This is a genomic window from Corynebacterium lubricantis DSM 45231, from assembly GCF_000379425.1.
GTDB classification, from domain to species: Bacteria; Actinomycetota; Actinomycetes; order Mycobacteriales; family Mycobacteriaceae; genus Corynebacterium; species Corynebacterium lubricantis.
On the sequence record NZ_KB902183.1, the window covers coordinates 1 to 115,343 of the forward strand.

Annotated in this window: 95 protein-coding genes, 1 tRNA gene and 1 pseudogene (1 of these 97 running past the window's edge); 60 read left to right on the top strand and 37 right to left on the bottom strand. The window is 58.8% G+C overall.

Annotation, left to right across the window (positions count from 1 at the left end):
• Together A37O_RS16920 and A37O_RS0102460 are read left to right on the top strand one after the other, a co-directional pair.
• Positions 1-172 (top strand): annotated as a pseudogene (locus A37O_RS16920) (IS256 family transposase); the annotation flags it as partial.
• A 263-nt stretch (positions 173-435) separates the two neighbouring features.
• A complete protein-coding gene (locus tag A37O_RS0102460) occupies positions 436-2,109 on the top strand; it encodes an alkaline phosphatase D family protein (RefSeq protein WP_026196063.1) in 1,674 nt (557 codons plus the stop codon).
• On the opposite strand, the gene A37O_RS0102465 is transcribed toward A37O_RS0102460, so the two are convergent.
• Positions 2,033-3,928 (bottom strand): alpha/beta-hydrolase family protein, encoded by a 1,896-nt coding sequence (locus A37O_RS0102465; protein WP_018295908.1) that lies wholly within the window; start codon positions 3,926-3,928, stop codon positions 2,033-2,035. The two genes, A37O_RS0102460 and A37O_RS0102465, sit on opposite strands and share 77 nt — an antisense overlap.
• Positions 3,929-4,038: 110 nt before the next feature.
• On the opposite strand from A37O_RS0102465, the gene A37O_RS0102470 reads away from it, so the two are divergent.
• The 7 genes from A37O_RS0102470 (at position 4,039) to A37O_RS0102500 (ending at position 12,234) form a co-directional block, all read left to right on the top strand.
• Positions 4,039-5,913, top strand: a complete 1,875-nt coding sequence (locus A37O_RS0102470; RefSeq protein ID WP_018295909.1) for a pyruvate kinase — start codon at positions 4,039-4,041, stop codon at positions 5,911-5,913.
• Positions 5,910-6,623: a glycerophosphodiester phosphodiesterase family protein gene (locus tag A37O_RS0102475; RefSeq protein WP_018295910.1), complete on the top strand. Its 714-nt coding sequence runs from the start codon at positions 5,910-5,912 to the stop codon at positions 6,621-6,623. The genes A37O_RS0102470 and A37O_RS0102475 overlap by 4 nt, the downstream gene beginning before the upstream one ends.
• A 10-nt stretch (positions 6,624-6,633) precedes the next feature.
• Entirely contained in the window at positions 6,634-7,545 is a 912-nt protein-coding gene (locus A37O_RS0102480; RefSeq protein WP_018295911.1) for a DUF5926 family protein, read from the top strand.
• Between the two features lie 193 nt (positions 7,546-7,738).
• Complete coding sequence (locus A37O_RS0102485; protein WP_018295912.1) at positions 7,739-8,689, top strand: carbohydrate ABC transporter permease; 951 nt, start codon at positions 7,739-7,741, stop codon at positions 8,687-8,689.
• On the top strand, positions 8,689-9,618 hold the full coding sequence (locus A37O_RS0102490) for a carbohydrate ABC transporter permease (RefSeq protein ID WP_018295913.1): 930 nt from the start codon (positions 8,689-8,691) through the stop codon (positions 9,616-9,618). The genes A37O_RS0102485 and A37O_RS0102490 overlap by 1 nt, the downstream gene beginning before the upstream one ends.
• A gap of 111 nt (positions 9,619-9,729) precedes the next feature.
• On the top strand, positions 9,730-11,055 hold the full coding sequence (locus A37O_RS0102495; protein ID WP_018295914.1) for an ABC transporter substrate-binding protein: 1,326 nt from the start codon (positions 9,730-9,732) through the stop codon (positions 11,053-11,055).
• A gap of 45 nt (positions 11,056-11,100) precedes the next feature.
• On the top strand, positions 11,101-12,234 hold the full coding sequence (locus A37O_RS0102500; RefSeq protein ID WP_018295915.1) for an ABC transporter ATP-binding protein: 1,134 nt from the start codon (positions 11,101-11,103) through the stop codon (positions 12,232-12,234).
• 85 nt (positions 12,235-12,319) lie between these two features.
• Here A37O_RS0102500 and A37O_RS0102505 read toward each other — a convergent pair whose 3' ends face one another.
• From A37O_RS0102505 to A37O_RS0102520, 3 genes are all read right to left on the bottom strand, one after another.
• Positions 12,320-12,571 (bottom strand): hypothetical protein, encoded by a 252-nt coding sequence (locus A37O_RS0102505; RefSeq protein WP_018295916.1) that lies wholly within the window; start codon positions 12,569-12,571, stop codon positions 12,320-12,322.
• A gap of 161 nt (positions 12,572-12,732) precedes the next feature.
• On the bottom strand, positions 12,733-14,022 hold the full coding sequence (locus A37O_RS16005) for an LCP family protein (protein ID WP_083912567.1): 1,290 nt from the start codon (positions 14,020-14,022) through the stop codon (positions 12,733-12,735).
• Positions 14,023-14,096: 74 nt separating this feature from the next.
• On the bottom strand, positions 14,097-14,834 hold the full coding sequence (locus tag A37O_RS0102520) for a CPBP family intramembrane glutamic endopeptidase (protein WP_051077939.1): 738 nt from the start codon (positions 14,832-14,834) through the stop codon (positions 14,097-14,099).
• On the opposite strand from A37O_RS0102520, the gene pheA reads away from it, so the two are divergent.
• The gene (pheA, locus tag A37O_RS0102525; RefSeq protein WP_018295920.1) at positions 14,819-15,748 is read left to right on the top strand and encodes a prephenate dehydratase; all 930 of its coding nucleotides are present in this window, start codon (positions 14,819-14,821) and stop codon (positions 15,746-15,748) included. The two genes, A37O_RS0102520 and pheA, sit on opposite strands and share 16 nt — an antisense overlap.
• Positions 15,748-16,341: a histidine phosphatase family protein gene (locus A37O_RS0102530; RefSeq protein ID WP_018295921.1), complete on the top strand. Its 594-nt coding sequence runs from the start codon at positions 15,748-15,750 to the stop codon at positions 16,339-16,341. The genes pheA and A37O_RS0102530 overlap by 1 nt, the downstream gene beginning before the upstream one ends.
• A gap of 9 nt (positions 16,342-16,350) precedes the next feature.
• Here the strand turns inward: A37O_RS0102530 and A37O_RS0102535 are convergent, their stop codons facing one another.
• The 3 genes from A37O_RS0102535 to A37O_RS0102545 form a co-directional block, all read right to left on the bottom strand.
• A complete protein-coding gene (locus A37O_RS0102535; protein ID WP_018295922.1) occupies positions 16,351-16,698 on the bottom strand; it encodes a metallopeptidase family protein in 348 nt (115 codons plus the stop codon).
• Positions 16,695-17,768, bottom strand: coding sequence for a septum formation family protein (locus tag A37O_RS0102540; RefSeq protein WP_026196065.1), 1,074 nt, complete (start codon positions 17,766-17,768; stop codon positions 16,695-16,697). Before A37O_RS0102540 ends, A37O_RS0102535 begins: the two co-directional genes overlap by 4 nt.
• 64 nt (positions 17,769-17,832) lie before the next feature.
• Entirely contained in the window at positions 17,833-18,585 is a 753-nt protein-coding gene (locus A37O_RS0102545) for a GntR family transcriptional regulator (protein ID WP_026196066.1), read from the bottom strand.
• A 136-nt stretch (positions 18,586-18,721) separates the two neighbouring features.
• On the opposite strand from A37O_RS0102545, the gene serS reads away from it, so the two are divergent.
• The 4 genes from serS to glpK are packed head-to-tail and all read left to right on the top strand — an operon-like array spanning position 18,722 to position 23,225.
• On the top strand, positions 18,722-19,981 hold the full coding sequence (gene serS, locus A37O_RS0102550) for a serine--tRNA ligase (protein ID WP_026196067.1): 1,260 nt from the start codon (positions 18,722-18,724) through the stop codon (positions 19,979-19,981).
• Position 19,982: 1 nt separating this feature from the next.
• Positions 19,983-20,861 carry a lysophospholipid acyltransferase family protein gene (locus A37O_RS0102555; protein WP_018295926.1) on the top strand — a complete coding sequence of 293 codons (879 nt, stop codon included), beginning with the start codon at positions 19,983-19,985 and terminating at the stop codon, positions 20,859-20,861.
• 29 nt (positions 20,862-20,890) lie between these two features.
• Positions 20,891-21,733, top strand: coding sequence for a Cof-type HAD-IIB family hydrolase (locus tag A37O_RS0102560; protein WP_018295927.1), 843 nt, complete (start codon positions 20,891-20,893; stop codon positions 21,731-21,733).
• Positions 21,734-21,737: 4 nt separating this feature from the next.
• A complete protein-coding gene (gene glpK / locus A37O_RS0102565) occupies positions 21,738-23,225 on the top strand; it encodes a glycerol kinase GlpK (protein ID WP_018295928.1) in 1,488 nt (495 codons plus the stop codon).
• Here the strand turns inward: glpK and A37O_RS0102570 are convergent.
• Positions 23,222-25,336 carry an N-acetylmuramoyl-L-alanine amidase gene (locus A37O_RS0102570; RefSeq protein ID WP_026196069.1) on the bottom strand — a complete coding sequence of 705 codons (2,115 nt, stop codon included), beginning with the start codon at positions 25,334-25,336 and terminating at the stop codon, positions 23,222-23,224. The two genes, glpK and A37O_RS0102570, sit on opposite strands and share 4 nt — an antisense overlap.
• A gap of 213 nt (positions 25,337-25,549) precedes the next feature.
• On the opposite strand from A37O_RS0102570, the gene glf reads away from it, so the two are divergent.
• On the top strand, positions 25,550-26,728 hold the full coding sequence (glf, locus tag A37O_RS0102575) for a UDP-galactopyranose mutase (RefSeq protein WP_018295930.1): 1,179 nt from the start codon (positions 25,550-25,552) through the stop codon (positions 26,726-26,728).
• A gap of 84 nt (positions 26,729-26,812) precedes the next feature.
• Here glf and A37O_RS16385 read toward each other — a convergent pair whose 3' ends face one another.
• Complete coding sequence (locus A37O_RS16385) at positions 26,813-26,959, bottom strand: hypothetical protein (protein WP_018295931.1); 147 nt, start codon at positions 26,957-26,959, stop codon at positions 26,813-26,815.
• A 266-nt stretch (positions 26,960-27,225) separates the two neighbouring features.
• Here A37O_RS16385 and A37O_RS16630 point away from each other — a divergent pair, with 266 nt between their 5' ends.
• From A37O_RS16630 to A37O_RS0102645, 13 genes are all read left to right on the top strand, one after another.
• On the top strand, positions 27,226-27,384 hold the full coding sequence (locus A37O_RS16630) for a hypothetical protein (protein ID WP_018295932.1): 159 nt from the start codon (positions 27,226-27,228) through the stop codon (positions 27,382-27,384).
• Positions 27,385-27,556: 172 nt separating this feature from the next.
• Entirely contained in the window at positions 27,557-28,159 is a 603-nt protein-coding gene (locus tag A37O_RS15775) for a three-helix bundle dimerization domain-containing protein (RefSeq protein ID WP_018295933.1), read from the top strand.
• A gap of 197 nt (positions 28,160-28,356) precedes the next feature.
• On the top strand, positions 28,357-30,321 hold the full coding sequence (locus tag A37O_RS0102595; protein WP_026196070.1) for a glycosyltransferase: 1,965 nt from the start codon (positions 28,357-28,359) through the stop codon (positions 30,319-30,321).
• Entirely contained in the window at positions 30,311-30,817 is a 507-nt protein-coding gene (locus A37O_RS0102600; RefSeq protein ID WP_018295935.1) for a phosphatase PAP2 family protein, read from the top strand. The genes A37O_RS0102595 and A37O_RS0102600 overlap by 11 nt, the downstream gene beginning before the upstream one ends.
• The gene (locus tag A37O_RS0102605) at positions 30,814-31,806 is read left to right on the top strand and encodes a decaprenyl-phosphate phosphoribosyltransferase (RefSeq protein ID WP_018295936.1); all 993 of its coding nucleotides are present in this window, start codon (positions 30,814-30,816) and stop codon (positions 31,804-31,806) included. Before A37O_RS0102600 ends, A37O_RS0102605 begins: the two co-directional genes overlap by 4 nt.
• Positions 31,807-31,843: 37 nt before the next feature.
• Positions 31,844-33,646, top strand: a complete 1,803-nt coding sequence (locus A37O_RS0102610; protein ID WP_018295937.1) for an arabinofuranosyltransferase AftB family protein — start codon at positions 31,844-31,846, stop codon at positions 33,644-33,646.
• An 82-nt stretch (positions 33,647-33,728) separates the two neighbouring features.
• Positions 33,729-34,751, top strand: a complete 1,023-nt coding sequence (locus A37O_RS0102615; protein WP_018295938.1) for an alpha/beta hydrolase — start codon at positions 33,729-33,731, stop codon at positions 34,749-34,751.
• A 301-nt stretch (positions 34,752-35,052) separates the two neighbouring features.
• Positions 35,053-36,981, top strand: coding sequence for an alpha/beta hydrolase-fold protein (locus A37O_RS0102620; protein ID WP_018295939.1), 1,929 nt, complete (start codon positions 35,053-35,055; stop codon positions 36,979-36,981).
• A gap of 3 nt (positions 36,982-36,984) precedes the next feature.
• Positions 36,985-37,482 (top strand): hypothetical protein, encoded by a 498-nt coding sequence (locus tag A37O_RS0102625; RefSeq protein WP_026196071.1) that lies wholly within the window; start codon positions 36,985-36,987, stop codon positions 37,480-37,482.
• 15 nt (positions 37,483-37,497) lie between these two features.
• Positions 37,498-38,430, top strand: coding sequence for a cutinase family protein (locus A37O_RS0102630; protein WP_018295941.1), 933 nt, complete (start codon positions 37,498-37,500; stop codon positions 38,428-38,430).
• Positions 38,431-38,530: 100 nt separating this feature from the next.
• Positions 38,531-40,366, top strand: a complete 1,836-nt coding sequence (locus A37O_RS0102635) for a FadD32-like long-chain-fatty-acid--AMP ligase (protein ID WP_018295942.1) — start codon at positions 38,531-38,533, stop codon at positions 40,364-40,366.
• 247 nt (positions 40,367-40,613) lie between these two features.
• Positions 40,614-45,413: a polyketide synthase Pks13 gene (pks13, locus tag A37O_RS0102640; RefSeq protein ID WP_018295943.1), complete on the top strand. Its 4,800-nt coding sequence runs from the start codon at positions 40,614-40,616 to the stop codon at positions 45,411-45,413.
• Positions 45,388-46,956 (top strand): acyl-CoA carboxylase subunit beta, encoded by a 1,569-nt coding sequence (locus A37O_RS0102645; RefSeq protein WP_033377691.1) that lies wholly within the window; start codon positions 45,388-45,390, stop codon positions 46,954-46,956. The genes pks13 and A37O_RS0102645 overlap by 26 nt, the downstream gene beginning before the upstream one ends.
• A 189-nt stretch (positions 46,957-47,145) precedes the next feature.
• Here A37O_RS0102645 and A37O_RS0102655 read toward each other — a convergent pair whose 3' ends face one another.
• The 6 genes from A37O_RS0102655 to trmB are packed head-to-tail and all read right to left on the bottom strand — an operon-like array spanning position 47,146 to position 52,909.
• On the bottom strand, positions 47,146-47,706 hold the full coding sequence (locus A37O_RS0102655) for a protein-L-isoaspartate O-methyltransferase family protein (RefSeq protein ID WP_018295946.1): 561 nt from the start codon (positions 47,704-47,706) through the stop codon (positions 47,146-47,148).
• A gap of 39 nt (positions 47,707-47,745) precedes the next feature.
• Positions 47,746-48,102 carry a DUF3054 domain-containing protein gene (locus A37O_RS0102660; protein WP_018295947.1) on the bottom strand — a complete coding sequence of 119 codons (357 nt, stop codon included), beginning with the start codon at positions 48,100-48,102 and terminating at the stop codon, positions 47,746-47,748.
• A gap of 10 nt (positions 48,103-48,112) precedes the next feature.
• A complete protein-coding gene (locus tag A37O_RS0102665) occupies positions 48,113-49,150 on the bottom strand; it encodes a lysylphosphatidylglycerol synthase transmembrane domain-containing protein (RefSeq protein WP_018295948.1) in 1,038 nt (345 codons plus the stop codon).
• Positions 49,147-51,426 (bottom strand): MMPL family transporter, encoded by a 2,280-nt coding sequence (locus A37O_RS0102670; protein WP_018295949.1) that lies wholly within the window; start codon positions 51,424-51,426, stop codon positions 49,147-49,149. The genes A37O_RS0102665 and A37O_RS0102670 overlap by 4 nt, the downstream gene beginning before the upstream one ends.
• Positions 51,427-51,443: 17 nt before the next feature.
• The gene (locus A37O_RS0102675) at positions 51,444-52,124 is read right to left on the bottom strand and encodes an NYN domain-containing protein (RefSeq protein ID WP_018295950.1); all 681 of its coding nucleotides are present in this window, start codon (positions 52,122-52,124) and stop codon (positions 51,444-51,446) included.
• Positions 52,124-52,909: a tRNA (guanosine(46)-N7)-methyltransferase TrmB gene (gene trmB, locus A37O_RS0102680; RefSeq protein ID WP_018295951.1), complete on the bottom strand. Its 786-nt coding sequence runs from the start codon at positions 52,907-52,909 to the stop codon at positions 52,124-52,126. Before trmB ends, A37O_RS0102675 begins: the two co-directional genes overlap by 1 nt.
• Before the next feature lie 573 nt (positions 52,910-53,482).
• Here trmB and A37O_RS0102685 point away from each other — a divergent pair.
• On the top strand, positions 53,483-55,312 hold the full coding sequence (locus A37O_RS0102685; protein ID WP_018295952.1) for a phosphoenolpyruvate carboxykinase (GTP): 1,830 nt from the start codon (positions 53,483-53,485) through the stop codon (positions 55,310-55,312).
• Between the two features lie 162 nt (positions 55,313-55,474).
• Here the strand turns inward: A37O_RS0102685 and A37O_RS0102690 are convergent, their stop codons facing one another.
• Positions 55,475-56,254: a class I SAM-dependent methyltransferase gene (locus tag A37O_RS0102690; protein WP_026196074.1), complete on the bottom strand. Its 780-nt coding sequence runs from the start codon at positions 56,252-56,254 to the stop codon at positions 55,475-55,477.
• 11 nt (positions 56,255-56,265) lie between these two features.
• Between A37O_RS0102690 and A37O_RS0102695 the strand changes: the two genes are divergently transcribed.
• Complete coding sequence (locus A37O_RS0102695) at positions 56,266-57,339, top strand: glycosyltransferase family 4 protein (protein ID WP_018295954.1); 1,074 nt, start codon at positions 56,266-56,268, stop codon at positions 57,337-57,339.
• Here the strand turns inward: A37O_RS0102695 and A37O_RS0102700 are convergent.
• Both A37O_RS0102700 and A37O_RS0102705 read right to left on the bottom strand, forming a co-directional pair.
• Positions 57,326-58,762: an MmpA family trehalose lipid delivery protein gene (locus A37O_RS0102700; protein ID WP_018295955.1), complete on the bottom strand. Its 1,437-nt coding sequence runs from the start codon at positions 58,760-58,762 to the stop codon at positions 57,326-57,328. The genes A37O_RS0102695 and A37O_RS0102700 overlap by 14 nt on opposite strands.
• 4 nt (positions 58,763-58,766) lie before the next feature.
• The gene (locus A37O_RS0102705) at positions 58,767-59,909 is read right to left on the bottom strand and encodes a porin PorA family protein (RefSeq protein ID WP_018295956.1); all 1,143 of its coding nucleotides are present in this window, start codon (positions 59,907-59,909) and stop codon (positions 58,767-58,769) included.
• Positions 59,910-59,963: 54 nt separating this feature from the next.
• Here A37O_RS0102705 and A37O_RS14470 point away from each other — a divergent pair, with 54 nt between their 5' ends.
• On the top strand, positions 59,964-61,055 hold the full coding sequence (locus tag A37O_RS14470) for an acyltransferase family protein (RefSeq protein WP_051077940.1): 1,092 nt from the start codon (positions 59,964-59,966) through the stop codon (positions 61,053-61,055).
• Here the strand turns inward: A37O_RS14470 and A37O_RS0102715 are convergent.
• The 3 genes from A37O_RS0102715 to A37O_RS0102725 are packed head-to-tail and all read right to left on the bottom strand — an operon-like array spanning position 60,953 to position 64,751.
• Entirely contained in the window at positions 60,953-64,009 is a 3,057-nt protein-coding gene (locus A37O_RS0102715; protein WP_018295958.1) for a DUF3367 domain-containing protein, read from the bottom strand. The two genes, A37O_RS14470 and A37O_RS0102715, sit on opposite strands and share 103 nt — an antisense overlap.
• A 40-nt stretch (positions 64,010-64,049) precedes the next feature.
• Positions 64,050-64,247, bottom strand: a complete 198-nt coding sequence (locus A37O_RS0102720) for a DUF2613 domain-containing protein (protein WP_018295959.1) — start codon at positions 64,245-64,247, stop codon at positions 64,050-64,052.
• Between the two features lie 21 nt (positions 64,248-64,268).
• Entirely contained in the window at positions 64,269-64,751 is a 483-nt protein-coding gene (locus A37O_RS0102725; protein WP_018295960.1) for a universal stress protein, read from the bottom strand.
• A gap of 123 nt (positions 64,752-64,874) precedes the next feature.
• On the opposite strand from A37O_RS0102725, the gene A37O_RS0102730 reads away from it, so the two are divergent.
• The 3 genes from A37O_RS0102730 (at position 64,875) to A37O_RS0102740 (ending at position 69,809) form a co-directional block, all read left to right on the top strand.
• Positions 64,875-66,083, top strand: a complete 1,209-nt coding sequence (locus A37O_RS0102730) for a glycoside hydrolase family 3 N-terminal domain-containing protein (RefSeq protein ID WP_051077941.1) — start codon at positions 64,875-64,877, stop codon at positions 66,081-66,083.
• A gap of 169 nt (positions 66,084-66,252) precedes the next feature.
• Positions 66,253-67,824: a VanW family protein gene (locus A37O_RS0102735; RefSeq protein WP_425386892.1), complete on the top strand. Its 1,572-nt coding sequence runs from the start codon at positions 66,253-66,255 to the stop codon at positions 67,822-67,824.
• Positions 67,825-67,985: 161 nt separating this feature from the next.
• Positions 67,986-69,809 carry a glycoside hydrolase family 15 protein gene (locus tag A37O_RS0102740; protein WP_026196079.1) on the top strand — a complete coding sequence of 608 codons (1,824 nt, stop codon included), beginning with the start codon at positions 67,986-67,988 and terminating at the stop codon, positions 69,807-69,809.
• A 23-nt stretch (positions 69,810-69,832) separates the two neighbouring features.
• Here the strand turns inward: A37O_RS0102740 and A37O_RS14475 are convergent, their stop codons facing one another.
• Together A37O_RS14475 and A37O_RS0102750 are read right to left on the bottom strand one after the other, a co-directional pair.
• Positions 69,833-70,696 (bottom strand): esterase/lipase family protein, encoded by an 864-nt coding sequence (locus A37O_RS14475; protein WP_018295964.1) that lies wholly within the window; start codon positions 70,694-70,696, stop codon positions 69,833-69,835.
• Positions 70,697-70,786: 90 nt separating this feature from the next.
• A complete protein-coding gene (locus A37O_RS0102750; protein ID WP_018295965.1) occupies positions 70,787-71,617 on the bottom strand; it encodes a M23 family metallopeptidase in 831 nt (276 codons plus the stop codon).
• Positions 71,618-72,179: 562 nt separating this feature from the next.
• Here A37O_RS0102750 and A37O_RS0102755 point away from each other — a divergent pair.
• The gene (locus A37O_RS0102755; RefSeq protein WP_018295966.1) at positions 72,180-73,376 is read left to right on the top strand and encodes an IS481 family transposase; all 1,197 of its coding nucleotides are present in this window, start codon (positions 72,180-72,182) and stop codon (positions 73,374-73,376) included.
• Positions 73,377-73,460: 84 nt separating this feature from the next.
• On the opposite strand, the gene A37O_RS0102760 is transcribed toward A37O_RS0102755, so the two are convergent.
• Positions 73,461-73,534 (bottom strand) — tRNA-Gly (locus A37O_RS0102760).
• Between the two features lie 71 nt (positions 73,535-73,605).
• On the opposite strand from A37O_RS0102760, the gene dcd reads away from it, so the two are divergent.
• Positions 73,606-74,175, top strand: a complete 570-nt coding sequence (dcd, locus tag A37O_RS0102765) for a dCTP deaminase (protein ID WP_018295967.1) — start codon at positions 73,606-73,608, stop codon at positions 74,173-74,175.
• 8 nt (positions 74,176-74,183) lie between these two features.
• Here the strand turns inward: dcd and A37O_RS14485 are convergent, their stop codons facing one another.
• Positions 74,184-74,453: a DUF2798 domain-containing protein gene (locus A37O_RS14485; protein WP_018295968.1), complete on the bottom strand. Its 270-nt coding sequence runs from the start codon at positions 74,451-74,453 to the stop codon at positions 74,184-74,186.
• A 350-nt stretch (positions 74,454-74,803) separates the two neighbouring features.
• On the opposite strand from A37O_RS14485, the gene A37O_RS14490 reads away from it, so the two are divergent.
• From A37O_RS14490 to A37O_RS0102790, 5 genes are all read left to right on the top strand, one after another.
• Positions 74,804-76,105 (top strand): aspartate aminotransferase family protein, encoded by a 1,302-nt coding sequence (locus tag A37O_RS14490; RefSeq protein WP_018295969.1) that lies wholly within the window; start codon positions 74,804-74,806, stop codon positions 76,103-76,105.
• A 59-nt stretch (positions 76,106-76,164) separates the two neighbouring features.
• Positions 76,165-76,908, top strand: coding sequence for an NAD(P)-binding domain-containing protein (locus tag A37O_RS15625; RefSeq protein ID WP_018295970.1), 744 nt, complete (start codon positions 76,165-76,167; stop codon positions 76,906-76,908).
• A 15-nt stretch (positions 76,909-76,923) separates the two neighbouring features.
• Positions 76,924-77,259, top strand: a complete 336-nt coding sequence (locus A37O_RS16760) for a hypothetical protein (RefSeq protein WP_018295971.1) — start codon at positions 76,924-76,926, stop codon at positions 77,257-77,259.
• Positions 77,260-77,349: 90 nt separating this feature from the next.
• The gene (locus A37O_RS0102785) at positions 77,350-78,660 is read left to right on the top strand and encodes a UDP-glucose dehydrogenase family protein (RefSeq protein ID WP_018295972.1); all 1,311 of its coding nucleotides are present in this window, start codon (positions 77,350-77,352) and stop codon (positions 78,658-78,660) included.
• Positions 78,661-78,677: 17 nt separating this feature from the next.
• Positions 78,678-79,028: a hypothetical protein gene (locus tag A37O_RS0102790; RefSeq protein WP_018295973.1), complete on the top strand. Its 351-nt coding sequence runs from the start codon at positions 78,678-78,680 to the stop codon at positions 79,026-79,028.
• Positions 79,029-79,038: 10 nt separating this feature from the next.
• Here A37O_RS0102790 and A37O_RS0102795 read toward each other — a convergent pair whose 3' ends face one another.
• The 4 genes from A37O_RS0102795 to A37O_RS0102810 all read right to left on the bottom strand — a co-directional run bounded on the left by A37O_RS0102795 (position 79,039) and on the right by A37O_RS0102810 (position 84,773).
• Positions 79,039-80,352: a pyridoxal phosphate-dependent aminotransferase gene (locus tag A37O_RS0102795; RefSeq protein WP_018295974.1), complete on the bottom strand. Its 1,314-nt coding sequence runs from the start codon at positions 80,350-80,352 to the stop codon at positions 79,039-79,041.
• A 97-nt stretch (positions 80,353-80,449) separates the two neighbouring features.
• Entirely contained in the window at positions 80,450-81,073 is a 624-nt protein-coding gene (locus A37O_RS0102800; protein ID WP_245533774.1) for a DUF1707 SHOCT-like domain-containing protein, read from the bottom strand.
• Positions 81,074-81,375: 302 nt separating this feature from the next.
• Positions 81,376-84,093 (bottom strand): (Fe-S)-binding protein, encoded by a 2,718-nt coding sequence (locus A37O_RS0102805; protein ID WP_018295976.1) that lies wholly within the window; start codon positions 84,091-84,093, stop codon positions 81,376-81,378.
• 101 nt (positions 84,094-84,194) lie between these two features.
• Positions 84,195-84,773, bottom strand: coding sequence for a TetR/AcrR family transcriptional regulator (locus tag A37O_RS0102810; protein WP_018295977.1), 579 nt, complete (start codon positions 84,771-84,773; stop codon positions 84,195-84,197).
• A 43-nt stretch (positions 84,774-84,816) separates the two neighbouring features.
• Between A37O_RS0102810 and A37O_RS0102815 the strand changes: the two genes are divergently transcribed.
• Positions 84,817-85,881: an alpha/beta fold hydrolase gene (locus A37O_RS0102815; RefSeq protein WP_018295978.1), complete on the top strand. Its 1,065-nt coding sequence runs from the start codon at positions 84,817-84,819 to the stop codon at positions 85,879-85,881.
• 5 nt (positions 85,882-85,886) lie between these two features.
• Here A37O_RS0102815 and A37O_RS0102820 read toward each other — a convergent pair whose 3' ends face one another.
• The 4 genes from A37O_RS0102820 to A37O_RS0102835 form a co-directional block, all read right to left on the bottom strand.
• Positions 85,887-87,830 carry an ABC transporter ATP-binding protein gene (locus A37O_RS0102820; protein WP_018295979.1) on the bottom strand — a complete coding sequence of 648 codons (1,944 nt, stop codon included), beginning with the start codon at positions 87,828-87,830 and terminating at the stop codon, positions 85,887-85,889.
• Positions 87,823-89,538, bottom strand: coding sequence for an ABC transporter ATP-binding protein (locus tag A37O_RS0102825; protein ID WP_026196081.1), 1,716 nt, complete (start codon positions 89,536-89,538; stop codon positions 87,823-87,825). The genes A37O_RS0102820 and A37O_RS0102825 overlap by 8 nt, the downstream gene beginning before the upstream one ends.
• Positions 89,539-89,720: 182 nt before the next feature.
• A complete protein-coding gene (locus tag A37O_RS15630; protein WP_018295981.1) occupies positions 89,721-91,553 on the bottom strand; it encodes a vWA domain-containing protein in 1,833 nt (610 codons plus the stop codon).
• A gap of 220 nt (positions 91,554-91,773) precedes the next feature.
• Positions 91,774-93,126 carry an FAD-dependent oxidoreductase gene (locus A37O_RS0102835; protein ID WP_018295982.1) on the bottom strand — a complete coding sequence of 451 codons (1,353 nt, stop codon included), beginning with the start codon at positions 93,124-93,126 and terminating at the stop codon, positions 91,774-91,776.
• Positions 93,127-93,453: 327 nt separating this feature from the next.
• Between A37O_RS0102835 and A37O_RS0102840 the strand changes: the two genes are divergently transcribed.
• The 11 genes from A37O_RS0102840 to A37O_RS0102900 all read left to right on the top strand — a co-directional run bounded on the left by A37O_RS0102840 (position 93,454) and on the right by A37O_RS0102900 (position 103,212).
• The gene (locus A37O_RS0102840; protein WP_018295983.1) at positions 93,454-95,127 is read left to right on the top strand and encodes a nitrite/sulfite reductase; all 1,674 of its coding nucleotides are present in this window, start codon (positions 93,454-93,456) and stop codon (positions 95,125-95,127) included.
• The gene (locus tag A37O_RS16765) at positions 95,124-95,396 is read left to right on the top strand and encodes a hypothetical protein (RefSeq protein ID WP_083912570.1); all 273 of its coding nucleotides are present in this window, start codon (positions 95,124-95,126) and stop codon (positions 95,394-95,396) included. The genes A37O_RS0102840 and A37O_RS16765 overlap by 4 nt, the downstream gene beginning before the upstream one ends.
• Complete coding sequence (locus A37O_RS0102845; protein WP_018295984.1) at positions 95,383-96,165, top strand: phosphoadenylyl-sulfate reductase; 783 nt, start codon at positions 95,383-95,385, stop codon at positions 96,163-96,165. The genes A37O_RS16765 and A37O_RS0102845 overlap by 14 nt, the downstream gene beginning before the upstream one ends.
• Complete coding sequence (gene cysD, locus A37O_RS0102850; protein WP_018295985.1) at positions 96,165-97,079, top strand: sulfate adenylyltransferase subunit CysD; 915 nt, start codon at positions 96,165-96,167, stop codon at positions 97,077-97,079. The genes A37O_RS0102845 and cysD overlap by 1 nt, the downstream gene beginning before the upstream one ends.
• Positions 97,079-98,368, top strand: coding sequence for a sulfate adenylyltransferase subunit 1 (locus tag A37O_RS0102855; RefSeq protein WP_018295986.1), 1,290 nt, complete (start codon positions 97,079-97,081; stop codon positions 98,366-98,368). Before cysD ends, A37O_RS0102855 begins: the two co-directional genes overlap by 1 nt.
• Positions 98,369-98,409: 41 nt before the next feature.
• Positions 98,410-99,147, top strand: coding sequence for a sirohydrochlorin chelatase (locus A37O_RS0102860; protein WP_018295987.1), 738 nt, complete (start codon positions 98,410-98,412; stop codon positions 99,145-99,147).
• Positions 99,148-99,149: 2 nt separating this feature from the next.
• Positions 99,150-100,106, top strand: coding sequence for a sulfite exporter TauE/SafE family protein (locus A37O_RS0102865; RefSeq protein WP_018295988.1), 957 nt, complete (start codon positions 99,150-99,152; stop codon positions 100,104-100,106).
• A gap of 2 nt (positions 100,107-100,108) precedes the next feature.
• The gene (locus A37O_RS0102870; protein ID WP_018295989.1) at positions 100,109-101,032 is read left to right on the top strand and encodes a sulfite exporter TauE/SafE family protein; all 924 of its coding nucleotides are present in this window, start codon (positions 100,109-100,111) and stop codon (positions 101,030-101,032) included.
• A gap of 794 nt (positions 101,033-101,826) precedes the next feature.
• A complete protein-coding gene (locus A37O_RS16390) occupies positions 101,827-101,991 on the top strand; it encodes a hypothetical protein (protein ID WP_018295992.1) in 165 nt (54 codons plus the stop codon).
• A gap of 95 nt (positions 101,992-102,086) precedes the next feature.
• A complete protein-coding gene (locus A37O_RS0102890; RefSeq protein ID WP_018295993.1) occupies positions 102,087-102,284 on the top strand; it encodes a hypothetical protein in 198 nt (65 codons plus the stop codon).
• 367 nt (positions 102,285-102,651) lie between these two features.
• The gene (locus A37O_RS0102900; protein ID WP_018295995.1) at positions 102,652-103,212 is read left to right on the top strand and encodes a nucleosidase; all 561 of its coding nucleotides are present in this window, start codon (positions 102,652-102,654) and stop codon (positions 103,210-103,212) included.
• Positions 103,213-103,215: 3 nt separating this feature from the next.
• Here the strand turns inward: A37O_RS0102900 and A37O_RS0102905 are convergent, their stop codons facing one another.
• Positions 103,216-103,740, bottom strand: coding sequence for a type 1 glutamine amidotransferase domain-containing protein (locus tag A37O_RS0102905; RefSeq protein ID WP_018295996.1), 525 nt, complete (start codon positions 103,738-103,740; stop codon positions 103,216-103,218).
• A 103-nt stretch (positions 103,741-103,843) separates the two neighbouring features.
• Complete coding sequence (locus A37O_RS14505) at positions 103,844-105,220, bottom strand: AI-2E family transporter (protein ID WP_018295997.1); 1,377 nt, start codon at positions 105,218-105,220, stop codon at positions 103,844-103,846.
• Between the two features lie 11 nt (positions 105,221-105,231).
• On the opposite strand from A37O_RS14505, the gene A37O_RS0102915 reads away from it, so the two are divergent.
• The 6 genes from A37O_RS0102915 to exaC all read left to right on the top strand — a co-directional run bounded on the left by A37O_RS0102915 (position 105,232) and on the right by exaC (position 112,651).
• On the top strand, positions 105,232-106,269 hold the full coding sequence (locus tag A37O_RS0102915; protein ID WP_156802475.1) for a DUF4272 domain-containing protein: 1,038 nt from the start codon (positions 105,232-105,234) through the stop codon (positions 106,267-106,269).
• A 239-nt stretch (positions 106,270-106,508) separates the two neighbouring features.
• Positions 106,509-108,377 (top strand): molecular chaperone DnaK, encoded by a 1,869-nt coding sequence (gene dnaK / locus A37O_RS0102920; protein WP_018295999.1) that lies wholly within the window; start codon positions 106,509-106,511, stop codon positions 108,375-108,377.
• A 77-nt stretch (positions 108,378-108,454) separates the two neighbouring features.
• On the top strand, positions 108,455-109,165 hold the full coding sequence (grpE, locus tag A37O_RS0102925; protein WP_033377702.1) for a nucleotide exchange factor GrpE: 711 nt from the start codon (positions 108,455-108,457) through the stop codon (positions 109,163-109,165).
• 189 nt (positions 109,166-109,354) lie between these two features.
• A complete protein-coding gene (gene dnaJ / locus A37O_RS0102930) occupies positions 109,355-110,545 on the top strand; it encodes a molecular chaperone DnaJ (RefSeq protein WP_026196082.1) in 1,191 nt (396 codons plus the stop codon).
• A gap of 22 nt (positions 110,546-110,567) precedes the next feature.
• A complete protein-coding gene (locus tag A37O_RS16015) occupies positions 110,568-110,975 on the top strand; it encodes a heat shock protein transcriptional repressor HspR (RefSeq protein ID WP_026196083.1) in 408 nt (135 codons plus the stop codon).
• A 155-nt stretch (positions 110,976-111,130) separates the two neighbouring features.
• Positions 111,131-112,651, top strand: coding sequence for an acetaldehyde dehydrogenase ExaC (gene exaC, locus A37O_RS0102940; protein WP_018296003.1), 1,521 nt, complete (start codon positions 111,131-111,133; stop codon positions 112,649-112,651).
• A 75-nt stretch (positions 112,652-112,726) separates the two neighbouring features.
• On the opposite strand, the gene A37O_RS0102945 is transcribed toward exaC, so the two are convergent.
• Positions 112,727-114,496 carry a pyruvate dehydrogenase gene (locus tag A37O_RS0102945; RefSeq protein WP_018296004.1) on the bottom strand — a complete coding sequence of 590 codons (1,770 nt, stop codon included), beginning with the start codon at positions 114,494-114,496 and terminating at the stop codon, positions 112,727-112,729.
• Positions 114,497-114,546: 50 nt separating this feature from the next.
• Positions 114,547-115,343: the 3' portion of an alpha/beta hydrolase gene (locus A37O_RS0102950; protein ID WP_018296005.1), read on the bottom strand. It continues 394 nt past the right edge of the window; the window shows 797 of its 1,191 coding nt (coding positions 395-1,191); its start codon lies off the right edge, out of view; its stop codon occupies positions 114,547-114,549.

Genomic DNA, 115,343 nt, shown 5'->3' on the forward strand with positions numbered 1-115,343 from the left:
GGTCCGGTTGGTCGGGGCAGTGCTGGCTGAGCAGCATGAGGACTGGATGCAGCAGCGTCGGTACATGCCTCTGGCGATGCTGTCCTCGACGGCGGNGATGCTGGCGAAGGCCCGGGCAGCTGACGGCGNCGGCGTCGTTGTCGGTGACGGTCAGGAGGCTCTGGTGGCGTAAGGAATCCTGTTCCGTCAGCGGTCAGTTCATCGCTGAGTCAACCGCTGGCGGATACACCACTCAAAAGGACTTGACCTACACAATTAGCCAATTCGGGAAATGGGCGCGAAATGCGCGGAATGGGCGCGAAATCCGTGTGAAATCCGCCCAACACCACCCCAACCCCAGCCAACCAACCCACCCGCGCGTAACCATGTGTTTACCTGCATGAACTTTGGCGAACGAACCAAGCGAAGGCGCCGAAAAAGCCCGACAATGCAAGTGTGCAGCGGGCAAACCGTACTGGTCCAAAGTTTTCGCGTCGTGGGGTTTTGAAATCCTCGTTGATAGTCGGCGCGGCTGCAGCCCTACCTACTTCCCAAAACACCGCGCAGCTGGTGGGTGAAGTGCGAGCAAGCGACAACGCGTATGCCACCCAGTACCAATTCGCCTCCTATTCGCAAGACGAATACGGCGTGTTCATGCACGGGGTGGCCTCCGGAGACCCGCTCCCAGCCAGCGTCATCTTGTGGACTCGCGTCACACCAGAACCCGGCGCGCTTCCAGGCTCTCAGCTCGGAGGCCCAGTGCAGGTGGACTGGGAAGTTGCCGTGGATCCCGAGTTCACCCAAGTGGTGCGCCGCGGCTCGGAAACCACGGATGCCTCGCAGGACCACACGGTTCATGTCGATCCGTTCGGGCTGAACCCCCGAACCACCTATTTCTACCGCTTCCACGCGCTCGGCTTCACCTCCCCGGTGGGAACCACCAAGACTGCTCCAGCACCGACCGAAGCCGTTGACCAGCTCAATCTCGCTGTGTGCTCGTGCGCGAACTTCGAGTCCGGCTATTTCCAGGGTTATCAGGACATCGCCGATCGAGCCGCGCTCGGAGAGATCGACCTCGTGGTGCACATGGGCGACTACCTCTACGAGTTCGCCTCGGGCGAGTACCCCGGCAAGCACGGCGTCGTGCGCACGCACACGCCGATGCACACCATTCGCACTCTCAGCGATTACCGGCAACGCTACGGCGCTTATCGACGAGACGCGTCCCTCCAAGCAGCTCACGGCGCAGTGCCTTGGGTGGTCACCTGGGATGATCACGAAATCGCCGACGACGCATGGGAAGGCGGAGCCAAAAACCACGCCCAGACCGACGGGGATTGGTACTCGCGCAGAGATGCCGCGATGCAGGCCTACCTCGAGTGGCTGCCCGTGCGGGGCACGTCCCCGTCACGGGGAGGCAAAATCTACCGCTCGCTCAGCTTCGGCACCCTCGCAGAGATTCACATGCTTGACCTGCGTTCTTATCGCAGCGCGCCGGGGCAATTCCTCCCGGCAAGCCGCACTGACGCGAGCCGGACGATCATGGGCTCGGAGCAGTTTGCATGGCTCCATGGCCGGCTGAGTTATTCCCCGGCGACCTGGGATCTCATCGGCACCTCGGTCATGATGGCGCCACTCAACCTGAAGCCACTGGATCGAAGTGTGGCGAAACCTCTGGCGGATATGGTGGGTATTGATCTTGGGGGAACACCGGTCAACGTGGATCAATGGGACGGTTACGTTGCAGATCGGCAAAGGCTCCTAGCCAGCTTGAAGGGCAATACGGTGTTTCTCACCGGCGATATTCACTCGGAATGGGCCAATCACATTGAGTTCAACGGCGAGGTTGTGGCGGCCGAATTCGTGTGCTCGTCGATAAGCGCACCGAACATCGACGACCTGATGGGGTTGCCGCAGGATTCGCAGCTCGCGCAACTAGCGGAAAGCGTCGTGCTGGAACACAACCCGCATATCAGCCACGTCGACCTGGACGCGCATGGCTATGCGCTAGCAACTATTACGGAAAGTAGCGTGTCGATGACGTGGATGCGGGTCAACGACGTGGAGGTCGCAGGTTCCCCAGTGAGCCCGGGCCCGACTGTATCGTTTGACGGATCGCAGTTGGGATAGGCACTTCCTCGTTGCGCACGCGCTCCATATTTTTGCGCACCCACTGCGCGACGCGGATGGCCTGCTCGTCGGTGATGTCCTTATCGAGTACGGCGGCCCAATACTTGATCACCGAATAGCGGTATACGTGTCCATGTCCGGGGAGGAAGTCGAGGGAGTTCACCTGGTCGAGTCCAACCTGCCAGCCGGTGATGAAGGGTACCCAGCGCAGGCCGTCGTAAACATCAAGGTCTTGGGCGGCAGGCGCGGAGACTCCCCTCGAGCCCGGTTCACGGAGCCAATCCGGCTGCAGGAAAAACAACTTCCAGTCCCACCAAACCACGGGGTCGGAGGCGTGCTGGGCGAAGACCACGCGGGGAAACTCCCAGTCGTTGTCGAAATCATCGCCCCGGAAATCGTGCTCCAGGTGATTCTCCGTGGCAACAAAGCGCACGTGACGGCCACCATCGAGCACAGGGAGTCGCTGAATTGAACCTCGATCCCGGTCGTTCGTCAGCTGCGTATGGAGGCGAGTAAAGCCCGGCGCGCCGGTAAATAGCGCACCGTCGACGGTCTCTAAAAGCTCGTCGAGCGAATCAAAGGAATCCGCAACGCCGTAGGCCCCGAGGGATTCCCCGGCGACATAAAGCTTCGGGCGACGCTCCTCCGGGATCTGATCCAGCCGCGCGCGAATGGCCGAAATCAGAACGCGCGACGAGGTCACAGGCGTCGTCCGGTCGGCGATATAGGAGACGGCCGACGGCAGGAAAGAATATTGCATAGCGACGATGGCGCTATTTCCTCGCAGGAGGAATTCAAAAGGGCTGGTCACAAAATCGTTGAGCCACCCGGTGCCCGCCGACGACATGATCGCAATTGCTTCCCGCTCGAAGGCGTTCGTGCGTTCCATCTCCTCGAGTACCAGCTTCGCCTGGTCCTCGGGAGTGCGCCCCTCAGTCAGCCCAATGTAGATGCGGATCGGTTCGTGGGCGGGTTCTTCCATCACGGAGCGAATGTCATCAATGCGGGGGCCAGCAGCAATCACCGAGCGGCCCTGGCGCCCAAGATTTTCCCAGTTCTCAATGCTTTCTGGGGAACCGGAGCGAGTGGATTCCGTCGGCGGGGTCGCGCCGGGCATGACTTCCTGGTTGAGCTTTTCCGCCCGGGCATAGAGCTGCGAAAGTGCACGGCGCAGGACGACTTTATCGGTAGCGAAGTACAGCGTGGCGACGACGCCGACCAAGGCGATCGGCCAGCTCGCCACGGGTGGCAGCCACCGCGCTAGTTGGCGATTCGTGGTGTCTACCCAGTTTTGTACGGCTTCACCGAGCGCGAGCAGCACCCCATATCCGACGGTGCCCACAGCCATGCCCACGATAGAACCATTCAAACTGAACGATTCCCGCTCGGCCGCAAGCTGGACCTGCTTTTCATGCCTGGCAGGGGTACGTAGCGTCACAACCGCCGTCGTTGCCGCAAGTCCCACATGTACGGCCGTGCTGACCCTCGGCTCATTATCTAAAGGTGTGGTGAATTTAAACTTGCGGCGGATCCTGCGCGACACGAAGCTGATCCCAGTGCCAACGGCATGCCCGAAACCTTGCACTATGGCAACGTTTGCGGCTGTAATCCACCATTTGCGCGGCAAAAGCGAGGGAGAGATCGCCCACCACGTTGCTACTTCCGCCCCGAGAACACCAGCTCCCATATTTTTCGACAGCCTGCGCGGGCCACGCATACGGATCAAGGGGGTGAGGTCGGCATAAACTTCCAGCGCGAATTGGGTAGCTTTCAGTGCGCCAGAGGCTCCCTGAAGCGCCATTCGTGCCACTTTGTTCATAGGGGCCATTCTTACAGAATTTCACTACTGACGCATTCTTATTGGGCAGTGTGCGCAGATGGGTGAGAGTCAACTCCATTGCACTGCAAAATCCTGATTGGGCAGGCACAATGGATGATGTGGACCCCGAAACTCTTGTAGAAGACCTAATTGGCAAGCTCGACGTCATCATTGAGGATTTGGACGACGAAGCAAAGTCTCAAAGCGACGTCATTGACCGAGTAGCCGAAACTCACCGCAATGGTGCGAAGAACTTGGTGCATTACACCTCTCTTCGTAATCACGATGTTCGGCAGCTCCAGGCCGGCCTCGCCTCTGTGGGCGCGACCCGCCTGAGCACAACCGAGCCTGCCGTCATGGCGCGGCTGCAGGCCGCACACAATGTCCTTGACGCGCTCGCCGGCAAGGAACTGACTTACCCACAGCAAGAAATCTCCGATGCGTTCGCCGAGGCAGACGATATCTTGGAATCCAACGCGGACATCCTGCTGGGCCAAACGTCGGAAGAAACCCATTCGCGCATTATGGTCACGCTGCCTAGCGAGGCGGCAGACGATTATCAGCTGGTTAAAGGTTTCGCTGACGCTGGTATGGAGCTCGCTCGCATCAACTGTGCGCATGACGGCGAAGATTGCTGGCGCCGGATGATTGACAACGTGCACCGTGCCGCGGAAGAAGTTGGCCGCGAGATCAGGGTGTCCATGGACCTCGCAGGACCAAAGGTGCGCACGGGCACCATCGAACCTGGCCCAGCGGTTAACCGCGCGCGGGTCACCCGTTCCGATAGCGGCGAAGTGCTTACCCCGGCGAAGCTGTACCTCTCGGCCGAGGGCACCGAAGAAGTTGCACTTCCCGAGGAACCAGGTCGTCCTGGCCTCAATCTCAAGGTCAACGCGGAGTGGTTGTCGCAGCTTCGGGTCGGTTCAGATATTTCCTTCGACGATAATCGTGGCAAGAAGCGGTCCTTCGAGGTCACCGAAGTACGCGAAGACGGCGTGGTCATTGCCCATGGCCAGAAGAATGCCTTCGTCTCCGACACAACGGTTCTTGAGCACGATGGCGATATCACGTCCATCACCGGTATCGAGCCGCTTGAGCGCAGGATCCGCCTCTACCCCGGAGACACCCTGATTCTGACTACCTCGCAGGAACCTGCAGTGGTCTCAGAGACTGGGCCCACCACAATCGGATGCACCGCTCCCGAGGCGGTCGGCGCACTCGAGGTCGGCCACAATGTGCTTTTCGACGATGGCGCGATCGCCGCCGAGGTCACCAAGGTACGCCAGAACGGGGAACACACCGAGGCAGTCTTGAGCATCACCCGAGCGAAGGAGACCGGCACCAACCTCGCAGCGTATAAGGGCATCAACCTGCCAGATACTGATATCCCGCTGCCGAGCCTTACCGCAGAAGACCTCGAGGCCTTCGAGTTCGTGGCGCACAACGCTGAGATCGCGGCAGTGTCGTTTATCCGCACTCCAGAAGACGTGTCCTTCGTTCTGGAACAGCTGGAGCGCTTGGCGCTGGAGTCGCCAAATGAAGCCGACCGGATACGCAACCTGGGCATTGTGCTGAAGATCGAGACCATCCCGGCATACGAGCAGTTGGCCAGCGTCCTTCTTGAAGGTATGCGCCACCCCAACCTCGGCATCATGATTGCCCGTGGTGATCTGGCTGTGGAACTAGGCTTCGAGCGCATGGCGGAAGTTCCACGACTGATTATGCAGATGGCCGAGGCCGCGCACGTTCCGGTGATCATGGCGACGCAGGTGCTGGAGAATCTGGCCAAGACCGGTCTTCCTTCGCGCGCCGAGATGACGGATGTGGGCTACGCCCTTCGCGCAGAGTGCGTCATGCTGAATAAGGGGCCGCACATCACCGACGCCATCCGGATCCTGGAGAAGATGTCGGCGAAGTTAGGCCGTTCTCAGCGGAAGAACCGTCAGCAGTTGCGCCGCATCACTAGCTGGGAGAATGCACTTTGAAAATCGTCGCGCACCGCGGATACGCAGGCAAGTACCCGGAGCTGACGAGGAGGGCATTCGTCGAGGCGCTTGAGCTGCCCATCGCGGGCATTGAGTGCGATGTGCGCTTAACCCGCGACGGTAAGCTCGTCGTCTTCCACGACAAAACGGTTGACCGTACCTCCAACGGTTCGGGGCTGGTGGCCACGATGGATTTCGCGGATCTGCAACAACTCAATGTTGGCACCGAAGACGAACCACAGCAGGTGATGCAGTTCAGCGAGCTCTTGGAGCTCATGCAGGATTACCCTGACAAGGAACTTTTCGTAGAAACCAAACACCCGTCGCGCTTTGGCCCGGAGGTGGAGGAACAAACAGCCGTGCATCTGCGCTACGCGGCGATGCACGAGGACCCTCGGGTTTCGCTGATTTCCTTTTCCCACTTAGCGATTCGTCGGTTTGGTCGCCTGCTTCCTGAATTGCGCACGTATTTCTTGGTTAATCCGAAACATCGTCGCTGGAACCCGCAGCACCGGTTTGCCTCGAAACCTTTTGGTGTTGGCCCGTCGTTGATGGAAGCGAAGATTGACCAGGATCTGATTGGTTTTAAGGGTCTGCCTACCTATTTGTGGACTGTCGATGAGGCCGACGACATGGTCTGGTGCAGGGATAACGGTGTCGACGTGATGGCGACAAACCTCCCTGAACGGGCGCTTGAGACCTTGCGGTAGATTAGTGCCTATGGCGAAGAAGAACCGGAAAAAAGAAGATCTTCCTGAGGGCATGAGCCGCCGTCAGGCGAAGCTTGCGGCGCGTGCCGCAGAGCGCGAAGCCCTGCAGAAGGATCCCCGCCCATACGGTGGGCTAGCTGCTGAGACCCAGTTGATTGCGATGCAGGAGTTCGTTCCTTCCGCGGTTGCCAAGGTCGAGGTCAACGGAACCCCAGTCAGCATTGTCACCGTGTTGCCTGGTGCCGGTGCAGCGCTGGTGCGCGATGAATCGCAGGGCGGCGAGCGCCTCGTGGCACTCCAGGTCAAGTCTCATTCCCACAACCCAGGGCGCGATCTTGCCTACGCACTGAACTGGGCAGTCAACGCTGCACCAGGGGAGTCGCTGGAATCCACCGTTGCTGACGGGAGCCAGCCAAAGATCACAGAACTTCTCGACGAGAACGTGAAACTTGAAATCGTCGCTCACGATGATTTCAATTGGTGGTTCGCCGAGGGCGAAGCTGTGCCAGCGGAGATTCAGCAGGCGTTGGCACAGGCCAACGATTCAATCGTTCCTTCGCGTGAAGTTGGTACAGACCTGACCGGCGCTATTTGGTGGGTCAACCCAGGCGGTGGCAAGGCACACATCCGCTGGGTGCGCCCGGAGGAAAACGAAAACAAGTTGCTCAACGCTTTGGCACGTATCGGAGCGCGCGGCGAACTCAATCTCGGCGAGGGCACGAAGTTCGCCGGCGCCTTCCGCGCGCATGGCTTAACGGTGCCGGTGTTCGACTTGGATCCAGAAGTCGGCATGAACAGCTACGAGGATGCCCTTAAGGCACTCGGCGAAGAGATCGAAAAAGAATATGCGAACGCTGAGCCTCTGACTTCGGAGGAACGTCGCCAGCTCGAAAACATTAAGTCGCGTCAGGTGACTATCTAGAACGCTAGTTCCCCAGGCACCGCCTTCCAGATGGAAGGCGGTGCCCTTTGCATAGGCAAAAACGTGGGGAACTTCTTATGTTTCAGGAAAACCCCACACATTTCCGAAGAGTTTCATACAATTCGTCCCGAGTTATTTGGTTTGGCCCCCAAAGTTCACCGAATAGTAAGATCAACGCCCTATTTTTCTAGGCATGTCCAGTCAAATTCCTGCTGTGACTGATAAGCCCGTAGTTAGTGAAGAATACGCGAACTCGAAAAAGTCGCGTGGAAAAATTAACTGGGGGCAAGTTGGTCTGGGATTGCTGCTGGTGGGGCCCAACCTCATTTTGCTGGCAATCTTTACTTACCGTCCGCTCATCGACAATATTCGAATCTCCTTCTACCACTGGAATATTTCTTCCCCGGTCATGACCTTCATCGGTCTTGACAACTACATCGAATGGTTCACCGCACCAGATACAGGGCGCGTTGTTTTTAACACCGTGGTGTTTACTATTGCTGCGGTTGCTGGCTCCATGGTGATCGGCTTGGCGCTTGCGCTGCTTTTGGACCAGAAGCTGTTCGGCCGTTCCGCCGGTCGCTCGATTGTGTTTGCCCCTTATGTGATTTCAGGTGCTGCAATCGGCGTGGCCTTCCAGTTCGTGTTCGATCCGCAGTACGGCATGATTCAGTACTTCCTTAACTTGGTGAACATCCCGGTTCCGAACTTCTACCAGAATTCGAACTGGGCGCTGTTCATGGTCACCGTGACCTACATCTGGAAGAACGTTGGCTACGTTTTCGTGATTTACCTCGCGGCGTTGCAAGGCCGCAGGGATGACCTCGACGAAGCTGCTGAAATCGATGGCACCTCGCCGATACGTCGCTTCTTCCGCGTGCTCATGCCACAGCTGAGGGGAACAACCTTCTTCCTGTCCATCACGGTCTTGCTGAACTCCTTCCAGGTGTTCGACATCCTCCACGCCATGACGAGGGGTGGCCCATTCGGAAATGGCACCTCGACGATGGTGTACCAGGTCTACCAAGCAACCTTCGTTGATGGACGCGCAGGTTACGGCGCTGCCGTGGCGACCATCATGTTCCTGGTTGTCTTGGTGATTACCGCGATCCAGGTCCGCTACCAAGAGAAGGGAAATGACTAATGACTACAGCTAATCCCGCCCTCCCTCCGGTACCGGGTTCTCAGGTTGACGGTGAACCAGTTGTCACCGACAAGCAGCGCAGCCGTAAAGACGGACAGGTTGGTCAGGGTTCGGTAGCCGGCAAGATCATTGGCTACATTGCACTGATCATCACCATCTTGGTGATCATGGTGCCGCTCTACTTCATCGTGATCACGTCGCTGAAAACCTACTCCGACGTGTATGCGGACCCCATCACCTGGTGGCCAAACCCGATGGAGTGGAACAACTACGTCCGAGTTCTGCAGCTCTCCGGCTTCGATCTCTACCTACGTAACTCCATCATCATCACCTCAGTACTGACCGTCATCGAGGTAACGCTCGGCGTGCTCAGTGCCTACGGCTTTGCCTTTGTGAAGTTCCCAGGACGCAACATCCTGTTCCTCCTGGTGATCGCCACCTTGATGGTGCCAAACCAGATCACCATCATTTCGAACTACTCCCTGATCGCGAACATGGGTCTGCGTAATACGTTCGCCGGTGTTATTTTGCCGCTGGCGGCCGTCGCGTTCGGTACCTACCTAATGCGAAACCACTTCATGTCGCTGCCCAAGGAAATCCTTGAAGCTGCGTCGATGGACGGAGCCGGTTTCTGGTCCACCATGTTCCGCGTCGTCCTTCCTATGTCCTGGCCGACCTTGTCTGCCTTCATCCTGATCACCGTGGTCGGTGAATGGAACCAGTACCTCTGGCCGTTCCTGATCACAGACACCGAAGCGACAGCTCCACTGCCAGTCGGTCTGACCCGACTGCAGGACGCGGAAGGTCTGACCAACTGGGGTCCTGTGATGGCAGGTACGGTCCTGACCACCTTGCCAATGATCATCGTGTTCTTGCTGCTGCAGAAGAACATGATCAAGGGCCTCACCGCTGGCGCCGTCAAGGGCTAGACACGTCACTCCAGGGGATCCCTTCTTCTGGCTCAACATTGCTCCACAAATCACCGGACCGGCCACATCTCACCCGGACCGTTTCCACTGAATCTCTCAAAGGAGAACATCATGAACCCGTTGAATGCTCAGCTTTCTCGTCGTACCGCACTGGGCCTTGGCGCAGTTGCAGCTTCCTCCCTCGCTCTGACCGCCTGCGCAGGTGGCAGCACCAGCGGCGGCGGCTCTGGCAGCCAGGCAGAAGACAGCGGCGCTCCATTGCAGTTCTGGACCAACCACCCAGGTTCTTCGCAGGACATGGAGAAGGAAATCGTCGACGCGTGGAACGCTGACAACCCAGACGCTCAGGTCGAGCTGATCACCGCAGGCTCCAACTACGAGGAACTGTCCCAGCGCTTCAACGCAGCACTGTCCGGTGGCGAGCTGCCCGACATCATCGTTGCTTCTGACGTGACCTGGTTCAACTTCGCTCTCAACCAGCAGACCACCAACCTGGATGATTTCTGGACCCAGGCTGAGGTCAACCCTGAAGACTACGTGGACACCCTGCGCGAGGACTACGCCTTCAACGGCGGTCACTACGGTGTTCCTTACGCTCGCTCCACCTGCCTGATGTACTGGAACACCGACGTGCTCAAAGCTGCAGGTCTTCCTACCGATCGTGGTCCAGAGACCTGGCAGGAATTTGCTGAGTGGGCACCACAGCTGCGCGCAGCTAACGACGACAAGCCAGTCGTGGTTGTTCCAGACGGCTCGAACTACCTCGACTGGTACTTCCAGGGCATGATCTGGGCATTCGGTGGCGCTTACTCCCAGGAGTGGACCCCAACCTTCACCGAGGCTGCCTCCATCGAGGCTGGCGAGTTCCTGAAGCAGCAGGTCGCTGACGGCAACATCGAGATCTCCACCGATCCAACCGTTGCATTCGGTAACGGTAACGCTGCTGCACTGCTGCAGTCCACCGGTTCTCTCGGTGGCCTGACTGAGACCGCAACCGTCCCATTCATCACCACCTTCCTTCCAGGTCCTGGCCCATCGTGCGCCACCGGTGGTGCAGGCGTTGGTATCCCATCCGGCATCGCAGATGCCCGCAAGGTGAAGGCACTGAAGTTCATCGGCTTCCTGACCAACACCGAGAACACCATCAAGTTCTCCCAGTCCACCGGCTACATGCCAGTGCGCAAGGATGCACTCGAGCACCCTGACGAGGTTGCATACCTGGAGGAGAATCCAAATGCACGTACCGCAATCGATCAGCTGAACGAGAACACCCAGCCACAGGACTACGCTCGCGTGTTTGTTCCAGGCGGCGGCCAGCGCATCGGCGCAGCTCTCGACGAAATCACCCTGAACCAGGCAGACGTCACCGCAACCTTCGAGGCTCTGTCCGAGGAAACTCAGACCGCCATCGACCGTGACGTTCAGCCACTCCTGTAATCGTCGTAAAGCCAAAAGCCTGAATTGAAAGGACGGTGAAGCACTATGGCAACGGTAGAATTCCGCCAAGCTTCTCGTATTTATGATCCTGCTCGTCCGCCGGCAGTGAGCCGGATCAGCCTCGACATCACTGATGGCGAGTTCCTGGTCCTGGTTGGCCCTTCCGGTTGTGGCAAGTCCACTACCTTGCGCATGCTTGCTGGCCTTGAGCCAATCGACGAAGGTCAGATTCTGATCGACGGCAAGGACGTGACGGAAACTCGTGCCCGGGATCGTGACGTGGCCATGGTGTTTCAGTCGTACGCGCTATACCCAAACATGACTGCGCGCCAGAACATGTCGTTCGCACTCGAGAACATGAAGACCGACAAGGCAGTTATCCAGGAGCGCGTTGAGTTCGCTACGAAGATGCTGCAGCTGGAAGACCTGATTGATAAGAAGCCTTCCGCAATGTCAGGTGGACAGCGCCAGCGCGTGGCCATGGGCCGTGCGATCGTGCGCCATCCCAAGGTGTTCTTGATGGACGAGCCACTGTCCAACCTGGATGCGAAGCTGCGTGTGTCCACTCGTGCACAGATCGCAGCTCTGCAGCGCGAGCTGGGAACCACCACTGTGTACGTGACCCACGACCAGACTGAGGCTATGACCTTGGGCGATCGTGTGTGCGTGCTCAATTCGGGCATCATCCAGCAGGTCGATGCGCCTACCACCTTGTACAACAATCCAGGCAATACCTTCGTGGCAACCTTTATCGGTTCGCCTGCGATGAGTCTTCTGGATGGGGTGACGGTGAAGGAAGGCCGCGCTGTCATGGGCGAAGGCCACCGCGTTGACCTCGGCATGACACCTGAGCAGGCAGCGAAGGTGAAGGGCGACAAGGTCATTCTTGGTGTGCGCCCGGAGAACTGGGAGATCATCTCGGTAAACCACGAGCCAGCCGCCGAGCAAACTGTTGTACCACTTGAAGTGGAAATCGTCGAGCACCTGGGTTCCGAGCAGTACGCATACTGCAACCCGATGATGACTCCAGATTCTCCTGTGTCGGTGCGTGGCAACCGCGTCACCGTACGCGGTGGAAAGCAGCCGATTGAGCAGGGCGACATACTCTACGTTCGTCCGATTGTCGGAGAGTCTGTGTTCTTCGACCCGGAGACCGAGATCAACCTGAATTACCTCTAAACCAGTCGGCTAGAGCTAGCTGAAAAGGGAGTTACGGCGCGTGTTTCCGTAACTCCCTTTTTAGTTCTGTCAGAAAATTAGGGGACTACCAGTGGTAGTTTTCGGGACCGAGCGGTCCACCCTCCCACACCATTCTGCGTTGGCGCTGGTATTCCTCGTCGATGTCTTCGATGGTTTCGATGTCTTCGAGTGCTTCCTCGGGTGTCTGACTACCGTCTCTGTCATCGGAGTGGAAATTCTCCGGACCGAGCGGGCCACCCTCAGAGACCATTTGACGCTGGTCGATGTACTTGTCATCGATGGGATCGATGACACTTCCTGCAAATGCGGTGCTCATGAGAACTCCCTTCGCTACATTCTGCTGAGCCACGCGACTGCTCAAAAGCAATGTGCGTGTTCAAGTGGTGCTGATAAATGCGGACGGGGCGACGGGTTCATGGTCGTACACTGATTAGTCTAGCCAAACAATATGAACTGCGGAAGAGCCGTCGATTGAGGTCAGCGCATAGAACTGAAAAGCTCCTCAGCCGCGACTTCGTCCCACAGCAAGACGGCACCAACGTAGGAATCCATATTGCCGCCGATTGGCACGGTTTCGGACTTCACCCCACCGACCATTGCTAGCGCCAACCGGGCGAGGTGCCACAGATGGTCCCCTTCTCCAATCACGAGGAGCTTCGTGCCGGTAAACGCCAACGAGGTCATACGGATCGGGTTCAGGAAGGTGCCCGGGCTAGACACCTTGGACATCAACGCGCTGAAGAATTCTCGTTGACGCTCGACTCGGTCGAGGTCGCCCTGGGCCGTGGCGCGGGTCCGCACGTAGCCCAGTGCTGTCACACCGTCCATTTCCTGACACCCTGCTTGCACGTCGAGGTTGGCCAGTGGATCCTGGATCGCTTCGGCGGGGCAGAGCTCGAGGCCGCCGATGGCGTCGACGATTCCGGCGAGTCCGCCCATGCCAATTTCGGCATAGTGGTCGATCCGCAGTCCGGTCTCTTGTTCGATGGTCTCGGAAAGCAGCTTCGGACCGCCGAACGCGAAGGCGGCGTTAATCTTGTTCTCCCCGTAACCCGGGATGGTGACCAAGGAGTCACGCGGCACCGAGATCAGGGACGACTCTCCAAATGTTGGGATGTGCAAGATCATGATCGTGTCGGTGCGCCCGTTGCCGAGATCACCGCCCGTGCCGAGGCGCTGCGCCTCTTCCTCGGACAATCCCTCGCGGGAATCAGATCCGACGAGAAGCCAGTTCGTGCCGGCCGTATTACCAATTGGGGCATCGGGGAATGCATCAACGCGCGTAAATCGCGCGTCCATCCAGAAGCCAAAGAGCAGCACTGCGACGAGCAAAACGGCGATGATGCCACCGCAGCCTAAACGTCCGCCTCGCCTGCGCCGCGGATTTCGCGGTTGATTTCTTTGCTGACCACCCCGTCGACGAGGAGGCTCAGAGACATGCATGGGCACCTGCTGCTCGCGACGGCGCTCCTCGTAGGGAGCGCGCCGTGGCTGGTAGCGCTGTCGGGGCCGCTCAGGTGGAAATTGTTGACGTGGCCTTCCCGCGCTGCGGCCTTCGCTACGGCCCTCGATCCGGGTCTGGTCGCTTTGCTGGGCAGGGGGGTGCGGGTCGCGGGAGACGTGTCGGTGGGATGATTCCGACGCAGGCTTTTGGGCTTGACGACGACGCACTGGCCGACCATACCGGTCTACCAGCGGTTTTCCGTCACGTCCGAGGACGTAATCGTCGTTATCGCGTGGGTCGTTTGATCCAGGTCCCCTTGACATGCTCAATATGGTAGCCCTTCATGGTTAAGAGATGTGGCTCAAGTGACAGGTGTGGGCAAAGTTCATTATCCGGTTTATAAACCAAGCCAGCTTAAATCGAGTGCAAGGTAGCCGACAAATGCGACGGCATCAATGATGAAGTGCGCGATAACTAAGGGCCAGATTTTTCCTGTCTTGTAGTAGAAGAAGCCAAAAACAATGCCCATGATGATATTTCCGAAACCTGCGGATATACCTTGATAGAGATGATAAGAGCCTCGCAAAATACTCGAGGCCCCGATCGCAGCCCACGCAGGCCACTTCAATTGCTTGAGCCTGGTCATGAACCACATGACAACGACGACTTCTTCACCGAATGCATTGGCCGCCGACCATAAAAGCAGGACCGGGATTTCCACTGCGTCGGTTGTTGGGATGACTTCCTTGGACAGGCCCAGCTGAAGCGCCACTAGATAGAGGCCGAGGCCGGGAATGCCAATGAGGGCAGCAAGAAGTGCGCCCCAGCCCCAATCGCTCCAGCGCATCTTCGGCATGGACGTGCCTAGCAAAAACAATGCAAGAAGACCCCAGGCGAATAAGGTAGCTGCACTGGTGACTTGCAGGGCAAGGTCGAGCCAACCGATCTGGCTGGCCTCGTCGTAAATCGTCTCTTGTTGTTCGTTGAGCGGGGTAGTGGACAGCAGATCGTCGATAAGCCCAAGCAGTGAACGTACACCACTCATGCCGAAAGTAATGGTGAGAACCAGGAGGATCTCTTTTGAAATACGACTCACCGTGCCCACTGTAAGGTAAAGGCATGACAACCGTGGCATACCTGGGCCCAGCAGGGACATTCACCGAAGAAGCACTCTGGAAATTTCACGAGCGCGGGTGCTTCGGCGACGGTGAGATTGATACATTGCCGGTAGATTCGCCGTCGGCGGCACTCAATGCGGTGCGCGAGGGGCGCGCCGCGTGGGCGGTGGTCGCCATCGAAAACTCCGTCGACGGCGGGGTGACAGCAACTACTGACGCATTGATCGAAGCGCCAGGTGTGCAGATCTTTCATGAACTTGAGCTCCCCATTAGCTTCGCGATGATGACGCGACGGGGAACGAGCTTGTCAGACGTAAAGCGGTTTTCTACCCACCCTGTGGCCGAGCGCCAGGTACGGAACTGGGTCAAGGACAACATGCCGCAGGTCTCGTTTACCAGCGCGAGTTCCAATGCGGCGGCCGCGCAAGCGGTAGCTGAGGGGACGGCCGACGTGGCGGCCGCGCCGGTTCGAGCGGCGGAACTCTTTGACCTTGAGGTACACGCCTCTGGCATCGCTGATCTGGCTACTGCGCAGACTCGTTTTGTGGTGGTGGGCCCGGCGGGTCAACCGACGGAGCGTACCGGTCACGACCGAACTTTTGTCGTGTTTGACCTGCCGAATGAGCCGGGCACCCTCGTTCAAGCGCTCCAGGAATTCGCCTACCGCGGGGTCAGCATGTCTCGGATCGAATCGCGCCCAACAAGAAAAGTCGCAAGAACGTATAATTTCTATGTGGATTTGGAAGGTCATATCGATGACGTTCCGGTGGCAGAAGCGCTGAGGAATCTCTGGCTGCGTGCCAATTCCATTACGTTTTTGGGTTCGTGGCCCTCAAGTACTACGGATTCTCGTGAAGACGCACTTGCACGAGACATGGAGCGCCTCGAAGCCGCTACAGAATGGGTGAGGAAAGCCCGGGAAGGACGCTAATGCTGATCTTGCTGCGTCATGGCCAGACCACTTCAAACGTGCAGCAAGCCCTAGATACGCAACTGCCTGGTGCTGCGTTGACCACTCTTGGCGAGAAGCAGGCACGCGAGGTTGGACCGGAAATCATGGATCAATATGGTCCGTCCTCGGTTGTGACCTCGGAAGCTCTGCGCGCTCGTCAGACGGGTTCGCTCGCGTTTAGTACGTACTTCAATGAGATCCCAGCTGTCGCGGGACTACAAGAAATCGCGGCAGGTCACCACGAGATGCAAAGCAGCGAGGAAGCACATATCGCGTACCACACGGTGGTGCACAAGTTCTTCGCTGGCGATACGAAGGCGAGTATTCCCGGCGGCGAGAACCTCCCCCAATTCCTTGCGCGCTACCAAAGCGGAGTCTCTGAGCTGCTAGAACGCGACTCCGTGGTGGTTACGCACGGTTCTGCCATTCGGACTTTTGCCGCGCGAGCAGCGTCCATCGACCCAGCATTTGCCTTGATGAACCCGCTGCAGAACTGCCGCTTTGTGGTGCTTGATCCGCAGGATGATTTTGGCAAGTGGAAACTGGTGCGGTGGGGCGAGAAAAAGTACTAGCCCCGGAAATTATCCCCAGCCGAGCCGGTGAAGGTCATGTTCTTCTAATCCGAAGTAGTGCCCAACCTCGTGGAACACGGTGGTTTTGACCTGCTGGCGCAGTTCTTCTTCGTCCCGACACATCGACTCGAGTGAGTCCTTATAGATAAAGATGGCATCGGGCAAAAACCCGCTGTGGTTGGAGTGCTGCTCGGTAATCGGCACGCCTTCGAAGAGCCCGAGCAGACTCGGGTTGTCCTCGTTATAGGGGCGCGCGAGGACAACCACGTTCTTCATGTTCCGGAGGAAATTTTCGGGCAGTTCGTCGAGTGCATCGTCGATAAGCGACTCGAAAAACTCGTCGCTTACTGGCGTCATTGCGCTGGAGCCTCCGGGGTTACCGCGGCACCGGATTGCTCCTGCCCGGCGGGGGCTTCGGCGGATGGTCCACGACGAATCGGTTCGCGATCGGGCTGCTCGGCTGGAGGTTCACCGTCGATGGTGAATCCCTCGCGGCCGTCGCGGGCGGAGCCCTTCAACGTCGCGAAACTGTCCTCCTCATTGCCGAAGACCAGGCCACAGTTCACAGTGCGGGAGCCGCCGTCCCAGCTTTCGGTGGGCAGAGAACCCCAGTAGGGCTGCAGGGTGGACTGGTAGAGCTGTTCTTCTCCACCGAGGTAGTCCATGGCCGCCTGGGTACACACTTCGCGGAGGTGATCGTCTTGCTGGCGCGTGCTTGGGGTGCTGTCCGGGAAGACGGGGGCGAGGTCTTCTTTAAGAGTGACCTCGATGTGGTGGTCGTCTTTGCACGGAACGGTGTGGAGCACGCTGGAACTATCGACGCGCATGCATTGACCGGGCTCGGCGACGCGGGCCTGATCCTGGTCTGCCGCGCGGCCGGTGGTGGGCTGCGGAACACCCTTTTCGTCCGTGACCTGTAGGCCACACAGCATGGTGCGGTCGCCGCCCGCCCACGACTCGGCAGAAGGCAGGATCGGGGCGATCGAATACTTACCGTACGGATCATATTGTCCGTCGAGGTAGCGCACTGTCGGCGACTGGCAGAGTTCCTCGCGCAGCTGCGCCTGGCGCGTTTGATTTGGCAGCTCGGCGTCAGCGCCGAACTCGCTGGTTGGGTAGGTGGCAAGGTTCTCGCGCGCGGAAATCTCGAAACGGTGCTCAGAGTTACAGTCCGTTTGCTCGAAGGAGGTGACGCCTCCTTGGTCATCGACCTGCCACGTCAGGCACGCGCCCTGGTCGGCGGTGGTGAAGGGGGCAACAGGTTCACTGCTTACCGACGATTCCGTGCCGGATTCCGCCGTGGTGCCGGAACCTACACCGCCCTCGGCGACGAGGGTGTAGGAGCCAATTGCCACGGTTCCTGAGAGCGCAGCAAGGAGCAAGGTGCGTACACCCGTTCCCGTTCGCCAAGTTGATCGTGAAGCCATAATTTCTCCATTGTGCCTGCGACAGGGTGACTAAGTCCAACTTTAAACAGAAAAAGAGCCGAAGCTAGGCAGACTCGCGACCAACCCGCGTCGTGAGCCGATATCTATCCGTGCGATATACGGACGAGCATAGCTCCACGGGCTTGTCCCCCGATTGCGCGAGGCGCACGATGTGCAAGAGGGGTGTACCTGGGGAAACGTCAAGCAACGCAGCCTGCTGCTCGTCGGCGGACACGGCGCTGACGGTTTGATCCGCTTCGGTGATCGGTATCTGATATTGGTTTTCTAGCAATGTGTACACCGAGTTATACACGTCGTTTTCAAGTAGGTCGGGCGCCAAGGTGCCGTTGTACCAGGCGTCGTCGATGGAATAAGGCTGTCCATCTCCCAAGCGGAGCCTGCGGAGATGGACGTGTTGGATGCTCGGATCCGTACCAAAGTATTCAGCAACAATCGTGGGCGGGACGGCACGGGCGGAGAGCAGGATTTTCGACGAGGACTTCACGTTTTGGGCCTTCATCTCGTCGGAAAACGAGGCGAGATGAAGCCTACTGACCAGCGGGTTCGGAGCCACGAACGTTCCTTTTCCGCGGACTCGTCGGAGCCGTCCCGCGGATACGAGGTCGCCGATGGCGCGACGGACTGTGATGCGTGAAACCCCGTAGGTTTCTTCGAGAACTCGTTCCCCTGGAAGCAGGTCACCCGGTGTGAGGGTAGTGCTGATGAGCTCTTCCAGGATCTCCCGCAGCTGAGCATGTTTAGGTGCGGGCCCTTCTGTAATAGGCCGTTTGGGTAAAGCCTGAGGTGAGTGATCCATATATGCCATTCTAGCGCACTGGTTATGACCAGGTAGGGTGACGGCGTGTACTCAACATCACGGAACGGGGTGAAAAGCCGTAAATTGCTGGGGTGCAGAAGAAACTTCAGGCTCAATGGCGGTAGTGTATGAAACTGTGATTGATCTGAAGATGCTCCGTGAGAATCCCGATGTTGTTCGCGCTTCCCAGCGCAACCGTGGCGAAGACCCAGCGCTGGTCGACCAGTTGCTTGAGGCCGACGAGTCGCGTCGCGCTGCCATCCAAGCTGCCGACGAGCTGCGCAGCGAGCAAAAGGCCTTTGGCAAGAAGATCGGCCAGGCCGCCCCGGAGGATCGCCCGGCGCTGCTGGAGGGCTCCAACGAGCTAAAGTCCAAGGTCAAGGACGCGGAGGCAGAGCAGAAGGTCGCCGAAGACCGCGTCACCGAGCTGCAGTACAAGATTTCTAACATCGTCGAAGGTGCCCCTGCCGGTGGCGAAGATGACTTCGTCGTTCTCGAGCACGTCGGCGAAACTCCCACATTTGACTTTGAGCCCAAGGACCACCTTGAGCTCGGTGAATCCCTCGGCATGATCGACATGGCCCGCGGCACGAAGGTGGGCGGCGCACGCTTTTACTATCTCACCGGTGATGGTGCCTGGATGCAGCTGGCCATGCTGCAGCTGGCAGCGCAAAAGGCCCGTGCCGCCGGATTCAAGCTGATGATCCCGCCAGTGCTGGTCCGCCCCGAAATTATGCAGGGCACGGGCTTCTTAGGCGAGCACTCGGACGAGATCTACTACCTCGAGCGCGATGACCTCTACCTCGTGGGTACCTCTGAGGTGGCACTTGCTGGCTACCACAAGGACGAAATCATCGATTTGTCCGACGGCCCAGTTCTCTACGCTGGCTGGTCCAGCTGTTTTCGTCGCGAAGCGGGCTCTTATGGCAAGGACACCCGCGGCATCCTGCGCGTCCACCAGTTCGACAAGCTGGAAATGTTTGTCTACTGCAAGCCGGAAGACGCCACCGAGATGCACCAGAAGCTCCTCCAGCTCGAGCGCGATATGCTCGCCAGCGTCGAGGTCCCGTACCGCGTCATCGACGTGGCCGGCGGCGACCTGGGCTCCTCGGCGGCGCGCAAATTCGACACCGAGGCATGGGTACCAACGCAGGAAACCTACCGTGAGCTCACCTCGACCTCGAACTGCACGACCTTCCAGGGCCGTCGCTTGAACACTCGTTACCGCGATGAGAACGGCAAGACGCAGACAGTGGCAACGCTCAACGGCACCCTTGCCACCACGCGTTGGCTCGTGGCCATCTTGGAAAACAACCAGCAGGCCGACGGTTCCGTTGTTGTACCAGAAGCACTGCGCCCACTCATGGGTAAAGACGTGATTACCCCGGTCAAATAGCATGGACTATCGCATCGCAGGCGGGCAATTCGAAGTACCCGCAGACCTCCCGGAAGTTCCAGGCCACCCGGTCGAGGCGCACGAGCGCTTCTACCAATTCGTCATTAGGCGTTTGAAGGCGCTGCTGCGGTTCCAAAAAATCCCCGTCACCGTCTACGGCGCGGAGCACCTGCCCACCGATGGTGGCGCGATTGTCGCCATGAATCACACCGGCTATTACGACTTCATCTTCGGCGAGGTCGGCCCGCACGTCCGCGGACAGCGGCTGTTGCGTTTCATGGCGAAGAAGGAAGTCTTCGATACCCCGCTCGTGGGAACGGCGATGCGCTACATGGACCACGTGCCCGTGGATCGCTCCGCGGGCGGCGGCAGCGTCGGTCTTGCGGTCGAGCGTGTCAAGGCGGGCCAGCTGGTAGGAATATTCCCCGAGGCAACGATTTCTCGTTCCTTCGAGCTCGCTACGTTCAAAAACGGTGCGGCGCGCATTGCGCAGCAGGCAGATGCCCCATTGGTGCCCATGGTCACGTGGGGGTCGCAGCGCTTTTGGACAAAAGGCCGGAAGAAAGAACTCGGCCGTAACGGTTATCCGGCAATCATCCGCTACGGCGCACCAGTTGACACCAGCGGCGACCCCGAAGAGGTCATCGTTCGCCTGAAGGCAGCGATGCAAAAGCTTCTCGACGAATCCCGCGCGGAATACGCCGAGCGCTTCGGCCCTTTCGAAGACGGCCTGGATTGGCTGCCAGCCTCCATGGGAGGATCTGCGCCAACACCGGAAGAAGCCGACGAGATTAATGCCCGGGTCAAGGCCGAGCGGGCCGCAAAGAAAGAGGCAAAAAAGTCACGTAAACTGGGGAGACGCGCGAAAAAGCGCAATTAGAACCCCTGCTAAGGACGTGACGAAAGCTTATGACTCCCCGCCTGATCGCCAGCGACATTGATGGGACGTTTCTGAACTCGAAGGATCGTGTCACACCGCGCTTGCGTGACGCAGTCATGAACGCCATCAACTCAGGCGCAAAGTTTGCTCTTGCCACGGGTCGCCCGCACCGCTGGATTTTCCCGGTGCTTGACCAGTTGCCTATTCGCCCGATGTGCGTGTGTTCGAACGGCGCGGTGATCTATGACTCCGCGGATGACAAAATCATCACCGCGCACAACCTTCCACCTGAGACACTTGCGGATATTGCAGAGACGGCCCAGGAGGTATTCGAGCCTTTCGGGGGAGTGGCCTTCGGCGTGGAGCGCGCCGGTCAATCGGCATTCGATGCGGAGGAAGAATCCTTCCTCACAAGTCCGGGGTACCGTACCGATCTGTGGACCGAGGATCACGGCGTGGTCCCAGTTCACGAGCTGGTATCGCAACCAGCCGTCAAGCTAATCTTGCGTAACTCCAATATGGTCGCGCAGGAGATGTTCGATGCCATCGCCCCAAAGATCGACCCAGATGATGCACACGTGACTTTTTCCATGTCCGCTGGATTGCTGGAGGTGTCAGCACCGGGGGTCACCAAGGCCACTGGTGTTTCTACCCTGGCTGCGATGTACGGCATTGAGCAAAAAGATGTTGCTGCGTTCGGTGATATGCCCAACGATATTGAGATGTTGGCGTGGGCCGGAACTGGTGTCGCCATGGGCAATGCCGCCCCTCAAGTACGCGACGGGGCAGACACCGTGACAGCAACCAACGATGAATACGGCGTGGCGGTGATGGTGGAGGGCTGGTTTAATTCGGTCAACATGCAAGAATAGTTGCATGACGCTGATCGCTGCCATCGACCAAGGCACCACCTCGACTAGGTGCATCATCATGAACCCGGAAGGGGACGTGCTTGCGCAGGCGCAATACGAGCACGAGCAGATCATGCAGCGCGAGGGGTGGGTGGAGCACGATCCCATTGAGATCTGGCGCAATGTTCGCCGGGTGGTCTCCGATGTCATGGTTGACCTGGATGTTTCTGCGGGCGAGATCAGCGCGCTCGGCGTGACCAACCAGCGTGAAACCGCTGTGATCTGGGAAAAGGCCACCGGCCGACCCATCTATAATGCGATCGTGTGGCAGGACACGCGTACTGCGGACCAGGACGAAACCCATGACTCGACACGCTACATGTCGCGCACCGGTTTGCTTGCCAATTCTTATCCAGCGGGCCCGAAGTGGGCGTGGATTCTCAATCATGTTGAGGGTGCTCGGGCAAAGGCCGAGCGCGGAGAGTTGCTCGCGGGAACGATTGATACGTGGCTGATTTGGCAGCTCACCGGAGGTGCATTCGGCGACGACGGGCAGGAAGCGATCCATGCCACCGATGTGACCAACGCGTCCCGCACGATGCTCATGGACATTAGTACCTGCCAGTGGGACCCAGAGATTTGCGCGGATTATGGCATCCCGCTGAGCATGCTCCCCGAGATCAAACCCAGCATTGGCAATTTTGGCCAGGTCCGCCAGCGAGGAACTCTGGCGGGAGTGCCAATTACGGGAGTCCTGGGCGATCAACAGGCAGCACTCTTCGGCCAGAATTGCCTTGAAGAGGGCGAAGCCAAAATGACGTACGGCACTGGGCTATTCATGCTGTTAAATACCGGTGACACCCCGCATTTTTCCAAGCATGGGCTGCTCACCACGGTGGCCTACCAGCAGGAAGGCCACGCCCCGATCTATGCCACCGAGGGATCAGTCGCGGTCGGCGGGTCGTTAGTGCAGTGGCTGCGAGATCAGCTGGGCATTATTTCTAGCGCAAGCGAGATCGAGGTGCTGGCCCGACAGGTCACAGACACTGCCGGAGTAACCATCGTCCCGGCTTTCTCGGGGCTCTTCGCGCCACGGTGGCGCGCTGATGCCCGAGGGGTCATCACCGGGCTGACACGCTTCGTCGATAAGCGACACATCGCCCGCGCCGCACTCGAGGCGACCTGCCTGCAAACCTTAGAGGTCACTCGCGCGATGGAGGCGGACACGGGAATTAAGCTCACCGAGTTGCGCGTCGACGGGGGAATGACCGCCAACGAACTGCTCATGCAGATGCAAGCCGATGTCCTCGACGCACGTGTGGTGCGTCCAAGCAACATCGAAACCACCGTCATGGGCGCGGCATCGGCGGCCGCGGTGGGGGCAGGGTTGATCAGTGAGCCAATATCGCTTGGCGACGAATCAACCTGGGCAAGCGAAATGGCCGGCCCTGAACGGGACCGGCTGATTTCGCGGTGGGAAGACGCGGTGACGCGCTCCTACGGACTTGCCTAGTTAACGTTGATGTCCACGGTGTTGGTCTCAGCGTTGTAGCTGATCGAACCGCCCTGGAAGTCCACACGCATGTCGCCGTTGTTCGCGGCATACTGATCCGCGACCGGAAGTCCGAGTGGTCCCAAATCTAGGCCTTGCTGCAGCCAGGCGTCAGCGATTGGTCCCAAGAGCGCGACCGCGGTGCCCGCCTCAGGGTTGTACACGCCGAGGCCTTCCTCGTAGAAGGAGTACTGCGCACCACCGACACCAGTGGTAGTGCCGAGGCTTGCGCCCAAGGCAGGTTCGATGCCCGCCCAGAGATCGGCGTACTCATCGTTACCGGTCACCGAGAGGATCGTGCCAATATACGGGGCGACAGTGGCCACGGTCAGGCCCGGAACCAATTCCACATCGGCAACTGTGGTGGCTTCCCCTGGAAGCGATCCGTTCGACGCTGCGAGCAAGATCAGTGTCCCCGCGACGGTGCCCGCTGCGGTAGCAATTGCGGCAGGATCGCCTGCCAGCAAACCGGAGACGGTGTCCGCGGAGCTCGCTGCGTTGCTGCCGTTATTGGTCACATTGGTCGTGGTGCCATCGGGGTTGTTGACGGTGCCTTCGTTGTCTCCAGGTGCGGAGTCTCCTGGCGTGGTGCCCGGAGCAGGGGTTTCATCGCTGTCAACAGGTGGCTGTTCCGGTGTTCCTGGATCAGTGGTTCCTGGATCCGGTGTGACGGCTGTGCCATTTTGGATGGAGTTGTACTTCGCCGTGGCGATGCTGCGGATGGTGCCCATCTGAGCGTAGAGGTTGCCACCGGGGCAGGCATTGAAGTGGAAATCTCGGTGAGCGTTGATATTCGGGAAATTCGCGCCCTGTCCAGTGCTGTACTTGGAACCGCTGAAGTTAAAGTCCGCAGACAGGTAGGACTGACCATTTGGATCCTGACCAACCTGTGCCAGGCGCCAGCCCGCCATGTCGCCGACGGCCTGGAGGGATGCCTGTGTTGGGGCTGCTGTCTCGTAGTTACCGAGGACCGAAATGCCCCAGGTGTTCTTGTTGAAGCCACCCACGTGGGCACCCTGGACTGCGCGGTCGAGGCCACCATAGCGGCCTTCGTAGATATTGCCGTACTTATCGACCATCGCGTTATAGCCCACGTCGCACCAGCCGAGCTGGCGCGCATGGTAGTCGTAGATGCCACGTACCTGGCCTGCGGCCTGGGCTTCCGTGTAGTTATTTGAACCTGCCGTGTGGTGCACGGTCACGGCCTTGACCGGATCGGTGTAGGTGGGGTTGCTGCAGCGGATGCCTTCGTTGGCACCCCAGCCCGAGCGGGAGATGACCTGAGGCATTCCGTCGGTGCTGGTAGGGGCAATCTCGCCGGTAGTTCCGCTACCACCATCGATGAACACTGCATCAATGTTTGCTGCGGTAGTTGCTCCTGCTGGGGCCGCATTTTCTGCTGGTGCCTCAGCGGGTGCATCTACTGTTTCGACGACGGGCTGGATGTCACCGTGATTAGTCGGCAGTGGCGTGGCAGCAGGCGACTCTTCCACCGGAGCTTGCTCCGCGGGAGCCTGCTCTGCTGGTGCGTCCTCGACCGGTGCTTCCTCCGCTGGGATCTCCACTGCAGCCTCAGCAGCAGGGGCTGCAGAGCCGGGAGTGACCAAGTCGACGTTGCTCACGTTGACCTGAACTCGGTCAGTAGGTTCGATGTAGATCAGCTCGGTGCCGTTAACAGCAGTGTTTTCTTGCTCAATGGGGTCGAGGACGTACCACTCACTCCACTGACCGTTGTCGCGCTGAGCACGGACGAATGCCGCAAAGTCGGCGTCGCCCTGCCAGGTCAAAGCAAATTGAGAAAACTTTTCGTCGCGGGTGAATTCCTTGACGGTGCGGGCGGCGTCGCCTTCGCCCTGGGTGGCTACGGCTGCATCGTCAATAACGACGTTTTCGCCATCTGCCAAGGATGCGCTCGAGCTCTGCACCTCAATGCTGCCACCGCCGAGCGACTGTGTATTCATAACTGCGTTTCCGCCGAAAACTGCGGTGACTCCCAGCGCCGCAGTCATCAGCACAGCCACCACGGGGTTGGCTGGGGACGATGGCTTTATCAGCCTGCGTCGTTGATTCACGGTTAGTCTCCTGAAAAAATTGATACTGGTGTTATAAAAATAGGCCAAAGTGTATCTTATGGGACTTGTGTGAAAATTGATAGATTTGTGGCGTGTTTTTCGTCAAGATTTATCCATTGTTCACTAGTTTTGTCGGAAACTATTGTCGGGAACTCCGGTGCCACGCCAGTGTAAAACCCGCTTCACCGGTGCAGGTCCGATAGCCTAGAGGTCATGAACTATGACCTCATTGTTGTTGGATCTGGCTTTTTCGGCCTAACGGTTGCGGAACAAGCCGCAAGTGAACTGGGTAAGCGAGTCTTGGTCGTCGAGAAGCGAGAGCACATTGGTGGCAATGCGTACTCAGAGGCGGAGCCAGAAACCGGCATCGAGGTGCACAAGTACGGTGCGCACCTGTTCCACACCTCGAACGACAGGGTCTGGGAATACGTCAACCGTTTCACCGACTTCACGGACTACCAGCACCGAGTGTTCGCAATGCACGACGGCACCGCCTACCAGTTCCCCATGGGACTCGGCCTGATCAACCAGTTCTTCGGCAAGTACTACACCCCTGACGAAGCACGCGCGCTGATCCAGGAGCAGACGGAGGGCATGGACCCCGCTGACGCGCAGAACCTGGAGGAGCGCGGCATTGCCTTGATTGGTAAGCCACTCTATGAGGCATTCGTGAAGCACTACACCGCGAAGCAGTGGCAAACCGATCCAACGGAGCTGCCGGCGTCGATCATCTCTCGTCTGCCTGTGCGCTACACCTTCAATAACCGCTACTTCAATGACAAGTATGAAGGCCTGCCGGTGAAGGGCTACACCGCATGGCTGGAAAACATGGCGTCATCGGATCTGATTGATGTCCAGCTGAACACGGACTGGTTCGATGTGCGCGATCAGTATGAAGGCGTTCCAGTCGTCTACACGGGCCCGGTCGACCGCTACTTTGACTATGCCGAAGGCCGCCTGGGCTGGCGCACTCTGGACTTCGACATGGAAGTTCTCCAGGATACCGGCGATTTCCAGGGCACTCCGGTGATGAACTACAACGACGCGGATGTGCCATACACCCGCATCCACGAGTTCCGTCACTTCCATCCGGAGCGTGACTACCCAACGGATAAGACTGTCATTGTGAAGGAATACTCCCGCTTCGCAGAAGACACCGACGAGGTCTACTACCCAATCAACACGCCAGAGGACCGCGAGAAGCTGCTCGCGTACCGCGAACGTGCTGCGCAGGAATCGCTGGAGAATAAGGTGCTCTTCGGTGGCCGCCTGGGAACCTACCAGTACCTAGATATGCATATGGCGATCGGCGCTGCACTGTCACTGTTCGACAATCACCTGCGTCCATATTTTGTGGACGGCGAGCCGATTAACCAGGAGCGCGGACACTAAAGAAATCTAGAGGTTCATTGAGAAGCTCGTTTCGAAGCTCTGCTGTACAGACTGAAACCCCACTGACCACTTGGTCAGTGGGGTTTAGCGATTCGCCAAGATGGCCAGCACGATTGCTACGCCGACAAAGATGAGGCCGACGATATTCGCCCACGTCCCACCAATGAAGAAGAAGACAACACCGATGAGGGCAAGGGCTGCAACGGACATCATGACCTTATTTGTCTGCATGCAGAGATTCTTTCATGGATTGTCGGGCGACACGGCGAGTGTGTGGAATAGATTAAGCAAAAACGACGCTTAAATGACTATAAGGTTAACTTAAAGTGAACGATGGGGATTGTCCCATTATTGGCATAAACCCGCTGGATACGGCGTTTTTCAAACAAAGATGCAGGTCAAGACTTGACGACAAGTTAAACAGGGGCTAAAGTTAACACTAGGTTAACAAATGAACGGTTGGTTAACTTAAAGGTAAACCGAAAGGAGGATCTGCAATGAGCGTCAAATCTTTTGTACAACGAGTCACCGGAAACACCGGCACACAGCTTTCAGACAAGGGCTTGAACTCGCGAGAAATTCGTGAGGAACAGCGTCGCGATGCGGAGCGCCTCAACGCTTGGATCGCTGCGGCTGCACAAATGCACCGCAACTGAGACCAATTTCTAAGACCGATTTCTGAGTCTGTACCTAATTCAACCGAATCAATGTCAAAGTCACCAGCCCCAATGGCAAAAGTGACACCCACCGCCGGAAACAAAAGTACGGCAACAACTTCATACACCCCACCAATTCATGGCAATGAAAACTCAATGAAAGGAGGCTGCCATGACCGCTCTAAATAATATCCGCAAGGACCTGTACGCACGATTTGCGTACGCACTTCCAACTACCACCATCGATCAAGTGCTCGATAACGCAGTGGAAACTCACTCGAAGACGGCAAAGGTACAGGATTTCGTTCCCGTACTGGCTGGTCGCGATGCATATGCAGAGCTGACGGCTTATGCAGCACCTGCACTGCGCATTGAGTTCGTCTCCCGTGAAAACCAGACCATGGCTCGCGCCGCAGCAGCAATCGCACGTCAGCTCACTGACCGCCGTGTTGTCGCATCCGTAGCCCCAGCACACCCAGAAAACTCCACCGACGAAATGCTCGAGTGGGTAATGGATGAGCGTGGACTGGTTGCACCTGCAGACATGCCTGCCGAAGGTCGCACTGTTCAAGCAGCAGACTTGGTCATCTACATCGGCGAAAACGAGGACCGCGACCGTCGCGGCCGTCGCTTCAAGGTGTGGGATGTTGAACGCACCGACGGCATGACCATGGACGAGGTTCGTGAGCTTGTCGACGATCTCACCGCACGCGTTTACGCTGGTGCAGCATCCCTCGGGATCGAAGTATCTCAGCCAGCTGTGGCCGCTAAGTAAGGCCGGTTGCTAACACAAGCTGAAAACTAAAAGAGCCGGGCCAGAACATTCAAAGTTCTGGCCCGGCTCTTTTGTGCGTGCAAGTGCCAAAAGTGTCTCCCGAAAGTGGCCGGTGGCGCGTGCCGTCACATCACTTGAGGGTAGGGAAGCACTACTCTAGAAGTTTGAAGAGTGTCCCCACACCGAAAGTGAGAAACGTGAACACAGTGCAAGCTGTCGATGTGCTCCAGCGCGTCCTCCTCCCCCGCAAGGGTGAACCGCACGACGTGCGGATGCTTTACCTCATCGAGGCCGAGCACAACAAAGAGCGCCTCACCTGGCCCGATCGCACCCAAGTCACGGTGCCGGCCGGGGCAGAGGTGTCTTTCCAAACGTATTTCAATGCCTTCCCGGCATCGTATTGGCGCCGGTGGTCGCAACTCGACCAGGTCATTTTGGCCATGGACCTTAAAGGCTCCGCGACCATCTCGGTCTACCGCTCGAAGCAAGACGGCACACGTATCTCCGTGACCAATCAGGTCGTTGAGGCAGATGCAGCGGGAAGTGCCCAGCGCGTGGAAATCCCACTGGCGCTGAAGAACTTCGAAGACGGCGGCTGGCTCTGGTTCGATGTCACCGCAGAAACTGACACAGTCATCTCTAATGCCGGCTGGTACTCCTCGCAGGAACCCGAAGCGCAGACCATGCCAGACGGCACAAAGGTCGGCCCGTTCGCAAAGGAAGTCGCCGTCGGCATTCCTACCTTCAACCGCCCCGCAGACGCTGTCAACGCCCTGCACACGCTTGCGGAAGATCCTGAGGTCCTTGCCGCCATCTCCGACGTGTTGATGCCTGACCAGGGCAATCAGCACCCGGCCGATGAACCGACATTTGAACAGGCAAAATCCGATCTCGGCGATCGCCTGCAGATCTTCCCGCAGGGCAACCTGGGCGGTTCCGGCGGTTACTCCCGCATCATGTACGAGGCACTCGGCCAGACCGATGCACCATACATTCTGTACATGGATGACGATATCGCGATTGAACCGGACTCCATCCTGCGCGCTGTCCAAGCTGCCCGCTACGCGGCAAGCCCGATCCTGGTCGGCGGCCAAATGCTCAACCTGCAGGATCGCTCCCAGTTGCGCACCTCCGGAGAGGCAGTGAACCCGCATGACTTTATGTGGGGCGCGGCACCTCACGCGGTCTACGACCACGACTTCGCGAAATACCCACTGGGATTCCTGGGTCGCCCCGAAGACGAGAAAAACCCAGACTCCATAAACTCCCGCGCGCTGCACCGCCGCGTCGACGTGGACTACAACGGCTGGTGGATGAACCTCTTCCCACGTGTTGTCGCAGAAAAGATGGGCCTGCCGCTGCCACTGTTTATTAAGTGGGACGACACCGAGTATGCGCTGCGCGCCAAGCAGGCAGGTTTCCCAACGGTGACCTGGCCCGGTGCCGCGATCTGGCACATGGCGTGGGCAGATAAAGATGACGCGATTGATTGGCAGGCATATTTCCACCTGCGCAACCGTCTCATCGTGGCATCGATGTACCACGAGGGCGATGTCGAGGGCATTTTGAAGTCCATGCTGAAGTCCACCTATAAGCACATCATGTGCATGGAATACTCCACGCTGGCCATCCAAATCGAGGCCATGAAGGACTTCCTCAAGGGCCCAGATCAGCTCTTCGACATCCTGGAGACCGCACTGCCACGCGTGAACAAACTGCGCCAGAACTACTCCGATGCAGTCATCATTGAGTCCGCCGCCGAACTTCCACCGGCCACGGGCGCGCCGGGCGTACCCACCCGCAACATCGGTGGACGTCTCGCCAAAATCAAGAAGATCCCATGGGCTGTCAAGGGATTGAAGCATCTCGTGCAGAAAGAGGACCGCGCCCACTGGGAAGCACCTCAGCTCAACCTCACACCAGACGAGGCACGCTGGTTCACGCTCTCGCGCGTCGATTCGGCAACCGTGTCCACCGCCGGTGGCACCGGTGTGGCCTTCCGCAAGCGCGACCGCGACCTCGCGAAAGAGCTTCTCGACGAGACCAAGTCGCTGCACAAGCAGATCAGCGAGAACTGGGACGACCTCAAGTCCAGCTACCGCGCCGCAAAACCACAATTGACTGCCCGCGAGAGCTGGAAGAAGGTATTTGATGAGCAGTAAAGAAGTTGACCTGCTGGTCAAAATTCAAGACGCGCTCTACGACGTTCCCGGTGTCGTGCCTGGCGCACGCACGCTGTCCCACTTCGGCGAGCACTCCCTGGGCTGGATGGGACTATCCGCGGCGGGGGCAATCGTCGATAAGCCTCGACAGCGCAAGTGGATCGCACTCGGTGCCGGTGCCTTTACGGCGCATGCCGCCTCCGTGGTGCTCAAGCGCATCGTGCGCCGCAAGCGCCCCAGCGATCCGCGCATCAAAATTGGAGTGGGAACGCCATCGAAGCTGTCATTCCCTTCATCACATGCGACGAGCACCACAGCCGCAATGGTGAGTTTGGCTGACATCACGGGCTCGAAGGTGCCGTATATTGGAATTCCTATTATGATGACCTCCCGCATGATTTTGGGAGTGCACTACCCGACGGACACCCTTGCTGGTGCTGTCCTGGGCGCGGCGTGCGCGCGTGCTGCGATTGAAATCGAGAGGAAAACGGCGTGAGCGAGCCACAAAACGAGCAAGTAGACGAGCCATTTTTGAAGTCGGAGCCTCACACCGAGGGCGTCGACTATAACCGTAAGAAGAAACCACCGAAGAACCTCCTTGATGCAATGATCAAGGGTCTGCGTCCGAAGCAGTGGGTCAAGAATGTCCTCGTTGTTGCGGCGCCATTGGCCGCCGGCGCGGAGGCTTTCAACTCCCGCACCCTGCTCGACGTGGCTCTTGCCTTCGTTGTGTTCTGTCTGGCGGCCTCCTCGATCTACCTGGTCAACGATGCACGCGACGTTGACTCTGACCGTGAGCACCCCACCAAGCGTTTCCGCCCGATCGCTTCGGGCATGCTGCCGATCAACCTGGCCTACGCCATGGCGGTCGTGCTAATTATCCTGGCGATCGGCCTGTCCTTCCTGGCCACCTCGGGAGCTGCGCTGGCCACAGTCGTCGGTGTCTACATCGCGCTGCAGCTGGGGTACTGCTTCGGCTGGAAGCACATCCCAGTCATTGACATCGCCCTAGTGTCCTCCGGCTTCATGCTGCGCGCAATGGCCGGTGGTGTGGCCGCCGGCATCGAGCTGTCGCAGTGGTTCTTGCTGGTCGCAGCTTTTGGTTCGCTGTTCATGGCCTCCGGTAAGCGCTACGCGGAGCTGTTGCTCTCGGAGCGCACGGGTGCCAAGATCCGCAAGGCGCTGCAGGGCTACACACCGACCTACCTGCGCTTTGTGTGGACTTTGGCTGCTACGGCCGTGGTGATGAGCTACGCGCTGTGGGCCTTCGAACTCGCCAGCGTGCCAGGTCCGGGTTCGCTCTGGTACCAGATTTCGCTGGTTCCATTCGTGATCGCGATCCTGCGCTACGCCGCGGACGTCGACCGTGGACACGGTGGCGCCCCCGACGAGATCGCCCTGAACGACCGCGTGTTGCAGCTTCTCGCCCTTGCTTGGCTCGCCTGCATTGTGATGGCGGTCTACGTCATCCCCGCAGTGGCATAATGCTTGATACGTAACCCGCTGATGTAGCATCACTTCCATGACGAAAAACGCCCGCATTTCCCTGATTGTCTCCGCAATCATCGCGGGCTTTTTTGCATTTTATGGCGGCTGGCAGCGCCGCTGGATGAGCGACGACGGACTCATCGTCCTGCGCACCGTGCGCAATCTTCTCGCCGGAAACGGCCCCGTCTTTAACGCCGGCGAGCGCGTCGAAGCCAATACCTCCACGTTGTGGCAGTACATGATCGCAGCCGTCGCGTGGGTCACTGATGGCCGGCTCGAGACGATTGCCATGTGGCTCGCATTAGGCTTGACGACGATTGCAGCTGTGGTTGCCGTGCTGGCCAGCGGGAAGTACTACGGCGGAATCGTCGCACCGTTTGGAATTTTGATCTACTTCGCGCTGCCACCAGCCCGCGATTTCTCGACTTCTGGTTTGGAGTGGGGCCTGTCGCTGGCGTGGATCGCCGTGTGGTGGGCCTTGCTGGTGAGCTGGGCGAAACCAGGGGGCAAGCGGGCCCAACTGCCAGTGGGATACTGGTTAGCTTTCTGGTCCGGTCTGTCGTGGTTGGTCCGTCCGGAGTTGGCGCTCTACGGTGGCCTGACCGGCATCGTGTTGCTGGCGGCGACGCGTGGGAATTGGAAGCAGATCCTCGGGATCCTGGCTGCCGCGCTGCCACTGCCCGCCGCATACCAAATTTTCCGCATGGGCTATTACGGTCTACTCACACCACATACGGCGGTAGCAAAGTCGGCGTCCGATTCGGAATGGGGCGCAGGCTTTGGCTACGCCTGGGACCTCCTTGCTCCCTATGCGCTCTACCTGCCACTGATTGCAGCAGTGGGCCTGGCGATCTGGCTGGGGAAGTCCACCCACGGCCGCGAGCGCACCATCGTGGCTCTGGTCTACGTTGTCGCGGCGTTGCACGTCCTTTATATCCTGCGCGTCGGCGGCGACTTCATGCACGGCAGGATGTGGCTGCTTCCGCTGTTCGCATTCTTGCTGCCGCTGATGGTGGTCCCGCTTAATAAAGTCACCGGTGCGATTATCGCGGCGGTGGCCGTCTGGGCCAGCGTGATTGTTGTCCGCGCTCACCCCATCGATTGGGAAGAATTCGAGACAGAAGAACTCACTATTGTCGACGAGCGCGAATTCTGGTCGAACGCCACGTTGTCCGAGCCTGGTCACCCACCGCAGTATGCGGAAGATTTCCTCCCGGCCAAGGTGCTCAGCCCGGACTGGCATACACGTCTTGATCAGGCGCGTGAGCAGAACTCCGCGCAGATGATTTTGATTAGCTTGCAGCAGGAACCCGAGGAGCGCTACTCCTGGGCGCTACTGCCACGCACGACTGCGGAGACCGACCTGAAGGCGCAACCCACCACGCTGTATCTGATCAACCTGGGAATGACCAGTATGAATGCTGATCTCGACGTGCGGGTGCTCGACACCGTCGGGCTCTCCACCCCACTTGCCGCCAGGATGCCGCGCAATCCCGACGGTCGCATCGGACACGATAAGCATCTGCCACTGGAATGGCAGGTTGCCGATACCGCGGTGGACCTCGATCAGCTGCCGTCGTGGATCGATGAGACTGAAGCGAAGCAGGCTCGTGCTGCCTTGCGCTCTCCGGAGATTGCAGAGCTGCTTGCAACCTCACGGGAACCTATGAGTTTTGAGCGTTTCTGGAAAAATATTAAATTTTCTTTAACTGATGGTCGAACCTTGGAGATTTCTGACAACGCACTAAACTACCTGGATATGGAAACAAAAGAAAAAATTAATGCGGGAGAAGACCCCGGATTAGCGGGAAATCAAATTGCCTGGTTGGACCGATAGATAATAAATTGGTAACGTGCAGGTAACAATCGGCGATATTTCAACGAAAGCCAAAGAATTCCGAAGCATTTCGAGGAGAAACATGTCCGTAATTACTGTCGCGCGGCGCCGCATCGTTGCACTTATTGCAGCTATCGCGACTGCTGTTTCGCTCATGGTAGTCGGCGCTGCATCCGCAGACGCTGCCAACCGTGACGGGCTTCGCGCAGACGCAACCGGAACCTGTGAATGGGACCCAGTAAAATACTGGGTCCAGCGCTGTGACGTATGGTCACAGGCAACTGGTAGCAATATTACCGTGCAGATCCAGCCAGCAAAGAACGGCGGCAACGCTGGTCTTTACCTGCTTGACGGCCTGCGCGCTACCGATCGCACCAACGCTTGGCTTTACGATGTCAATGCGGCAAAGACCTACGTCAACGACAACATCACCTTGGTCATGCCAATCGGTGGTGCAGGCTCCTTCTACGCTGACTGGGATGCTCCTGCAACCTATGACGTGAACAACCCTGTGAACTACCAGTGGGAAACCTTCCTCACCTCGGAGCTTCCTGCATACCTGCAGCGCAACTTTGGCGTCAGCCCAACCAATAACTCCATCGCGGGTCTGTCTATGGGCGGCACCGCCGCACTGAACCTGGCTGCGAAGCACCCAGCACAGTTCCGTCAGGCACTGTCATACTCTGGTTACCTCACCACCACATTGCCAGGTGCCCAGACCATCCTGCGCTTCGCGCTGCTGGATGCCGGCGGGTTCAACCTCAACGCTATGTACGGTTCGCTGATCTCTCCTCGTCGCTTCGAAAACGATCCGTTCCTGAACATGGGCGGTCTGCGTGGCAAGGATGTCTACGTCTCCGCAGGTACCGGTAGTCCATCTCGCGCCGATGCAAACGTCAAGCCTGAGCACCAGGCATCCGGCGCTGCGCTCGAGGTCTTGGCTAACGCTTCCACTCGCCTGTGGGCTCTGAAGGCACACGCTGAAGGCGTCGGCCCAACCGAGAACTACCCACCGTTCGGTCTACACAACTGGAACCAGTTCGGTTACCAGCTGGAGCAAACCCGTCCACGCGTTCTGAACACCATGAACGCCTGGGGCTGGTAATCCCTAGCTCGGAATAGCTGCAAATTCTCGCCGTGCACGAAAGTGCACGGCGAGTTTTGTTGTTTTTGGGAAAAGCGAGTATGAAGAACTTCAAGAAGGTTACGACGATTCGGAGTGTCGCCTCACAAAGTCTAAAGTTGAACTTAAACTTGAGGCGATACTTACCGACTAGTACCGCTAACGCAAAAACCAATGCACTATCGCGGACAAGGCGTCTGCCTGGGGGAGGGGAACCCTCAGGAAACGCCGATAGAGCAGTGGTTTGCTTGTGTCCATTCGACGTATTCAAGGACAGGAATTCATGCGCAAAATTCGTTTCCCCCGCCTAGCTCGCCGACGCACTCTAGCAGCGGCAGTTGCGATTCCAACGGCGCTGGCAATGGGTATTTCCATTATGCCTGCCAACGCCCAGTCGAGCTCCGGCTCTAGCCTCTCGGATCACATCCGACCTTCGGATCCGCCACAGCGCACTCCGATCGAAACTGATTACAAGCCCATCATTGAAGGACTCCCCGAGGGAGTCTCTGTCGATCGCATCGAATGGCTGACCAACCGTCGCGTCGCGGTGTTCATTCAGTCCGCAGCGATGCCGGATGAACTGATCCAGGTCCAAATCCTCTTGGCGCGTGACTGGCACTCCAACCCCGAGAAGGACTTCCCAGAAGTCTGGGCACTCGACGGTTTGCGCGCGCGTGAGGACGAGAGCGGCTGGACCATTGAGACCAACATCGAGCAGTTCTACGCCGACAAGAACGTCAACGTGATCATGCCAGTTGGTGGCGAGTCCTCCTTCTACTCGGATTGGCAGCAGCCAGACAATGGCAAGCACTACATGTGGGAGACCTTCCTGACTCAGGAACTCGTCCCAATCTTGGATAACGAGTTCCGCTCGAGCCAGCGTCGCGCTGTGGTGGGCCTGTCCATGGGTGGCACCGCCGCAATGAACCTAGCAGAGCGTAACCCAGGAATGTTCGACTTCGTCGGCTCCTTCTCCGGCTACTTGGACACCACTACTCCGGGCATGCCGGAGGCGATTTCTGCCGCTCAGATGGATGCTGGTGGTTACAACTCGCGCGCAATGTGGGGCGAGTACAACTCTCAGGATTGGATCGACCACGATCCGAAGCTTGGCGTTGACGCACTCAAGGACACCGTGGTTTACGTCTCCGCGGGTAACGGGCGCGAGGACCTAGCAGACACCGGCCCGACAATGGACTGGGCAAACAACCCAGCAGGCGTCGGCCTCGAGGTCATCTCACGCATGTCCACCAATACCTTCGAGAAATACGCACGGGACGCTGGCATCGATATCATCACGCGCTACCGACCATCCGGTGTGCACTCTTGGGGCTACTGGCAGTTCGAGATGGCGCAGGCCTGGCCGGAAATCGCGAACGCACTGGAGCTTCCTGAGGAAGACCGCGGTGCTGAATGTGCACCAACTGGTGACATCGCTAAGGCCACGGAAAGTGGCATTATCGGCGAGTGCCTGAACAATGAGTACGACGTGGCCGATGGCGCGGGCAAGGCACAGGACTTCCGTAACGGTACCGCGTTCTGGTCGCCGGAGACCGGTGCTCAACCACTCTTCGGCTCGATCTTGGCCCGCTACAATGAGCTCGGCGGACCTTCCGGCTGGCTGGGCTTCCCGCAGACCGGTGAGACCAAGACACCTGACGGGAAGGGCCGCTACGTTCACTTCGAAAACGGCTCCATCTACTGGACCGCATCCACGGGCGCATGGGCCATCCCGGGCGACATGTTCAAGGCGTGGGGCGAGAACGAGTACGAGCGCGGCGATCTGCGCTACCCAACCGGCGAAGCCGTGAAGATCGGCGATGGTTACGTCCAGCCTTTCCAAGGCGGCTTCCTCACCCGCAACCCGGATAACTCACACAATGTTGTCCACGGCGCGATTGCCACGAAGTATGGCGAAATCAATACCGCGCGCTCGGATCTGGGCTACCCAACCTCGAACGAGATCTCCATCCAGGGCGGCGCATTCCAGCAGTTTGAGAACGGCAATATCTACTGGTCGGACAAGACTGGTGCGCACGTCATTTACTACGGTGGCATCTTCGACAAGTGGGGTGAATCTCGCTGGGAGCAGGGCCCATACGGATTCCCAACGTCCGATATGGAAAACATCCCAGCAGGTGGCCTGAAGATCGATTTCGAGAATGGCTCCATGACCGAGACCAACGGGCAGGTTAGGGAGAATAGGAACTAGACCGTGCGAAAACTACTACTTGGAGCTCTTGCCGTAGCAACCAGCGTGTCGCTGGCGGCGTGCGGTGGAGCAACTGTCGATAGCGAGGATGTGACCACGCCGGTCGCGCCCCCGACATCGTCTTCCGCAGAATCCTCCACAGAGACGTCTGCATCTTCATCGGAGACCACCACTTCTCAAAGTTCCACCACTGCTAAGCCCCCGGCACCCGCCTCGGACCAACCGGAGGACATCGGTGCACGAGAGGTGGAGGAAGTGCCAGAACAATCGGTGCAATATTCACCGGAAGAACAGGCATTTCTCGACGAAGTCACAGCCAGTGACGTTAATGTCGACTCCGTTCAAGACCAATTGATTGGTACCGCCCAGACTATTTGTGGGGGCGATACCGTCACGCGTGATGCGGTAGCGGGTCAACTCATCGAGCAAGGTCGCACCGACCTGACTCATGCGGAGCTTACAAAGCTTCTCGACGATTCCGCGCACGCGAACCTGTGTTAAAGGAGCACGCACCTTATGCGCCGTAAACCCGTGCGTAAATCCATTATCGTCACTGCAGTCATTGTGATTATTGCCCTCATTGGTTTGAGTACATACCAGTACTTCACCACCAATGAGCGCACTCCACGCAGCCCCGATGGGGGAGGACAGGCGGCACCTCCACCGGAGCAACCGGACTGGTGTCCTGCCGTGGAATTCATCTCGGCACCTGGCACGTGGGAATCGTCGCAAAGCGATGATCCGATCAACCCGCAAGCAAACAAGCGCAGCTTCATGTTGTCGATCACGCAGCCACTGCAGCAGGAGTACACGCCGGATCACGTCAAGGTGTGGACGCTGCCGTACACGGCGCAATTCCAGTCCATTCAGTCGCGCGAAGAGATGACCTACGACGATTCTCGTAACGAGGGCACGGCAACGCTCAACGCTGAGCTGAGTTACATGAATGAGACGTGCCCGAACACGCAATTTATCCTTTCCGGTTTCTCCCAAGGTGCTGTCATTGTCGGCGACATTGCTTCGGAGATCGGGCAGGGCAGAGGCGTGATCCCGGCGGACAAGGTGATCGGTGCGGCGATGATCGCGGATGGTCGGCGCGAAAACGGGGTAGGAATCAATCCTGGAAACGATCTCGGCGGAGTCGGTGCCGAGATTGCTCTTGCACCTGTTGAGGGATTGGTGCAACCGATCGTGCCGGGGGCGTCCATGCGCGGTGCGCGCGATGGTGGATTCGGTGCGCTGCAAGACCGCGCCTATCAAATCTGTGCGCCTAACGACTCGATCTGTGACGCACCGTATGATGTGGGCAACGCACTCGGACGTGCACAGGAATTGGTCGAGGCGAACGGGTTGCATGCCCGGTACGCATCAAACCCGAACGTGATTCCGGATACGACCGCTAACCAGTGGGTTGTTGACTGGGCGCGCCAAGCGATTAACAATATTTAATCTTTGCTTACTGCTGTAACATTTCTGTTACTTAGTTTGGATAATGTAAGAAGTATTGTTTTCTGTAAAAAAGAAGTCGTTAATTACGAAAAGGAACCACATGGATCTTTCCAAGCTCATTGCCAATTTCTTCGATGAGAACGGCAACATCAAACTTGCCCCACAGCTCACCCTGGCCGGCATGGCAGAAATGATGTACATGGGTGACCTGCAGCTCGGCGGTGGCGAGCGTCATTGCCTGCGTTTCTGGGATTACTCGGAGAACCGTGACGGTACTCCGGTGGACTTCAACCGTACGGAGATCAATACCCGCATTAAGGCAGTTGCGGCTCGCCTGCAGCAGGTAGGCAAGATGGGCGATCGTGTAGCTATCTTGGCAGGCAACTCCCCTGAGTACATCTTCGCTTTCGTTGGCGCACTGTACGCGGGCCAGGTGCCGGTGCCACTGTACGATCCGGAAGAACCAGGCCACGGCGATCACTTAAAGTCGGTGTTGGCAGATGCAACCGTGAAGACTGTTTTGACGAACACGACCTCTGCGGGCACCGTGCGCGAATACTTCTCGGAACTGCCATCGCGTGAGCGTCCCCGCGTCGTCGCGGTGGACTCCCTGCCAGACACACTGGCACAGTCCTACGTCAATCCTTCGGCTACGCCAGAAGGCCAGATGGCTGCGATGATGCAGACCAGCATGCCGATTGATTCTTCCGCATTCTTGCAGTACACCTCGGGTTCCACCCGCAACCCAGCGGGTGTGGAGCTGACCAACCGCTCCATCTTGACCAACGTGCTGCAGATCTACACCGGCGCTCAGCTGAAAATGCCATTGCGCCTGTCCACCTGGCTGCCACTGCACCACGACATGGGCATCATCTTGACCCTGTTCGTCGTGATCCTAGGCCTTGAGTTTGAACTGATGGCTCCGCGCGACTTCGTGCAGCAGCCAAAGCGCTGGATTGACCAGCTGAACAAGCGCGAGGACGACGACGAGAAGAACATCTACGCCGTGGTACCAAACTTCGCCCTCGAGCTGGCGTCTCGTTACGGCAAGCCGGCCGACGGCGAAACCCTGGACCTCTCCCGCGTGGACGGCATCATCATCGGTTCCGAGCCAGTTATGGAATCGGCAGTCGAGTCCTTTGCCGCCGTCTTCGAGCCTTATGGCCTTGACCGCAAGGTCCTGCGTCCTTCCTACGGCCTGGCCGAGGCATCGCTGCTCCTTTCCACCCCGCAAACCGAAGAGCGCCCAGTCTTCGCCAAGTTCGACCGCGAACAGTTGGCAGCAGGTAAGGCAGTCAAGTCCGAGGACGGCGTTTCCTTCGCCTCCAACGGCCAACCTGTGTCCAACCTCTTCTTCACCATCGTTGACCCAGAGACCAAGGCGGAGCTCGCCGACGGCGAGATCGGTGAGCTGTGGGCACACGGTGAGAACATGGCTGTGGGCTACCTTGGTCGCGAGGAAGAATCGAAGGAGACCTTCGAGAACAGCATCGGCGAGCTGCTGAGCGAGACCCGTGTTCCTGATGCCCCTACCGATGGCTGGTTGGCCACCGGTGACTTGGGCACCATCCTCGACGGTCAGCTCTACATCACCGGTCGTCTCAAGGATCTCGTGGTCATCGCTGGCCGCAACCACTACCCGCAGGACATCGAGGCCACTGTCACCGAGGCTTCCGAGCACGTCCGCCCAGACTCCGTGGCAGCGTTCGCTGTCGCCGGTGACGATGTGGAGAAGCTGGTTCTGTTCGTTGAGCGTGCCGACGATGTCAGCGCCGACGGCGACGCAGCAGCCGATGAAGAAATTCGCGCTGCCGTGACCAAGGTGCATGGCATTTCCCCCGATGTAGTGCGCTTCTGCGCCCCTGGCGAGATTGCTCGCTCTTCTTCCGGCAAGATCGCGCGTCGCGTCAACCAGAAAAACTACTTGGCCGAGTAAGTAGTCAGTAAGTAGTCAGTGAATGAGGGGGGATCCGAGCTTGTGAGCTCGGGTTTCCTCTTTTTACGTGCCCTTCTGCGTGCAGCGGTGGATAACTTTTTGCATTTCACCTGTTAAGTGTGTGGCAAAACTTCCTCATGGTGAAACAAAGTGCAACAATGAAACGATATGCTGGTAGGCTTCATTGACTTTGTTGGCGAATTAGGCTGACAGCATGGCCGCAGACGGAAGGATCGGGTAAGCGTAAATGACTGAAAGCGCAAGCACTCACAATATGACTGAGGAAGAACTTTCCCAGTGGATGTTGAACTGGGTGTCACAGGCAACTGAAGTGCCCCTAGAAGAGCTTGATACAGATAAGCCTTTAGAATCTTTCGGCCTTGCCTCGCGCGATGCAGTAGTCCTGTCTGGCGAGCTAGAGAACCTGCTCGGCCGCCAGCTGGACCCGACAATTGCGTATGAGTACCCAACCATCGCCGGTTTGGCGAAGCACCTGATCCAGGGAGAAACCAAGGTTTCAGGTGAGCGCAAGCGCACCTACTCTGCGCCTCAGTCCAGCACCCCGGGCACCCATGACGTGGCCATCGTTGGCCGAGCGGGCCGTTTCCCACAGGCGGACAATGTCGATGAGTTTTGGAGCATGCTCGTCGAAGGCCGCGGTGCTACCGGTCCGCTGCCCGAAGGTCGCTGGGCGGAATACTCCAGCGACCCAGTCATGGCCGCGAAGATGAAGCAGCAAAACACCACTGGTGGTTACTTCGACGACATTTCTACGTTCGACAACGAGTTTTTCGGGTTGTCTCCTCTGGAGGCCACCAATATGGATCCGCAGCAGCGCATCATGCTGGAGCTGACCTGGGAGGCATTGGAAGACGCACACCTGCCTGCGAACCAGCTGCGTGGCGAGTCCGTCGGCGTGTTCGTGGGTTCCTCGAATAATGACTACGGCATGTTGGTCACCTCGGATTCTTCCGAGGCGCACCCCTACGCCCTGACCGGCACCGCCAGCTCGATTATCCCGAACCGTATTTCCTATGCGTTCGACTTCCGTGGCCCCTCCATGAATGTGGACACGGCATGTTCTTCTTCGCTCGTGGCGGTGCACCACGCTGTGCGCGCGTTGCGTGACGGCGAGGCCGAAGTGGCTGTCGCCGGTGGCGTCAACGTGCTGGCCAACCCCTTCGTGTCCACCGCCTTCGGTGAACTCGGCGTGATCAGCCCAACGGGCGCAATCCACGCCTTTTCCGACGACGCCGACGGTTTCGTCCGCGCGGACGCGGCAGGTGTGGTGATTTTGAAGCGTGTCGACGACGCACTGCGCGACGGCGACAACATTCTTGCTGTGATCAAGGGCTCGGCGACGAACTCGGACGGTCACTCCAACGGCCTGACCGCCCCGAACCCGGACGCCCAGGTGGACGTATTGCGCCGCGCGTATGCGGATGCCGGCGTGGATCCATCTGAGGTCGACTACGTTGAGGCGCACGGTACGGGCACCATCTTGGGTGACCCCATCGAGGCATCGGCATTGGGAGAGGTCCTCGGCGAGGGACGCGAACCCAAGCACCCCACGCTTCTGGGGTCGGCGAAGTCCAACATTGGACACTCGGAGTCCGCTGCAGGTGTTGTTGCCCTGATCAAGGTGCTTGAATCCTTCGAGCACGACACCCTGCCGCCAAGCATCAACTTCTCCGAGCCGAATCACTTCATTGACTTCGACAAGGAACGCCTCGAGATTGTCGAGGATGCCCGCGAGTGGCCGAAGTACTCGGGTCGTCGCATCGCGGGTGTGTCCGGCTTCGGTTTCGGTGGCACGAACGCCCACCTGGTTGTCGCAGACTTCGATTCCGCAGAATACGACGTGGACGCCACCCACGCTCCGGCGCAGCTTTTCGACGATGAAAACCCCAACGCCGTAGCTTTGCCAGTCAGTGGCCTGCTGCCTTCTCGTCGTAAAGCGGCCGCCGCAACCTTGGCTGACTTCCTTGAGCCGCTTGCCGACGAGGAGCTTGTCCCTGTCGCGCGCTCGCTGGCGAAGCACAACCATGGTCGCTCCCGTGCGGTCGTGCAGACTAATTCCGTCGAAGACGCGGTCAAGCGCCTGCGCCAGATCGCCGACGGCAAGGTGTCGGTGGGTATCACCGCGGCGGACTCGCCAAATACCGCCGGTCCTGTCTTTGTGTACTCGGGCTTCGGCTCGCAGCACCGCAAGATGGCGAAGAAGCTGGTACAGGTCTCGCCATTCTTCAAATCGCGTATCGAAGAGCTCGACCAGGTCGTTGACTTTGAGGCTGGTTGGTCGATGATGGAACTCATCCTCGACGACGAGCAGACCTATGATACGAACACGGCACAGGTCACCATCACCGCGATCCAGATCGCGCTGACCGACCTGCTCGCAGAGATTGGCGTGAAGCCGGCTGCAGTCTCCGCGATGTCCATGGGTGAGATCGCTGCTGGATACGCATCCGGCGGTATCTCTGACCGCGACGCCATGCTGATTGCGTGCCACCGCGCGCGCCTGATGGGCGAGGGCGAAGCGATGGTCACAGGCACCGATCAGGAAGGTGCGATGGCGGTCGTGGAATTCGGCCGCGACGCGCTGGCTGAGTTCGTCGACGCTCATGAAGAAGCCGCGGGCATCGAACCCGCCGTGTACGCAGGTCCAGGCATGACCACCGTGGGTGGCCCGGCTGCATCCGTGGACTTCCTCGTGGAAACCCTCGAAGCAGAGGGCAAGTTCGCCCGAAAGATGAAGGTCAAGGGCGCCGGTCATACCTCGGCGCTGGACCCGATCATGGGCGATCTCGCCTTCGAGATCTCCGGTATTGAGGCGAAGCCGCTGCAAATTCCGCTGTTCTCCTCCGTGGATCGCGGCGTGACCCACTTGCCTGGCGAGGTTGTCCACACCGACGATTACTTCCTGCGCATGACGCGCCAGCCGGTGTACTTCCAGGACGCCACCGAGCAGGCATTCGCCGCAGGCCACACGATTTTGGTGGAGGTCTGCCCGAACCCTGTTGCCATGATGGGCATGATGAACACCGCGTTCTCTGTGGGCAAGCCTGACGCGCAGCTGCTGTTCACGCTCAAGCGCAAGGTCGATGAGGTGGAATCCCTGCGTGATCTGGCTGTCAAGATGTATGTTGCAGGCCAGGACGTGGATTTCACCGCGTTCTACGGCGATGGTCCCCTCCTTGCTACGCCACACACGACTTTCGAGGACACCAAGTATTGGACGGCCGCTCGCCCAAGCGCGGGTGGAACAGGCGAGCTTCCTGGCGCGCGCGTGAACCTGCCAGACGGCAAGACCGCCTTCGGCGCACAAGCCGACCAGGTCTTTAGCCCGCATCAATTGATCGAGGCGGCGGCCGAGATCGTCGCCCCAGGCTCGAAGATCATCGCTACGGAGGAGCGCGGATCGCTGCCATCCAACGGTGAGGTGACCACGCTCGTCGAATCCTCCTTGGGTGGTTTGACCATCAAGGTGTGGGCAGCTGACCAACTGGTCGCAGAAGGCTTTGCGACGACGCTTGCGCTCGACACGCCTTCCACAGTCCCAGGAGTGTCTGAATACACCCAGGTAGAGGCCTCTTCTGAGTCGAAGGCGCCATCCTTTACCGATATCGACGTCGAGCAGGTCCGCTGGGATCCCACAAGCGGAGAATCGGTGGAGGACCGTCTGCGTTCGATCGTCGGCGAATCCATGGGCTACGACGTGGATGACCTTCCGCTGGAGCTGCCCCTGATTGATCTGGGCTTGGATTCGCTCATGGGCATGCGCATCAAGAACCGTGTGGAGAACGATTTCCAGATCCCACCGCTCAACGTCCAGGTCCTGCGTGATGCTTCCGTTGCGGATGTGATCACCATGGTCGAAGATGCCGTCGCAGGTGTTGCAGCCGAGCCTGCTGAACCAGCTGAAACTGTTGAAGCCGCAGGATCGGACGCTGACTCAGACGCACCCGTCCAGGGTGTTGGTGTTGCCCCACGCGATGCTTCCGAGCGCATGGTCTTCGGCGCCTGGGCAAAGTACACCGGCGCAGCGGCCGCAGGCGTGACCTCGGCGCTGCCTGAGATCACCGAGGAGCAGGCGTGTAATATCGCTGCGCACCTCACGGAGCGCTCCGGGATTTCCATCACCGGCACTGAAGTCAGCGACGCCGAGACGCTGGAGCCGCTGGCCAACCGCGTCCGTGAAGGCCTCGAGACCGAGGTCGAGGGCAACATCCGCGTGCTGCGCGAGCGCACCTCGGACGAGGCTCCGAGCGTGTTTATGTTCCACCCGGCAGGCGGCACCACCGTCGTGTACGAGCCGTTGACTCGTCGTCTAGCGGACAACGTGCCCGTCTACGGCGTCGAACGCCTCGAGGGCTCGCTGGAGGACCGCGCCGCGGCCTACATCGACGACATTGTGCGTCTCTCGGCCGGCAAGCCGGTCGTGCTCGGCGGTTGGTCCTTCGGCGGCGCGCTCGCCTACGAGGTTGCGCACCAGCTCCAGGACACGGACGTCGAGGTTGCGTTCATTTCGCTGTTGGACACAACCCAACCTGCCGAGCCGATCCCGGACACCATGGAGGAGACGAAGGCTCGCTGGCAGCGCTACGCTGACTTCGCGGCCGACACCTACGGTCTCGAGTTCGACGTGCCTTTCGAGCTGCTGGAAACCGCTGGCGAGGAAGCCCTGATGGGCATGCTGGAGCATGTCTTGGCTACAACCGATGCGTCCGCGCACGGCCTGTCCGCAGGTGTGCTCGAGCACCAGCGCGCGAGCTTCGTGGACAACCAGATTCTGGGCAAGATCGACTTCGCACGCTGGGCTGGCGTGGATGTTCCCGTCCTGCTGTTCCGCTCCGAGCGGATGCACGACGGCGCGATTACCCTAGAACCGCGTTACGCCCACGTCGCCGAGGACGGCAACTGGGGCCAGATCGTTTCGGATTTGACCATCGTGCAGTGCCCGGGCGATCACTTGGCCATGCCGGATGAACCGGTGATCGGCATCGTCGGCAAGCATATGAATGAGTGGATTGAGAGGTACAGCTAAGTTGAATACCGCTGAGAAGCTCGCTGACCTGCGAGCTCGCCTGGAAACGGCGAAGGACCCGGGCTCCGAGCGCTCCCGCAAGAGGCGCGACGACGCCGGGCAGACCACCCCGCGCGAGCGCATCAACGCATTGCTTGACGACGATTCCTTTGTGGAAATCGGCGCCCTGGGCAAAACCCCCGGCGACAAAGACGCCGTGTATTCCGATGGTGTGGTGACCGGTTATGGTCGTATCGACGGCCGTCCCGTGGTGGTCTACGCGCACGACAAGACCGTGTACGGCGGTTCCGTTGGCGTGACCTTTGGCAAGAAGGTCGTCGAGGTCATGGAGCTGGGCATTAAGGTCGGTTGCCCGATCATTGGTATCCAGGATTCCGGTGGTGCGCGTATTCAGGACGCCGTGACTTCGCTGGCGATGTACTCCGAGATTGCGCGTCGTCAGCTGCCGCAGTCCGGTCGCGCGCCTCAGATCTCCATCATGTTGGGTAAGTCCGCCGGTGGCGCTGTGTATGCGCCGGTGACCACCGACTTCGTGGTTGCCGTGGAAGACCAGTCGGAAATGTATGTCACCGGCCCTGCCGTGATCCGCGAGGTCACCGGCGAGGACGTCACCTCCGAAGAGCTCGGCGGCGCCCGCCAGCAGGAGCTCAACGGCAACGTCCAGGCCGTGGTCGGCTCCGAGGACGAGGCCTTTGAGTTCGTGCGTGACCTGCTGGGCTACCTGCCTACCTCGACGTTTGATGAGGGCCCAGAAGTGTGGGCGCCTAGCGATGAAGACTTAGACGATGCGGCTCTCGACGAGTTCATGCCCGACGATACGAACGCCGGCTACGACATGATGGACCTGCTGGTCCAACTCGGCGACGACGAGGATCTTGTCGAGATCCAGGAAAACTACGCGCCCAACCTGATCTGTGCGTTCGGCCGGATCGACGGGAAGTCCGTCGGCTTCGTAGCGAATAACCCGATGCATTTCGCCGGCTGTATCGACGCGGATGCCGCCGACAAGGGTGCACGTTTCATTCGCACCTGCGACGCGTACAACATCCCGATTGTTTTCGTCGTGGATACGCCGGGCTACCTGCCAGGTGTTGATCAAGAAAAAGTCGGTTTGATCCACCGCGGTGCGAAACTCGCTTTCGCGCTCGTGGAGGCCACCGTGCCGAAGGTGACGCTTATCGTGCGTAAGGCATACGGTGGCGCCTATGCGGTGATGGGTTCGAAGAACCTGACCGGAGACATCAACCTGGCGTGGCCGACCGGCCAGATTGCCGTGATGGGCTCCGCGGCCGCCGTTGTGATGATCCAGGGCAAGCAGCTGGCCCAGATCGAGGATCCGGATCAGCGAGCGTATATGAAGAAGGTGTTCATGGATTTCTACGAAGAAAACATGACAAGCCCGTACGTCGCCGCCGAGCGGGGGTATATCGATGCGATGATCGAACCCTCGCAGACGCGAATTGCCCTGCGTAAGGCGTTGCGGCAGTTGGAGACGAAGGACGAGAAGGACCTTCCGAAGAAGCACACCATCTCCCCGCTGTAACAACTGTAAGATGGCCACCGATAATAATTTTGACATTAATCGACTTGTAAGGAGCATGCTTTTATGCTGAGCAGCATCATGGACATCGTTGTTGAGATCGCAAACTACCTCGTCTGGCTCGGGGTCTCCCTGGGTGCCTCCAACCCACTGGAGTACATGGGCTCCTAAGTGGGCACTAGAATTTTCTCGCTAGACTAGCGGCACGAAACGGAACTGCCCGTGGGTAGACACCGTCGCGTGTCCGTAGACGTCTAGGCACAAGCGATGCATGGTCCCGGCGACGGGAATGACCATGGTTCCTCCCGGTGCGAGCTGTTTGACCAGCTCCGCCGGGATTTCTTTTGCCTCGGCCGAGACCAAAATACGATCGAAGGGGCTTTCCTCAGCAAGCCCGAGCTTTCTCCTGTGCGCCTGACGGATCTCGGCAGATTTCGCCCCGGATGCCTTGAGGTTGTTTTGCCCCATGCGCACCAAGTCGGGGACGAGCTCGACTCCCCACACATAGCCCTTCTCGCCGACCAATTCGGACAGCAGGGCCGTGGTCCAACCAGAGCCAGAGCCGACATCGAGGACCTTATTTCCTGGGCGAGGGCCCAGGAGCATCAACATGATTTCAACCGTCGTGGGTTGGGAGTTGGTTTGGTCGTGTCCGATTGCGAGCGGGGCATCGATGTGTGCGTGCTCTGCGTATTCGGGAGGGAGGAAATCTGCCCGCGGTACGGCGAGCATGGCTTGTTCGATGCGCTCCATATCCCGATGCTACAGAGTTTCACCACAGGAAAGTAGCCCCTAAGCGTTCGCCTTTGTATTCTTGCGCTGGGTTAATGCGTAGATGCCGCGCCAGCCCAGCATCAAAAGGGCAGACATGATGGTGGCCACCAGAATGAATGACCAGTGCGGAATTGCCGCGTTGCGGATGCCCCAGATAGCCAGGCCGACGACAACAGTAATCAACCAAATCCACACGCCACGACCACCGCGGGTGACTAACCAACCAATTACCAAGCCCAGGGCAAACGGCCACAGCGTGGACAGGACTCCGCCGAAGTTGAAGGGCATGTCCGCGGATTGGTGGGCCATGCGAGCGAGGACCGCAAAGACGATGATTGCAATGAGGTCGGCGACAAAAGCGGTGGTTTTATTCACGTCAGTTACCCTACCCCTCTTCTTCTTCTTCGGTGTGTGCGGCGCGCCCTCTCCCAAGCATGTAGCCCTTGCCGGAGTACTTCACCAGGAAAATAATCCAGCCGATGATCGTGATCAGGCCGAAGGAGATGATGCGGTAGATAACGGTGGCGGCGGTAGCGTCGACAAGCGTCATGCCTGAAGCTACGAGCGCGCCTGCCGTGAGTGCCTCGACGGTGCCCACACCGCCTGGCGTGACTTGCGCGATGCCTGCAAGCTTCGCCATGACATAGGCAAGCGCGATGCCCATGATGGTGGTGTGGTTGTGGCTCGCCGAGATACCGGGAGGGCTGCCAAGGACCGCCCACACCGTGAAGAACAACGTCAACGCGTCGAGGAGACGGTTGAGCAATGAGGCCACGGAGGCGCCGAAAAACGCCTGCGGAGTCATGTGCACCGTGGCGAGCTGATCAATGATTTGCATGGACTTGCCGCGAATTTTCTGCGGCAGCCTTGCGGCCCACCTCTTCAAGATCGCGGGGTGCGTGGTGGCCCAGTAGACCGCCCAGATCACCAAGACGGTGAGCACGAGCGTAACAATGAGCGAGGTCAGCGACAGATCAGCTCCGAGGAAAAGCACTGCTCCGATACCAATGAGGACGAGCCACATGGTCGAAATCACCGAGGACACCACGAAGAACCAACCACACAGCGCCACGGAGGCACCCCAGGATCGCTGCACCCGGAAGGTCAACCAGCCGGAAAACGCGGCCCCGCCGGGCAGGGAAGTGGACCACGCATTGGAAGCCAAGGTGATGTCCGTGGTTTCCTTCAACGAGACCTGCAGATCGTCGTCCGAGTTAATCAGCAGGCGCATCACTTCAGACATCGCCACCAGGGCCAACACCGCCGAGATGACGGCGAATACGAGTGGGACTGGGTGTGCCTCGAGCAGGGTGAAGAAAGCTTCGCCAAGAAATGGCAGCTCATCGCGGAATGCCACGAGCAGCACGATCAGTACTACTAGTGGTGCGAGCCAGTTGATCCATTTCTTGAGCGTTGGGTTCACTGTTGCTGCTCGAGACGCTTCTTCAGCTCGCTAAACGGAATCAGTTGACTATCTTCCGAGGTAGTCACACCCGAACGTGCGTGCGCCGGGGCGAGCACGGTGTCGTCGATACGCGTTTCGCTTAACGACGACCCACTGGTCTGTGGCTGGGACTCGCCCTCGCCGATGCGGTAGTAGATCTTCTTGACCCACTGCGGTGCCCACCAATTGTCCTCGCGGAGCTCGTGCATGACGGCGGGGACAAGCAAGAGGCGAATCAGGGTGGCGTCGAGCGCGAGAGAGAAGATCATGCCGAAGGCGATGTACTTCATCATCACGATTTCCGAGAGCGCGAAGGCCGCGGCCACCACGATCATGATCAACGCGGCAGCTGTAATGATGCCGCCGGTGTGGGCCGTGCCGTACTTGATGGCCTGATCCGTGGTGGCGCCCTTGTCGCGCGCCTCCACGATGCGGGAGACGAGGAAGACCTCGTAGTCCGTGGAGAGACCGTAGAGAATCGCGATGATGAGAACGAGAACGGGGCTCATCAACGGGCCGGGAGTGAAGTTGAACAAACCTGCACCCACACCGTCGACGAAGACGAGGGTGAGGAAGCCCAGCGTCGCACCGATGCCCAACACGTTCATGATGACGGCCTTGATCGGCAAGATGAGGGAGCCGAAGAGGAAGGACATCAAAATGAACGTGGCCAACACCATGTAGAGGGCCATCCATGGCAACTTCTCGAGGAGCGCTTCGATGGATTCGACCTCCATCGCCGGTGTGCCCGAGATGTAGAGGTTCACACCCTCTGGGGCCTCGATCTCACGGAGTTGGTCGATGACGTACTGGCCGTTGTTTCGGTCAGCCAGACCCGCGGACAACACGGTGGTGCCATCGACTGTGGAGGTAGCCGGCGCGAGCGGGCTGGCCAGACCATCAATTTCACGGGTCTGCATCACAACGTCTACGAGCTGATCGTTTGTGGCGTCGGTGACCACAAGCTTGATGGGGTCGGTGCGGAATTGCGGAAAGACCTCGTTGAACTCGTCTTGAGTCTGGCGAGTTTCGTTCGACGGTGGCAGATAGCTCTCGTTAATGCCGCCGAATTGAATACCAGCGACCGGGACGGTCAGCAGGATCAAGCCACCTGCGACGACCACGATGGTCTTTTTGGAATGCTTCATGGCCCACGCCGGGATCTTGTACCAGATCGTGTCTTCGATCTTGCGGCCCTTGCGGGAGGTGCGCCTCACCGACCACTTATCAATGTTGGGCCCCAACATGCCGAACACAGCGGGGAGCACGGTGACCGAAATGATCGCGGCAAGCAGGACCGCACTGATGGCACCGTAGGCGACAGACTTCAAGAAGGCCTGCGGGAACATGATCAGGCCAGAAAGCGCCACGCCCACCATCAAGGCGGAAAAGAACACCGTTTTGCCGGCCGTGGCGGTGGTGACTGCCACGGCTTCTTCCACACCGGTGCCTTTGTCCATCTCCTCGCGGAATCTGGAGACCATAAAGAGGCCGTAGTCGATGGCAAGGCCGAGACCCAGCAGCGTGATCACCGACTGGGAGAAGATATTGACCTGCAGGTAGTTCGCCAGGATGGCGAGGATCGACAGGGATCCAATGATCGACAAAATACCCACGATCAGTGGCATCGCAGCAGCTACCACGCCACCAAACACGAACAGCAAGATGATGGCGACAAGAATGACACCTAAGACTTCGGCGCGGGCGATGTCGTTGGCCATGCCATCATCGAGTGCGTCGGCGATGGCGGTGGCGCCTGCGACCTCCAAGGTGGCGCCGGCGGGCAACTCGATGGACTTCGCGGCATCTTCAAGCGTGCGGAAATCCTTGAGCGTTTGCTCCCCGTCGCCGGCGAGACCGATAGCGGCGAAGGCGTACTGACCATCGTCGGAAATCTGCTGCTGATTCGGGGACGCGAAATAGCTGGTGACAGAATCTATCTGCTCGCTATAGTCACGCTCGAGGCCCTGAATGGCCGAGTTTGCTGCATTGAAGACTTCCGGGTCGGTGACCTGCTGGCCGTCTGCGGCCTTCACCACCAAAATCACATCGCCGGAGTTATCGCGGCCAAAGGTTTCCTGTTCGATCACCGCGGCGGCGGTCGACTCGGCCCCGGGATCTTCCCAGCCTTCCTGGCTCATGCGTTCGCCCAATTTGGTGCCGAACAAGAAATGCATCGCCAGGATAATGATGACGACTACCAGCGGGATGATCCGTCGGTGACGGTAGGCAAAATGTCCCCACCTGTAAAACATACGGGTCCTCCTGCCCTCTAGTGCTGTCGCGTGTTGTGTAGCAAGGCGGTCAGCGGGCGGAAAGGCTGCAACCACGCGCCTTCCTCAGGCAGCTGATCCAGGCTGATACGTGGCAGCGGCTCGCGGAATACCCCAGGGATATCCTCAAGATCAACGAAATCAATGGTCTCATGCGCGACGGCCCACGAAGCGTGCTCGTGGAAACCAAGCACGGTAACAGGCAATCCCTCTGCCGCGAGTTCTTCTAGAGAGTCCTGGAAGTTTTGGCCATCGGCACTGGCGACGACGATCCCACGCAGCACACCTTCCGCGCGGCGGCGCTGAATGTGCGCGAGCATGTCCGGATCGACATCAGAATCTTCGTCCGTTTTGGGTTTGGCAAACACCGCGAAGCCGACATTCCGAAGCGCCTCCACCCACGGCCGAATAACATCGGCGCCACCGGGTGTGACATTGGTGAACACGGTTGCCTCGGGCTCGATGCGGGTGTCTGTGTCGGCGGAGAGATCCTGGGCACGCTGAATAAGCCAACGGCCCACGGCATCAAACCGTGGGCGGTATGCAGCAGTTGGACGACCACCAAGAATGGCACCGAGACCCATGTCTAGATTTGGGGCGTCCCAGACCAGGAGCAGGGATTCAGGGCCATGTTCTGCGCCCGGGGTATAGGGGTGGGTGATTTCGTGTAAATCGGTCATTATGAATTATCTCTTTTCCGCCACAGGTATTCCTTGATGACGTGATCTTTGTGAAGGCCCTTGCCTTCGAATTTAGTAATGACCTGGCGATCGGTCAGGATCGGGCAGTCTTCCCAGGGCCAGCCCATAAATTCCAATTGCGGTTCGACGTGAATAAGCTCGTCGATCCATTCAGCATAGTCGGCGTGATCAGTAGCAACATGGAGAATGCCACCTGTTTTGAGGCGTGAGGCGATGAGATTGAGCGGTCCGGATTGGATAATGCGGCGTTTGTTGTGCCGAGCCTTCGGCCACGGGTCGGGGAAGAAAATGCGGACACCGTCAAGAGATTCGGGGGCGATCATGCGGGAGAGTACTTCAATGCCGTCTCCCCGGACCATCCGAATGTTGTCAATGTTTTCGCGCACCACGGTGCCCAGGAGCTTGGCAAGGCCCGGTTTGTAGAGTTCGACTGCGATGATGTTGGTGTCTGCTTCCAGTGGTGCCATAGCAGCAGTGGAGGTGCCCGTGCCAGAGCCAATTTCGACGATGGTGGGGTGGCCACTGCGACCGAACCAGGAGTCAACGTCTAGTGGGGCGTCTTCGAGGAGGGTTCCGAGGTGAGGCCAGTGCTCGTCGAAAAGCGCTTCTTGATTGTCCGTGAGCGTGCCACGCCGGAAACTGACGGAGCCGAGACGTGGGTAGTCGAGCCCGTCGTTGAATTCGGTTTGAAGTGGCCTGCCAGCAGGTAATTCACCGGTTCCCAGGCGCGGTTGCGAGGGGGAGGAAAAATCAGAATTATTCATCACTTCACTATTGTCCACGTGACATGCGAAAATGTAAAACCTTTCTCTATCAATTTCGGCACAATTTTAACTTGTCAGGTCTGATGCGGGTGGCTCAAACCGGCCGATTTTTCGCCCGACGAGTGACTCGTCGAAAAGCATTCTCCCCCGTTCGGGTGTGACAATCGGAAATTTCGGCGGTGGGAAATGGCTTGACGCGAAGGACATTCGTTTTCTGGATTTGAAGAAGATTGTGCTATTGGTTGCAAAAAGACTAGTTCTTATTGCAGCGTGCTGGCCATTTTCGGGGCGGTTTTTCCGGTGTGGATAGGCAGGGAAAACGGGTCAATGACCGGCAGTAACAGACGTGTTAAAAACCTTATTAGCAATCTTTGCAATACCTAATTTCGGGTGTGATTGGGCGGGCGGTTTTGGGGGCAAACGCCACTGCAGGGCACGCGAAATAGTGGTTTGTCTCACTGGTAATGACCTGACGGTAAAGGTCATACGTAAAAGGGGCGGGCTTATAGCTCTTTCCTTAGTTAATCTTAGAGGTACGAAACGCCGAATGTAGGAAATCAGTCAGGAGATTAGATGACCACCGCTATTAAGGGTCTTATTGGTAAGGCCCCTACGGAAAACCAACAGTTGATTGATTGGATCAACGACGCTGTTGATCTCTTTCAGCCGAAAGATGTGGTCTTCGTCGACGGATCACAAGAAGAGTGGGACCGCATGGCGGCCGAACTCGTCGAAAATGGCACGCTGATTAAGCTCAACGAAGAAAAGCGCCCCAATAGCTACCTTGCACGTTCCAACCCATCGGACGTGGCTCGCGTTGAGTCCCGTACCTACATCTCTACCGAAAAAGAAGAAGACGCAGGCCCAACCAACAACTGGATGGCACCTGACGCTCTGAAGGCAGAAATGCGTGAGCATTTCAATGGTTCCATGAAGGGTCGCACCATGTACGTGGTGCCTTTCGCCATGGGCCCAATCAACGATCCTGACCCAAAGCTTGGCGTGCAGCTGACGGACTCGGCTTATGTTGTCATGTCCATGCGCATCATGACCCGTATGGGCCAGCAGGCACTGGACAAGATCGGTACCGACGGTTCCTTCGTGCCTTGCCTCCACTCCGTGGGCGCTCCACTGGAAGAGGGCCAGGAAGACGTTGCGTGGCCATGCAATGACACCAAGTACATCTCCCAGTTCCCTGAAACCAAGGAAATCTGGTCCTACGGCTCCGGTTACGGCGGCAACGCAATCCTGGCGAAGAAGTGCTACGCGCTGCGCATCGCTTCCGTCATGGCGAAGGAAGAGGGCTGGATGGCTGAGCACATGCTCATCCTGAAGCTGACCAGCCCAGAAGGCAAGACCTACTACGTTGCCGGCGCTTTCCCATCCGCTTGTGGCAAGACCAACCTCGCAATGATCACTCCTACCATCGAGGGCTGGACCGCAGAGGTCGTTGGCGACGACATTGCATGGCTGCACCTGCGCGAAGACGGCCTCTACGCAGTGAACCCAGAAAACGGCTTCTTCGGCGTGGCACCAGGCACCAACTACGCATCCAACCCAATCGCAATGCGCACCATGGAGCCAGGCAACACCCTGTTCACCAACGTCGCACTGACCGACGACGGTGACATCTGGTGGGAAGGCATGGACGGCGACGCTCCATCCCACCTCATCGATTGGCAGGGCAACGACTGGACCCCAGAGTCTGCAGAGAAGGCAGCACACCCGAACTCCCGCTACTGCGTGGCTATCGAGCAGTGCCCAACCGCAGCACCAGAGTTCGACGACTGGAAGGGTGTCAAGCTTGACGCCATTCTCTTCGGCGGCCGTCGCCCAGACACCGTGCCACTGGTAACCCAGTCCCACAACTGGGAGCACGGCACCTTGATGGGCGCAATGCTTGCGTCCGGTCAGACCGCTGCTTCCGCAGAGGCAAAGGTCGGCGCACTGCGCCACGACCCAATGGCGATGCTTCCATTCATGGGCTACAACGTCGGTGACTACATGCAGCACTGGATCGACATGGGAGAAAAGGGCGGCGACCGCATGCCTTCGATCTTCCTGGTGAACTGGTTCCGTCGCGGCGAAGATGGTCGCTTCCTGTGGCCAGGCTTCGGCGAGAACTCCCGCGTACTCAAGTGGATCACCGATCGTCTCGAGGGCAACGTTGGCGCCGACGAGACCGTCGTGGGCTACACCGCTCGCGCTGAGGATCTGGACATGACCGGCCTGGACACCCCAATTGAGGATGTCAAGGAAGCGCTCTACCCAGACCCAGAGCTGTGGGCAAAGGATGCAGCAGAGTCCAAGCTGTACCTGGAATCCCTGGGCAACCGCATTCCAGCAGAGGTCTTCTCCCAGCTGGAGGCGCTGACCAAGCGCGCTGAGGAAGCTGCGAAGTAGGCTCTAAAAGCTTCGAAAAGGTGGCCCGTCCTAGTTATAGAACTAGGACGGGCCACCTTTTCGACCATCTGGGCACCTGAGGGCGGACCTAACGTCGGGCGAAAAATAAAACCCCAGGTCAGATAATGGTGATATCTGGCAAAGTGCACCTTTTCGGCGTGTTTAATCCTTTTTCAGCACGACAACCAGGTTGGAGGCGAGGAATTCCCGCAGAATGGGCACGCGCACCATCCACCAGGCCCACCACGGGTGGTAGCGCGGGAAGGCAGCGACAAGAGATGCGCCCTCGACTGATCGTGCCCACTCTAAACCGGCAGCGCAGGACACATTGAAGAGGGATTCTCCGAAGACATTCTTCGGGGGATGTCCGTGGGTACGCGTGTAGCGGTCGCGGGCGAATTCCCCGCCCACGTAGTGCTGCCACAGCCCGGTCTCGTGCCCACCGAAGGGGCCCAACCACACGGTATAGCTGATCACAATGAGCCCGCCGGGGCGGACTACGCGAATCATGTCGGCACCCATGCCCCAGGGATCAGGGGTGTGTTCGACAACGTTAGAGGAATACGCGATGTCGAAGCTATCGGAGCGAAAGGGCAAGTCAGAGCCGTCACCGCGGACGGATCCGAAACCGGACAGACCGGCTGCAGCCATCTCTCCAGCGTTGGGTTCCACACCGACATACCAGGCGCCGCGGCTCTCAAATTCGCTGGCAAAATAACCCGGCCCGCCACCGACATCCAACACACGCGCGCCTTGTAGTGCGGGGCCGTCAAGGTCGGAGGTGAGCTCGTCGATAAGCGATGCGGTATCTCGTGCCAGCCCGCCGTAGAAGATGGCGGGATTGGTCTGCTCGAAGCGGAAGGAGCGCAGCAGCGACCACGAACGCGAGAGGGTGGCAAAGCGGCGGGTGCGGGGAAGTCTCACGCTTGTCCACGGTAGCATTGCCTGTAATTATGAAGATTCTTCTATTGTGCTGGCGTGATTCTACGCACCCGCAAGGTGGCGGATCCGAGCGTTACCTCGAGCGCGTCGGCGAATATTTGGCTGCTCAAGGCCACGAGGTGATCTATCGGACGGCGGGGCACACCGATGCGCGCCACCACAGCACCCGCGACGGCATCCGCTTTGAGCGCGCCGGCGGTAAATACACCGTCTATCTGGCGGGGTTGCTTGGAGTGCTCAAGCATCGGCCGGATGTGGTGGTGGATACCCAAAACGGCATCCCATTTTTTGCCAAGTTGGTTACTCGCAAGCCGGTCATCTTGCTCACACACCATTGCCACCGCGAGCAGTGGCCGGTAGCGGGACCGGTGCTGTCGAAGGTGGGCTGGTTCTTGGAGTCCAAGCTCGCACCACGGGTGTATCGCGGCTCGCCGTACGTGACGGTCTCGGAGGCCAGCGCCGCCGATCTTATCGATCTGGGTGTGCGCGCTGACGACATTACGATCATCGAAAATGGCGTGGATCCCGTACCTGAGCACGTTCCGGCGCTGAGCAACGACGGACTCACGCACGTGGTCACGCTTTCGCGCCTTGTGCCGCATAAGCACATCGAGGACGCCATGGACACCGTCGCGCGTTTAGACGGCGTGGTCCTGGACGTCATCGGCTCCGGCTGGTGGGAGGACCGTCTCCGCGAATACGCCAAACCACTGGGATCCAAAGTGATTTTCCACGGACAGGTCACCGAAGACTATAAGCACGCGCTGCTCGCCCGCGCCGCAGTGCACCTGATGCCGAGCGCGAAGGAAGGCTGGGGCCTCGCCGTGATCGAGGCGGCGCAGCACGGTGTGCCTTCGATCGGGTATCGCTCGGCGGGCGGGCTGCGCGATTCCATCCGCGACGGCGAGACCGGTGTGCTGGTGGAATCGCGTGAGCAGATGATTGAGGCCACTAAATCGCTTATCGACGACGCACCTCGCCGCGCCCGGATGGGGTCGAATGCGAAGAAATGGTCCAGTCAGTTCTCGTGGGAAAAGACCGGGGCGCGGTTTGCGCAGCTGATTGAGAAAGTCACCGGCGCTTAAAGCGCACCGCTAACAACGGAGTAAGAAACCACACCGCGAGCAGTGCCAATCCCAGGGGCTCGCGAGGTTGCGCTGGGGCCCCGGTGTCCTCGACGTGGCCGTCCGGGGAGACGATCAGGCCGATGCCGTGGGCCTGTGGGTCGGAAAGTCCGTCCAGGTAGCGGGGCGAATCCTGGTCGACGACCTGGCCGTCAACGGTGAGCCCGCCGGACTCGACCACGTTCATGGCCTTGGTCGCGGGGTCCACAACGGGAATGCCGTCGGAGCGCTCAATGAGGCTTGGGCGGTCGATAAAGTAGACGTCGCGGCCTTGGTGGTCGACCTCGGGAACCGCGATGTGGACGGGGCGCAGTTCTTCAAGCGCCACGGGCGCATCGGGTGTTTGCAGCAGGCTCAGTGCCAGCGCGAGTGCTGCGAGGATCGGTTTGAGCGCACCGGCCGCGGAAACATACGCCGGGATGGCCAGGATCAGCCACTTCTGCCCGTCGCGCAAAAGTCCCGCGCCGGGGACGTGTTCGATGAGTTGGCCCATCACTCCCGGCGCGAGCCAGGAAACACAGGCGATGGCGAACCCGACAGCGGCCAACAGGAGCAGGGGGCGGGGGATTCGTCGATAAGCGATCGCTAGGACCGCGAACAGCGCGACGCCGAAAAGGGCGAAACCCGCCTCGCGGGAGGCCGGCACCGCGTCGCCGTTCCAGATCCCGCCAAGCCCGAGCAGCGCGCCAAGGGTACCCACGTAGCCCTCGGCGCGCGGGGCGAAGACCTCGGCGCCCACGGCCGCGGAGCGCCCCGCGCTGGAATGCATCAGTCCCGTGACTATCCACGGGGCAGAAGAAAACGCCCCGGCGAGCAGCAGGATCGGCTTGCGATTGGTGCAGAATGCGGTGGCGGTAGCGACGATCGCACCCGTCGGGGTCAACGACGCGATCCAAAGCAAAACGATTTGCAGACCTGTGCGGCCACGGAGCCCGGCGGCCGCGATCAGTGGGAGCAGCCACGCGGCAATGACCAGGGACCACTGGCCCTGGAGGAGACGCTCGATGACATAGGGGTTGGCCACCGCGATCGCCATGGCAGCGGCCTTCGCCCACGCCCCGGGCCCGGCCAGCTTGGCGGCGCCGAGCGCTGACAGGGCCGCGGAGGCGACCATGAGCAGACGCACGACCCAGGTCGCCGGGATGATCGTGGCAAAAAGAGCCAGCACCCCGTCTTGCGGGACGTTGCGGCCGGGGACGTCACCGAAACCCAGGCTCGCGTGTGTCAGATAGGGACGCTCAAGGATCACCATGTCGCGTAATGCGAATTCGCCGGGCCCGAAAAGCGGCCAGGTCACCGCCCCGACCAGCAACGTCGCCCACGCGATGAGCACGACAGTGACAGCGTCGATGCTGGGGAGACGCGGGGAACGGAGGGAGGTCACGGCACTACTGTTCGTCGGTTAGGGCACGGCTGCGAGCTATACGACGACGCACGATCTGGTAGATCAGCGCCGCAAGCGCGAGGAACGTGATCACATTGGCGAACAGCGACACGACTTGGAGGGCACGCAGCTGGTTAACAATCGGACGGGCACGATCGAGTTGTGCCTCTTGGGAGGCCTGATCAAGCGCGAAGTCCCCCGAGAAGACCGTCCGTGTGGGGTTGAAGAGACCTTGCTCGGCCATCTCGCGGGCCTGGGGATTGTTCGCGGCCAGGTAGATATGTACGGCGTTGTATTCGTCGAGCACGATGCCCGATTTCGGCTCGATGAAAAAGATCCGCTCGGCCGTGTAATAGGGAGCCATGGTGACCAATTGGTTCTCGGTGTAGCTGAATTGCTCCATTTCCTCAGGCGAGAAAAACTCCTGGGCGGGCCCGGTGAGGTAGTCGTCAAAGGTGGTGGCTTCAGCGGCGCTGAGGCCGAACTGTTGCGCCACCGCCTCGCCCGTGCTCAGCGACTCCTCCTGGAACAGTTGGGTGGTGGGGAGCTGCGTGTGAAACTTATAGGTGCGCAGGCCGTGGCGCTCGACGGGATCCACATAGTCAAGAGGAACCGTCTCCGGCACGATTTCGTCGGAGAATTGGTAGGAGCGGCGCTCGGTGGCGAAAGGGAAGAAGTACCGCAGCCCCTCTCGGGTATGCGGGGGAGTGTCTACCGTGGCATCTCCCAAGGCGGGGACGGTGAGCGACTGGTGAGCGACGGGTTCGACCACGGGGAACGCGGAGTCACGGTTGAGACGCTGATAATCGACGAGCTCAGTGACTACGTCGCCGTTGATGCTCACCGAGAGATCGGAATCAACGTTGGTCTCCATGAACTTGTCGGTCTTGGAGGTCGCAGAAGTGCGCTCGATGGTGGCGGGACCGTCGATGAGGCGCGCCTCGTCGTCGTCAAGCAATGCCCTTATATCCAATACGGAGGCGCTCTCGGAAGTCATGGTGTAGTCGACCTGCACATCGTTGGGCAGGAGTTTCAAGAACAAAACGACGAGCGGAGGTGCCGCGCTTCCGACGAGGATGGCCACCACGGCGATCACGGCAGTAATAATGATCCCGCGCTTCGTCGGCGCCTGATCGCGTAGGGCCATGGGCCAGTCTGTTCCTTCCACTATGATCGCTACCATGCGACCAATCACTTCATTATGACAGGTGGAACTGAAGTTTACCGGAGTACTTTCCTCCCAGAACTGGAGGGTTTGCGCGCGGTGGCGGCCCTAGGCATTGTGGTCACCCACGTTGCTTTTCAAACCGGCACGGAGTCGGTGCTCTTCGAGCGCTTCGACTACTTCGTCGCGGTCTTTTTCGCGCTGTCCGCATTCTTGTTGGCGCGTGGCTCCCATTCCAAAAATTACTACCGCAAGCGCTTCTCACGCATCGCGCCCGCCTATCTTGTGTGCGTCGCGGTCGTCCTGATCGCGCTGCCCGATGCCGGTGGAGTCTCTGTCGGCCAGGCGCTGGCGAACCTGTTCATGGTGCAGATTTATGTCCCCGACGGGCTGATTCCGGGGCTGACGCAGCTCTGGTCCCTGTGCGTCGAAGTGGCGTTTTACCTGGTCCTGCCGGCGTACCTGGTGCTGGGGCGCCGCGACCGGCTGGTGGTGCTTGTCGGGTTTAGCGTGTTGGCCTTTGTGTGGCCGTGGCTGCCTTTTGTCACCGGTTCGATTGAGGTGTGGAACGTGAACCTGCAGATCTGGCCGCTGTCCTATGCGCCCTGGTTTGCGGTGGGGTTGATCTGCGCTGAGCTGGAAGGGCGTGTGCCACCTCGGGTGCAGCGGGTGCTGCACCATCGCTGGGTGTATTGGGCGCCCGCACTGGTGGTGGCCTGGATCTCGGGGCTGGTGGGACCTGCGGGGCTGACGCACCCCACTCCAGTGGAGTTCAATGTGCGCGTGGGGCTCGGTACCGTGTTCTGCGCCCTGGTGGTCGCACCCTATGCGCTCGCGCCGGGCACGAGTGTGCTGTCTGGACCTGTGATGCAGGCGCTGGGGAAGTGGTCCTATTCCATCTTCCTGTGGCACGTGGCAGTGCTCGCGGTGGTCTTCCCGCTCCTGGGGGTACCCCTGTTCAGCGGGTATTTCTGGCCGGTGCTGGCGCTGACCACCCTGATCAGTATCGTCGTGGCGTATTTGTCTTATGAGTTTGTTGAGCGCCCGGCCTTGCGCTGGTTCCGTACGACTAAGCAGGCCAATACGGCACAGCCCGCTATGGTGACCGCTGGTGAATCTCCCGCGTAGCCGGCCTCCGGCCACGGTGCGCGTGCCAGCCACAGGCCCATGAACGCAACGAGGCCACCGGCGAGCCCCCAGGCGGGGATGAGGGTGAATCGGCGCACCACCCAGGTCAGCGCCACACCGGCCACACCGGCAAGTCCCCACGGGCCGCCGACGAGCACCGCCGTGAGAATTGGGGCAATGAGCGAGGAATTATTGGTGGGCACGTAGGGCTCTGGGCTGCCTGCGCGGCGCGCATTTTGCCAGGTACGCAGGCCCACACCGATGCAGGCCAGCAGCGCAAGGACGCCGACGGCCCCGCCGATATAGAGGCTGAGCCGGTAGGGTTCGGTGCCCACAAAACTGAACTGGACTGGGCCGGACACGCCGGCCGGCACGGTAAATGCGGTCTGTCCGGCGTCGATCTTGTGCGGGCTTAACTGCGTGTCTCCCACGGTCATACGCAGGCCAGAGTTAAAAGCGCGGGTGGTGACGATGGTGCGGTCCTGGTCGGAGGCGGCCATCGCACCTGCGTCCGCGTCAAACGGCTCCCACGCAGCCTCGGGTTGGGCGCGTTCCAGGGTGATTACCCGCGCATCGGTTTCTAAGACGTGGTCGCCTGCAGGCAGGTCGACGGGGCCTGCCTCGAACGCGTTTCCGTCGATGGAAGCAGGCGCAGAAAGCTCCCAGGTCTCGTCGCTATGCGTGGTGAACCCGCGCTGCAGCACCGTGGTCTCCGGCATGAGCCGCTGGAACAAAAAGACCTGCGCGTTCGGCGAGGTATCAGGCACGGTAACCAGGCGTGAGACCCCGGTGTCTAACTCTGCGATGCCCACCGGCTCGGTCAGTTCGATGCGGACGGTGTCGGCGGGAACCCGAATGGTGCGCGGGGAGTAGCTCGACAGCGAGACTTCCTGGTCGAAGGCGCCACTGATCACGCGCACCCGCGTCGACTGGGTCGCAGTGATGGTGACGGATCCATCGACCACGCTGGACTCGATCCAGCCCGTATCTCCAGGTTGTGGCCACCAGGCAGTGTCGGTGCGCCCGTCGAAGGCGGAGGTCAGCGAGCGCGCAGGCTGCGCCCCACCGAAGGAGGAGGCATCCGCCGCGGAGCTCGAGGCGCGCGTCGTGCCGCCTGTCTCGGTGACTCCGACGCGCTCACCAGCGGATTCATAGTCAGGCACCCGGTTGTACACGTCTGTGCCCTCGCTGAGGTCGCGCAGTTGCGCGGAGACGGCCCCGTCGAGCGTGCCGTAATTGCGCACGGCCAGCGCCGGGGTATCGGTGACAATCTGCGCGTTCTCCGTGACCAGCTCGCGCGGGGAATAACCGTAGAGGGAATTAAGTAGACCGAGCGATTCGCCGCCACCGGCCACGGTGACCGGAGCCTGCGAGGTGATCATCATGTCGCGGGCGGGGTCGATGAGGTAGACATCAATTTCGCCGAAGGTGTGCTTCTCGCCGGGCAGGTTCAGCTCTTGGTCGGCGTCCTCGGTGGCACCAGAGGCGCTCTCAAGATCGTGGCGCACGAGTACCGTGCCCACACCGATCTGGCGCAGCGCCTCGCTCGCAGCCTCAGAATCAGTGCCTGATTCCACCGCGGCGAGCACCCCGTCGAGCCCACGAATGGCCTCCGGATCGACCAGCGGGATGGCATCGCGCACAGCGAAAGGCACGTCAGCGAGCGCCTGAATCGGCTCATCGCGCGTCCACCCCCAGTCCTGGCGCGCAAAGGAAGCCTCCGGCAGCACCAAAGTGCGGGTATCCGCAGCATGCTTATCGACGAATGCTGCCGCCTCATACCAATAAGAGGGCACCTCCTCCCAGGTACCCTCTGGTGCCAACCGCAGCGACCAGGCCGGGGACGTCGCCGTGAACGCGATCAGCACCACCGCGGTGAGTACCGGCACGCGTTTCCACTGCACCTGAGAGATCACATGTCCCACACCAAGCACGATCGGAAGGCGGACGAGCGGGTCGAGTTTGTGCAGGTTGCGGAAGGGGGCGAGGGAATCGTCGAGAAGCGAAATCCAACCTTGAGCGAAGGGGCCGTGCGCCATACCCATGAGCGCCACACCGACGCAGAGCACAAGCACGAGGTAGCCGCGCCACGGCATCGATTTGGAGGCGAGGCCGGCCAGCCCGATCGCTGCGATTGCCATGGTGGCCAGCACGAAGACGGGCTCGGTGACCAGGAGGTGGCCGGCGATGCGCTCGGTTTCCACGTACGGGGTCCAACTCGTGGTGCCGCGGAAGATTTCGGCGAGGTTGAGCCAATAGGTAGTGGTAAACGACGACTCGATGTAGTCGGTAAATGGCGGCGAATAGCGGCCGAGAACTAGCAGCGGGCCGATCCACCAGGCGGAAACGGCGGCGCAGCCCGCCAGCCAGATCGCAAGGGCCGTGAATTTTCTGCGCCACAGCAGCACAAGGCCGGCGGGGATGCATGCCATGAGGGTGGCGGTAGCGTTGACGGCGCCCAAGAGCGCGACGGGGATGACGGCGATCAAGGCGTGCTTCCACGTGATGCGCTTGCCCACGAGTGGAATGAGTGTCCAAGGCACCAACGCGACGGGCCAGGCTTCCGAGGAAATGGCGGTGAGCGTGGTCAAGATGCGTGGGCTCAGCGCATAGAGCACCGCCGGGATGAGGGCATGGGTGATGCCCATCTTGCGGGCCAGGATCAGCGTGCCGGAAAACGCGATGCCCATCAGTAGTGCCCACCACAGGCGCTGCGCGACCCAATCGGGAAGGGGCTCAGTGAGCAGGAAAAACAGGCCCTGCGGGAAAAGGTACCCGTAGGCCTGGTTTTGGATCTGGCCGAGCGTGAAGTCGTCGGTATAGGCGCTGGTGGCCTGGCTTAAAAACCCCGCCGGGTCGAGCGCGAGGTCGAGTTTAGTATCGGCGGCGGTGCGACCGGGATCCTGCAGAAATGCGAGGAGGGTCAGCAGGACCCAGCCGACAAGATGCGCCACGGGTGCCCAGCCTTAGTTGTGCTCTGCCTGAAGGCTGGCTTTAGGTGCGCGAACCGTACTCCGGGCCGCCGAGCACTGCTTGATCGGCGGGAACGGCGTTGCCCTGTGGGACGGTGGATTGGCCGGAAAAACTTGCGATGCCAACCACACCGACAACGCCCAAGGCGATACCGACGATCGCGCTCGCCAAAACCGGGCCAGCTGCTCGGCGCGGGAGGGAAGCGGATTGATTAGTCATAGTGCACACCCTAACAGGCAATTACTCATTTTCCCCAGACGACGGCACCACAAATACAGGGCAATTCGCGTTTTGGAGGACATTTTCTGCAGTCGATGAGTTAAACCACGAACGCACGCCGGAAATTCCCCGGGTGCCAGCGACGATCACGTCCACGTTGAGTTCGTCGGCCGCCTCCACGATGGCCTGGGCCACGGTCGAGGTTTGCTCCACCAGATGGGCTTGGGCGGAAAGTCCTAAGGATTCGGCGAGTTCGATGCCTTCCCGGCAGATGGATTCTGCGTAGTCGTAGGCAGAGTCATTCTCGGTGGTCACGGCGGGTTGGTGGGAGCCGGTGAAACCGGCGGCGCGCGCATTTGTGCGTGCTGCGGGCTCCCACGCGGTGATAATTTCCACGTTCGTGGCCCGCAAAAGCGAGGCCGCCGCGCGCAGCGCGTCCGCTGCCCGGTCGGTACCGTCGTAGGCAATAAGCATTGAGGTAGTCGAATTAATCGGGGAATTCATATGTTCCAGCATAGGGTGGCGGTCCGGTCGATGGCCGGAAGAAGCGTAGGTTGTTGCTAAGTCTTCGCTGATTCCTGCTGATTCCTGCTGGTTCCTGTACGCGTCTTGAAAGGAAGTGACTCGATGAAACGTCGTGGTCTCACACTTGCGCTCTCACTCACCTTGGCTGGTGCTTCTGCGCTTGCCTCCTGTTCAACGCAGGGGCAGGACGACGGCGGGGCATCGTCGTTAAGCAATGAAACCTCGTCGAGTACTCCCGCCGAAGCGACGCCAACGTCGACATCGCCTGCGAGCCCGACGCAGAGTTCGACTGCGAGCCCGACGCAGAGCGCGCAGGACCGCGTGCCGGAGGAACTGCGCGCTAAGGCCGCGAGCCTGATGGTGGTGGGCGTGACTGATTTTGACACGGCGTTGCAGGCTCTCGAGCTAGGTGTCGGTGGAATCTTCGTGCCGAGTTGGGCGGATTCGAGCATCTTTACTGAGCCGGGCCGCGATATTGCGGCGCTGCGGGAGCGCATTGATCGTCCGTTTAGCGTTTCCATTGATTTTGAGGGCGGCCGGGTGCAGCGGCACACCAACGTGTTCGGTGAATGGCCTTCGCCGCGCGTGATGACGCAAGGCACACCGGAAGAGGTCCGCGGCATGGGCTACGACATGGGCACGTCGCTGCGTGAACACGGGGTGACGGTGGATTTCGCGCCGCTGCTCGACGTGGACGTGGCCGGGCTCGATATTGTCGGTGATCGCGCCTTCGGCACCGACGCGCAGACGGTGGCCACATACGGTGCGGCGTTTGCCCAGGGACTTGTCGACGCTGGCGTCACACCGACGTATAAGCATTTCCCGGGCCATGGCCAGGCCAGCGGGGATACCCACCTCGGCGAGGCCATCACACCGCCACTCGCGGAGCTGGAACAGCTCGACCTTGTGCCTTATACAATGGCGCTGACGGAGGTGCCTGAAGCATCCGTGATGGTGGGCCACATGGTTGTTCCGGGACTTGGCGACGGCCAAACACCGTCCACACTCAATCCGGCGGCCTACGAATTGCTGCGCTCGGGAAAATATCCGGGTGGCACGCCTTTTGATGGCCTGGTGGTCACCGACGACATGTCGGGAATGCGCGCGATCAGCGACCGTATGGGTACCGCCGAGGCGGTCACCGCGGCTATTAGTGCAGGTGCGGACCAAGTTTTGTGGTCGACGGGCGACAGCATCGAGGCGAGCATTAATCAGGTTGTTGGCGCTGTTGAGGCGGGAGAAATTCCGCAAGAGCGTATCGACGAGGCCGCTCTTCGCGTGCAGCAGCAGTACCTTCATGAGGGTTTATAGGCATATTTATCCGGGGCCGGATAGGCAAACGAGGTAGTTGGGCGATACCCTAGAGCTTGTGAGTTCAACAAATTCATCTGCGCCGAAAAATCGAGCAGCCAAAATCACTCTCGGAGTGGTCGTTGGCGTGCTCGCGATCCTCGCTGCGATTTACGCCGCCGACGTGGCGATGAACCGCGACAACGTCCCCCGCGGCACCGCGGTCGGCGGCGTTGATATTGGCGGTATGTCCCACGATGAGGCAGTGGCAACGCTCGAGCGCGAGCTCGGCGACCAAGCAAACACGCCCGTCCAGATCGCAGCCGGTGAGCTGCACAGCCAAGTCGTCCCGGCACAGGCCGGGCTCGGCATTGACTGGGATGCCACCGTGTCGCAGTCGGGTGAGGAATCGTTGAACCCCGTGACCAGGCTGCGCGGCCTGTTTAGCACCAACGAGGTCGATATCGTGCCGGTGGTCGACGACGCAGCGCTGCAGCCTGAGCTGGACCGCGTCGCCGCCGAGCTTTCCACGCAACCGGTCGATGGCTCCTTGGCCATTAACGCAGGAAAAGTGGAGATCCAGGACCCCGTGCTTGGTCAGGGGGTCAATCGTGACGAGCTCACAGAGCGCGTGAGTATCGGCTGGCTGGATCCGGCTGGAGTGTCCGTTGAGCCAACAGAGGTCGAACCGGCCATCAACTCCGATGTGTTGAAGGAAGCCGCAGACGGTCCCGCTGCTACTGCGGTTGCAGGTCCGCTGACCGTCAATGGACACGAAGACGTGGTAGCGGAAATCCCCACGGAGCGCATTGGTGAATTCGTCGCGTTTATTAATGACAAGGGCACCATTCGCCCCGAGGTGAATACGGAAGTAGCCCAGTCGATCCTGGAGGAGCCCTTGGCTGCCTCCGAGGTGGAGATGGTCAACGCTTCCTACAACTCCGATGGATCGGTGAACCCGAGCTCGAACGGCACCCAGGTGAACTGGGAAGAGACCATGAAGGACTTCCAGCGCCGAGTCCTAGGGGACGCGGATCGCACCTGGGACGCAGCTTATGAAGACGCCGAGGCCACCTTCACCACCGAGATGGCTGAAGCCGCCACCTACGATCAGGTAGTCGGCGAGTTCACCACCGGCGGATACTCTGAGGCATCGGGGCAAAACATTGCGCTCACCGCCGCAGCTGTCAATGGCGCAGTGGTTGGACCTGGCGAGACCTTCTCCCTCAACGGTTACACCGGTCCTCGTGGTACGGCACAGGGCTATGTGGAAAGTGGCATCATCATCGACGGTCATGCCGGTGAGGCCGTCGGCGGCGGTATTTCTCAGTTCGCCACCACCTTGTACAACGCCTCTTACTTTGCGGGCATGACCGATATCGCCCACACGCCGCACTCCTACTACATTTCCCGTTACCCAGCGGGTCGTGAGGCAACCGTCTACGAAGGCGCCATTGACCTCGCCTTCCGCAACGACTCCAACCACCCGGTCCGCATTGAAACCTCGGTGGGTGGCGGCAACGTCACCGTCCGTTTGATGGGTACCAAGACCGTGGAAGTGGAATCGATCAATGGCGGTCGCTGGGATGAAACCCAGCCGGAGCCACGGGAACTCTCTGGCTCTGATTGCATTCCTTCCGGCGGTAACCCAGGATTTACCACCTCTGATACACGCATCGTGCGCGATCTCAGCGGTAACGAAATCTCGCGCGAAACGCAGACCACGATCTACGATCCGCAGCCGATTGTGACCTGTAAGTAGGCCGCCTTAGCGCCCAAGCTCGCCCCACACGTTGGGGCCTTAGGATCCCGCTGGATACTCGTCCCGCGGGATTTTTGCGTTGTATTGATAGAGCTGATCTCCCGTAGCAGGAAAGAGAGCCAGCGAGCGCATGCGCCAAAATTTTTCTTTAGGGTGGATGCATGGCCTCTACACCAGCTTCTACACCGCTTGAAGATTATGCATTACTTTCGGACACGCACTCGGCGGCGCTGGTCTCACGCGAGGGGTCGGTGGATTGGCTCTGCATGCCGCGCTATGATTCGCAGGCTGTGTTTGCCAAGCTATTGGGCACGAGTGACAACGGGCACTGGAGTATCAGCGTCGAGGGCGGCACGGTGACAAGCTGGAGTTACCGGGGTGATTCCTTCGTGCTGGAAACCGAGTGGACCTCAGAGACAGGGGTCGCGCTAGTCACCGACTTTATGCCGGTGGGTACGAATGGGAGCTTCTTCCAGAACGCGGATCTTTTAAGGCGTGTGGAGTGCCTCTCAGGCGAAGTAGACGTGGACACTGCGATTAGGATGCGCTTCGACTACGGCCACGCCGTGCCCTTCCTGCGCTACCGGGACGATGAGGAGCGACCCGGTTTCGAGGAGATGCTTGCCGTGGCGGGGCCGGACGCGATCTATTTTCGTGGACCGCGGTTAGACCACGATGACGCAAACAAGCACCACTTTAAGTCCTTTCACCTGCGCGAAGGGGACTGCCTGGAATGGGCAATGTTGTGGGCCGAATCCTATGGTGAGGCACCCGCGAAGGTGGACTATTCGAATTCGCTAGAGGCGACCACCAAGTTCTGGGAAGAATGGATTGGCACCAGCACGGTTGCGGGAAAGTACAGCCCGTGGGCGCGGCGCTCCCTGCTTGTCCTGCGAGCCCTGACCGATTCAGTGACCGGAGGTATCGTCGCGGCACCCACGACTTCGCTTCCCGAGGAGTTCGGAGGCGAACGCAACTGGGATTACCGCTATGTCTGGCTGCGCGATTCAGCCCTGACTATCGAGGTGCTCGTCCAGTCGGGTTTCAACGATCGCGCCGGGGAGTGGCGCAATTGGCTGCTGCGTGCGATCGCTGGAGATACCAGCCAATTGCGCATCATGTACGGTCTGCGCGGCGAGCGGCACTTGCCTGAGCACGAACTTCCGCACTTAAGTGGCTATGAGAATTCCACACCGGTGCGGATGGGCAACGGAGCCGCCGAGCAGTACCAGGCTGACGTTGTTGGTGAAGTGATGATCGCGCTCGAGGCCCTGCGCGATTCTGGACTTGAGGAAAACACGTTCAGCTGGGAGCTCCAACAGGGGCTATTGGAATTCCAAGAGGAAAACTTTGACACCCTCGACCACGGGCTCTGGGAAATGCGCTCGGACCCCGACATGTTTACTCATGGACGCGCGATGATGTGGGCGGCGTTCGACCGCGGGGTCAAAGCAGTGGAGCAGCACGGATTCGCGGGCCCAGTAGACACGTGGCGCGCGCTACGAGATCGGTTGCGCACAGAGATCATGGAACTGGGGTGGAACGACGAGCTTCAAACATTTACCCAGAAGTATTCCAATACCGAGGTCGACGCCTCACTTTTGCAGCTCGCCCAGATCGGGTTCATCGATTACAACGACCCCAAGATGCTCAGCACGGTAGCGCGCATTGAGCAGGAGCTTCTCGACGACGAGGGCTTCCTCCACCGCTATAAAACCGGCACGGGCACCGACGGCCTGGACGGGTCCGAGTATCCCTTCATCATGTGTTCCTTCTGGCTCATCGAGCAGTACGCCAAGTCGGGCAGGATCGATGAGGCCGAAGCGAAGATGGACAGAGTCCTCTCCGTAGGCACCGAGCTGGGCTTATTCGCCGAGGAATATTCCACGCAGCACCGCCGCCTCGCCGGAAACTTTCCCCAGGCCTTCTCCCACTTGGGTGTGGTGCGTGCAGCTCACGCGCTCGTCCAGACCCGCCGCAAGTAGCGAAGGCAGCTATTTGTCGGTTGCTACTTGTCGGCAAACGGAGGCCTGGTCTCACCGCGGGGACGGGTCAGACCCCAGTAAATGAGTTTGACGCTCACGATGCGCGTAATCAGCCCGCCGTGGGTGACTGGGCGGTCAAGGTCAAAGCGACGCGCGATATCGACGTTGGCCACATCTGCCGGGGTCGTTGTAGCCAGATGCGACGTGCTGCTGGGGGTCGCCGCCCGATCAAGCGTTGTGTAAATACTGGTGTAGATCAGATCCGGGTGGGTGTTGGGCAGGGCATCAAGCTTATCGACGAATTCTGAGCCCACCAGCTGCTGTACGCCTCCCTCGCTGGCGAGCCACCGTGCGAGCCGGGGCACTCTCCTCACGAGCGGAGCGAGGCGCTGAGCGAGCCCACCGAGGGTGCTGCCATGGAAGGTTGCCCCGAGTGTGACCACTCGGCGCAGGTTTGCCGCGCCACCGAGTTCGCCGGTGTAGAGCTTGACCAAGGCCGCTCCCTGGGAGTGCGCGACGATATCAACCTGAGGCGCCCCAGTTTCCTTCTTCACCCGCTCTACTTGTCCTGCTAGCTCCTGCGCTGCGCTTTCTAGATCACCTAGTCCATAGACACCGGGGACAAGCGAGAGGAGAGAATTGGAATTGGTGCCGTAATCGTAGGCCCAGACGCTAAAACCGGAGCGCTGCAGGTTCCTCGCCGCCCAGTACCAGTGCCGAGAGTTATCGGTGCGACCGTGCACGAGTAGGACAGGGGTGGGATGCGTGGGCCGGAAATGAGGGTTATTGAAGATGGGTCGGCCAACGGAGTTCTTCGGCTGTAAAATCGCAGGCGGAATTCCGTAACGCCATGTCACTGCAGTGACTGCTCGAAGAAAATCCGACATGTTGAGTCAGTCTAATTGTGGGCGAGCTATGGAACGCAAAAAGGGACGTGAAAACACGTCCCTTGTACGACTGCTGATGCAGAGAGAGAATTACAGCGAGATGCCGTGGGATGCCAACCAAGCCTGAGGGTCAACTGGGCCGGAGCCTGCCGGGTGGATCTCGAAGTGCAGGTGGGAGCCCGTGGACTGGCCTTCGCTGCCCATTCCTGCGATGTTCTGACCAGCCTCGACGCGCTGACCAACGGAAACAGCGAGCGTGGACATGTGGCCGTAGACGGTCATCGAACCATCGTCGTGCTGGATGCGGATCCACTGGCCGTAACCAGACGCTGGGCCAGAGTCGATGACGGTACCGGCCATGGCAGCCAAGATTGGGGTGCCGATGCCGTTAGCAATATCGATGCCATTGTGCATGGTGCCCCAGCGTGGGCCGAAACCGGATGTGAAGGTGCCCTGTGCTGGCTTGACCACGGCTGCGCCGGTAATCGCATCGGAGCTCGTGGCTGCTGCGGCGTCGAAGTTGCCCTGGGACACTGCTGTTGTCGCAGCTGCTGCCTCGGCGGCGAGGCGGTCGGCCTCAGCCTGCGCTGCAGCTTGTGCTTCTGCTGCGAGCTGGTTGCTGTAATCAACGGCCTTGTTCAGCTGCTCGTTGGCGTTAGCGGTTGGCTTGTGCTCGTTGAGGTTTAGGATCTGAGGAACCGAATTGACAGCTGCCTCAGTGATTGCCTGGCTGTCGTTGACGAGATTAACGTCAGTCGCCTGAGGCTGGTCTTCGTTGGTGAGTGTGGCTGCCGCCGCGCCACCGATACCTGCCGAAGATACGGTGGTGGCTACAGCCGCCGCGATCGCAACGCGGCCCTTGGTGCGGGAAGAGACCTTGCGGTGCTTCCCCGCGTTCGAAGGTCGAGTGTTAAGTCGCATTAAGCTTCTCTCATTCTGTTACCGTTTTGTTACTAAGCCAAGACTGTAAACCCTTAACCGTGACTAGCGCAAGTCCATAGCGCCCCTAGCAGGATTCTCTTAACCTTTGCCCAGGGTTTGGAACGGGCCACTGATTACCTGAAGTTTCTGGCTACCACCTGCGGTTTTGTGAACTTTTTAACGTTATCTTACCGTGATTTTAGGGGAAAGAATTGTAAAAGAATTCATCCACAATTATTGCAAGGGCGGTCTGAGGCACCTGTATATTCAACCAGATCAATGGTCTCTTTATAACAAAAGCGTCAACAAGTTTTGAAAGCAGTATCCTTCCGGGATTCGCCGGGACAAATATTGCTCGGATGCATTCGAAGTAATCAGGCATAGAATTGCTCTATACAAAGCCAGTGTTTCCAACTTATAGAGGATTCCCACTCGACTCGAACTGCAGGATTAGCTGTTGTGCGTCACGACTTCGTTGACACTTCCAGCAGGTGGTTGCGTGGTGGTGGTAGTTGACGCATCAGTCGGGACATTGTTGACACAGTTCTATCGATAATGGGCCATGAGCTACGACAACCCCAACATGGCCATCATCAAAGCCATTACCGAACAACATATGAGCGTGACAGAAGCTTCCCGCCACTTCAATCGTTCACGGCAGTGGATCTACACACTGCTCAAACGCTATAACGTAGCCGGCCCAGAAGGCGTCGAGCCGCAATCAACAGCCCCGAAAAACAGGCCGAATAAGATCCCCGATACCGTCGTCAAAGAAATCGTAGCGATCCGACGAGAACTTGCGAGCAAAGGCGCCGATAACGGCCCCGATTCAATTGCCTGGGTCCTGACCCAACGCGGCCTGCACGCCCCGGCAGAATCCACAATCCGACGCATCCTTCGCACCCACGGGCTGATCACCCCGCAACCACGCAAGCGCCCGAAGTCGTCCCTGCACCGCTTCCAAGCCATGCTTCCTAACGAATGCTGGCAAGCCGATGTCACTTACCTACGTTTAGCCGATGGCAGTGATGTTGAAGTCCTCGATTTCCTCGATGACCACTCACGATTCTTGCTGTATCTTGTGGCCTACCCCAGGGTCTATGGCCCCACGGTTGTACGCGCCATCGAGCAGATCACCGCCGACTACGGGCTGCCGCAGTCGACCTTGACTGATAATGGATTGATCTTCACGGCATGTCTGGCAGGGGTGAAAGGCGGTAAGAACGGATTTGAGAAATACCTTGAAGCCCACAGCATCAAACAGAAAAACGGGCGGATCGCACACCCACAAACACAAGGCAAAATCGAACGCTTCCACCAAACACTCAAAAAATGGATCAAAGCCCAACAACCCGCCGAAACCATCCCAGAGCTACAACAACAACTCAACGAATTTCGCACCTGGTACAACCACGACCGCCCACATCGCGCACTGGGCAGAAACACCCCACACCAGGCCTACACAGCCCTGCCCAAATCCAGCCCTCAACCCTTGGTCACCGAGGACCACAGGGTCAGAAACGACAGAGTCGATGCCGCTGGACGCATCACACTGCGATTCGCTGGAGAAATGCGCTACCTCGGGATTGGACGCAGACATAAAGGAACACCCACACTGACCGTCATCGCAGGCAGACGTGCAACAACCTCGAACGCAGAAACAGGAGAAATCATTGCCGAGCACGACATCGACATCGGGCGTCGCTACCAACCCAATCTGATCAAGAACACATCACGCCCACACAAGAAAGCGCCGTAAACCAAGAACAATGTTCTTGCCTTACGGCGCTAACTGTCAACCATGTCGCGACTGATTGTGTCAACAATGTCCCGACTGATCACATGGAGCCGGCGACGAGAATCGAACTCGCACTCTCAGCTTGGGAAGCTGATGTTCTACCACTAAACTACGCCGGCAATGGTGAAAATCTTAGCACCACCCATGCCCACCCATAAATTCGCCCTCCTACTGCCGTAGAGTAGACACTGTGATTTTGTCTGACCATGATATCCGCGACGCCATCGACGACGGCCACCTCGGCATTGAGCCTTATGATCCGCAGCTGGTGCAGCCCTCGAGTGTCGATGTGCGAATGGATAAGTTCTTCCGCGTGTTCAACAACTCCCGCTACACCCACATTGATCCGAAGGTGGAAATGGAAGACCTGACCACCTTGGTCGAGGTTCCCGAAGGTGAGGCATTCGTGCTGCATCCAGGTGAGTTTGTTCTTGCCTCGACGTTGGAGAAATTTACCTTGCCGGCCGACCTAGCTGGTCGGTTGGAAGGGAAGAGCTCCCTGGGTCGTCTTGGCCTGCTGACTCACTCCACGGCCGGGTTTATCGACCCGGGCTTTAGTGGCTACATCACGCTCGAGCTCTCTAATGTGGCGAACCTGCCGATCACCCTGTGGCCGGGGATGAAGGTGGGTCAACTGGCTCTTTTTAAGATGTCCTCGCCGGCTGAGGTGCCCTATGGCACAGGCAAGCTTGGGTCGAAGTATCAAGGCCAGCGCGGTCCGACACCATCGAAGGCGTACCTGAACTTCCGGGACCAGTAGGCGACTAGCTAGTTCGCAGCCGCTGGTTCTTCTGATTCCTTCGTGCGGGTGCCGCCGTGGGAGCCGAGGACGACGCCTGCGAGCTTCGTGGACGTTGGCCACGCGAACATGGTGATGATAAACGCGATTGGCCATGCGATGATGATCGACAGTGGCCAGCTACGCAGCCATTCCATGGAGAATCCGCCGCCCAGGATGAGGCTCATAATTCCGGACATCAAGGTGGCCATAATAAAGGTCATGAAAACTTGCGCGATGATGGCATATTTCTTGCTCATGTAGGTTTACCCATTTCTGATCTGGGCACTGACGCATCGAACTCCTAATGTCGAGGGCGCCAGTACTAATTGCATTGATTACTGTGGCGCCTCGGGTTCGTTCACCGCATTAAAGCGGAGCGACTGCATCTCGAAATGGGTCGAGGGCTGGAATAACCACACCAGCCATGATCTTTTAGGCTTGAATAACTTAACGCAAAACAAGATTTCGCGCTAATCGACGATTGCCCTGGGCGGCTTATTTTCTTCAAAAATGTGAAGAAAATAACTAACAAATCAGATAGGCTACGGCCTTAATCGGCCCATGTGAAAAATAGCGTGAAAAGTAGCTTGAAGAGAAGGCAGTATATATGAGCGACAATGTGTTTTACTCTTGGTCAGCCCAGGATCTCATTAATCCCGTTGAAATTGTTTCTGCAGAAGGCGTGCGTTTTACCGATTCAGAGGGCAAGGAGTATCTTGATTTTGCTTCGCAGCTGGTGAACACCAATCTGGGCCACCAGCACCCAAAGTTGGTGCAGGCGATCAAGGACCAAGCTGATGTTTTGAGTACGGTCCAGCCGGCTTTCAAGAACTCAACTCGCAGCGAGTTGGCACGTCTTATCGTGGAGGCGGCCCCAGGCGATCACTTCAAGAAAGTGTTTTTCACCAATGGCGGTGCGGAAGCTGTCGAGAATGCTATTCGTATGGCACGGAGCTACACCGGTCGTCGTAAAGTTCTTTCTGCCTACCGCTCCTACCATGGCGCGACCTCGATGGCGATCGCCCTGACCGGCGAACCTCGCCGCTGGAAGAACGAGCCAACGGACGCCTCCGTGGTCCGTTTCCACGGCCCTTATACCTACCGTTCCGCGTTCTATGCAGAAAACGAGGAGCAGGAGTGCGAGCGCGCACTCGAGCACCTGGAGCAGACCATCGTTCTCGAAGGACCGGAGACGTTTGCGGCGCTGATCATGGAGCCGGTCATTGGTAGTGCGGGTGTGCTGGTTCCGCCAGAGGGCTACCTTAAGGGGCTGCGCGAGATCTGCGATAAGTACGGCATCGTCTACATTGCCGACGAGGTCATGGTCGGCTTCGGCCGGACCGGCGCGATGTTCGCCGTGGACAACTGGGGTGTCGTGCCTGACCTGATTACTTTTGCGAAGGGCGTGAACTCCGGCTACGTGCCGCTGGGTGGTGTGATCATGTCCGAGGACATCGCGAATACCTGGGCGACCACTCCGTATCACGGTGGCCTGACATACTCGGGTCACCCGCTGGCGTGTGCACCTGGTGTGGCGACATTCGGGGTCCTCGAGGAGGAAAATATTGTCGAGCGCACCCGCGATCTGGGCGAGCGCGTGGTCAAGCCTCGTCTGGAGCAGTGGCGCGAGAAGTACAACGTGGTGGGCGACGTCCGCGGTCTTGGTCTGTTCTGGGCCGTCGAGTTTGTGAAGGACTCGGAAACTCGCGAGCCACTGATTCCGTTCAACGCCTCCGGCGAGGCTGCGGCGCCGATGGCTCCGTTCAGCAAGACGGTTAAGGAACATGGCGTGTGGCCATTGGTCAGCGGCAACCGCATCCACATTGCGCCGCCGCTGGTGATTTCCGAAGAGGACCTGAACAAGGGCTTGGACGCGATCGAAGCCGGAATTATTGCACTTGAAGGCTAGCCGTTCGGGCCCAATGTGGGCTGCGGAATAGGGCATCCATACTTCTCGTTGATTGAAGTATGGATGCCCTTCAATCTATTGTTATCGGCGCTGGTCAGGCAGGACTGTCGAGTTCCTATCACTTGCAGCGCTTAGGTATTAGTCACGTCGTGCTCGATGCGAACCCGGGGCCGGGAGGTGCATGGCAGCACCGCTGGGACTCGTTGACGATGAATGATGTCCACGGCGTCGCCGACTTGCCCGGAGCCATTGCTCCGAACTCGTCGAGTGCACGAGCCAATGAAGTCGTGCCCGATTGGTACGGCGCGTACGAGCACGAGCACAACTTGCCGATTATTCGTCCCGTCGATGTTGACTCGGTCTCGGACTTAGATGGGGATCCCGATGGGATGCTGATCGTCCAAGCCGGCGAGCAGCAGTGGGCAACGCAGACGCTCATCAATGCCACCGGCACGTGGCGCCGGCCTTTCATTCCTTACTATCCGGGCCAAGAAACATTCCGCGGTGAGCAGCTGCATACTGCCGATTATCCCGGACGGGAGCACTTCCGAGGCAAGCGAGTTGTTGTGGTTGGCGCGGGGGCTTCGGCCACGCAATTTATCGGTGAGATTGCCACGATCAGCGATGTGGTGTGGGTGACTCGTCGTCCCCTGCGCCGTGCGAGTGAAGATTTTTCGGGTCGCGATCTGATTGCGCGCGTGCAAGAAACCGTGCTCGAAGGCCGGGTGCCGCGGCGATCCTCGCAGTACTCGGGGATCTATCTGCGCCCGCAGGAAAAGGAGGCCGAAGCCACCGGTGTATAAGACCGCCGTCGCCCGATGTTCAGCTCGATTGAGGCAGAGGGAGTGCGGTGGGCCGATGGCTCGTTTGAGCCCGTGGACATTATTTTGTGGGCCACGGGATTTCGCCACGACGTGGGGCATTTGGCGCCCCTGCACCTCAAAAGCGAGTATGGCGGAATCCAGCTCCTCCCCGGAAACCACGACGTGCAGACAACGGTGACAAGTGCGGTTGATCCACGCGTCCAATTCGTGGGGTACGGTCCCTCGGCAAGCACGATTGGTGGCAACCGTGCAGGGCGAGCCGCCGCAGTGGCGGTGCGGGATTACTTGCGGGCGCCTGCCGGCCTCGCATCTTCAATGGTCGTACATTAATCATTTGTTTCTGCAGTTCAGGCGTGTTCCAACGCATTTCTCGTTGTGCTGCCAAGTTCCGGAAAGTGGGTCATAATGAAGGGTATGCGTATGACCGTTATTGGAACCGGATATCTCGGCGCAACCCACGCCGCTTGTATGGCTGAGCTTGGCCATGAAGTATTAGGCGTGGACGTCGATGAAGCGAAGATCGAACGGCTTGCGGCGGGCGAAGTCCCGTTCTACGAGCCAGGTTTGCCTGAGATCTTGGAACAAAACATCGGTTCCGGTCGACTCGGGTTTACCACCGACTATCAGCAGGCCGCGGAATTCGCCAACGTGCACTTCCTCGGTGTGGGCACCCCGCAGAAGAGCGATTCTTATGCTGCCGACACCACGTATGTTTTCGCGGCGGTCGAGGCACTCGTCCCATTGTTAAAGGGCGATCACGTGATTTTCGGTAAGTCCACAGTTCCGGTGGGCACCGCGGAGGCACTACAAAAGCGTGCCGACGAGCTCTCGGCGGAAGGTACCTCCGTGGAAATCGCATGGAACCCTGAGTTCCTGCGCGAGGGCTACGCCGTCCACGACACCATTACACCAGACCGCATTGTCGTCGGGCAGCGCGACGGTTCTACCGCTAGCGAAATTGCGCGCGAAGTTTACGCCACGGCGCTCGCCGCGGACACTCCATTTTTGGTCACTGATCTTGCCACGGCAGAGCTGGTGAAAGTGTCGGCGAACGCCTTCCTGGCCACGAAGATCTCCTTTATTAATGCCGTCTCCGAGGTATGCGAGCACACCGGCGCCGATGTGACCCAGGTTGCCGATGCTATTGGCTACGACGACCGCATTGGCCGGAAGTTCCTTGGCGCGGGTCTCGGTTTCGGAGGTGGCTGCCTGCCGAAGGATATTCGTGCTTTCATGGCGCGCGCCGGTGAACTCGGTGCTGACCAGGCATTAACCTTCCTGCGCGAGGTCGACGCTATTAACATGCGTCGCCGCACTCGCATGGTAGAGCTCGCCAACGAGGTCCTCGACGGTGTACTTGGCCACCGCGTAACCGTGCTCGGCGCTGCATTCAAGCCCAACTCGGATGACGTGCGCGATTCGCCAGCTTTGTCTGTGGCAGGACAACTCAGCCTCGCAGGTGCTGCCGTGCGCGTTTACGATCCGGAAGCGATGGAAAACGCAGCGAAAGTATTCCCCACTCTGGAGTACACGGAGTCGCTTGATGAAGCACTCGATGGCGCCGAGCTTGTCATCTTGGCTACCGAGTGGGCCCAGTTCCGCAACATGGATCCCGAGTATGCCGGTGGCTTGGTGAAAGACAAGAAGATCATTGACGGACGCAATGTTCTCGACGTCCAGGCATGGCACGACGCGGGATGGGAGATGCAGGCGCTTGGCCGCAATCTTTAGGCGCTAGGATAGAAGCCATGAGTGTTGGACGCGCCTTCGTTGCTTTTGATCTGGAACAAGTTCCGCACGACGATATCCAGGATTTTCTGTACTGGTTCGACCAGGCTGCCGAGTTCGACGACGACTCAAACTCCACCACGAAAGAGCTGACCACCTGGTACGAAACCCTCTACACGCAGTTTTCGCCCAGCCCGGGCTGGGATGGAACGAAGTACTTCGTGGCGAAGGATTTCGTCTGGGCACGCATCAACGCACCTGGAGCAGAACAAACCGCCCGGTCGCTCGCCCATGATCTCGGTGCCGGGTTTTATGTCACCGGCGATAAAAAGATCCAGGTCGAGCTACCGGACGGGTCAATCGTCGAGTAGCGAAAAACGCCTACTGCCTGTAGCTAGACAGGAAGTTACCGAGGCGCTCGATTGCGTTTTCCAGCTGCGAAGCCCACGGTAGCGTGACAATGCGGAAGTGATCCGGAGTCGGCCAGTTGAACCCGGTTCCCTGCACCATCAGGATTTTCTCGGCGCGCAGAATGTCCAGCATGAGTTTGGTATCGTCGTGGATCTCGTGGACATTGGGGTCCAGCTTCGGGAACGCGTACATAGCGCCCATCGGCTTGACCACGGAAACACCCGGGATCTGGTTGAGCTTTTCCACGGCGATATCGCGCTGCTTGTGCAAACGCCCGCCCTCGGCAGTGAGCTCGTAGATGGACTGGTGTCCGCCCAAAGCCACCTGAATAGCGTGTTGACCAGGCACGTTAGCGCACAGGCGAGTGCCGGCCAGCAGTTCGAGGCCTTCGATGAAGCCCTTTGCGTACTCCTTCGGCCCCGTGAGAACGAGCCAACCAGCACGGTAGCCAGCCACGCGGTATGCCTTGGACAGGCCATTGAACGTCACAGTGAAAACATCCGGTGCGACCTCAGCCATGGAGATGTGCTTCGCATCGTCGTACAAAATCCGGTCATAGATTTCGTCGGCGAGGATCATCAAATCGTTCTCGCGAGCGATATCAGCAATGCCCTCGAGGATCTCGCGCGAATACACCGCACCCGTTGGGTTGTTCGGGTTGATCACCACAATGGCCTTGGTTTTATCGGTGACCTTTGCGCGGATATCTTCCAACGACGGGTTCCAGTCGTTGTCCTCATCGGCTAGGTAGTGCACCGGGGTGCCACCAGCCAGGGAGACCGACGCTGTCCACAGCGGGTAGTCTGGCGAAGGAATGAGCACTTCGTCGCCGTTGTTCAGCAGCGCCTGGGTGACCATGGAGATCAATTCGGAGACGCCATTGCCCAGATACACGTCATCGATGTCGAAGCGTGGGAAATCTTCGACAAGTTCGTATCGGGTGACCACCGCACGGCGCGCAGGGATGATGCCCTTCGACGTAGAGTACCCCTGAGAGGTAGGCAGGTTTGCGATCATGTCGCGCATGATTACGTCAGGCGCGTCGAACCCGAAGACTGCTGGGTTGCCAGTGTTGAGCTTGAGGATGGTGTGTCCATCGAGCTCCATGCGTTCAGCCTCGGCCGTGACCTCGCCGCGGATATCGTAGGCGACACCGTGCAGCTTGTCGGATTCCGCGAAGACACGGCGCGCTTTACGACGAGGCGCCGCCGCCTTCTTTTCGACAGGCTTTTCCTGCGTGGGCTGCTCTTGTGGCTCTTGGGTCTTCTCATCCGACTTACTCATGGCGGTAATTCTGCCACTTTCGTTCGGCGTTTACTACCTAATGTGACTTTATGTGATGAAGAGAGTGAGACTGATGAGTTATCTGGGGAAATAGGGGTTACTTGGACTTGTCGGTGCCGGAGTCTTTGAATTTATCTAGGGCACGCTGTGCAATTCCCATTGCGTCACCGGTGATCTGCTCGATTTGTTCCTTGCGCTCTGCTTTGCGTTGGGCTGTTTCCAGGGCCTGCGCCGACTGGATTTCGCGGAAGCGTTGACGTTCCAACTGGCGAGGACTAGGCACATACCACGAATCCGGCCCCACCTTCATGACGTAGAGCAGGATAAACACGGTCGGAATGATCAGCAGCGCAATTGCACTCACGCCGCCTAGACCTGCAGCCAAGCCGATAAACATGGCGGCAAACGAACCCACCGTGGACAAGCCCATGACACCGGCGCGCGTTTTTTGTCCGCGCTTGTGAGTTTCCGCGACCTCATTTGCGGAATACATTGCTACTTCGGTGGAGTTTCCCGCCGCCGGGGTTTGGGGAATGTCTTTAAACAATGGGACGAGATCGCCGCGAGTGTCAGCCTTCATGACTTCGGTGAGGCGGTCGTCATATTCCACCATGCTTAAACGACCTTCGGCCAAAGCACGACCAAGCGCGGACATGGCATCGGCGCGCTCGTTATCACTTAGGCGCATGTTCGGGTTGCTGGGGCGGAAAGGTCGACTCACAGTTTTGATTATAGCGCCGAGTATCTCGTATTTTGCTTGTGCGGTTTCGAGGTCCGTCTGGAATCCGTTCACGTTCGATTCGGTTTCGCTGTGGTTTTGCTCCGCCCGGGGATTTCCTCGGTTGCTGGGGTCGCTTGGTTGCTTGGGTCGGACCCACGAGGTGCACTACGCAAGACTTCTCTCACAGCGACCTGGGTTTTTATATTTCGCAGTGCATTAGGTTCGGGGCTGGCGGACCTAACGTCGGACGAAAACTAAAAGCCCAGGTCATTTAATGGTGATATCTGGCAAAGTGCACCTTTTTAGCCTTCGTCGTCTTGATCCTCTTCGGCCGGCGCAGGTGGCGCAGGCGGAGTTGGCGGAGTTGGTGCTGCGGGAACACTAGGTGCGCTTGGTGCTGGAGGCGCCGGTGGAGTAGCTGCACTCGGCGCAGCGGGAGCTGCTGGGATGCCCGGTGCAGAAGGCGCTGCAGGTACCGCCGATGCGGAAGGCGCAGCGGGAGCGCTTGGCGCTGCAGGAACATTTGGTGTGCTTGGTGCGGCGGGAGCTGCTGGGATGTTTGACGATGCTGGTGGTGCAGGCGGGGTTGGCGCACCGGAAGCGCTCGGCGTAGCGGGAGCGGAAGGTGCCGCGGGGACACTCGGTGTGGAAGGTGCTGCGGCGGGAGCATTCGGGGCAGCTGGGGCAGGGGTGCGAGGCGCTGGTGGTGTCGCCGCAGGAACTCTTGGTGCAGAAGGCACTGCAGGCGCAGCGGGAACCGCCGACGCGGAAGGAACCATAGGCTCGACAGGCGCTGCCGGAACACCAGGAACGCTTGGTGTCGCCGGCACGCTAGGCACGCTAGGCACGCTAGACGCACTAGGCGCACTAGGCGTGGCCTGCGAAGTCGAGGCGGGAGCGTCGTCGTGAAGCGGCTTCTTCTTGCGCGGAGTCAAGGTTAGCGTTGCGCGCGATGGGCTGACGAAGGCTTTTTCTGCAGGGGACGGAAGGGCGCCGTCGACAAGCACGGAATCACGGAGCATGACCGCAACGTCCTTGACCTTGGTATCCGAATTGAGAGCCTTCACGCCACCACCAAACATGTTGTTGCAGAACGGGCAGCCGGTGGCGATTTCCTCGGCGCCTGTGCTCAGTGCTTGCTCGGTGCGGAACTCGTTGACGCGCTGGCCGATGTTTTCCTCCATAAACATGCGGGCGCCGCCGGCACCGCAGCAGAAGGCCTCGTCGCGGTTGTTGTCCATCTCGGTGAGCTGAACACCGGTGGACTCGAGGAGCTCGCGGGGTGGATCGAAGACCTTGTTGTGGCGACCGAGGAAGCACGGGTCGTGATAGGTGATCGGCTTGCGATTCTCCGGGCCACGCGGAACAGGGACAACGCGCTTGTCCCGGACCAGGCGGTTGAGCAGCTGTGTGTGGTGGAAGACATCGAAGTGTCCGTCGAAGTCCGGGTACTCGTTGCGGATGGTGTTGAAGCAGTGCGGGCAGGTGGTGATGATCTTGCGCTGGCCTTCAGGAACACCTTCGAAAACTTCATTGAGCGTGTCCACGTTCTTGGTGGCCTGCATCTGGAACAGGTACTCGTTGCCGGCGCGGCGAGCGGGATCACCGGTGCACGACTCACCCGTGGAGAGCACGCCGTACTTCACACCGGCGGTCTCGAGCAGGTCGACGACTGCGCGGGTCGTGCGCTTGCCAGCATCGTCGTAGGCGCCTGCGCAACCAACCCAGAATAGGTACTCGGTATCTGAGAAATCCTGGAGGTCCTCGCCGACAACCGGCACCTCAAGCCCGTCGCGACGGGCCTCGTCGACCCAGCTGGCGCGCTCGGAATTGTTGCGACCCCACGGGTTGCCCTTGGTTTCAATATTCTTGAACAGGCTGGTCAGCTCGGACGGGAACTCGGACTCGGCGAGCACCTTGAAGCGACGCAGGTCCGTGACATGGTCGAGGTGCTCGATATCGGTAGGGCACTGATCCACGCAGGCACCGCAGTTGGTGCACGACCAAAGAACGTCCGGGTCGATTTCATTGGCCAGGGCGAGTACGTCGACCCCGGCGTGGGAGTCGTAGGAATCCAGCGCCGAATCGCGGATATCCATCATCAGCTTTTTGGGGCTCAGTGGCTTGCCGGTATTCCACGCGGGGCAGAGCTCCTGGCAGCGCCCGCACTCTGTACACGCAGTGGAATCCAACAGCATCTTCCAGCTACCGGGTGCGACAGCTTCCTCGACGTCCTCAGCATTTTCCAGATCGGGCGTAAGCACCTTGCCCAGCGCCTTTTCCCCGGAAGGGTTGCGCTGGAGGAAGATATTGAAGAACGCAGTGAAGCGGTGCCAGGCCACGCCCCAGTTCAAGTTTCTGGCAACCAGAACCAAGAAAGCCATGCCACCAAGCAGCTTGATCAGGGCAAACGAGCTGACCATCACCTCGGAGGCGGGCAGCAGCTTGGCAATGTGAATGGAGAGGAAATCCGCCCACAGAGAGCCGCCTCCGTAGGTAGCAATTTTGCCGGCCTTGACCATGAGCATGCCGAAGCCCTCGATGAATACGATGGCCTCGATGACGCGCCCTGCACCCATCTGCGAGTTATAAAAGCGACTGCCGCGCTCCGAATCGCCCAACTTAAGACGCACGCCGATGAGGAACAGAATGCCCACAACGGTGCCCACCGCGAGGACCTCCTCAACGAAGTGATAAACCGGCCACTCAGATAGGAAAGGCCAACCACCGGCAGGGTTAAAGGTCTGAATATAGGCCTCGAACCACACCACCACGCCAAAGAGGAAGCCCACCATCACAATCCAGTGCGCGGCATTGACCAGTGGTTTCCCCTTAAAGTGGGAGTGTCCAAATACCTCGGCAATGACCCGCCACAAGCGCTGGCCCAGATGGTCAGTGCGCTCGCCCAGGGTCGGGCCACCCGAAGCGACGAAGCGCACAACACCGACAGCGCGGTAGAGGAAATAGGCCCACACGGGGATAGATAAGATGATGCCAATCCAGCCCAAGACGGTGGTCATTCGCAGTTCCTTTCGCGTGCGCCTGAAGTTTGTCCCCTACAGCCTAAACGGTAGGTTAGACATTTAGGGTCTCTTCTATTCAGTGGGCCTGTGACCTGTAATTATGAGAAGATTCTGTCGAGGTAATACTCCACGGTCGCGAGAGTTTCTTCTGCCGTGCGGTAGCCGGCCAAGACAGGAGAGGGGTCGAAGAATCCCCACAGAATAGAGGCCTCGTGGGAGGGCTCGACACCCTCGGCAAGCGCGCCGTCGCGGGCAGCCCCCTCAAGGATTCGGGTGATCACGGAGATCAGGGCCGCAGGGCCTAAAGACACTTGACGACGAAGGGCCTCGTCGTAAAGCGATGCCAAATAGAACGCCGCCCCGCCGCCGGCAATAGTGCGCTCCTCTGCGTTGGTGGGCATGTACGCGCGCACGACCGCGAGGATCAGTGCGCGTGGTTCAAGTGTTTGGTCCACGCTGAGGAATTGCTCGCGCTGCTTGCTGCCCAGGAGCTCGAGGGTGCGGCCGATGAGGTCGGCGCGGGTGGGGAAGTAGTGCTGCACCGTGCCCGGCGAATACCCGGTGGCGGTGGCGACGCGCCGGATAGTTACCCCTTCGAGTCCGTGGTGCGCGGCCAGTTCGAGCGCAGCGCGTGCGAGCTCGTTGCGTCTTTGGTCGTGATCGATGATGGCTGGCATGCTAAAGTTTATATCATACAACCGTATTAAATAAGGGGTTATCGTGAGAACTGGCAAGAAGATTTTGGTGGGAGTTTTATCCGTCGTCAGTGTGCTTGCCGTCGCCGCGGTAGGTGTCGGCGGGTGGTACGTGTGGCGCAATGTCACGTGGAATTCACGGCTTGATCAGCGCGTGGAGCGGGCCGGTTTTGGCGAGCAGCAGGCCACCATTGACGGCGTAAAACTCACCTACGGCGAAAACTCGGACGGAGAAGGAAAGCCCCCGTTGCTGCTCATTCACGGGCAGGGCAGCACATGGCGCAGCTACCACAAAGTACTCGGTGATTTGGGAAAGAACTTCCACGTCTATGCCGTTGATGTGCCAGGCCACGGCGGATCCGATCGGATGCCGGGCCAGTACACGGCACCGGAAATGGCGGAGGTGGTTTCTTCCTTTACGTCACAGGTCATCGGTGAGCCGGCCTATGTTTCTGGGCACTCCTCCGGAGGCCTCATCGCCGCGAGCTTGGCAGCCACCCACCCAGACCTGGTCTCGGGAGTTCTTTTCGAGGATCCGCCCTTCTTTGCCACCGAGCTTCCGCGGGCCAAGGAAACCTGGAACTGGCAGGATCTGGCCACTTCGGCCCATAATTTTAATGCCGAGGGCGAAAAGGACTGGCCCGCCTACTACTGGCAGCACCAACGCATGTGGATGTTCTTCGGCGACGGAGCGAAGAACATTATTAACGATGGTTTGAAATATCACGAGAAGCACCCCGATCAGCCCATCAACCTTTTTTATATGCCCGGCACCATGGCGGAAATGGCTAGGTGGAGCATGACCTATGACCCCTATTTCGGCGAGGCTTTCTACGATGGGACCTGGAATAACGGTGTGGACTTAGACACAACTCTTCAAGCGATCGAAACACCCATCACCTATGTCCACGCGAAGGAAGTGGTCGGCGAAGACGGGATTCTCCAAGCAGCGGCAAGCAACGAAGAAGCTGCCCGCGCGAAGGCAGCCATGCCGGGGGCCGAGTTCGTCGAAGCCGACACCAGCCACAACTTCCACGGCGAAGCGCCAGACCAGTTCGTGGAACTGATGCTGGCGCTTGCTGAAAAATAGGGAAACTACTCGCCTTCGGCGAACTGCGTCTGGTTCAGACGCCAGTAAGCACCTTCCATTGCGATAAGTTCCTCGTGCGTGCCCTGTTCGACGATCTGGCCGTTTTCCATGACCAGGATGAGGTCGGCGTCGCGAATCGTCGATAAGCGGTGTGCGATGACGAAGCTTGTGCGGTTCGTGCGCAGAGCACCCATGGCCTCCTGGACGAGCACCTCGGTGCGGGTATCCACGGAGCTGGTGGCCTCGTCCAGAATGAGCAGGGCGGGCTGAGCCAAAAACGCACGCGCAATGGTGATCAGCTGGCGTTCACCTGCGGAAATGGAACCGCCGTCCTGGTCGATCTCGGTGTGGTAGCCGTCGGGCAGGGTGTGCACGAAGCGATCCACGTAGGTAGCCTTCGCCGCCTGGATGACCTCCTCATCGGTGGCGTCGAGGCGTCCGTAGCGGATGTTGTCCATGATGGTGCCCTTAAACAGCACAGCATCCTGGAGCACCATGCCGATCTGAGAACGCAGCTCGGCACGGGTGAGATCCTTCGTATCAATCCCATCGATGCGGATCTGGCCCGAATCGATGTCGTAGAAGCGCATGATCAAGTTGACGAGTGTCGTCTTACCCGCACCGGTCGGACCCACGATCGCAGCCGTCTGACCAGGTTCAACGCGCAGATTCAGGTCCTGGATCAACGGCTCATCGGTGTAGGAGAAGTTCACGTGGTCGAATTCGACCAGGCCAGTAGCGCGGCCGTCGAAAGAAACCTTCTCGGTCTCTAGGCTCTGGTCGTCGGCGTCGAGGAACTCAAAGACTCGCTCAGCGGAAGCGACACCGGACTGCACCATCTGCGCCATGCCGCCGAGCTGACCAAGCGGCTGGTTGAACTCGCGGGAGTACTGGATGAAGGCGGTGGCGTCGCCAAGCGTCAGGGAACCGTTGGCAACCTTGAGCCCGCCGAACACCGCAATGGCCACGTACGACAGGTAGGAGATGAACTGCATGATCGGCATCATCATGCCGGAGAGGAACTGCGCCATCGAGGCAGAGGAGAAGAGGTTCTCATTGCGTCGGTCAAACTCTTCGTGCATGGCCTCGGTCCGGCCGAAGATCTGCACCAGGTTGTGGCCCGAGAAGGTTTCCTCGGTATGACCGTTGAGCTCACCGGTCGCCTTCCACTGGACGGTGAACTGCTTCTGCGAGCGCGAACCGATAATGCCAATCACCACACCGGTCAGCGGGATAGCCAGAAGTGCCAGCAACGCGAGCTGCACGGAAATGGAGAACATCATTACGGTAATTCCGATGATCAAGAAGACAGAATAGAGCAACTGCGCAACGGCCTGCTGCAGTGCCTGCTGCACGTTATCCATGTCGTTAGTAGTGCGCGAAAGCAGATCGCCGCGCTGGCGGGTATCAAAGTACGACAGAGGCAGCGAGTGGATCTTCGCCTCGACGCGCTCACGCAGCTTAAACACCACGGCCATGGTCATGCGGTTGAGAATCCGGCCCTGCCAGAGCGTAAACGCACTGGAAAATAGGTACAGCGCCAGCACGAACACGATCATCCGAGCAAGCTGCGGGAAGTCGATGCCCACACCCGGAGTCAGATCCATCGCCGAAGCCATGTCAGCGAAGGTGTTCTGCCCATCGGCGCGCAGGCCCTCGATGACCTGTTCCTTAGACATCCCCGCGGGAAGTTGCTTCGAGATGGCACCCGAGTAGATCACGTCCATGGCCTGGCCAAGAACCTTCGGTGCCCACACGTTGAGCACAACGGCGGCGACGTTGAAGATCATGACCGCAACCATTTTCCCCTTGTGCTCGCCAAGCAAGCCAAACAGGCGCTTCGCCGACGGCCAGAATTCCTTCGCCTGACGAGGCGCCGAGCCCGACCATTCGTCGCCAGCAGTCTGTGATTCCAGCTCAGCGAGCTGTTCATCAGTCAGATCACTCATTGTGGGCCACCTGGCTTTCTACGATCTCACGGTAGGTTGTGTTGTTTTCAAGGAGTTCATTGTGGGTGCCCTGGCCAACAACTAGACCGTTATCAAACACAATGATTTGATCCGCGTCCATGATCGAGGACACGCGCTGCGCCACAATGATCATCGTTGCATCGCTTATCGACGATTTCATCGCCTCCCGGACCAACTGATCAGTAATCACGTCGAGCGCGGAGAAAGAATCGTCGAAAAGGTAAATCTTCGGCTGAGCAACGATCGTGCGCGCAATGGACAAACGCTGGCGCTGCCCGCCGGAGACGTTCGTACCGCCCTGGGCAATAGGCATGTCCAGATCGTCGACGAACTTCGCCTGAGCGATGTTGAGCGCGTGCCAGAGCTCCTCGTCGGTAGCGTCGGGATTCGCCATACGCAGGTTCGAGGCCACCGTGCCCGAGAATAGATACGGCTTTTGCGGGACCAAGGAAACACGTTGGACCAGGTCCTTGCGGGCGATGTCGGAGACGTTGGTGTCGTCGATAAGCACCTCGCCGCTTGTCGGCGCGTACAGGCGCGGAATCAGTGAAATCAGCGTTGTCTTGCCCGAACCCGTCGATCCGATGATCGCCGTGGTCGTGCCGGGGTGTGCCTTAAACGAGATGTCCTTGAGCACGGGTTCGTCGGCGCCTGGGTAGCTAAAGCTGACACCCTTGAATTCGACCTCGCCGCGAGGTGCGCCGAGGACAGCTGGTTCGGTGGGCTCGATGATGGAGGGCTCGTGATTGAGCACTTCGGCGACACGGCGCGCACAGATGATTGCTCGAGGCAGCATCATGGCCATGAAGGTACCCATCATAACCGAGACCAGAATCTGCAGCAGGTACTGCAGGAATGCCGTGAGCGAGCCGACCTGGACCAAGCCCTGATCGACGCGTTCGCCGCCAAACCACAGCACGGCGGCAGTAGCGCCATTGAGGACGAGAGTGATCAGCGGTGTCATGAGCACAAACAGGTAACCGATGCGCAGAGAAACATCAGTCAGATCCTTGTTTGATTCGGTGAAGCGATCTTTCTCGAAGCGCTCACGGCCGAACGCGCGAATCACACGGATGCCGGCGAGCTGCTCGCGCAGGGTGCCGTTGATGTTGTCAATCTTGTCCTGCATCGATGTGAACAGCGGCATCAACCGGAAGATCAACACCCCGATCACAACAGCGAGCACAACCACAGAAACCCAGACGAGCCAGGACATACCTGGGTCTTCGCGCTGCGCCATAATGATGCCACCGATACACATGATGGGCACGCTGACCATGAAGTTCAGGATCATCATGTAGACCATCTGGATTTGCTGCACGTCATTTGTGCTGCGTGTGATCAAGGTGGCCGAACCGAATTTTGCCATGTCCTCGGCAGAGAACGCGGTGACCTTCCGGTAAACCTGCTTACGCACATCGCGGCCAAGGCCCATCGCTGTACGAGAACCGAACCACACAGCGGCGATTGCGGAGATGACCTGGATAAACGCGACGCCGAGCATAACGCGCCCGACGCTCCAGATGTGGTCGATGTCGCCTTGGGAGACACCTTGATCAATGATGTCTGCGTTCAGTGACGGTAGATAGAGTGTGGCAGCGGTGGTGATGGCTTGGAGCACTACCACCGCTAGGACGTATCCCGCATAGGGTTTCGAGCGGGACACAAGGATTCTTAGAAGGTCCATGGGTGAGGCCTTTACATTGAAATTATCAAAAGCTAGCCCATTGTAGAAGTTTTTCTAAGTACTTGATAGCCCGGTGCTGCGGGTCACTTGTTCTTAGCAAATTCCACGTCGGGGCAGTATCGACCACGTTTTTCCAGCTCATGCATTTGCGCAGGTCAAATGTTGATTTGTCAGCTAAATTCTCAACGCGGTCGATACTGGAATCGACCACGAGGTCTGGTCCATTGATTTCCATTGTACTTGCGGCTGATAAAGATGATTGCGGCGATAATGCCGAGAAGAACGACCACTCCCAGTCCACCCAGTGCATAGCTCAGCCCATTATTGGATTCTTCGGTTCCGGCTGCTTCGAGCGTGGTGGAGTCAACTGGTTGTGGTGTGGTTTCAGCAGTGGCGTCCGCGGCACCACCACCTAATGCTGCGAATACTGGGGGATCGACTTCTTCTCCGGCGGCTGCGTTCGCGAGTTCGTACTCGAGGGTGAGAAGCTGATCTTCCGCGGAGACATCTTCGGTTTCGTTGAAGGGGGCATAGGTGACTGCGAGGTAGTGGGTGCCGCCTAGCCACGCTGATTCAAGCCCAGTGCTGGACAAGTTGCCGTGGCTAATGGGCGCTTTGTAGGCGAAGGGGTCGAATGTCTCTGAGACTCGCGCAGAAGGATAACGATTCGTGAGGGGCACGCTCGCGCGACCAGGGTTGAAAGCGTCGAGAACTAAAGCATCTCCCAAGGCAGAGTTACCCTGTTCCTCGGCTTGGTTGAGAGTTGCCCGAATGCCTCCCTGGAGCATTTGCCCGTAACCGATGGGAACGGAATAAAAGTGCGTTTCACCAGGAACAATATTCGTGGTCACGTTCTGCCCTGCAAGATCTAAAGGAGTCGCATCAATAAACCACGTGCCAGGGGTGATTGGTTCTGCTTCCTCCTCTGCACTTACTGGCGTGCCAAGTTCTGTCTCTTGGGCGGCAGGAGTAACAGTTGATTGATCGACTTCGCCGAAACGTCGAATGGTGATCTCGCTTAACAAGTCGGCCCCGTCGCGGTAGTCTCCCCGTCGTTCAATCTCAAGGATTACTTCGGAGGTATCGCAATTAGGGGTGCCGATTTTCTCCGAAACTAGGGATACGCTTTGAATTCCGCGGAAGTTATTCTCACCGAGGCTGTCGATGTAAGTGCTGCAGCGGTTGCCAGACGGTGTTTGCGAGTCTGCATTTTCGTGTAGTCGTGGCGTGAGATAGAGGGTTCCTGGATCGTAGGTGACTACCGTGGGCTCAACGACTGTGTTCGAAGCGATGGAAAGGGATTCTCCTTTTTCTACAGGGATCCGCCAGTAGAGAGACGTGCCACCGGAACCCGAATCGTGAGGATCTGCAGCAGGCGGAATCTTCGTGCTGAATTCAGAGACGTTCCGCGGGACCTCCGGCGCAGCATCGATGGCTTCACTACCTTGGATGTCTTGTACCGCGGAGTCATATGCGACGTACTGGCGAGTCGTGGCCCGCTTCAAGGCATCAATGAGTGAGTCAGCATCAGACGCATCAGCGTAGATGCCACCACCTGATTCGGCGATGCACTCAAGTTCACTGCGGGCTTGCAGGTCAACATTGAAGCCGATGGCGTTGATGACCAGATTCACACCGGAATCCGACAGGTCGGTGGCAACTTCGCAGATATCCGGTGGGGTGCAATTTGCTAGCCCGTCGGAGACCAGCACGATGTTGTCGCCTTCGGGAAGCTCGTCTGCCGAATCAATGAGGGCTTTGCCGATCGGGGTGAAGCCACCTGGTTCGAGTGCAGCAATGGCGGTGGTCAATTCTTCCGAGTTGCCGCGTTCTGGTCCGCGTACGACAGAAACGTCCTGGCAGCCACGTTCGTAAGCGGCCATGTCTTCGCTGGTGTTGCCACCGTAGTAGGTGAATCCGAGGTCCGTGGAATCGGAGATGTCCTCAATCAGTGTCGTGGCTGCTTGTTTGGCCGCGTCAATGCGGGTTTGTCCACCTGCATCGTTTTCACTCATTCAGCCTGAGTTATCCAACACAACCATGGTGGGAGCGCCTTGCGCGTCGGGCCGCTCCGAATCTTGCCCGCTCAACTGAAGCATGGGGTGAATTCCCGGGCAGTTTTTGTAGGGAAAGTAGTAGTTCCTACGGTGCCATAGTTGAGAAATTATGCATTTTGGGGCGGGAAATCGTTACAGTTTTGATACTCGATGTGGTTAAACCCGCCCGCCCGGAAAATTAAGAAACCACCGGCACCGCGCGAGCGTGGGAGATCATCTCCTCCCACTCGACGATCTTCTTGCGCTCGCGGCCGTAGATCTCGCAGCCCTCGCCGGCGGCGCGCTCGGCACCGTCGAGGCGGTACCAACCCTCCCAGGTGGTGTAGGGAATCTCGCGGGACTCCAGTAGTTCGATGATCGCGCCGGGATCTTCATGCTTGCGTGGGGTGAGGCGGCCGGCCAGGGCATCGTCGATAAGCATGTCCGTTGTTTCTTTGGCATCGGACTTGGTGTTGCCGATCAGGCCGATCGGGCCGCGCTTGATCCAACCCGTGGCATAGAGTCCGTCGGCGCCGGTCACGTGGCCGCCGTCGTTCGGGATGACATTCTTGTCGAAGTCGAAGGGGACACCCGCGACCGGCTCGGAGCGGTAGCCGATGGCGTGGTAGACAGCCTGGACTGGCCACTCGGTGAACTTGCCGGTGCCCACGACATTGCCCTCGCCGTCGTATTCCTGGCGTTCAGTCTTCAGGCCAACAACCTGGCCGTTGTCCGTGAGCACCTCGACGGGCTCCTCGAAGAAGTGAATGTGCAGGTTGTGGGGTGCGTCCTTGGGCTCGCGGATGGCGTACTGCTCGATGACCTGGCAGTTGAGGTCGGTGGACTTGTTGGAACGGCGCGCCTCGACGGACTGATCGTCGTAGTCGATGTCTTCGGGGTCGACGACGACGTTGATGGTGTCGGAAAGGTCGAGCTCCTTGAGTTCCTTCGGCGTGAACTTTGCCTGCGCGGGGCCGCGGCGGCCGAACATATGGACCTCCTCGGCCTGGTTCTTTGCCAGGGAGTCGTAGACGTTGTCGGGGATCTCGGTGACCAGGAGTTCGTCGCCGGTCTTGGCCAGGATGCGCGCGATGTCAAGGCCGACGTTGCCTACGCCGATGACAGCGACCTGACGAGCCGAGAGATCCCAGTCGCGGTCAAAGCGAGGGTTGCCGTCGTAGAAACCGACGAATTCGCCGGCACCGATGGAGTGCTCGCCGCCGGGGATGGTCAGGGCCTTATCGCGCACGGCGCCGGTAGAGATGACGATGGCGTCGTAGTATTCGCGCAGCTCATCGATGGTGATGTCACGACCGACGGTGGTGTTGCCGATCAGGCGCAGGCGGGGCTTGTCCAACACATTGTGAAGGCTCTTGACAATGCCCTTGATGCGCGGGTGGTCAGGGGCAACGCCGTAGCGGATGAGGCCGAAGGGGGCGGGCATCTGCTCGAAAAGGTCAACGTAGATGTCGTGTTCTTCGTGGCGGATCAGAAGATCTGAAGCATAAATACCAGCGGGGCCGGCTCCAATAACTGCAACGCGCAAACTCATGTGGGCGTCCTTTCGGTATGAAGGGGAAACAATTGCTAGACAACTTGGTCTAAATTAATAGCATTGATTCTAGAGAATGCAAAGTATTTGCCCTGGATTAAATTCATTCCATTAGGTGAAGATGTATTACATTCATGCATGTAAGCCCAGTTCAAAGTACGTAAATAGCTATGAATATTTTTAGACCTATTGCACTAGACCGATTTGTACGGTTAGTGTTCTGCAAGAACCTTCCGGGTTGGAAGAAAAATAGACCAAGCAGTTCATAACACGTCCAAAACTGTGGTGCTTGAGCACCGAACCCCAAGCATCGCTAAGGAGCCTGAGATGACAGCCCCTACCACCACTACGAAGAAGCCACGCGCGAAGAAGCCAGAAGGCCAGTGGAAGATCGACGGCGACTCACCGCTGAACCACGAAGAGATTGTGAAGCAGGAAGAACCCATGCTGCAGGTCAAGCAGCGTGTGATCGACATTTACTCCAAGCAGGGCTTCGACTCGATCCCGGCAGATGATCTGGCGCCTCGCTTCAAGTGGATCGGAATGTACACCCAGCGCAAGCAGAACCTGGGTGGCGAGCACACAGGTAAGGACAACTCGGAGCTCCAAGACCGCTACTTCATGATGCGCATCCGTTTCGACGGCGGCCGCGTGACCACTGAGCAGGCCCGCGCGGTGGGCGAGATCTCGCGCGACTGGGCACGTTCCACCATTGACTTGACGGACCGTCAGAACATCCAGATGCACTGGGTGGAAATCGAAAACGTCCCAGCGATCTGGGACAAGTTAGATTCTGTCGGCCTGAACACCCTTGATGGCTGCGGCGACGTACCTCGCGTGATCCTAGGCTCGCCGGTGGCCGGCGTTGCCAAGGACGAGATCATCGATGCCACCCCGGCGATCGAAAAGATCAAGTCCGAGTACCTCTTGCGCGACGAGAACCAGAACCTGCCACGTAAGTTCAAGACGGCGATCTCAGGTAACTCCCGCCAGGACGTCACCCACGAGATCCAGGATGTCGCCTTCCAGGGCGTTGTCCACCCCGAGCTCGGCCCGGGCTTCCAGGTGTATGTCGGCGGTGGCCTGTCCACCAACCCGATGTTGGCACAGTCCCTCGGCGTCTTCGTCACCCTCGACGAGGTGCCCGAGGTGTGGAACTCGGTCGTGGGAATCTTCCGCGATTATGGTTTCCGTCGCCTGCGTAACCGCGCGCGCCTGAAGTTCTTGGTTGCCCAGTGGGGTGTGGAGAAGTTCCGCCAGATCCTCGAGGACGAATACTTGGGCTACAAACTGCCCGACGGCCCGGACCCAGAACGCAACCCGATCGCGCGCGACCATATCGGTCTGCACGAGCAAAACGACGGCAACTATTACTTAGGTGTAAAACCAACTCTTGGCCACCTGTCCGGCGAGCAGCTGATCGCAGTGGCAGACCTGGCAGAGTCCCATGGTCTGACCCGTCTGCGCTTCACCCCGTTCAAGGAATTGCTCTTCCTGGACATCCCAGAAGATAAGGTCACCCCGCTGACCAACGACCTGCGCAAGATGGGCCTGTTCTCCCAGCCGTCCGAGTTCCGCCGCGGCCTGTTGTCGTGCACTGGCCTGGAGTACTGCAAGTTGGCACACGTGACCACGAAGTCGCGCGCCATTGAACTTGCAGACGAGCTCGAGGAGCAGTTCGGCGACCTGGATTCCCCGATCACGATCGCGCTCAATGGTTGCCCGAACGCATGTGCGCGCACCCAGGTGGCAGACATCGGACTGAAGGGACAGACCGTCACCGACGAGGATGGCAACCGAGTTGAAGGCTTCCAGGTCCACCTCGGGGGCACCCTCGGCGAGGGCGCAAACTTCGGCCGCAAGATTCGTGGACACAAGGTGCTCTCTTCCGAGCTGACTCCATATGTCACCCGCGTGGTGAAGAACTACACAGAAAAGCGCAACGAAGGCGAGCTCTTCGGTGAGTGGCTGCTGCGCGCTGACGAAGAGGATATTAAGTGAGTTTTCGCAGGGAGCCGAACCCAAACCGGAATCATCCCACCCACTGTCCCTATTGCGCGGGTGAGGATCTCTACCCAAATGAACTCTCAGATTTCGCATGGAAATGCCATGAATGTCTACGGATTTTCGAAGTGAAATTTTATGGGCAAGATGCCCCCGAACAGGCACCGGCACCTGCGAAATCCACCGAACAGGCTTACCAAGAATCATTGGCCAAGCACGGATACACTGAAGTCTTACGAAAGGAGAGGCACAATGACCAGCGTTAATTTGCTCGGCGGTTCAGCGAACTACCGGGATCCGGAGATCAGTCCGGAAGGTCAGAAGAACACCGCGCCGCTGAGTAGCGAGACAGCAAGGATCAACGAGGAACTCGTCGATAAGTACGCAGAAAAGCTTTACGACGAGACCGCCGAGAACATTTTGGACTGGGCGAACACCCACGCTCCGGGGGATTTGGCAGTAACACTGAGCATGGAAAACACCGTGCTCGCGGAGCTGGCGAAGGACCACCTGCCCCGCGCCGATTTCCTCTTTTTGGATACTGGCTACCACTTTAAAGAGACCATCGAGGTGGCAGACCAGGTCGAGGCGAGGTACCCAGAGCAGCAACTGGTGCGCGCCCTACCAATTCTCAGCAGGCAGGAACAAGACCAGACATACGGGTTGAACCTGTACGCGAAGAATTCCACGGCGTGCTGCCGGATGCGCAAGGTGGAGCCGTTGGCTGTCAGCTTGTCACCCTACGTCGGTTGGATTACAGGTCTGCGTCGCGCCGATGGTCCAACCCGTGCCCAGGCACCGGCGTTGAGCTTGGATCAGACCGGGCGGTTGAAAATTTCCCCGATTATTACCTGGTCGCTCGAAGATACGGAGCGTTTCATCGAGGACAATGACCTGATTATTCACCCGCTGACCAAGCAGGGTTACCCCTCGATTGGGTGCGAAACTTGCACCTTGCCAGTCGCTGAAGGCGAAGATCCCCGTGCCGGCCGTTGGGCGGGCCAGAACAAGACAGAATGTGGGTTGCACTCATAATGACCACTCAAACAACTACGGCATTGTCGCCGCACTTGAAGGACTTGGAAAACGAGTCGATTCATATCCTGCGCGAGGTAGCAGGACAGTTCGACAAGATCGGTTTGCTGTTCTCCAGCGGCAAGGATTCCTGTGTCGTTTTAGAGCTCGCACGTCGCGCATTCGCACCGGCCGCAATGCCGATCGAGCTGCTGCACGTTGACACCGGCCACAACTTCCCGGAGGTCATCGAGTTCCGCGATCGCCTCGTCGAGGAGACCGGCGTTCGCCTGCGCATCGCACACGTCCAGGACTGGATCGACCGCGGTGACCTGCAGGAACGCCCCGACGGCACCCGCAACCCGCTGCAGACAGTCCCACTCGTGGAGACCATCGCCGAGGCTGGCTACGATGCCGTGCTCGGCGGTGCGCGTCGCGACGAAGAACGCGCCCGTGCCAAGGAACGCGTCTTCTCCGTGCGCGACTCCTTTGGTGGTTGGGATCCGCGCCGTCAGCGCCCAGAGCTGTGGAACCTGTACAACGGCGAGAAGCTGCCGGGCGAGAACATCCGCGTCTTCCCCATCTCCAACTGGACCGAGGCAGATGTGTGGGAGTACATCGGCGCACGCAACATCGCATTGCCGGAGATCTACTTTGCCCACGAGCGCGAGGTATTCAACCGCGACGGCATGTGGCTCACCGCAGGTGAGTGGGGCGGCCCAAAGGATGGCGAGGACATCGTCGTCAAGCAAGTGCGTTACCGCACCGTCGGCGACATGAGCTGCACCGGCGCCGTCGAGTCCGACGCCACCACCATCGATGCGGTGTTGGCGGAGATCGCTACCTCAACGTTGACCGAGCGCGGCGCAACGCGTGCCGACGATCGCCTGTCCGAATCCGCCATGGAAGACCGTAAGAAGGAGGGCTACTTCTGATGAGCGCCCCGACAATCACCCAGACCGCAACAGATGTGATCTCGCATCGCCAAACGCTGCGCCTGTGCACCGCTGGCTCCGTCGACGACGGCAAGTCCACCTTCGTGGGTCGCCTGCTGCACGACACCAAGTCCGTACTAGCCGACCAGCTGGCGTCCGTGGAGCAGACCTCCGCCGACCGCGGCTTCGAGGGCCTGGACCTTTCTTTGCTGGTGGACGGCCTGCGCGCCGAGCGCGAGCAGGGCATCACCATCGACGTCGCGTACCGCTACTTCGCCACCGACAAGCGCACCTTCATCCTGGCTGATACCCCAGGTCACGTGCAGTACACACGCAATACCGTCACGGGCATGTCTACTTCCCAGGTCGTCGTGCTCTTGATCGATGCGCGCCACGGCGTGGTCGAGCAGACCGTGCGCCACCTCAACGTGGCAGCACTCCTCGGAGTGAAAACAGTCATCCTTGCGGTGAACAAGATCGACTTGGTGGATTACTCCGAGGATGTCTTTAATACCATCCGCGACCAGTTCCTAGCCAAGGCAAATGCGCTGGAGATCAGTGATCCACACGTTGTGCCAATTTCCGCCCTCAAGGGCGACAACGTGGTGGAACGCTCCACCCACATGAATTGGTACACGGGTCCTACTGTCCTTGAGCTGCTGGAAGAGATTCCGGTCAACTCCGGTCGTGCGCTCGAGCTGGATTTCCGTTTCCCTATCCAGTACGTACTGCGTGAGCACGCTAGCGACTACCGGGCTTACGCAGGCTCCGTTACGGCCGGTTCGATCCGCGTCGGCGACGAGGTCACCGCGCCCGAGGGCCGCACCACCACCGTCACGCATATCGACACCGCCGACGGCGAGGTCGAAGAGGCACGCGCCGGCGATGCGGTGGCACTTCGGCTTGCCGACGACATCGATCTGGTGCGCGGTGATCTTCTGGCAGCGAGTTCGCGCCCAGAGCCAGTCCGCGAGTTCTACGGCACCGTGGTTGGGCTTACCGAAAAGAAGGTCGCGCCGGGCCAGGCTGTAAAGGTCCGCTACGGCACCTCACTTGTCCGCGGGCGCGTCGCTTCTGTAGATCGCATCGTTGATATCGACGGTGAAAATCCAGTCTCGGAGCCAGAAAACTTCGGCCTCAACGACATTGCTCACGTCACCATCATGGTGGCCAATGACCTGCCTGTTGAGGATTATGCGGCCCGAGGAGCGGTAGGAAACTTCCTGCTCATCGATCAATCATCGGGTAATACCCTGGCCGCGGGCCTCGTCGGCACGCGACTGGGCTAAACCACCAAACAACCGTTACCACGTACACATTGAGGACCACCATGACTGCGTTAATCACACTGTCACACGGCTCCCGCCACCCAGAGGCGGAAGTTGGTGTGCGTGCTATCACTCGGGCAGCCGCACGCAGCCTTGATGTGGAAGCGGTTGAATCCCATTTGGATTTCAGCACGCCGACGCTCAGCCAGGCCGCTGCGATCCTCGCAGCACAAGGACACGATGAAGCTGTCGTCGTACCGCTGCTTTTCACCGACGCCTACCACGCCAAGGTCGACGTGCCTGCGGCATTAGCCGAGGCGGCCGAGGAATCTGGGATGGACCTCTACCTAGCGGAGACGCTGGGCCAGGGCAAAGACATGGCTGAGATTCTGGCCAGGCGGGTGAGCCTTGATGCACCTCAAGAGGCCACGATTGTGCTGTACCCAGTAGGGACCTCAGACGAGGCAGCGGCACAAGGTACTGAGTCTTTGGCTGCAGATTTGGCCGAGCTTTCAGGACACGATGTCTTTGTTGTTCCGGCAACCGGAAAAGGGGAGGGGCGCGGCCTAGAAGGTCTGCGCGCTATCGCGGCGAACACTTCGCGAATGCATGTGCTCCCACTTTTTGTCACCCACGGCACGCTACTTGATGCCGTCGTGGACAAATTCAGCACAGTTCAAGACGAGACCGGCGTGGTGCTGACTCATTCGGCACCACTCCTTCAAGATCTAGTCCCCATTGTTGCCCAGCGTTACCGCGAACTTGCCGGAAGCCTGGTCGGAGCAGAAAAGACAGCATAAACATGAAAACTCTCATCCTCATCGCGATTGCGGGCTTAGCGGCACAGCTTGTCGACGGTGGCCTGGGCATGGGCTTCGGTGTCACATCGACCACCATCTTGATCGCGCTGGCAGGCCTAGGTCCTGCGCAAGCCTCGGCAGTGGTGCACGCCGCGGAACTAGGAACCACCTTCGTCTCCGGGGTCAGTCACTGGCGATTCGGCAACGTTGATTGGAAAGTAGTTGCTGCTATCGGCATCCCCGGTGGTATCGGTGCCTTCGCAGGTGCGACTGTCTTAGCGAATATGTCCACCGAGGCCGCGCGCCCGATCATGTCCGCGATCCTGGTCGTCATTGGTATTAATCTCATGCTGCGCTTTTCCCGCGGAATCACGCAGCGCAAGGTTGACGCCAAGCCGCACTCGAAGAGATTCCTCGGCGGACTAGGCCTTGTTGGCGGATTCGTGGATGCCACCGGTGGCGGTGGGTGGGGTCCCGTGACCACATCGACACTGTTGGCAGCGGGCCGTAGTGAACCACGCCGCATCGTCGGTACCGTCAATACCGCAGAGTTTATTGTCACCGCGGCCGCGACGGCTGGCTTCGTTCTTGGCCTGTGGGACGACCTAGTCTCCAACCTTGCTGCCGTGATTGCCTTGCTCATCGGTGGTGTGATTGCCGCACCGATCGCAGCCTGGCTGGTGACTCGCATGAACCCGATCCTGCTGGGCAGTGTCGTGGGCACCCTGATCGTGTTGCTGAATATTCCGACGGTGCTTGAACCACTCGGCGTGACCCACCTGTGGATCATCCAGCTGGTTGTCCTGGCCATTGGTGCTGGCTTGTCCGTTCTCGGCGTAAAACGCGCACGGCAGAACTCGAAGGCCGCTTCCGAGGCCGAGCAACGCTCCGGTGATGTTGTCGATGAGTCCGATCCAGTAGATTCGAAGGAAGAAGTCTTACGCATAGAAAGTAAGTAGATGTGATCACGTTTTTGCTCATCGCCCTGGCGGGTTTCGCTGCGCAACTTGTTGACGGCGGCCTGGGCATGGGCTTTGGCATCACGTCGACAACCATTCTGATTGCGCTCGCGGGCCTTGGCCCGGCGCAGGCGGTGGCAGCCGTCAACGCTGCACAACTGGGAACGACGCTCGCGTCGGGAATCAGCCACTGGCGTTTTGGAAACGTGAATTGGCACCACACAATCATGCTGGGGATACCCGGCATGATTTTGTCGTTTATCGGTGCGACTGTGCTCTCCAACCTCCCAGTCGAGGCTGCACGCCCACTGACGGGCATTATCTTGATGGCATTGGGCCTCCACCTTGTCATCCGCTTCTCGCGGGGCAGAGCGCCGAAGGAGACCGTTTCAGACGCACCCACGTCGAAGCCCGTGCTCTTCGGTTTAGGCGCCGTGGGTGGATTCTTATCGTCTACTGGAGGCGGTGGCTGGGGACCGGTGACTGTCTCCGCGTTGATGACGCTGGGAAGGTCTGAACCACGTAAAATCGTTGGAACCGTGTCTGCGGCCGAGTTCTTAGTCTCCGTTGGTGGCACCGCAGGCTTCGTGGTGAGCATGTGGGATCAGCTCGTAGACAATGTGATGATAATCTTGGCGCTCCTTATCGGAGGTGTGATTGCGGCGCCGATTGCGGCCTGGGCGGTCTCTCGATTGAACCCATTTTTGTTGGGCGGGTTCGTGGGGACAATACTGATTGTGCTCAACCTTCCCGCAGTTTTTGGTGGCTTTGGATGGTCGGAGACCACGATGTGGGTGCTTCGAGTGGTCATCATGGGGGTTGGGTTCTCTATTGCTTTAATTGGCGCCCGTCGCGCGCAGAAAACGTCTGGACCACAGGAAACGGACGATCATGTAACGGAACGAGTGCACACTTCAGGCTCCTAATTTGGGGGCATAGGAGAAATTTATAAGGAAAAAAATTCCATAAAGCATTTGCGATTGAGGTTTTGGGGACCTAGCATGGGTCTCGCATTGTTCATCAACCTGAAAGGCAATCATCATGATCGATATCCTCACCGCAGTTTTCGGCCAGCTCCTCTCCATCGTTGAGACCGTCCTGACCTACCCACTGGCTCAGCTTTCCGAGCTGTCCTCCAACGTCCTCTAATCTGATCTAAATCAGAAGAGACTTTTAATGGTGCCCCACCGCTTCGGCGGTGGGGCACCTTCCATGTTTTCCCTGCTCGATGGGGTATAAAAAAATATTTCATAAATTTGGTAACGAATGATTTCTGGGGCCGATATCTAAAGTGATGCAGTTGCTGGGGCTCGCCCCGTGGTGGCGGTAAGTAATTTAAAAGTTGCGCAACCGACGCAGAACTGTTATCGTTTGTTCATACATTGTTTATCTACCTGAAGGGCATTCATCATGCTTGAAATCATCGGCGACGTATTCGGCCAGCTCCTCTCCATCGTTGGGACCGTTCTGACCTACCCACTGCAGCAGCTCTCCCTGCTGTCCTCCAACGTCCTCTAATCTGATTTAAATCAGAAGAGACTTTCGGGTGCCCTACCGCTTTTGCGGTGGGGCACTTTTGTGTGTTAATCAAAAATTAGGCAGAATGTCAGCTATTTGTTATTTGAATCACTAAACGTGTCAAATGTTCAATTTTAATTGCTTTCACAAAGAAAATAGTTAGAGTTAACTGTGTTATTAAGAATTCTTTGAAGGGAAAATTATGGATATCATCACTGACGTAGTCCAGGCTGTACTCGATGCAATCGTGGACCTCGTGAACGTTCCACTCGAGCTGCTCAACGCCCTTTCCTCTGCGTTTGATTTCGACAGCTCCTCTGTTGACCTCGTTCCAGCTTCTACCGTTGAGGGTTCTTCCGAAGCATAATTCGGCCCTTTAAACTTCCCCGTAGCTTCGGCTGCGGGGAAGTTTTGTGTCTTGTAGGTAAATCCAGCTAGATCAATTCCAACAGAGGGGCAAGAATGATTGCAGACGTATTAGGTGAATTTGTTTGGGGCTCCGAGGTGCTAGTGGGGTCACTCTGGAATATCATCACCATTCCATTTGGTATCGGCGTTGGCCTGGCGGATTTAGGCTATTACCCGTCTTCCGCTTTTAGCTCTGTACTGGGCTCCTCCTGGGATGTCGCGAGTTCCCTGATGGGCTCCTCTGCTGAGTAATTCGGACTTCTTAGATGTCTCACAGCCTCGGCTGTGGGGCATTTTTGTGTCCTAAGAAAGAATTCAGTCACTTTTAAGATTGAGGAAACTTTTTATCCTAGAAACCTTTATCTGCGATAAGTACAATGCTATAATTTTGTTGTCTACATCACACTAGGAAAGGCAAGAATCATGTTGGCAATCATTGGCGGCGTGGTGACCGTCCTGCTGTACACGCTCGGTGCTATCCTCACCTTCCCGCTACACGTGCTAGGGGCGCTATCGTCCGTCATCCTCTAACCCCTCCATCCACCGCACCCCACTGAAACTAGTTACAACCAGTGGGGTGCCTTCTTGCGCCGGGCGGCGAAGGGCCATAATAAGAGGCATGTCATTGCTGATCGTCTCCGCCGTTCCCGCCGAGGCCGCCGTCATCCGAGCCACCACCTCTTACGAAGTGCTAGTCACCGGAGTAGGTACGGTGCCAGCTGCGATCGCCGTGACACGCAGACTCGCGGTAGGTCCACTGCCTGAGCGTGTCATTAACGTGGGCACCGCAGGCTCGCTTGTCGACGACCATTGGGGAACCTTTGAGATCGAGGCCGTGACCAAACATGACTTCTCGGCAAAAGAAGTGCCAGGTATCAGTGAGCACGTGTATCCAAAGTGGTTGGATCTGGAGACAAGCGGAAAGCTCCCCGTGACACGTCTGGCCACAGGCGACACGTTTGTCAAGGATTCGCAGCTGCGGTCGTCGTTAAGCAAAGAAGCCCACCTCGTTGACATGGAGGGATATGCCGTCGTCGCTGCCGCGCAGACCTTTGGTGTGCCGGTCACGCTGCTGAAGAATGTCTCCGACCCGGCAGATGAGACCGCGGGCGGCTTGTGGGCAAACGCACTTGAGCGCGCCGCCCACGACCTAGCCGACGCGCTCGCTGTGATTGTTTAAAGGCTACTTCGCAAATTCCTCGATGAGGGCGGCATTGAACGCCTCAAGGTCGGCCGGGGTGCGTGAGGAGACGAGGCCATTATCAACATGGACTTCCTCGTCGACCCAGGTGGCTCCGGCGTTAGTCAGATCAGTCTTGAGGGAACGATAGGACGTCAGCGTGCGCCCCTGCAGGACATCCGCGTCGGTGAGGATCCACCCGCCGTGGCAAATAACGGCGGTGGGTTTGCCGGCAGCGAAGATGCCTCGAACGAAATCTACAGCGGCGTCATCCATACGGATGCGGTCCGCGTTTGCGGTGCCTCCTGGCAAAAGGAGGGCATCGAAATCAGCTGGGTTCGCCTCGGCGGTGGTCAGGTCGACGGATTCCTCGGTGTCGTTCTTACCGCGAATGGTGCCTGTTTCGGTGGAGATGATTTTCACTTCAGCGCCGACCTCTTTGGCCGCTTCGACGGGGCTGGCAAGCTCGGAGTCCTCGAATCCATTGGTAGCTATGACCGCGATTGTCTTACCGATGAGATGTGCCATTTCCTAGCTCCTATTCTTGACTCCTGAAAGAAAAGAAAGGTGGGAGTCATTTCTGACCCCCACCCTAAACCTTCTGACCCAAAAATGCTTGCCAAGTTGTTGCCTAGTTTTTGTTCGCTTCCGCGGCGTCCCCGCCCTCGCGCAACTTCTTCAAGCTGGTTGCGCCGTAGGGCTGTTCGGTGTCGGAATCTGACTGCCTCCGGGCCATCTTTCTCAAATGATCACGTATGGCTTCGAAAGTCTCGCGCGAGGACATCGTTTCGCCCTGCTGGGTGGAAATCTGAATGTCGTCGGCGGTGATCTCACCGGAGCGCAAGGAGACCATCTCGGCGTGGTAGCGGAACCATACGGCGAAGATCGCGGCAACCGGGACGGCGAGGAAGGCACCCACGATGCCAAATAGGGTTGAGCCGACGGTGACAGAAAGCAGGACCACTGCGGCGTGCAGGCCCATCGCGCGGGACTGCAGAACCGGCTGCAAGATATTGCCCTCGATCTGCTGGACCGCGATGATCAAAATGAGCACAATCACCGCCGTGGTGAAGCCCTGCGAGACCAGCGCGATGATCACGGCGAGCGCGCCGGCGGTGAATGCACCGACAATGGGGATAAAGCCCGCGAAGAACGTGATCACGGCCAGAGCGAACGCCAGCGGGATGTTCAGCAGGACCAGTCCCAGGCCGATAAAGAAGGCATCGACGAAGGAGACAAGCGCCTGAGTGCGAATGAAGCCCGCGAGCGTGTTCCAGGAACGCATCGACACTTCGGTGATGTGGAAGCCGGCCTTTGCACCAGCGTAGCGACGCACCCACGGCAAGAACTTATCCCCGTCCTTCAGGAAGAAGAACACCAAAACCAGCATCAACACGATGGTCAGCACGACGCTGGAGGCGATGGACACACCGCTCATCACGCCCGAGGCAATGTTGGATGCCTGGTTGGTGACAAAGTTCTGCACTTCCTGCAGCACCGAGTCGAATTGCGTGGTGTCAATCCCCAGCGGTCCCTGTTCTAACCACCGCAGGATCTGGTCAATGCCGGCCTGGGCTTGAGTCCACAGGTCCTGGGCCTGGGTCCGAATCGTCGGCGCCATAGCCGCGAAGATGGCAAAAATGATACCGAAAAACGCCACAATAACTAACAGGGAGGCCAGCGCGGACGGCACCTTCTTATTGCGCAGCCAGCGCACCGGCGGCCACAGCACCGTGGCGAAAATCAGGGCCAAGATCGCGGGCAGAATACCGACCCAGATATAGCCCAAGCCCTGCCACAATAGGTATGCGGCTACCGCCACGATGATGAAGCGCAGTGCCCACCCAGCGAGTGTACGTGCGTCGGAGGCGATGATCGACGAGCGATCCACCACCTCTCCAGACAGCTCAACTGCCGCGTCAGCTGGGGTAACCTGCGAAGCTGTCTCCTCGCGTTTGCCCTCAACCGCCGCTGTCAGCGAGTCGTTTAAGTCTTCGTTCTTATTCACACTTCCTTATCATGCCAGAGTTTGGCCAGCGTAACGACGCAAGATGGTTCAAAATAGAACTCATGCAGGTCACCGCCATAACAACGATTGCTCCCTCCAACGAACGGTTTTCTGAGAACCTGCCGGGGACAGTAGCAGCGCTGATCAATTCACTCGCTGATGCAGGACTGCCTGTGACCGGCGCAGATGTCACTAGTGCCCATGCGTTAGCCCGCCTGGTAACTCGTGCTGCGGCGGTGTATCAGTTTTACCGCGACGAGGCCTATAAACCCGTCCACCTCGTCGAATTTTCCGACCTCGCGGATCAAGGACCCACGGTTTTTCAGATCGGCAACGGTCCGCTGCGCAATATTGATGGCGAAAACTTGCAAGCCCCGAGAATGGAGATCAAGGTCCCCGTGGCGATCGACGCGGTGCGGCGCAGGCAATCGTCGATAAGCGAGCTCGAAGCGCGCGGATACGATGTCGATGCCTCCGTGCCGCCGGTGCTCGGCATTGCCGAGGCGCAGCTGCGACCCGCGGACGAGCTGCGCGCAATGATGCGGACGCAATCGCTCGTGGGGCACATCGCTGGTCTCGTCCTGGCCGGCGAGACCCCCGAAACTGATGACCTGGTCAGTATTGGGCGCGAGCTAATGTCACCACGCGAAAGGGATTTCCTTCGCGAGGTGGGCTCGATGATGGCGCCGGGTGCGCGGTTTAGCGTGTCAAGCTCGCTTTACGACGAGGCGCTGGTCCATCTCACCGCCACGGCAGCCGCGGAGGCGCTTGCCTGGGTGATCGGGAGAATCTCGGTGCCGGGGACGAGGCTGAATGCTGTCGAACTGGAACCAGTTGCTTGGCGGATCACCACGCTGCGCTCCGGGGATGGGCAGGTGAAAAGCGTGGATGAATGTGTTTCTGCGCTGGATGTGGCGCATTTATTGCATCATTCCCAGCCGGGCTGGCTCGACGAGGAAGGGCAACGCATTGCACGTGGATGGAATCGCGCGCTGGGCTGGGCGCTGTGGCCTGCGGGGCAGTGGGGTCAAACTGAACGGGTGATTTAGGGCATTCTGGGCGCGTACTGAGACTCACATTGAGTCCACAGGTAGATAAATTTATGGCTCTGACCTGCCTAAAAAATTAAAGTTGAGTGGGGTTGGAATAACTTTGGGTGGGTTGCGTTATAAGAGTTGAGTGCTTCATGCTCAAGGTTGCGAACACGGTGTGTTAGAGTGTTCTCAGAAGTTGAGTAGAAGCCGATCAACTTAAGAATGAACATCATCTTTAATAGGAGGAATCACATATGGGACGCGCAGTAGGCATTGACTTGGGTACCACCAACTCGGTCGTATCTGTTCTTGAAGGCGGTGAGCCAGTAGTTATCGCAAACTCGGAGGGCTCCCGCACCACCCCATCCGTTGTTGCATTCGCAAAGAACGGCGAAGTCCTGGTTGGCCAGTCGGCAAAGAACCAGGCAGTTACCAACGTTGACCGCACCATCCGCTCCGTCAAGCGCCACATGGGCACTGACTGGAACGTCGAGATCGACGACAAGAAGTACACCGCACAGGAAATCTCCGCTCGTACGCTGATGAAGCTGAAGCGCGACGCTGAGTCTTACCTGGGCGACGAAGTTACTGATGCAGTTATTACCGTTCCTGCTTACTTCGAGGACGCACAGCGTCAGGCAACGAAGGAAGCTGGCCAGATCGCAGGCCTGAACGTTCTGCGTATTGTCAACGAGCCAACCGCAGCAGCTCTTGCTTACGGCCTGGAGAAGGCTGACAAGGATCAGACCATTCTCGTGTTCGACCTTGGTGGCGGCACCTTCGACGTGTCCCTGCTGGAAATCGGCGACGGCGTTGTTGAGGTTCTTGCAACCGCTGGCGATAACGAGCTCGGCGGCGATGACTGGGATCAGCGCGTCGTTGACTGGCTGGTAGAGAAGTTCAAGTCTGCCAATGGCATTGACCTGACCAAGGACAAGATGGCACTTCAGCGCCTGCGTGAGGCAGCTGAGAAGGCAAAGATTGAGCTCTCCTCTTCGCAGTCGGCATCCATCAACCTGCCTTACATCACCGTTGACTCTGAGAAGAACCCACTGTTCCTGGATGAGACCCTGTCTCGCACCGAGTTCCAGAAGATCACCTCTGACCTGCTGGATCGCACCAAGGCTCCATTCAACCAGGTAGTCAAGGACGCGGGCCTTTCCGTCTCCGAGATTGACCACGTTGTCATGGTCGGCGGTTCGACCCGTATGCCAGCTGTGACCGATGCTGTTAAGGAACTCACCGGTGGCAAGGAGCCAAACAAGGGCGTGAACCCTGACGAGGTTGTTGCAGTCGGCGCTGCTCTGCAGGCTGGCGTTCTGCGCGGCGAGGTCAAGGATGTGCTCCTGCTCGACGTCACCCCACTGTCGCTTGGTATTGAGACCAAGGGTGGTGTGATGACCAAGCTGATCGAGCGCAACACCACCATTCCAACCAAGCGTTCCGAGACCTTCACCACCGCTGAAGACAGCCAGCCTTCGGTCCAGATCCAGGTCTTCCAGGGCGAGCGCGAAATGGCTTCTGCTAACACCCTGCTCGGTTCCTTCGAGCTCGGCGGCATCGCACCTGCACCTCGTGGCGTGCCACAGATTGAGGTCACCTTCGACATCGACGCAAACGGTATCGTTTCCGTTTCCGCGAAGGACAAGGGCACCGGCAAGGAAAACACCATCACCATTCAGGATGGTTCCAAGCTGTCGCAGGAAGACATTGACCGCATGGTCAAGGACGCAGAGGAGCACGCTGAAGAAGACAAGAAGCGTCGCGAGGAGCAGGAAACCCGCAACAACGCGGAATCCATGGCCTACCAGACCCGCAAGTTCATGGACGAGAACTCCGACAAGGTCTCCGAAGATGTTAAGGCTAAGGTCACCGCTGCAGCAGACAAGGTCGATGAAGCGCTCAAGGGCGACGATCTTGAGGCTATCAAGTCCGCAGTAGAGGAGCTCTCCACCGAATCCCAGGAGATGGGCAAGGCAATCTACGAGGCTGAGGCCAACACCGGCGCAACCCAGGCAGACGGTGCTCCAGAAGGCGATGACAATGTTGTTGACGCTGAAGTTGTCGAAGACGACGAAGCTGACAACGCTGGCAACGCTGACAAGGACCAGGACAACAAGTAATCGCATGTGACACCCCGTTAATTGCTCTGAATTGACGGGGATGTCGCCTGATTAAAGGAAAGGCAAGGTGAAGCCCCATGGCTTCAAATTCAATGCCGAACGATCCTGGCAATCCTGAAAATACCGATCCGGAAAACATCAGCCCTAACCAGGCTGAACAGGAAGCCCAGGACGCGGCGGAAGCACAAGCAGATGCACGCGCGGATGCTGTCGAGGATGCCGCAGCTGAAGGCGAAGGTGTCCCTTCTGACATCGACCCGGAACTAGAAGCTGAGATCGACGAGGCACTCGCTGGTGTTGAGGCTGAATCGCAGGCCGAGTCCCAGGACAAGAGCCTCGAGGACGAGTTGGCAGAGCGCACCGAGGACCTTCAACGCCTCAGCGCTGAATACGCTAACTACCGGCGTCGCACCGAGCGCGAGCGTTCCGCAACCATCGAGAATGCAAAGGCAAGTCTGGTCACCCAGCTGCTGCCGCTGCTCGATGACTTGGACCTCGCTCGCCAGCACGGCGATCTGGAAGATGGCCCGCTGAAGTCCTTCGCAGACAAGTTCAACGGAGTGCTCGACGGACAGAAAGTGACGTCTTTCGGCGCAGAGGGCGATGCCTTCGACCCTGAGATCCACGAAGCTGTCCAGGATCTTTCCACCGGCGAGGAAAAGGTTGTCGGTACCGTGCTCCGCAAGGGCTACCGCCTGGGGGATCGCCTCGTGCGAAACGCCATGGTGCTCATTGCGGATCCAGCTGGTCCGGCCGAAGGTTCCGCGCAGACTGACTCGGAAGCGTAGCTCGAGGTTTCTAAATTAATGGCCGGGGAAGTGAAGCGGGTATGACGCTTCATCCCGGCCATTTTGGCTCACAGGGCAGGACCGCAGCCTGCGCATAATAGATATAACTTCATCACTTTAGTAATTTTTAGATAAAAGTAATTAGAAAAATATTTACGTACTTAGAAATCAGAAAGGAGGGGATGGCCCGTGGCTATGAATCGTGAATGGGCAGATAAGGACTATTACGCGGACTTGGGTGTCTCCTCGTCTGCGTCGGCAGATGAAATTAAAAAGGCTTATCGTAAACTCGCACGTGAGAACCACCCGGATCAGAACCCGGGCGACAAGAAGGCGGAGGACCGCTTTAAGAAAGTCGCAGAGGCATATGACGTCCTCGGCGACGAGGCTAGTCGCAAAGAATACGATCAGCTGAAGTCCATGATTGGCTCTGGAGGGTTCCCACGCTTCGGAGGGGGCGGAGGTGCCGGATCTCCCGGTGGGTTTCGCGAAACGTCGACAGAGTACGACTTCTCAGACATCTTCGGAGACGGATCCAGTGGAGGATTTTCTTCGGACGGCGGTTTTGGTGACATCTTCGGCGGCCTCTTTAATCGTAGCGGCGGTACTAGCAGGTCAGCTCGGCCGACGCGGGGGTCGGACGTCGAAACGGAAATTACGCTAGATTTCCGCGAGGCGGCTCAGGGAACCACCATTCCTTTGGAACTCTCGGGTGAGGCGCCATGTACCACCTGTCATGGATCCGGATCCCGCTCAGGTAAAACAACCACGTGTAGCGTGTGCTCCGGCTCGGGGTTTGTCAGCGAACAAAAGGGCGCCTTTGGGATGTCCCGCCCATGTACCAACTGTGGTGGAACGGGCCAAGTCATCGAAGACCCATGCCCAACATGTTCTGGTCGTGGCACGGTGCATCGCACTCGCTCCATTACCGTGCGCATCCCCGCAGGTGTTATCGATGGTCAGAAAGTCCGCCTTGCAGGCCAAGGCGAGGCGGGGCCGAACGGAACTCCAGCCGGCGATTTATTCGTCCACGTCCACGTGCGCTCAGACAAGGTATTCACCCGCTCGGGCGACGACCTGGAAGTCACAGTTCCCGTGTCCTATCACGAGCTCGTTCTCGGCGGGACCGTCACGGTCCCTACTTTGGACAAGCACGTCAAGGTGAAAATCCCAGCTGGGACACCGAACGGCAGGACGCTACGGGTTCGCGGACGCGGCGTGCCAAAGCAATCGGGTCAGGCCGGCGACTTGCTCGTCACCGTTGACGTGCAGATTCCCAAGGATCTAGATCCTGCTGCCACCAGTGCGCTGCGCACCTATGCCCAAGCAGAGAAGGACTCTGGCTATAACCCACGTCGTGGGTGGGCCGGAGCTAACTAGGCAGGCGGGAGGTGAAGTAGACATGGCTGATTCGAAAGATAAAGAAGAGTATTACGTCATCTCTGTTGCGGCAGAGCTGACCGGGATGCATGCACAAACCCTTCGGACATACGACAGGCTGGGCCTAGTCACCCCGGTTCGGACTGCCGGTGGTGGACGACGCTACTCGCGTCGAGACATTAAATTGTTGCGCACCGTCCAACGCTTGTCGCAAGAAGAAGGCGTTAATCTCGCCGGAATTAAAACCATTATCGAGCTTTCCAGCGAGATAGAGGATCTGCAGCACCGACTGTCGGATGTCGAGGAAGAAAATCAGGAGCTCCGCGGAAAACTCACGCGGGGATACCGCCCAAGTGCGGAACTGGTTCACGTCCCCCGCTCGACGGCGGTGACGATGTGGACGCCACGGCGTCGTCGTCAAGCAAATTAGCAGAACAGCACCACCACCGTGTGGTGCTGTTTTTCTTGTGAAGGTTGCTGATTACCCCCTTAACAAAATATTTATGAGGCCCAAACCATATCCGACTTACTATGTAATGTAGCTCACTAGAAACTCTGGTGATGAATGGAATGGGAGCAAGCTAAATGACCGTGTACGCAAATCCTGGAACCGAAGGCTCGATTGTTAACTACGAGGCGAGGTACGACAACTACATTGGCGGCCAGTGGGTGCCACCGGTGGAAGGTGAGTACTTCGACAATGTTTCGCCGGTCAACGGCCTCGTATTTACCCAGGCTGCCCGCGGTACTGCCGCAGATATCGAACTCGCACTCGACGCCGCGCACAAGGCTGCACCGGCGTGGGGCAAGACCTCTGCCGCAGAACGCGCGCTGATTCTGCACCGTATTGCAGACCGCATGGAAGAGCACCTCGAGGAGATCGCCGTAGCTGAGACCTGGGACAACGGCAAGGCCGTGCGTGAGACGCTCGCCGCCGATATCCCGCTGGCTATTGATCACTTCCGCTACTTTGCCGGAGCGATCCGTGCCCAGGAGGGACGCCTTTCGCAAATTGACGACGACACCGTGGCGTACCACTTTAACGAGCCGCTCGGTGTCGTGGCGCAGATTATCCCGTGGAACTTCCCCATCCTGATGGCGACGTGGAAGCTCGCGCCGGCGCTGGCAGCGGGTAACGCCGTGGTGATGAAGCCTGCTGAGCAGACCCCAGCGTCGATTCTTTACTTGATGAACATCATCGGCGATCTGATCCCAGATGGCGTGATTAATATTGTCAACGGCTTCGGCGACGAGGCTGGTTCGGCGCTTTCGGGCTCCGACCGCATCGCGAAGATTGCATTTACCGGCTCCACCCCCGTGGGCAAGCTGATTAACAAGGCCGCCTCCGACAAGATCATTCCGGTGACCCTCGAGCTCGGGGGCAAGTCACCGTCGATCTTCTTCCCCGACATCTTGGACAAGGACGACGCCTTCCGCAACAAGGCCGTCGAGGGCTTTGCGATGTTCGCGCTAAACCAAGGCGAGGTATGTACCTGTCCTTCCCGTGCACTCGTACACGAGTCCATCGCCGACGAGTTCCTCGAGCTGGGTGTCAAGCGCGTGGAGAACATCAAGGTAGGCAACCCGCTGGATACCGACACCATGATGGGCGCCCAGGCATCCCAGGAGCAGATGGATAAGATCACCGGCTACCTGGACCTTGGCCCGCAGGAAGGTGCTGAGACGCTGACCGGTGGTGCCATTAACAAGATCGATGGCCTGGAGAATGGCTACTACATCGAGCCCACCGTGTTCAAGGGCGATAACTCCATGCGCATCTTCCGCGAGGAGATCTTCGGCCCAGTCCTGTCGGTGGCGACCTTCAAGGATTACGAGGAGGCCATCAAGATCGCGAACGACACTAACTTCGGCCTCGGCTCCGGTGTGTGGTCGCGTAACGGAAACACCGCCTACCGCGCGGGACGCGATATCCAGGCTGGTCGTGTCTGGGTGAATCAGTACCACACCTACCCAGCGCACGCTGCTTTCGGTGGCTACAAGGAGTCCGGCATTGGCCGCGAGAACCACCTGATGATGTTGGGCCACTACCAGCAGACCAAGAACCTGCTTGTCTCCTACGCTGAAAACGAGACTGGCCTGTTCTAGGGGGCTTTTCGAAACGCTAGAAAGGGCGCGTGACCAGCTGGTCACGCGCCCTTTACCTGTGCTGCTTAGTGAAACCTAGGCCAGGTGGTTGGTTTCGATCGTCGCTGCCGCGCCGATATTGCGCAGGTTGGTGCGAGCGAGTGCAGCCATGCGGCCAATGCCACCACTGAAGACCGTCTTTGCGGCCGACTTGGAGAAGCCGAGCATCATTTCCCAAGTGATGTTTGGTGGGATCGACAGTGCATCCGGATCGGTGACCATATCCACCAGTACTGGGCCAGGATAAGCCAGCGCCTCGGCGATGGTGGACTCGAGATCTTGGGGATCCTCAATGCGGAATGCCTTGATACCAATGGCCTCGGCGATCTTGGAGAAGTTCACGTGTTCATGATCCGTTCCGAACTCCTTGAGTCCGTCGACCATCATCTCTAGCTTGACCATGCCCAGCGAGGAGTTGTTGAACACCATGATCTTGACAGGCAGGTCGTGCAGCTTCACGGTGAGCAACTCGGAGAGCAACATACCCAGGCCACCATCACCGGAGAAGGAAATAACCTGGCGGTTGCGGTCAGCGGACTGCGCGCCAATGGCTTGTGGCAAGGCATTGGCCATGGTGCCGTGTTTGAAGGAACCGATCTCCTGGCGCTTGCCGTTTGGAGTGATGTAGCGGGCAGCCCACACGTTGCACATGCCGGTATCTACGGTGAAGATTGCATCGTCAGCTGCGAGGCGGTCGATGATTCCTGCTGCGTATTCCGGGTGGATTGGCTTTGCCGATTCGGGGTGCTCACCGGTGTATGCGCCGATCACGTTATTGAGGGTGCGGGCATGCGCCTTGAGCTGTTTGTCCAAGAACGAGCGATCCGACTTTTCCTTGATATGAGGCAGGATGTTCTCGATCACGCAGCCGGTATCGCCGATGACGGGGTACTTCACGGTAGTGCGACGGCCGATGTGCGCGCCGTTGATATCAATCTGGGCGACATTTTTCTCTGGCAGCCAATCGTTGTACGGGAAATCCGTACCGATCAAAATCACCAGGTCAGCCTCATACATTGCGTCGCGGCAGGCACCGTAGCCCAGCAATCCCGACATACCCACGTCGAAGGGGTTGTCATATTGGATGTGCATCTTGCCGCCGAAGGCGTGGCCGATTGGGGACTTAATCTTCTCCGCTAGAGCGAGGACTTGCTCGCGTGCGTTCTTGACACCCTCGCCGCAGAAAAGCGTGACGGTGTCTGCCTCATTGATGGCGTCGACCAGTGCTGCGGCCTCGGCAGGATCAGGGAAGACCTTGGTATTGGAGCCGCGAGCGACCACGGACGCGGCAGGGCCGCCTTCGACGGCGTCTTCCTTGAACACGTCACCGGGGACAACCATGACCGAGACACCATTGCCGGCCATCGTCGACTGGATGCCGTTGTGGAAGATTCGAGCGCCTTGCTCAGCGGAATGCGCGGTTTCGCAGTAGCCGGAGCATTCTTGGAAAATCTGTTCTGGGTGGGTTTCCTGGAAGTACTGGGAACCGATCTGCAGGCTTGGAATATGCGAAGCAATGGCTAGGACCTTCGCTCCATTGCGGTGTGAGTCGTAGAGACCTTGAATCAAGTGAGTATTGCCCGGGCCGCAGGATGCAGCACACACTGCGAGCTCACCGGTGACAAGAGATTCGGCGCCGGCTGCGAACGCCGCTGCCTCCTCATTGCGGACATGCACCCACTCGATGGAACTCTTGCTAATTGCGTCAGAAAAGGGATTGAGGGAGTCACCCACGAGACCAAAGATGCGTTTGACGCCTTGGGCTTCGAGCATTGCAACTACTTGGGCAGCGAAGTTTTCAGCCATTCATATTCTCCTTTTGTTGTCGTGGCACCAGGCTACTCCCCAAACGTGGATCATTGCAGAGCGTTCATCTCCCGTATCGCACGATGTAAAGGCGCGCTGTCCCAGTGCCCCGCGTGCCCTCCGCCACCGAGATCGGGAATGCGACGGGCGCCGAAATAAGGAGAGGCCGGGTTCCTCCCGTGAAACGCAAAGTCCCCGTAATGGAGCAGTTGGATCTCGTCGTCGTAGGTGTCGGCGACGAAGACCTGCGGATCGCTTGCGTGCAGATGCAGATCACTGACGTGGAGGGCATTGACCCCAGGTGAGCCCATCAGCACCAGATTGTCGGCGTGAAGCCCATGGGTTTTCGCTGCCTCGACCGCGACCAGCGTGCCATAACTGTGAGCCAGGACTGTACGCGTTGCCGCGGGGAAGCGCTCAGCCAACGCCGCCTGAAAGAAGGAGAGATTATCCGCCCCGGCCTGCGCGTAGCTTTCTGAGGCGGCATCAAAAAGGAGTGATTCGGGCGCAGAATAGCCCAGCCACACCACCGTTGGCGTACCAGTATTTGTGACAAGTGTGGAGCCCCGCTCGAGATACGAGCCCAGCGCATGCGTTTCCGAAGAACCCACACCGGCCACGAGAGTATTAATCGCGTGCGGTTGCACCGAATCCATTTCGTCGGGATGAACACCAAGCAGTACCGAGATACCTCCATCACCTGATTCCAGCACCACACCGTTGTGCTCATTGATGAGCGCGCTGGCCTCAGGAGAAAGCTTGCCCAGATTGTCGCCGTGCACCTGGGAGAGCGGAACTCCGGCGGCGTCGAAGAGGAGATCGAGCTCGGGTTCGGGGACTTCCTGGG

What these genes read in the sequence shown, in the direction of transcription:
- A37O_RS0102480 (WP_018295911.1), top strand. Translation starts at nt 6,634, where the DNA reads ATGGCGAAGAAGAACCGGAAAAAAGAAGATCTTCCTGAGGGCATGAGC.
- A37O_RS0102820 (WP_018295979.1), bottom strand. Translation starts at nt 87,830, where the DNA reads ATGAGTGATCTGACTGATGAACAGCTCGCTGAGCTGGAATCACAGACT.
- cysD (WP_018295985.1), top strand. Translation starts at nt 96,165, where the DNA reads ATGACCACTCAAACAACTACGGCATTGTCGCCGCACTTGAAGGACTTG.
- dnaK (WP_018295999.1), top strand. Translation starts at nt 106,509, where the DNA reads ATGGGACGCGCAGTAGGCATTGACTTGGGTACCACCAACTCGGTCGTA.
- A37O_RS0102695 (WP_018295954.1), top strand. Translation starts at nt 56,266, where the DNA reads ATGAAGATTCTTCTATTGTGCTGGCGTGATTCTACGCACCCGCAAGGT.
- A37O_RS0102600 (WP_018295935.1), top strand. Translation starts at nt 30,311, where the DNA reads ATGAGCAGTAAAGAAGTTGACCTGCTGGTCAAAATTCAAGACGCGCTC.
- A37O_RS0102545 (WP_026196066.1), bottom strand. Translation starts at nt 18,585, where the DNA reads ATGGATCACTCACCTCAGGCTTTACCCAAACGGCCTATTACAGAAGGG.
- A37O_RS16015 (WP_026196083.1), top strand. Translation starts at nt 110,568, where the DNA reads ATGGCTGATTCGAAAGATAAAGAAGAGTATTACGTCATCTCTGTTGCG.
- A37O_RS0102725 (WP_018295960.1), bottom strand. Translation starts at nt 64,751, where the DNA reads ATGAATTCCCCGATTAATTCGACTACCTCAATGCTTATTGCCTACGAC.
- grpE (WP_033377702.1), top strand. Translation starts at nt 108,455, where the DNA reads ATGGCTTCAAATTCAATGCCGAACGATCCTGGCAATCCTGAAAATACC.
- A37O_RS0102540 (WP_026196065.1), bottom strand. Translation starts at nt 17,768, where the DNA reads ATGGCTTCACGATCAACTTGGCGAACGGGAACGGGTGTACGCACCTTG.
- A37O_RS0102655 (WP_018295946.1), bottom strand. Translation starts at nt 47,706, where the DNA reads ATGGAGCGCATCGAACAAGCCATGCTCGCCGTACCGCGGGCAGATTTC.
- A37O_RS0102505 (WP_018295916.1), bottom strand. Translation starts at nt 12,571, where the DNA reads ATGAGCACCGCATTTGCAGGAAGTGTCATCGATCCCATCGATGACAAG.
- exaC (WP_018296003.1), top strand. Translation starts at nt 111,131, where the DNA reads ATGACCGTGTACGCAAATCCTGGAACCGAAGGCTCGATTGTTAACTAC.
- A37O_RS0102865 (WP_018295988.1), top strand. Translation starts at nt 99,150, where the DNA reads ATGAAAACTCTCATCCTCATCGCGATTGCGGGCTTAGCGGCACAGCTT.
- A37O_RS14470 (WP_051077940.1), top strand. Translation starts at nt 59,964, where the DNA reads ATGACAGGTGGAACTGAAGTTTACCGGAGTACTTTCCTCCCAGAACTG.
- glpK (WP_018295928.1), top strand. Translation starts at nt 21,738, where the DNA reads ATGACGCTGATCGCTGCCATCGACCAAGGCACCACCTCGACTAGGTGC.
- A37O_RS0102805 (WP_018295976.1), bottom strand. Translation starts at nt 84,093, where the DNA reads ATGACCACCGTCTTGGGCTGGATTGGCATCATCTTATCTATCCCCGTG.
- A37O_RS15775 (WP_018295933.1), top strand. Translation starts at nt 27,557, where the DNA reads ATGACCGCTCTAAATAATATCCGCAAGGACCTGTACGCACGATTTGCG.
- A37O_RS0102945 (WP_018296004.1), bottom strand. Translation starts at nt 114,496, where the DNA reads ATGGCTGAAAACTTCGCTGCCCAAGTAGTTGCAATGCTCGAAGCCCAA.
- glf (WP_018295930.1), top strand. Translation starts at nt 25,550, where the DNA reads ATGAACTATGACCTCATTGTTGTTGGATCTGGCTTTTTCGGCCTAACG.
- A37O_RS0102785 (WP_018295972.1), top strand. Translation starts at nt 77,350, where the DNA reads ATGACCGTTATTGGAACCGGATATCTCGGCGCAACCCACGCCGCTTGT.
- A37O_RS16005 (WP_083912567.1), bottom strand. Translation starts at nt 14,022, where the DNA reads ATGTCAAGGGGACCTGGATCAAACGACCCACGCGATAACGACGATTAC.
- A37O_RS0102755 (WP_018295966.1), top strand. Translation starts at nt 72,180, where the DNA reads ATGAGCTACGACAACCCCAACATGGCCATCATCAAAGCCATTACCGAA.
- A37O_RS0102470 (WP_018295909.1), top strand. Translation starts at nt 4,039, where the DNA reads ATGGATGATGTGGACCCCGAAACTCTTGTAGAAGACCTAATTGGCAAG.
- A37O_RS0102555 (WP_018295926.1), top strand. Translation starts at nt 19,983, where the DNA reads ATGGACTATCGCATCGCAGGCGGGCAATTCGAAGTACCCGCAGACCTC.
- A37O_RS15625 (WP_018295970.1), top strand. Translation starts at nt 76,165, where the DNA reads ATGGATGCCCTTCAATCTATTGTTATCGGCGCTGGTCAGGCAGGACTG.
- A37O_RS0102465 (WP_018295908.1), bottom strand. Translation starts at nt 3,928, where the DNA reads ATGAACAAAGTGGCACGAATGGCGCTTCAGGGAGCCTCTGGCGCACTG.
- A37O_RS0102490 (WP_018295913.1), top strand. Translation starts at nt 8,689, where the DNA reads ATGACTACAGCTAATCCCGCCCTCCCTCCGGTACCGGGTTCTCAGGTT.
- A37O_RS0102685 (WP_018295952.1), top strand. Translation starts at nt 53,483, where the DNA reads ATGACCACCGCTATTAAGGGTCTTATTGGTAAGGCCCCTACGGAAAAC.
- trmB (WP_018295951.1), bottom strand. Translation starts at nt 52,909, where the DNA reads ATGAATAATTCTGATTTTTCCTCCCCCTCGCAACCGCGCCTGGGAACC.
- pks13 (WP_018295943.1), top strand. Translation starts at nt 40,614, where the DNA reads ATGACTGAAAGCGCAAGCACTCACAATATGACTGAGGAAGAACTTTCC.
- A37O_RS0102670 (WP_018295949.1), bottom strand. Translation starts at nt 51,426, where the DNA reads ATGTTTTACAGGTGGGGACATTTTGCCTACCGTCACCGACGGATCATC.
- A37O_RS0102855 (WP_018295986.1), top strand. Translation starts at nt 97,079, where the DNA reads ATGAGCGCCCCGACAATCACCCAGACCGCAACAGATGTGATCTCGCAT.
- A37O_RS16630 (WP_018295932.1), top strand. Translation starts at nt 27,226, where the DNA reads ATGAGCGTCAAATCTTTTGTACAACGAGTCACCGGAAACACCGGCACA.
- A37O_RS0102810 (WP_018295977.1), bottom strand. Translation starts at nt 84,773, where the DNA reads ATGCCAGCCATCATCGATCACGACCAAAGACGCAACGAGCTCGCACGC.
- A37O_RS0102610 (WP_018295937.1), top strand. Translation starts at nt 31,844, where the DNA reads ATGACGAAAAACGCCCGCATTTCCCTGATTGTCTCCGCAATCATCGCG.
- A37O_RS0102620 (WP_018295939.1), top strand. Translation starts at nt 35,053, where the DNA reads ATGCGCAAAATTCGTTTCCCCCGCCTAGCTCGCCGACGCACTCTAGCA.
- A37O_RS0102890 (WP_018295993.1), top strand. Translation starts at nt 102,087, where the DNA reads ATGATTGCAGACGTATTAGGTGAATTTGTTTGGGGCTCCGAGGTGCTA.
- A37O_RS0102675 (WP_018295950.1), bottom strand. Translation starts at nt 52,124, where the DNA reads ATGACCGATTTACACGAAATCACCCACCCCTATACCCCGGGCGCAGAA.
- A37O_RS0102915 (WP_156802475.1), top strand. Translation starts at nt 105,232, where the DNA reads ATGCCAGAGTTTGGCCAGCGTAACGACGCAAGATGGTTCAAAATAGAA.
- A37O_RS0102835 (WP_018295982.1), bottom strand. Translation starts at nt 93,126, where the DNA reads ATGAGTTTGCGCGTTGCAGTTATTGGAGCCGGCCCCGCTGGTATTTAT.
- A37O_RS0102795 (WP_018295974.1), bottom strand. Translation starts at nt 80,352, where the DNA reads ATGAGTAAGTCGGATGAGAAGACCCAAGAGCCACAAGAGCAGCCCACG.
- A37O_RS0102520 (WP_051077939.1), bottom strand. Translation starts at nt 14,834, where the DNA reads ATGCCACGGTTGTCATGCCTTTACCTTACAGTGGGCACGGTGAGTCGT.
- A37O_RS0102635 (WP_018295942.1), top strand. Translation starts at nt 38,531, where the DNA reads ATGGATCTTTCCAAGCTCATTGCCAATTTCTTCGATGAGAACGGCAAC.
- A37O_RS0102845 (WP_018295984.1), top strand. Translation starts at nt 95,383, where the DNA reads ATGACCAGCGTTAATTTGCTCGGCGGTTCAGCGAACTACCGGGATCCG.
- A37O_RS0102860 (WP_018295987.1), top strand. Translation starts at nt 98,410, where the DNA reads ATGACTGCGTTAATCACACTGTCACACGGCTCCCGCCACCCAGAGGCG.
- A37O_RS0102535 (WP_018295922.1), bottom strand. Translation starts at nt 16,698, where the DNA reads ATGACGCCAGTAAGCGACGAGTTTTTCGAGTCGCTTATCGACGATGCA.
- A37O_RS0102900 (WP_018295995.1), top strand. Translation starts at nt 102,652, where the DNA reads ATGTCATTGCTGATCGTCTCCGCCGTTCCCGCCGAGGCCGCCGTCATC.
- A37O_RS0102750 (WP_018295965.1), bottom strand. Translation starts at nt 71,617, where the DNA reads ATGCGACTTAACACTCGACCTTCGAACGCGGGGAAGCACCGCAAGGTC.
- A37O_RS0102560 (WP_018295927.1), top strand. Translation starts at nt 20,891, where the DNA reads ATGACTCCCCGCCTGATCGCCAGCGACATTGATGGGACGTTTCTGAAC.
- A37O_RS15630 (WP_018295981.1), bottom strand. Translation starts at nt 91,553, where the DNA reads ATGAGTGAAAACGATGCAGGTGGACAAACCCGCATTGACGCGGCCAAA.
- A37O_RS0102740 (WP_026196079.1), top strand. Translation starts at nt 67,986, where the DNA reads ATGGCCTCTACACCAGCTTCTACACCGCTTGAAGATTATGCATTACTT.
- A37O_RS0102840 (WP_018295983.1), top strand. Translation starts at nt 93,454, where the DNA reads ATGACAGCCCCTACCACCACTACGAAGAAGCCACGCGCGAAGAAGCCA.
- A37O_RS0102495 (WP_018295914.1), top strand. Translation starts at nt 9,730, where the DNA reads ATGAACCCGTTGAATGCTCAGCTTTCTCGTCGTACCGCACTGGGCCTT.
- A37O_RS14490 (WP_018295969.1), top strand. Translation starts at nt 74,804, where the DNA reads ATGAGCGACAATGTGTTTTACTCTTGGTCAGCCCAGGATCTCATTAAT.
- A37O_RS16385 (WP_018295931.1), bottom strand. Translation starts at nt 26,959, where the DNA reads ATGCAGACAAATAAGGTCATGATGTCCGTTGCAGCCCTTGCCCTCATC.
- A37O_RS0102485 (WP_018295912.1), top strand. Translation starts at nt 7,739, where the DNA reads ATGTCCAGTCAAATTCCTGCTGTGACTGATAAGCCCGTAGTTAGTGAA.
- A37O_RS0102825 (WP_026196081.1), bottom strand. Translation starts at nt 89,538, where the DNA reads ATGGACCTTCTAAGAATCCTTGTGTCCCGCTCGAAACCCTATGCGGGA.
- A37O_RS0102720 (WP_018295959.1), bottom strand. Translation starts at nt 64,247, where the DNA reads ATGACTAATCAATCCGCTTCCCTCCCGCGCCGAGCAGCTGGCCCGGTT.
- A37O_RS0102905 (WP_018295996.1), bottom strand. Translation starts at nt 103,740, where the DNA reads ATGGCACATCTCATCGGTAAGACAATCGCGGTCATAGCTACCAATGGA.
- A37O_RS0102630 (WP_018295941.1), top strand. Translation starts at nt 37,498, where the DNA reads ATGCGCCGTAAACCCGTGCGTAAATCCATTATCGTCACTGCAGTCATT.
- A37O_RS14485 (WP_018295968.1), bottom strand. Translation starts at nt 74,453, where the DNA reads ATGAGCAAGAAATATGCCATCATCGCGCAAGTTTTCATGACCTTTATT.
- A37O_RS0102705 (WP_018295956.1), bottom strand. Translation starts at nt 59,909, where the DNA reads ATGGCCCTACGCGATCAGGCGCCGACGAAGCGCGGGATCATTATTACT.
- A37O_RS0102690 (WP_026196074.1), bottom strand. Translation starts at nt 56,254, where the DNA reads ATGCTACCGTGGACAAGCGTGAGACTTCCCCGCACCCGCCGCTTTGCC.
- A37O_RS0102500 (WP_018295915.1), top strand. Translation starts at nt 11,101, where the DNA reads ATGGCAACGGTAGAATTCCGCCAAGCTTCTCGTATTTATGATCCTGCT.
- A37O_RS0102730 (WP_051077941.1), top strand. Translation starts at nt 64,875, where the DNA reads ATGAAACGTCGTGGTCTCACACTTGCGCTCTCACTCACCTTGGCTGGT.
- pheA (WP_018295920.1), top strand. Translation starts at nt 14,819, where the DNA reads ATGACAACCGTGGCATACCTGGGCCCAGCAGGGACATTCACCGAAGAA.
- A37O_RS14475 (WP_018295964.1), bottom strand. Translation starts at nt 70,696, where the DNA reads ATGTCGGATTTTCTTCGAGCAGTCACTGCAGTGACATGGCGTTACGGA.
- A37O_RS0102530 (WP_018295921.1), top strand. Translation starts at nt 15,748, where the DNA reads ATGCTGATCTTGCTGCGTCATGGCCAGACCACTTCAAACGTGCAGCAA.
- A37O_RS16390 (WP_018295992.1), top strand. Translation starts at nt 101,827, where the DNA reads ATGGATATCATCACTGACGTAGTCCAGGCTGTACTCGATGCAATCGTG.
- A37O_RS0102645 (WP_033377691.1), top strand. Translation starts at nt 45,388, where the DNA reads ATGAGTGGATTGAGAGGTACAGCTAAGTTGAATACCGCTGAGAAGCTC.
- A37O_RS16760 (WP_018295971.1), top strand. Translation starts at nt 76,924, where the DNA reads ATGTTCAGCTCGATTGAGGCAGAGGGAGTGCGGTGGGCCGATGGCTCG.
- A37O_RS0102735 (WP_425386892.1), top strand. Translation starts at nt 66,253, where the DNA reads ATGAACCGCGACAACGTCCCCCGCGGCACCGCGGTCGGCGGCGTTGAT.
- A37O_RS0102790 (WP_018295973.1), top strand. Translation starts at nt 78,678, where the DNA reads ATGAGTGTTGGACGCGCCTTCGTTGCTTTTGATCTGGAACAAGTTCCG.
- A37O_RS0102615 (WP_018295938.1), top strand. Translation starts at nt 33,729, where the DNA reads ATGTCCGTAATTACTGTCGCGCGGCGCCGCATCGTTGCACTTATTGCA.